The organism is Streptomyces parvus, from assembly GCF_014648875.1.
Taxonomy (GTDB): Bacteria; Actinomycetota; Actinomycetes; order Streptomycetales; family Streptomycetaceae; genus Streptomyces; species Streptomyces parvus.
On the sequence record NZ_BMRY01000012.1, the window covers coordinates 114,785 to 200,748 of the forward strand.

The following is an 85,964-nucleotide window of genomic DNA, read 5'->3' on the forward strand; positions in this document are numbered from 1 at the left end:
CGGCAGCGTGGACTCGCTGATCCAGCACCCGGCCTCCATCAGCCACCGCATCGTGGAGGAGGGAGACCGGCGGGCGGCCGGTGTCGGCGACCGGCTGCTGCGGATGTCGGTCGGCCTGGAGGACGTCGAGGACCTGTGGGCGGATCTGTGCCAGGCGCTCAGTGACGGGCCCATTCCGTCGGCGCGGACGGCCGAGTGGCCTCTTCACTCGTCAGCCGGGCGGTGATGACGAGCGTGCCCTCCTCGATCTGGTAGTCGAGGGGCAGCTCCAGCGCGCGCATCGCGGCCACCATGCCGGTGTTGCGGGACTGCGTCACCGCGTACACGCTGTCGCAGCCCGCCTCCTCGGCCAGCGCCACCAGGCGGCGGAGCAGCTCGGAGCCGATGCCCCGGCGCTGCCAGTCGTCCTCGACGAGGAGGGCGACCTCGGTCTCGTCGCCGTCCCAGAGGAGGTGGCCCAGCGCCACCAGCCTGCCCGACGCCGTCTGCACCGCCAGGGTGCGGCCGAAGCGGGGGCTCAGCAGATGGCCGAGATAGCGGTCGGCGTCCGCGACGGGACCGTGGTAGCGCAGGCCCAGGGTGTCCTGCGAGCAGCGGTCGTGCATGGCGCGGGCGGCGGCGAGATCGCCGCGGTCCGCGCGGCGCACGGTGATCTCGTTACCCTCGGGCAGCGTGAGGACGTCCTCGCTGCGCGGCACACGGGGACCGAGCCGGGCATCCAGCTCGACCAGGGCGCGCGCCCGCGCGAACTCGGTGGGCGTGAACGGCAGATAGGGCCGCTCGACGGAGATCACCCCGCCGGACGGGTCACGCAGCCGCATCACCGTCTCCTCCAGCACGCCCTCGACCGGGGCGCTCTGTCCGGTCGCGCGGCCGGTGACGGAGACGGCGGGCAGTGAGTGGATGGTGCACCGGCCGAGCAACTGGCGCAGGGCGAGCGGCAGCTCGGCCGCGTCCAGCGCCGTCCGGGTGGCCAGCGACAGCACCCGGGTCGGGGTGTCCACCAGATCGTGGGCGTCCGCCCGCTCGATCCAGGTGGAGGCGCCGCCCGCGGCCGCGATCTCCCGGGACAGCTCCTGCGCCTGGAGCGTGGCCGGGGCCCGCAGCAGGAACTCGTCGACGGTGCCCTCGGCGAGCGGGTGCGTCTGGAGGGTGAGGATGTCGACGCGGAGCCCGGCGAGCGCCGTGCACAGCGCGGCCAGACTGCCCGGGGCGTCGAGCACCGTCGTCCGCATCCGCCACAGCGTGGTCCCGGCCTCCCCGGCGCCGGCCACCCCGCCTTCGCCGGTGCCCTCGGCCCCGCCCGCCGCCGTAGCGGTCCCGGCCGTGGCGCCGGCCTCGACGGGTGGGGCGGCGTCCGCTTCGTCCGGCGGGGGTGCGTGACTGTGGCGTCGGGCCCACCACGTGTGGAACGCGGCCGTGGCCACCAGCGCCACCGCCGACGCCATGAGCAGGTAGGGCCCGTCCGGCTGGTGTCCGATCAGGTTGGCGATCGCGTCGGCCACGGCCACGGCGGTGAACAGGGCGGCCAGTTCGATCAGGTCCCGCCGCCAGTGGTGCGGACGGCGGGCGCTCTTCGCGGAGGTCACATCAGTCATGTCCCCACTGTGAACGAACGGTGTTGCCTGATCACGAACGCCTTGTGACTGATGGGTTACGCGTTGATCTGGTCCCCTATCGTCGCTTTTCGGTCAGATTCCGGGCCGGTGGTTCCTTGCACCTCCCGCTCCCCGAACGTGGCGAGCAGCCGGGCGGCCTGGCGGACCGTCTGGGACGAGCCCTTGCGCCCCGCCGTGGCCGCGAGCCCCGCTATCGGCTCGATCCCGCCCGTCCCGCAGCGCTCGGCGCACTCGGCCGCCACGGACAGCAGGTCCCCGAGCCCTCGCGGCGTCTTCTCGTACGCCAGGAGACCGGGCAGCATCGCCGCCAGCACGGCCAGCACCGTCCGGTAGGCACCCGTGGCGGCGGCCGTGCCGAGCGCGTCGGCCGTACGGTTCACCTTCACCAGATCGCGGTCGACCAGGATCGCCAGCTCCCGCCCCAGCGCCGCCCCGTCCAGCCGCCCCCGCGCGGCCAGCACCAGCAGCGCGTCCACCGCCGCCGTACGATCCTCCGGGTGCCGGGCACCGAGCCCGTAGGCCAGCGCGAGATGCATCGCCCCGCCCGTCTCGCCCGCGCTCTCGGCCAGCGCGGGCAGGAACCCGACGGCTCCCCGCTGCCCCTGATCGGCGGCGAACAGCAGGTCCGGCATCAGCCAGGCGGCCAGCGTCTCCGGATCGCCGGGCAGGGTGGCCGTCCAGTGCGAGGACCGCTCGGGACCCCAGTGGTAGCACTCCTGGGCGCGGGGGAGCTGAGCCCGGCCCAGCCAGTGGAAGGCCTCCGGGAAATCGCGCTGGATCACCAGCCGCTCCCGGGTGGCCACCAGCACCTGACGGGCCCCGGACGTCGTCCGCTGCCACCACGTGCCCCCCGACGGGCGGGAGACCGTGGTCGCGGGATGCCGCAGCACCGGAGCCACCGAATCCTCGGCCCGGATCCAGGCGGCCAGCCGGTCGCCCTCACCGGTGCCCAGCGCCTCGGCCGCCGCGGCGGCCTCCGCCCGCTCGGGGTCGCTGTCCCGGCGGACCCGCAGCAGGGCCTGCGCGAAGTCGGCGGGCCCCGGGCGGACATCCAGATCCCGGTAGGTCCGCAGCCGTTCCACGAGCTCCGCCGCCTCGACCGCCCCGGTGTGCCAGGTCGGCGTCGCCAGCAGGAACGGCACCCGCCCGGCCGCTATCGCCTCCGAGGCCTCCCACACCCGGTCGAGCAGCACCCCGTTCAGCGCCGCATGGGCACAGGCGTCCGACCCCGTCACGACGGTCTGCGCCCGCCACGCGACCCTGTCCCGTTCGGACACCAGGCCCAGCAGCGAGGCCACCACGACGGAGAGCCCGTGCGAGGTCGAGATGCCCCGCGGATCGACCATGTACGGGGAGAGACCGTGCTCGACGAAATGCACCCCAGCCAGCGCCTCCCGCAAGCTTCCCGTCAGCTCCTCCCGGTCGCTCCGGGCCAGCCGGACAAGGCCGTCGAGCGCCCGCTCGAAGCCGGTGATCCCGGCCGAGGTGTCCAGGACGGCCGACGCCGGGATCCAGTGCTCCGACGCATGCGCCTTCACCCGGGCGGCCACCTCCTCGACGAGTTCGGCCACGGTCTCGGGAGCGGGGTCCTGACGCCGCAGCACCGGCGCGGGCGGCAGAAACTCCTCGTACGCCTGCGGAGCCTCTTCCTCCTCCGCGAGCTCCCCGAACAGGGCGGTGACCGTCTCGCGGTGCATCGGGCCCAACTGCGCGGCGGCCGAGGCCAGCTGCTCCCGCACGTCCGGGCCGGCGACGGCGGGGAGATACCGGGCGACCAGCTTCAGGGCCCGCTCCTGGACATCGATGGCCTCGTGGCCGAACGCCTCGGCGACCGCCGGAAGAAGCTCGCCCGCCGTCGAGGAGTCCCGGCGCAGCACCTTCCCCAGCAGCGTCAACTGGGCCCGCACCAGCTTCTTCTCCTGGCGGAAGAGCACCGCCCCCGACACGTCCGCCAGCTCCCGGACCGGCAACTCACCCCGCGCGTCGAGCCGTACGAGCACCTGCTGCGCGTGCGAGGCCACGGGCGCTATGCCGTCCGCGGCCATCGCCGTCCAGTCCCGCAGACGGCTCTTCTCCTCGTCCTCCGTCGCCTCCAGACGCTGGAGGACGGCCAGGAAGAACCGCTGGTCGACGGACTTGCCGCCACGCATCAGGCGCGCCACGCACCGCTCCACCAGATACGACCGGTCCAGCACCCCGTCCTCGGCCAGCGTACTCAGCGCCCCGGGCCAGTGGTCCTGCGAATCCGGCGCGTCGTAGAAGTCGACCTGCGGCGGCAGCTCGGCCATCTCGAACAGCCGGGGCGCCAGCACGGCGGCGTGCGGATCGTCCCGCAGGATCTCGGTCAGCGGGCGCCGGGTCCGGCGCCGCCAGCGCGCCGCGCCGACCAGCTCCGTCCAGCCCGTCACCAGATTGTCCGTGACGGGAAGCGGAACCCGGGCGATCCGCGTCAGCTCGCCGACGAAGGTGTACTCCGCTTCGGAGAGCGCAGCGCGCCCCGCGAAGCGGTGGGCGAGATCGCCGAGCCACGCCGGATCGCGGTCCTTGAGCGAGGCGAGGATCAACGGATACGGGGAGCGGGTCCAGTCCCGCAGATCACGGCCGCCGATCCAGGTGGCGCACCCCGCCGCTCCGCTGTGACAGCCCGCGCCGGCCACCAGCAGCGCCTTGCGGATCCGGTCGCGCCGCTGCCAGTCCCAGCCCCGCACCTCCTTGCGCAGCTCCTTGAGCTCGGTGAGCGCGGAACGGCGGCCGGACCGGTCCAGGGCGAGCACCAGCGGCGGCACATCGTGGTGGCGCCCCGCCCGCACAGCGGTCAGCAGCTCGTTCATCGCGCACCTCCGGCGACCGTCGCACCCTGGCGGACCATACGCACGGCGAGCGCGTGCTTGCAGGGTCCACGCCGTCCCCGGTAGTCCGCCCACCACTGACACGTACAGCTGAACACGGAACCGCTCTCCCGCACTTGGTAGCGGCGGTCCCCGGAAGCGACCGTCGCCAGCGAACCGTCGAGGGTCACCGCGCCTTCACCCGCCAGCCGACGGGCGGCCACGAGACGCGGATTGTGCCGCTCCGCCCGGTCCGCGTCGTACGGCAGCTCACGGTGGAAGTACGCGGCGTCCGCCAGGTCGTAACCCACGCGGCCCGCCGTGCCGAGCCGGGTCAGCGCGGCCCGCACCCGCTCCACGCTCAGCCCCGACTGCTCGGCCAGCGACGCCGGTTCGATCCGGGGCTCCCAGGCGAGCAGCACCGACACCAGCTCGGCGTCGGCCGCCGCGTCCTCCGTGGCCAGCGCCTCCAGGACGCCGCCCTCACCCGAGAACCCCCGCGCGGAGTCGGGGGAGAGCGTCAGCGTGAGCCGCATTCCCGGCAGCACCACCTCCCAGGCGCTCGCCGCCGCCGCACCGTCCGCCACCGGCCCGTACACCCGCAGGGCCGTCGCGTCGCGCAGCACCCGCTGCAACGCCACCAGCCGCTCCGGGCCCGGCAGACACACCGCGCCCGGCACCGGCCGGGTCGTCGGGCGCAGGGACCCGCCCGACGCCACCACCCACCGGGCCCCGCGCGCGGCGTTCCCCGAGGACGGGGTGCGGGGCAGCGAACGCAGGAACGCCACCGCCCGCTCCGCCGTCAGCTCGGCCCGCAGATCGAATCGGGCCGAGGCGACCTGCGCCTCCGCGAAACCGCGCAGCCACCGGTCGGGCAGGGGCACCTTCTTCTCCACCACCGGCCCGTCCAGAGTGGTCACCGCCAGCTCCTCCGGTCCCACCCGCAGATGCAGCGGATCGTCCGCCGTGATCCGCGAAAGCGCCTCCCGCAGCGGAGCGTTCACATCCACATTCGTCGTTCCATGGCCCGTCTCCTGCCCGTCCAGCCCCTCCTGGAGCACATCGAGCCGGGCATACACCCCGCAGCAGCCGGAGAACGACTCGAACCGCAACCGGTCCCCGTTCCCCGTCACCACCGGGTCCAGCGAGGCGGGCAGCGTGCGCTGGTAGTAGCGGGCGGCGGCCACATCCGCCACCGCCAGCAGCCCACGCGCCGCTATGCGCGGATCGGAGAGGAAACCGGCGAAGAACCGCGGGTGCGCCTCGGCCCCGCGCGGGGTGAGCCCCCCTGCGGTCTCCAGACCGAGGGAGGGCCCCACCTGCGAGGACGCCAGGGCGGACGGGCGTGCGTAGGCCAAGGCCTGAACGGATCGGGTCATGAAAAAAGCGTAGGACCCGCCACTGACAACGGCCCTCGCCGAAGCCTCCGTTCGCCCGGAAGCCGCTCGTCAACGACCGCCGTTCACCGGTCGCTGATCACCGGCCGCCGTTCACCAGTCGCTGTTCACCGGCTGCCGTCCGCCGGTCGCTGTTCACTGGCCGCCGTTCACCGGCTGCCGTTCACCGGTCGCTGCTCACTGGCCGACGCGGCCCGGCCGGAGCACCTTCGTGAACAGGACCGCCCCGCCCTCGGCCCGCAGCCGCACCGTCAGCTCCGCACTGCCCCCGTCGATCTCCACCTCGCCGAAATACTGCGGCGACTCCATCGGCGAGACATTGGCCCGGTCGGGGGCGCGCACGAAGACCCGGTCGGGGCCGAACGTGGCGTCCAGCGCATTGGCAGGGAAACCGCCCGCGGCCAGCGGGCCCGACACGAACTCCCAGAACGGCGCGAAGTCCTTGAACGCCGCCCGCTCCGGCGCGTAGTGCTGGGCCGAGGTGTAGTGGACGTCGGCCGTCAGCCACACGGTGCCGGTGATCCTGCGGTGCTTGACGAAGCGGAGCAGCTCGGCGATCTGGAGCTCCCGGCCGAGCGGGGCCCCGGGGTCGCCCTGCGCCACGGCCTCGAAGTTCGTCGCACCGTCCGGGACCACCAGGCCGAGCGGCATGTCCGCGGCGATCACCTTCCATTCCGCCCGGGAGGCGGCGAGCGAGCGCTTCAGCCACCGCAACTGCTCGGCGCCGAGGATGCCCGTGGTGTCGTCGGGCTGCCGATTGGGGGAGTTGGCGTTGCGGTACGACCGCATGTCGAGCACGAACACGTCGAGCAGCGGCCCGTGGTGGACGACCCGGTACATCCGCGACCGGCGCCCGGAACCGTACGAGGGCGTGAGCGGCACGTACTCGTGGAAGGCCCGCACGGAGCGCGCCGCGAGGATGTCCACGTTCTTCTCGGTGTAGCGGGCGTCGTCGAGGATCTGGCCGGGGTACCAGTTGTTGCGCACCTCGTGGTCGTCCCACTGCACGACGGAGGGCACCTGCGCGTTGAAGCGGCGGACGTTGCGGTCGAGCAGGTTGTAGCGGAAGTTGCCCCGGTACTCGTCCAGCGTCTCGGCGACCTTCGCCTTCTCCTCGGTCATGACGTTGCGCCAGATCCGGCCGTCCGGCAGCGTCACGCTCTCCTCCAGCGGACCGTCCGCGTAGATGCTGTCGCCGCTGCACAGGAAGAAGTCCGGGTCCAGGCGGCGCATCTCCTCGTACACCCGGTAGCCGCCGATGTCCGGATTGATACCCCAGCCCTGCCCCGCGATATCGCCCGACCACAGGAAGCGCACCCCGGACCGGCGCCGGGCCGGAGCGGTGCGGAACGTCCCGTACACCGGATTTCCGGTACGGCGCGGATCGGCCGGATCGACGAGCGTCACGCGGTAGTGCACCTGCTCGCCCGGCGGCAGCCCGTACAGCGGCGTGGTCCCCGTGAAGTCCGTTCCGGGCCCGATCGACGGCCCGTGCCACCGGCGGGTCCGCCGGAACGATTCGGTCGCCGAGGTCTCCACCAGCATCCGGGCCGGCCGGTCCGAGCGCACCCACAGCAGCGCCGACGAGGAGGTGACGCCGCCCACCTGCACACCCCAGGACGCTTCGGGCCGCCCCGCCAGGTGCAGCGCGGGCGCCGCCGCGGCGGCCGCGGGCGGGAGGGCGAGGGCCGCCGGGGCGATCAGCGAACCGCGCAGGACGGCACGGCGACCGGGAGATGATGCGAGCGGACGGTGCGGACGGTGGGACATCGAAGCGCCTCCAGGGAGGTGGTCGGGCGGTGCACCGTACGTGGGAGGGCGCGGCCTCGCCCGGTACGGAGCCGGTCTGCGCCATGCCTAGTGCCCCGCGGCAGCCGGAGCCCGAACCCCGGATGAACGGCGCCCGTCAGCCGGAAACGGCGCATCCGACCGCTCAGCCGAGAACGGCCCGTCCGACCGCTCAGCCGGAATGAGTCCGTCCGGTCCGCCACGCCTCCGCCAGCGCCGCGACCCCCCGGGCGATGTCGCCCGGGGGGAGATGGGCGTACCCGAGAACGAGCGGCAGGGTGCCGTCCTCGGAGCCGGCCGTTCCGCAGTCGCGCAGCGGCCGCAGGGCGATGCCCGCCCCCGCCGCCCTCTCCAGGAGGACGTCCTCGGGGCCGTACCGCGCCGGTAGCCGGGCGATGATGTGCAGCCCCGCCGCGATGCCGCTGACCGCCGTGCCGGGGAAGTGCTCGCTGAGCGCGGCCACCATCGCGTCCCGCCGTTCCCGGTAGGCCCGCTGGCAGCGCCGCAACTGCCGGTCGTAGCCGCCGCGCACGATGAAATCGGCCAGGACGGCCTGGTCGACCACCGGGTTGCCCAGGTCCATCGTCCGCTTGCGGGCGACGATCCGCTCGGTGAGCGCGGCGGGCGCGATCAGCCAGCCGAGCCGCAGCCCGGGAGCGAGCGACTTGCTCACGGAGCCGGTGTACACGACCCGCTCGGGATCCAGCCCCTGCAAGGCGCCCACCGGGGCCCGGTCGTACCGGAAGTCCCCGTCGTAGTCGTCCTCCATGATCACGGCGTCCGCGTTCCGCGCCCAGCCGAGCAGTTCGCCGCGCCGCCGCGCGGAGTACCCGATTCCGGTGGGGAACTGGTGCGCGGGTGTGGTCACCACGGCGCGTACGCCGGAGCGCGCCAGGGGCGCGAGGGCGAGGCCCTCGTCGTCGAGGGGGAGCGGGACCGTGCCCAGACCGGTCGCCGCGAACAGCGAGGAGTGCTCGGGACTGCCTGGATCCTCCACCCCGACCGAGACCATGCCCTCGTCCCGGAGGACGAAGCCGAGCAGGGTCGTCGCCTGTGCCACCCCCGAGCAGACCACCAGCCGCTCCGGATCGGCCACCACACCCCGGCGCCGGGTGAGCAGTCCGGCCAGGGCCTCGCGCAGCTCCGGCAGCCCGCGCGGATCGGGGTAGCCCAGCGCGCCGTGCGGCAGTCGGCCCAACACCGTCCGCTGGGCGGCGGCCCACGCGCTGCGGGGGAAGAGCGACAGATCGGGGGTGCCGGGTCGGAAGTCCACGCGTGCGCCCGGCGCGCGCGGCGCACGGTCGCGTACGGGACGCTCCGCCGCGCGTACGCCCTCGCTCACCCAGGTGCCCGCACCCCGCCCGCTGCGCAGATAGCCCTCCGCGGTGAGCTGCTCGTACGCCTCGGTGACCAGACCGCGCGACACCCCCAGATCGGTGGCGAGTTCACGGCTGGAGGGCAGCCGCGTGCCGCCCGCGAGACGACCGGAGCGCACCGCGTCCTGGAGCGCGGACCGCAGCGCGCGCCCCCGCCCGCGCACCGGTGCGGCAGCGGCGGGAAGCAGCAACTCCCAGGCCGGAGAAAGGGATTCCGCCGACGGGCGGCGCGGATCGGCCCCCGGGCCGGACCTCCGGTCGTGGTCGGCGGCTCCGGAACCCGCCCCCGGCTCGGCTCCCGGAGCGGCCCCCGCCTCCGCCTCCGAATTGGTCCCCGAACTCGTCATGGAAGTGGACCTTAGACCGGTCCGTCGCCGACCCTAGCGTCGCCCCCATGAACGCAACCTCTCTGCGCGGGGCCCTCCTCGCGGCCCTCGCGTGTGTGCTGGTGGGGGCATCCTTCACGGCCAACAGCGTCCTCGGCGACTACCCGTTCGCGGGCGGCCAGGCGCTCCGCTACGGTCTCGCCGCGCTGCTGCTCATCCCGTTCCTGGGCCGCGATCCCCACTCCGCGACGGCCCGGCTGCGTCGCCTCACCCGCCGCCAGTGGGGGCGGATCTCCCTGCTCGCCGCCGTGGGCATGGTCGGGTTCAACCTGGCGGTCCTGACGGCCGAACAGACGGCGGAACCGGCTGTTCCGGGCGTCTTCGTGGGCTGTGCGCCGATCGTGGTCGGCGTACTCGTCCCGCTACTGGACGGCCGAGGCCCGTCCCGCGTCACGCTGTACGCGGCGGGCCTCGTCGCCGTCGGGGCGTTCACCGTCCAGGGTTGGGGGCGCACCGACCTGGCGGGCGTGCTGTTCTCGGTGGGCGCGCTGGCGGGCGAGGTCGGCTTCGCGGTCCTGGCCGTTCCGGTTCTGCGGCCGCTGGGCCCGAAACTCCTCTCCGCGACGGTCTGCGGAGTCGCGGCCGTCGAGTCGGCGCTCCTCGGTCTGCTGCTGGACGGCGGCTCGTTCCTGCGGGTCCCGACGGGCGGCGAGGTGACGGCCCTGCTGTGGCAGGCAGTCGTCGTCACCGTGATCGGATTCGTCTGCTGGTACAGCGGGATGCAGCGTATCGGGGCGGAGCGCGCCACGCTCTTCTCCGGGCTGATCCCGGTCTCCGCCGCCCTGACCGCCCCCGTGGTCGGAGCCGGGACGTACGGCCTTGCGCAGGGGGTGGGAAGCCTCCTGGTCGGCGTAGGTGTGGCGTACGGCTCCGGCGTCCTCGTCCTCGGGCGGCGCGGGACCTTGGGCGCACGGTCCGGGAGCCGTACGCCGGACGTCCCGCGCGACGGCTCAGCGGCTGGTGTCCAGGATGACGCGGGCCACCAGCGCCGGATCGTCGTTCATCGGGACGTGCCCGCAGCCGGGCAGCCGCACGAGACGGGCATCGGGGAGGACGCGCTTGGCGCGGATCCCCTGCCGGCGCAGCAGGATCCGGTCGCGGGTGCCCCAGGCGACGGTGACGGGGATGCCTTTCACGTCGTCGCCGAAGAGGGTGTCCCGGCCGACCTCCAGCGTCCGGTGGAAGCCGGTCGCCTCGCGCAGGGCGAGCGTCTCGGCGACGACGGCCTCCGGTGAACGCCTGCCGGGCCGGGCGTAGATGGTGCTGGTGAGGGCCGTCCGGCCCGCCGCGCTGCGCGACAGGCGCTCGATCAGTGGCACCGGCATGGCCAGCGCGCTCCGGCGCATCGTCCGCAGGGTGCCGAAGGCGTAGCGCCGTTCCGCCTCCGTCCAGAAGCCCGCCGGGGACAGCGCGGTCACCGACCGCACCACCTCGGTGCGGCCCAGCTCCAGCGCGAGCAGTCCGCCCAGCGAGTTCCCGGCCACATGGGGGCGATCCAGGCCGAGTTCGGCACAGAAGGCGCCGAGGACCGGGCCGACGGTCGCGAGATCGTAAGGAACTCCGTCCGGCAGCGCGGGCGAGGTGCCGAAGCCGGGCAGGTCGACGGCGATCACGTCACGCTCGGCGGCCAGGATCCGCGTCACCGGGTCCCAGGCCTGCAGGTGGTGGCCGATGCCGTGCAGGAGCAGCAACGGTTCGCCCGAGCCGGTCCGTTCGTACGCGACCGAGACCGGGCGGGGGCCGTCGGCCGTTGCGACGGTGAAGGAGACCGTGGTGGACATGTTGCTGCTCCCTGGAGTGGGTAGACATCTCGTCAACAACAATTACCGTCGGGTAGCTTGTAGTTCAAGAGGCCCGGCGATTCCGGCTGGACACCCGGTGGCCCGTGGGCTGGGATGGATCAATGACCGCCGACGTCGCGACCGAGATCTTCGAAGAGCACCGGCCCGTACTCACCGGGGTCGCCTACCGCATGCTCGGCCGCGTCGCCGACGCCGAGGACGTCGTCCAGGAAGCGTGGCTGCGGTGGGCGTCGGCGGGCCGCGGGGACGTCCGGGAGCCGCGGGCCTTTCTCGTACGGATCACCACCCGGCTGGCCATCGACCGGCTCAGACATCTTCAGTCGCGCCGGGAGACGTACCCGGGGCCCTGGCTGCCGGAGCCGGTGGTCACGGACTTCGGGCCCACCCTGCCCGACACCGCCGAACGCGCCGTCCTCGCCGACTCCGTCTCGCTCGCCGTGCTGGTCGTCCTCGAATCGCTCTCGCCGCTGGAGCGCGCGGTGTTCGTGCTCCGGGAGGCCTTCGGATTCCCGTACGCCGAGATCGCCACCGCCCTGGACCGCAGCGAGGCGGCCGTCCGGCAGCTCGCGGGCCGCGCCAGGCGGCATGTGGAGGAGCGCAAGCCGCGCTACGACGTGGACCCGGCCGAACGGCGCGACCTCACCGAACGCTTCCTGGCCGCCGCCTCCGGAGGCGGCATCGAGCAGCTGCTCGCGCTGCTCGCCCCGGATGTCCGGCTCGTCACCGACGGCGGCGGCAAGGCGAAGGCGGCGCTGCGGGTCATCGAGACCGCGGACAAGGTCGGCCGTTTCCTCCTCGCGGTGGCGGGCGAGGTCGATCCCGACGGGGAGGTCCGTGTCATGGAGCTCAACGGCGGACCCGCCGTGGTCTTCTTCGCCGGAGGGAAAGCCGACACCGTCTTTCAGATCGAAGTCAGCCAAGGTGTCATTCAATGCGCCTATATCATTCGTAATCCGGACAAGCTCTCCGGATTGCCCGTCGAATAGCCGCACGCGCCACGGGCCGCTTCGGTCCCCATCCGCCCCACCGGCCTGCCGCGTGCCTGGTCAGAGCCCCGCCGTCCATCGTGATGGCGGGGCTCTGTGCTGCGCTCGCCTCACGGCACCGCGAACGTCGTGTGAACGCTCTGCGCCAGAGTCCCGTTTCGTTCCGTTACGGAATAAGGATTGGTCTTGACCAAGGGGGTATGCCGTCCTAGGGTCTCCACTTAAGGCAGGAACCTTTAATAAATAACGTCGCGGAATTGGCGCCGGGCGATTGCGGAGGACAGGGTGGGGACCACGCAGCTGGAATCGGTACAGGAGCCGAAGTACTGGCACCTCAAGACCGTGCTCAGTGAGGCACTCGACTCGGACTTTGCGGTGGGGGAGATCCTGCCCAACGAGCGGGACCTCGCGGCACGGTTCGGTGTGGCGCGAGCCACGCTCCGGCAGGCCCTGGAGCAGCTCGAACTCGAAGGCAGACTGCAGCGCCGCCGCGGTGTCGGGACGACCGTAGCCCCGCCGCGCGTAGGCGTCGCCGTCTCCACCGACCAGCGGGAATGGGCGGACGGCGTCGGCAGCGAGGCCTGGCAGCCGCTCGACAGCACCATGGCCAAGGCCCCGGCGCCGGTGGCCGCGATGCTCGGAACGGACCCCGCCGATCCGGTGCACGTCGTGCGCCGGATCCGTAACACCCAGGGGCAGGCGGTGGCGGCGGAGTTGCTCTACGTCCCCGCCTCCTCGGTCCCCGACCTCTCCGCCATCGAGGCCCCGTCCGGCCCGGTCCGCGCCCGGAGCGTCCTACGCAAACTGCACCGGCTCGGCCTCCAGGGCCAGGACCGCTCCGTGGAGCTCGGCTCCGCGCGGGCGGATGACGCGAAGGAACTGGACCGGCTGCCCGGCGCCCCCGTCCTCGTCGTCACGACCCGCTACTTCACCGCGGACGGTACGGCGGCCGTCTCCGTGGCCACCTACCGCGCGGACACCTGCCGGCTCACCTTCGGGGACTCCGGTGCGCTGGAGATCAGCCACGACGAACAGTCGGAACGCCAGGCCTCCTGACGCCCCCGGCCGCGCTCGGCCCCACGCCCGCCGCGCTCACCGACGACTCCGGTCCTCGGGTGAGGGCGGCGGGCGTGCGTCGTTCCGGACCGCGTCCGCCGCACGGTCAGCGGCGGGCCGTCACGGCTCCCTCGACGGCGAACAGTTCCTCTTCGACGTGGTCCAGCGCCAGCCGCAGCGCCCCCGTCGCGACGGCGGCCTCTCCGAGCAGCGAGAGTGTCACCCGCGGCGGGCGCAGACAGTAACGGGCCAGCTCCTTGCGCAGCGGCTCCAGCACCCCGTCCAGTCCCGCGGCCCAGCCACCGACCACGACCAGCTCCGGGTCGAGCGCCAGCACCAGCGCCGCCACATCGTGCACCAGCCGCTGAAGGAACCGCTCGACCGCGGCCTGGGCCCCGGCGTCGCCCTCCTTGGCCTTGGCGAACACGACGGCCACCGCCTGCTCGTCCAGCGGGTCCAGCGGGGTGTCCGTCGTCGACAGCAGATGTTCCGGCGTCAGCTCCCTGCCCAGCAGGTGCAGGGCGCCGATCTCCCCGGCGGCCCCGCCGAACCCTCGGTGCAGCCGCCCGCCGATCAAGGAACCCGCACCGGGGCTCAGCCCCGCCAGGACGAAGACCACGTCGTCGGACTCGGTGGCCGCGCCCTTCCAGTGCTCCGCCACCGCGGCGGCGTTGGCATCGTTCTCGACGAGCACGGGGCAGCGGAACGAACGGCGCAGCCGCTCGCCGAGCGGGAGGCCGGTCCAGTCCGGCAACGCCGTACCCAGCCGCACGGTGCCGTCGGCCTCCACGATCCCGGGGCTGCCGACGCCGACCGCGCGCAGACTGCTCCGGGCCACTCCGGTGCGGCGCAGCACATCCGCGATGACGGCCCGGACCTGGTCGAGCCGGTCGTCCGCGCCCGCGGTCTCCGACACCACGCGGGAGCCCGCCCCGATGATCCGCCCGTCCAGCCCCGAGATGAGGGCCGAGACCCGGTGCGGGCCGATCTCCACACCGAGGAGGTGTCCCGCCTCGGCCCGGAAGCGGAACCTCCGGGCAGGGCGCCCCTGGCGTCGTGCCTCGCTCTCGTCGGGCACGGCCTCGACCACGAGACCCGCTTCGAAGAGCCCCTCGACGACCCCTTCGACCGTCGGCCGGGACAGCCCCGTGATCCGCGTCAGGTCCGTCAGCGTCGGCGCGCCGGCCCCCCTCAGGGCGTGCAGCACTACCGCGGAATTGATCCGCCGCAACAGCGACGGGTCCCCACCGGTCAGCCGGCCCACGGTATGTCCTCCCAGCTCGTGCGCATGTTCTGCCGGATCGTACTCGCTGGCCGGGACCCCTGCGACCAGCGAGGGAAGCCGGTATCGAGCCGCAACCCGGTTCACCCCGGAGCGACGAATCCGGACTCGTAGGCGGCGATGACCGCCTGCGTACGGTCCCGTGCCCCCAACTTCGCCAGGACCGAGCTGACATGGGACTTCACCGTCTGGATCCCGACGACGAGGTCGGCCGCGATCTCCGCGTTCGACATACCTCGGGCCATCAGCCGGAGCACCGCCGCCTCCCGGTCGGTGAGCGCGGCCCGGTCGAGGGCCTGCCGGGCCTTGTCCGTCCCGTACTCGGAGGCGAGCCGCCGGACCGCCACCGGGAACAGCAGTGATTCCCCCTCGGCCACCAGGCGTACGGCGTGCACGATCTCGGACGGCTTGGCCCGCTTCAGCAGGAAGCCGTCCGCCCCCGCCCGCAGCGCCTCGTACACGTACTCGTCGTTCTCGAACGTCGTCACCACCAGGATCTTCGGGGGATCCGGCACCGTCCGCAGCACCAGCCGGGTCGCCTCGATTCCATCCATCAGAGGCATCCGCACATCCATCGCCACCACATCGGGCCGCAACCGGTTCACCAGAGGGATCACCGCGGCGCCGTCCGCCGCCTCACCCACCACCTCGATATCGGGCTGGGCCTCCAACACGGCACGCAGACCGGCGCGTACCAGGGGCTCGTCATCGACCAGAAGAACGGTGAAGGGCATCCGACCAGCGTATGCCGTCCAGCGGGAGGCCCACACGCACCCGCCACTCACCCTCCCGCGACTCCATCCGCGCCTTCCCGCCCAGCAACGCGGCCCGCTCCCGGATCCCGCGCAGTCCACTGCCGCTCCCGGGCGGGCCGGTCGCCCCGGACATCGGATTGGTCACCTCCAGCTCCAGTCGGCCGTCGGCCACCGTGATGCTCACCCGGATGGGTACCGGCCCCGCGTGACGGAGCACATTGGTGAGGCTCTCCTGAAGAATCCGATACCCCTCCCGTGAAACCGGTGCCGGGACCAGGCCGAGATCCCCGGACACCCGCGTGACCACCTTCGCCCCGGAACTCGTCGCCGAGTCCAGCAGGCGCTTCGCCTCTGCCAGCGTCGGCCGCCGGCCCACGGGTGTGCCGGACTCACGCAGCACCCGCAGCACGCGCTCCAGGTCCTCCAGGGCGTCCCGCCCCGTCTCCTCGATGGCGGCCAGCGCCCGCTCGGTGAACGCCGGATCGTTCGCCGCCCGCGCCGCCCCGGCCTGCACCACCGCCACCGTCAGCGCATGGCCGATGGAGTCGTGCAGCTCGCGAGCGATGCGGTTGCGCTCCAGCAGCTCTTCGGTCAGCTCCTCCAGCACGCTCAGGCGGTCCGTCGGCGACGGACCGAGCAGCCGCCGGGCAGCCGCCGTGGTGAGCCGGCCCCCGAGCACCACCAGAACCAGCAGGGGAACGATCGGCAGCGGCGCGAGCAGCGCGTTCCACCAGTGCGGGCTCATCCCTTCGACCAGCCCCTCCGGAGCCCTGCCCGCCACCGACAGGACGAGCTCGATCGAGGTCACGGGCAGCCAGAGGGCCATGAGCGTCGCTGCCGATATCAGGAGCCGGATCTCCAGCCAGAGCACGGTCCGCCAACGCTCGGCCCAACTGGCCGCGGGCGCCACCGCGATGGAGGCATCAGGCTGTCCGCGCTCGGACGGAGTCAGCAGCAACTGAGCCTGCAGGCCTTCCTGGAGCCGCATCGCGGGAACGAGACCCACCGGTACCGCGAAGAGCGCGAGCATCCAGTACATGTCGGAGATGAAGAACCACACGCTGCACGCGGCGGCCGGAATGAGCATGTGCAACCAGCGGCTGTAAGTGACGGCGCTGGCCAGCGGGGTGAGGATGCGGTGCATGTCCTCATCGTCCCAGCGGGCCGGACGCAACGGCTCCCCCGTGAGAGGGAGACGGTCCCCGCTGACGGGGGAAGCGGGGCGCCCGGCGCACCGGCCAGGCTTGCGGACATGACCAGCATCGACGTCCACGAGCTCACCAAGGAGTACGGAGCCACCCGTGCGGTGGACCGCCTCAGCTTTCGCGTGCGACCGGGCCGGGTCACCGGATTCCTCGGACCCAACGGCGCCGGCAAGTCCACGACCATGCGAGTCGTTCTCGGCCTGGACCGGCCGACCGGCGGCTCGGCCACGATCGGCGGGCGGCCCTACGCCCGGCAGACCGAACCACTGCGCACGGTCGGTGCCCTGCTCGACGCCCAGGCCGCCCACGGCTCACGCACACCGCGCAGCCACTTGTCGTCACTCGCCGCCAGCAACGGCATACCGATGTCGCGGGTGCGGACCGTGCTGGAGGAGACCGGCCTCGGCGACGTGGGTGCGCGCCGGATCAAGTCCTTCTCCCTCGGTATGCGTCAGCGTCTCGGTCTTGCGGCCGCCCTGCTCGGCGACCCGCAGGTGGTCATGCTCGACGAGCCGTCGAACGGGCTGGACCCCGAAGGCATCATCTGGATCCGCGAGCTCATGAAGCGGCTTGCCCGCGAGGGCCGGACGGTGCTGGTCTCCAGCCACCTCATGAACGAGACCGCCTCCTTCGCCGACCACCTGGTGGTGCTCGGCCGGGGCCGCCTGCTCGTCGACATGCCGATGAAGGACTTCCTCGACTCCCGAAGCCGCCCGCGCGTACGCCTGAGAACGGCCGAGCCGCGCCGGCTCCACTCGGCGCTGGCCTCAAAAGGCCTGACCGGGATACAGGCCGAAGACGGCCGCTGGGTGATTGACGGCGTCACGGCGGAAGCGATCGGCGCGATCGCCGCCCACGAACGCATCCACCTGCTCGAACTGGCCGATGAGCGCGCCACATTGGAACAGGCGTATCTCGACCTCACGGCGGACGACACCCCGTTCGCCGCATCGACCACCCGTGACCGCCAGGAGACGTGACCATGACCTTGACGGCAGTGCTCCACTCCGAGTGGATCAAGATCAGGTCGATACGGTCGATCTACGGCTCCCTCATCGCCGTCCTCGCCACCACCCTCATCATCACCGTGCTCGTCCTCGGGACCGTAGGCCAGGAGCAGGCGGAACAGGCCGGAGCCGATGCCGTCCTCAACGCCTTCTTCGCTCTGAGCTTCGGCCAGATCGCGGCCGTCGTCTTCGGTGCGACCGCGGTCTCCTCGGAGTTCCTCAACGGAGCCCTGCGCGTATCCCTCGCCGCGGTTCCACGCCGCTCCCTCTTCTACGCGGCGAAGATGACGGCGATCGGCGGAGCGGTTCTCGTCGTCGGGCTCGTGACCACCTTCACGACGTTCCTGGTCGGTCAGCTTTTCCTGGGGGAGCACGCGATCGGTCTGGGGCACCCCGGTGTGCTGCGTGCCGCCCTGGGCGGGGGGATCCATCTCGCGTTGATGGCCCTGCTCGCTGCAGGCCTCGCGACGCTCCTGCGCAGCGCGATCGCGGTGCTCAGCCTGCTCGTACCGCTTCTTCTGATCGTCCCCTTCGTGCTGGTGGACGTCGCCACCGCAGTGTTGCGGTATCTGCCCGACCGTGCGGGGCAGGCGGTGTTGCACCAGAACCCGGTGGACGGACCGGGACCGTGGAGCGGCTTGGCGGTGACCGCCCTATGGGCAGCGGCAGCGCTTCTGGCGGGCTGGTGGGCGGTCCGCAACCGGGACGCGTGAGGCCCGGGAGAGCGCCCGTCCGAGGACGGAGCCGGGAGCCGGCGACAGCTGAAGACCGGAGCCCGGGGCCCGACCCAGTGGAGTCGGCCGGGACGGGGAGGGGGCTCAGTCGGCCGCGGCGGGGGTGATGTCAGGTGCAGGCAGGCCGGCCGGGGAGCGGTCGGTCACGGCCTCCCGGAGCCGGGCGTACTCCTCGGCCATGGTCTGCACCGTCCAGTGGGCGTTGAGGCCGCTGGGGTTGGGGAGAGCCCACACACGGGCGCCGCCGATCGTGCGGACCTGGGGGCCGATACGGGCCCGGGGCTCGCCGAAGGCCGTGCGGTAGGCCGTGATGCCGACCACCGCGAGCCACTGCGGGGCGAGCCGCTCCACCTTGGCCGTCAGGGCGGCCCCGCCCTGGCGGAACTCCTCCGCGTCCAGCTCGTCCGCCCGGGCCGTGGCCCGCGCCACCACGTTGGTGATCCCGAGCCCGAGGCCGAGCAGTTCGCCCTGCTCCGCCGGACGCAACCGCCGCGGAGTGAAACCGGAACGGTGCAGGACCGGCCAGAACCGGTTCCCCGGGTGGGCGAAGTGGTGGCCCGTCACCGCGGTCGTCAGGCTCGGGTTGATACCGCAGAAGAGCACGCGCAGACCGTCCGCGGCCACATCGGGGACGATGCGGCCACGGGCGGCGTTCAGCTCTTCGGGCGTCATGCGACCTCGGAAGTCGTACGGCCTCGGGGCCGTACCGTGACGGCGGTGCCGGTCAGAGGATCGAGCCGGGGGTGTAGCCCGCGGCCTCGGGGTGCTGCTTGGCGATCTCCTCGATCCGGGCGACCAGCGACGTCACCTGGTCACCGGCTGCGCCCGTGAACGAGAGCTTGTCGGCCATCAGCTCGTCCAACTGCGCGCGGTCCAGCGGGATCCGCTCGTCCGCGGCGAGCTTGTCGAGCAGCTCGTTGCGCTCGGCGCCCTGCTCCCGCATCGCGAGGGCGGAGGCGACCGCGTTCTCCTTGATCGCCTCGTGCGCCAGCTCACGGCCGACCCCGGCCCGTACGGCGCCCATCAGGACCTTGGTGGTGGCCAGGAAGGGGAGGTAGCGGTCCAGCTCGCGCGCCACGACCGCGGGGAACGCGCCGAACTCGTCCAGCACCGTCAGGAAGGTCTCCAGGAGACCGTCGAACGCGAAGAACGCGTCCGGGAGCGCCACCCGGCGGACCACGGAGCAGGACACGTCGCCCTCGTTCCACTGGTCGCCCGCCAGCTCACCCGTCATCGAGGCGTAGCCGCGCAGGATCACCATCAGGCCGTTGACCCGCTCGCAGGAGCGCGTGTTCATCTTGTGCGGCATCGCGGACGAGCCGACCTGGCCGGGCTTGAAGCCCTCGGTCACCAGCTCGTGGCCCGCCATCAGCCGGATGGTCTTCGCCACCGAGGAGGGCGCCGCGGCCAGCTGCACCAGGGCGGTGACCACGTCGTAGTCGAGCGACCGGGGGTAGACCTGGCCGACCGAGGTGAACGCCTCGGCGAAGCCGAGGTGCCCGGCGATGCGCTGCTCCAGCTCGGCGAGCTTGCCCGCGTCGCCGCCGAGCAGGTCCAGCATGTCCTGGGCCGTGCCGACCGGGCCCTTGATCCCGCGCAGCGGGTAGCGGGAGAGCAGGTCCTCCAGGCGGCCGTGGGCGACGAGCAGCTCGTCCGCTGCGGTCGCGAAGCGCTTGCCCAGCGTCGTCGCCTGCGCGGCGACATTGTGGGAGCGTCCGGCGATCACCAGCTCGCGGTACTCCGCGGCGAGCTTGCCGAGCCGGGCCAGCACGGCCACGGTACGGTCGCGCATCAGCTCCAGCGAGAGGCGGATCTGCAGCTGCTCGACGTTCTCCGTCAGGTCCCGGGAGGTCATGCCCTTGTGGACCTGCTCATGACCGGCGAGGGCGTTGAACTCCTCGATCCGGGCCTTCACGTCATGCCGGGTGACCTTCTCGCGCTCGGCGATGGAGGCCAGGTCCACCTGGTCCAGGACCCGCTCGTAGTCGGCGAGCGCCGCGTCGGGCACCTCGATCCCGAGGTCCTTCTGAGCGCGCAGCACCGCCAGCCACAGCTGACGCTCCAGCTTCACCTTCTGCTCGGGGGACCAGAGGACGGCCAGCTCCGCGGAGGCGTAGCGGCCGGCCAGGACATTGGGGATGCGAGGCTTCGCAGACACGGCGTTCACGTGAACGGATTCTACTGGCGATTCGTGCAGGCCAGCGCCGCGCCCCCGTTTGTGCCTTGCTACGAAGGAGGGGCGGCCGCGCACGACGGAGGGCCGGCTACGAGGGAGGGGCGGCCGCGCACGACGGAGGGCCGGCTACGAGGGAGGGGGGGAGGCGGCGCGCCGCCACCCCGTCACCGGGCCCGGGGTCCCGTCGTCCGCGGGCGTGATCCAGAAAGCCTTGCCCGTCGTCGCGTCGAACTGGGCGCCTGAGCGTCCGTCGCCGGAGGAGCGGCCGGTGAGCCGCCGCCCGATCCACGGGGCCAGGTGCTGCCGGGCGAAGCGGATGTCCTCCGCTCGCCGGGCCGCCCAGCGCGGCGGTGCGGTCGCGGGCATCCGCGTACGCCAGTCCAGCTCGGCCGGCAGCCCCAGCGTCTGCCAGACGGCCTCGGCGACGCGCCGGTGGCCCTCGGCAGTGAGGTGGAGCCGGTCGACGTCCCACATCCGGGGGTCGGCGATCGAGGGCGCGGAGTAGAGGTCCACCACCACGGCGCCGTGCTGCCCCGCCAGATCGTCGATCAGGGCGAACAACGCCTCCACCCGGGGGCGGAACCGGTCGAACACCGGACCGCTGCGCCCGGGGCTGCGCATCAGCACCAGCTGCTTGCAGGTCGGCGCGAGACGCTCCACGGCCTCTTCGAGCCGGCCCCTGACCATCCCCATGTCGCACTTCGGGCGCAACGTGTCGTTGAGCCCGCCGACGAGCGTGACCACATCGGCCCGGAGCTCCGCCGCCGCCTCCACCTGCTCGTCGACGATCTGGCCGATGAGCTTCCCGCGTACGGCGAGATTGGCGTACCGGAAACCGGGGGACCGGGCCGCGAGCCGGGCGGCGAGGACGTCCGCCCAGCCCCGGTACGTACCGTCGGCGAGCAGGTCGGACATGCCCTCGGTGAACGAGTCGCCGACCGCGACGAGACTGGTGTAGGAGGCATTCAATTCCATGGCCCGATGAGCGTACCGGTCGGTAGGTCGGTAGGCCAGTCGGTCGGCCGGCAGGTCAGCGGGACCCCGGCCGTCCGACGAGTTCGCGCAGTACGTCCTCCATCGTGACCATGCCCGCCAGCCGCCCGTCCTCGTCGAGCACCGCTGCCAGATGGGTTCGGCTGCGGCGCAGCGCGGTCAACGCGTCGTCCAGTGGGGTCGCCGTCCGGACCCGGGCGATCGGCCGCATCGCCGACACCGGGAAGGGCACGTCGCGGGGCGTCGCGTCCAGGGCGTCCTTCACATGGAGGTAGCCGAGGATGCGCTGCTCGCGGTCCATCACCGGGAAGCGGGAGAACCCGGACTCCGACGAGAGCCGCTCCAGCTCCTCCGGAGTCGTGCCGACCCGGGCGTACAGCACCCGGTCGACCGGCATCACCACATCCCGCACCGGCCGGCGACCCAGCTCCAGAGCATGGTGGAGACGCTGCGCGGAACGGTCGTCGACCAGTCCGGCGTCCCCCGCGTCCTGCACCATCCGGGCCAGTTCGTCGTCCGAGAACGTCGCGGAGACCTCGTCCTTCGTCTCCACCCGCAACAGCTTGAGCAGGGCGTTGGCGAACGCGTTGATGGCGAAGATCACCGGCCGCAGGGCCCGGGCCATCGCGACCAGCGGCGGCCCCAGGAGCAGGGCGCTCCGGGCCGGTTCGGCCAGCGCGATGTTCTTCGGGACCATCTCGCCCAGCAGCATGTGCAGATACGTCGCCACGCCCAGGGCGATGACGAACGACAGCGGATGCACCAGACCGTGCGGCACCCCGACCGCGTCGAAGACCGGCTCCAGCAGATGCGCGATGGCCGGTTCGGCGACGATGCCCAGCACCAGGGTGCAGAGCGTGATGCCGAGCTGGGCGGCGGCGAGCAGCGCGGAGACGTGCTCCAGGCCCCAGATGACACTGCGGGCCCGCCGGTTCCCGGCCTCGGCCTCCGGTTCGATCTGGCTGCGGCGCACCGAGATCAGGGCGAATTCGGCGCCCACGAAGAAGGCGTTGGCCACCAGGGTCAGCAGGCCGATGAAGAGCTGGAGAACGATCACCGTTCGTCCTCCTTCCGGTCCTCGGACCCCGGCAGCGGGGCGTGCAGCAGGGCTCGCGCGGCCCGGCGGCCCGACGCGTCCACCACGTCGATCCGCCAGCCCGCCAGCTCGACGCTGTCGTCCGCCGTCGGGATCCGCCCGAGCTCGGCGGCGATCAGCCCCGCGAGGGTCTCGTAGGGGCCCTCCGGCACCCGCAGACCGATCCTGCGGAGCTGGTCGGTGCGGGCCGCCCCGTCCGCCGACCACAGGGTGCGGCCGTCGGCGTCCTCACCCGCGGCGGCCAGATCGGGCGTCTCGTGCGGATCGTGCTCGTCGCGGACCTCGCCGACGACCTCCTCCACGATGTCCTCCAGCGTCGCGACCCCGGCCGTCCCGCCGTACTCGTCGATCACCACGGCCATGGCGAGCTTCCCGGACAAGCGGTCCAGCAGCTTGTCCACGGTGAGCGTCTCCGGTACGAGCAGGGGCTCGCGCAGCAGCTCCGAGACGCGGGTCCGGGGCCGCCGGTCGGCGGGGATCGCCAGGACGTCCTTGATGTGGGCCACGCCGACCACGGTGTCCAGGCTGCCCCGGTAGACGGGGAAGCGGGACAACCCGGTCGCCCGCGTGGCGTTGGCGACGTCCTCGGCCGTCGCGTGCAGCTCCAGCGCCGTCACCTGGACCCGCGGGGTCATCACGTTCTCCGCCGTCAGCTCCGAGAGGTTCAGGGTGCGGACGAACAGCTCGGCCGTGTCCGCCTCCAGCGCGCCCTCCTTCGCGGAGTGCCGGGCCAGCGCCACCAGCTCCTGCGGACTGCGGGCGGAGGCCAGCTCCTCGGTCGGCTCCAGCCCGAAGCGGCGCACGATCCGGTTGGCGGTGTTGTTCAGGTGGCTGATGAAGGGCCGGAACACCGCGGTGAAGCCCCGTTGCGGTGTGGCCACCGCCTTGGCCACGGCCAGCGGGGAGGAGATCGCCCAGTTCTTCGGGACCAGCTCGCCGACCACCATCAGAACCACCGTCGACAGCGCCGTGCCGATGACGAGCGCCAGGGTGGAAGCGGCGGCGGGGTGCAGCCCCGCCGCCTCGACGGGGCCGCGGATCAGCTTGGCGATGGACGGCTCGGAGAGCATGCCGATCACCAGGTTGGTGACGGTGATCCCGAGCTGGGCCCCCGAGAGCTGGAACGTGAGACTCCGGACGGCCTTCAGAGCGCTCGCGGCACCCCGCTCGCCCCGCTCGACAGCCCGTTCGAGTTCGCTGCGCTCCACCGTGGTCAGGGAGAACTCCGCCGCGACGAACGCGCCGCAGGCGACGCAGAGCAGCAGGGCGACGAGCAACAGAAGCACTTCGGTCATCGGTTCACCTCCGTCCCATGATCGGGCAGGGGCGGGGGGACCGCGCGGTGTCGGAGGTGTCGGAGGAGCATGTCATCGTAGGCGTCTGCCCGGCGTCGGCCCCCTCCTACCGCGTCAGTTCGTCAGGTGCTTCACCCAGCGGCTCCACTGCGGCTCGGGCGCATACCCCGCCGCGCGCCACGCGTGGTGGGCGGAGGCGTTGCGATCGAGGACCATGGCGTCGGCGCGCCGCCCACCCAGCGCGGTGAACCGTTCCTCCGCCGCCGCGAGGAGGGCGCTCCCCACACCCCGGCGCCGCTGGTCCGGGTGGACCGCGAGGCGGTAGAGATGGCACCGCCAGCCGTCGAACCCCGCGATGACGGTGCCGACCAGCGTCCCGTCCCGCTCGGCCAGGATCAACGCCTCGGGGTCCCGTTCCACCAGGCGGGCGACACCGTCCCCGTCGTCGCTGATGCTGGTGCCCTCGGCGGCCGTCTTCCAGAAGGCGAGGACCTCGTCCAGGTCGGCCGGGGCCGCGGACCGTATCGACAGCGAAAGATCGTTCATGCCGGCCATCCCACCATCCGCCGCGCCGGGGCGTCGATCGCATTCCGCAGGGTGGTCGCACACTCCCCCTGCCGGGAAGCCCGGCCCCGGGGTGAAGAGGCCCCCGCAGTCCCAGCAGCCTCAGCCCCCGTCCTCCGTGAACGGTTTGCGGGCCACGCCCAGGACACAGGGCGACGAGGGCGCCTGGAGGCCCGACTCCGGAATGCGCAGCCTGCGGTACGTGCCCAGTTCGAAGCCCGCCGCCTCGATCGCGGCCAGCGGATCCCGGGCCGTGTGACAGCCGCCGAACAGCAGCGGCCACAGGGTCCCATCGGCCACCCGCTGTGCCGTCGCCAGCGCCCGCCCCGGAGCCAGACCGTGCTCGAAGAACCGCAGTTCGCCGCCCGGCCGCAGGACCCGCTTGATCTCGGCGAGCGCCCGGGGCAGGTCCCGTACGGTGCACAGGACCAGGGACGCCACCGCCCCGTCGAACGCCTCGCTCTTGACCGGCAGCGCCTCGGCCGCCCCCGGCACCACGTCCACCGGCACCTCGGCGCGCAGGGCGGCCCGGACCGCGAGCTGCCGCAGCGAGCGTTCCGGCTCCAGTGCCACGACCTCCGAGACGGCGCCGGGGTAGTGGGCGAAGTTCAGCCCGTTTCCCGCACCGACCTCGATGACCCGGCCGGAGAGCCCCGACAGCAGCTCCTCGCGGTACGCGGCGACGCCGCCCCGCAGATCGGCGGCCACGCTGAAGCGGGCGTAGAAGCGGGCGAAGAGCGGATGATGCACGGCGTCCCGGGGGAGCTTCCTGCTGCGCAACTGCATGACGGACCTCCGTTACGGAGCGGGCGTGAGGCTCCTGGGGCCGGTCCGGCCGGACCGGCCCTGGAAGAATTCTCCCCGGATCGCCTCCGGATAGCCCCCGGACCGCCCGGGACGCCCCAACCCCCGGGCCTCAGCCACGGGCCGGAGTCCAGCTCCCGCCCAGCTCCGGCGCGAGCCACCGCGCCGCGCCCGCCGCGAAGTCCGCGCCCGGCAGCGCACCCGCGCCCGCCGGTACCGCGCCCAGCAACGGCGCACCGGCCGCCACCGGCAGGTCCTCGATGTTGCACCGGGACGCGAGGTCCGGCTCCGCCGGCATGCTGCCGATCACCACACCCCGGCAGCCGAGGCCCCGGTTCCGCAGCGCCTCGGCCGTCAACGCGGTCGCGTTCAGAGTGCCCAGCCCCGCGGGGGCCACCATCAGCACCGGAGCGGACAGCAGCCGGGCCGCGTCCGCGACGGTGGAGCCCTCGTCGTCGAACCGCACGAGCAGCCCGCCCGCACCCTCCACCAGCACCAGGTCGTGCTCGGTGGAGAGCTTCTCCGCCGCCTCGGCGACCTCGAACGGCCGCACCGGGGCGAGACCCGCCCGCCGGGCGGCCGTGGCCGGGGCCAACGGCTCCGGGAACCGGGCCAGTTCGACCGCCGTCACATGGCTTCCCGCCAGGCGCGCGACCTCGGCCGCATCCCCCGGCTCGCCGGGGGCGAGCCCCGTCTGCGCGGGCTTGAGCACCGCGACCCGGCGGTCCCGCGCGGCGGCAGCCACCGCGGCGGTGACCACGGTCTTGCCGATCTCCGTGCCCGTACCGGACACCACCAGAATCGTCGACATGTCGCTTCAGCCCTCCCGTGCCGCGGCGCACACGGCCCGGCAGATCCGGGCCACGTCCTCGTCGCCCGTGACGTACGGCGGCATCGTGTAGACGAGATCGCGGAACGGCCGCAGCCATACGCCCTCGCGCACGGCCGCACGGGTCGCCGCCGCCATGTCCACCTCGTGGTCGAGCTGGACGACCCCGATCGCCCCGAGGACCCGTACGTCCACGACACCCGCGAGGTCCGCGGCGGGAGCGAGCCCGGAGCGCAGCCCCGCGCCGATCCGCGCCACCTCGCCCTCCCAGTCCTGCCCCAGCAGCAGGTCCACCGAGGCCGAGGCCACCGAGGCGGCCAGCGGATTGCCCATGAACGTCGGCCCGTGCGCCAGCACCGGCACCTCGCCGCTGGAGATGCCCTCGGCCACCCGGGTGGTGCACAGCGTCGCCGCCATCGTGAGGTAGCCGCCGGTCAGCGCCTTGCCGACGCACATGACGTCCGGCGAGATCCCGGCGTGACCGGCGGCGAACAGCTTGCCCGTACGCCCGAAACCGGTCGCGATCTCGTCGAGGACCAGCAGGACGTCGTGCTCGTCGCAGGCCTCGCGCAGCACCCGCAGATAGGCGGGGGAGTGGAACCGCATCCCGCCGGCCCCCTGCACCACCGGCTCCACGATGACCGCCGCGAGCTCGTGGGCGTGCGCCGCGATCAGCTCCCGCAGATGCGTGACGTATCCGGAATCCGGCTCCGCGTCGAAACCGTCCGGCGGGGCGTCGGCGAAGACCTGCCGGGGCAGAGCACCCGACCACAACTGGTGCATCCCGCCCTCCGGGTCGCACACCGCCATCGGCTGCCAGGTGTCCCCGTGGTAGCCCCCGCGCCAGGTCAGCAGCCGCCGCTTGGCCGGACGGCCCGCCGAACGCCAGAACTGCAGGCACATCTTGACCGCGACCTCGACCGACACGGAACCGGAGTCGGCCAGGAAGACGTGCTGGAGCGGCTCCGGGGTGATCTCCACCAGCCGGGTCGCCAGCCGGACGGCGGGCTCGTGCGTGAGCCCGCCGAACATCACATGGCTCATCCGGTCCAGCTGACCGCGCGCGGCCTCGTTGAGGACCGGGTGGTTGTAGCCGTGCACCGCCGACCACCAGGACGACATGCCGTCGACCAACTCGCGCTGCCCCTCGACGGGTTCGGCGAGCCGGAGCCGTACCCCGGTGGCCGACTCCACGATCAGCGGCTCCTGGCGGCCGGGCATCGGACCGTACGGATGCCAGACGTGCGCCCTGTCGAGCGCCCGCAGTTCGTCGGGGGCGTACGGCTTCGGCGCGGCGGATCCGGAATGCGCGCCGGGCCCGGAGTACGCGGCGGATCCGGAGTGTGCGGCGGGCCCGGATTGTGCGGCGGGCCCGGACTGTGCGGCGGGCCCGGACTGTGCGCCCGGCCGGGGGAGCGCGGGGGCGTACGGCTCAGGCATTGGGGGCGAGATCCGTCCCCGCACCGCGCCGGCGCACCGCCACCAGGTCCGTACGCGGCGCGCCGTTCGCCTCCGAACGCGCGGCCGGAGCATCCGCGTCCGCCTCGGCGACCGCCACCGGATCCTGCTCCCCGTGACCACCGCACGGTCCGCAGCCGCCACCGCCCCCGTGCGAACCGCAGCCCGCGGACTCCTGCGTTCCGCATCCGGCCGGCTCCTCCGGCGTACCGCAGCCGCCGACCGGTGCGTCGGCCCGGTGGCGCGGCAGCGTGGTCGTGCCCGCGCCCTCCACCTCGAAACCGGCGTCCGCGATCATGTCCAGGTCGGCCTGGCCGGCCTGGCCCTCGCTCGTCAGGTAGTCGCCCAGGAAGATCGAGTTGACCAGGTGCAGCGCCAGCGGCTGCATCGAGCGCAGGTGCACCTCACGGCCGCCCGCGAGCCGCACCTCGACGTCCGGGCAGACGAACCGGACCATCGCCAGAATGCGCAGGCAGCGCTGCGGGGTGAGGTTCCACTCCTTGGCGAGCGGCGTGCCCTCGAACGGGATCAGGAAGTTCACCGGCACCGAGTCCGGGTCCAGATCGCGCAGCGCGAACACCACGTCGACCAGGTCCTTGTCGCTCTCGCCCATCCCGGCGATCAGCCCGGAACACGCCGAGAGCCCGGCGGCCTGGGCCTGCTGCACGGTCTCCACCCGGTCCGCGTAGGTGTGGGTGGTGGTGATCGCCCCGTACGTCTCCTCGGACGTGTTGAGGTTGTGGTTGTACGCGTCGGCGCCCGCCGTCCGCAGCCGGTCGGCCTGGCCGTCGGAGAGCAGACCGAGGCAGGCGCAGACCTCGATGCCCTCGTTCTCCTCCTTGATGGCCTCGATGGTCTTGGTCACCCGGTCCACGTCCCGGTCCGTGGGGCCGCGTCCGCTCGCCACCAGACAGACCCGCTTCGCGCCGCCCGCCACCCCGGCGGCGGCGGCCTTGGACGCCTCCTCCGGCTTCAGCCAGGTGTACTTGAGGATTCCGGCCTTCGAGCCGAGCCGCTGCGAGCAGTACGAGCAGTCCTCGGGGCAGAGCCCGGACTTCAGGTTGACCAGATAGTTGAGCTTGACGCGCCGCCCGAACCACTGACGGCGCACCTTCCCGGCGGCGGCCACCACGTCGAGCAGTTCGTCGTCGGAGGTCGCCAGTACGGCGAGCGCTTCTTCGCGGGTCGGCAGTTCGCGCCGCAGCCCCTTGTCCACCAGCGTGTTCAGCAGGTCCATGAGAGATGATCCTGACGTACGGCACCGCCTCCAGCCAAGGAGGAACCAGACAGGAGACCCGGGCGCGGGTGTGTGTATTGCCACACCCTGACCTGCTGCGCACCCGGCTAGGGTCTGTGGGCTGCCTACAAAGACAGGGACCCGCCCCATGTCCTTCGCCCCGTTCGACTGGATCGACGCCGAGGCCCGCCGCCGGGCCGCCGCCGGACTCGTACGCACACTTCGTCCGCGCGACGCCGAGCCGGAGCTGCTGGACCTCGCGAGCAACGACTACCTGGGCCTCACCCGGCACCCGGAGGTCACCGCCGCCGCGGCCGCCGCCGCCCACCGCTGGGGAGCGGGCGCGACCGGATCCCGGCTGGTCACGGGCTCCACCGCCCTGCACGCCGAACTCGAACGGGAGCTGGCCGCGTTCTGCGGTTTCGAGGCGGCCCTCGTGCTCTCCTCCGGGTACGCGGCCAACCTCGCAGCGCTGACGGCGCTGTCCGGGCGCGACTCCCTCATCGTCTCCGACGCGGGCAACCACGCCTCGATCGTGGACGGCTGCCGGCTCTCCCGCGCCGAGACCGCCGTCGCCCCCCACGCCGACCCGGAAGCGGTCGCCAAGGCGTTCGGGGCGCATGACGGCCGGGCCCTCGCCGTCACCGACTCGGTCTTCTCCGTCGACGGCGACGCCGCGCCCCTCCCGGCCCTGGCCGAGGTCTGCCGCTCGGCGAACGCCGCCCTGCTGGTCGACGACGCCCACGGCCTCGGCGTCCTGGGCGAGGGCGGACGAGGAGCGCTCGCGGCGGCCGGACTGGCGGGCGGCGACGGGGTCGTGGCCACGCTCACCCTGTCCAAGTCGCTGGGCAGCCAGGGCGGCGCGGTTCTGGGGCCCGCCCGGGTCATCGACCACCTGGTCAACACGGCCCGGACGTTCATCTTCGACACCGGACTCGCCCCGGCGGCCGTCGGCGGCGCGCTCGGCGCCCTCGGAGTGCTGCGCCGGGAGCCCGAACGAGCCGCCCGCGCCCGCGACGTGGCCACCGCGCTGTACACGCGGCTCACCGCCGCCGGGCTGGAGGCGGTGAGGCCCGACGCGGCCGTCGTCTCCGTCCGGGCGCCGTCGGCGGACGCGGCGGTGCGCTGGGCGGCCGACTGCCGCACGGCCGGAATGGCGGTGGGCTGCTTCCGCCCGCCGTCGGTTCCGGACGGCATCTCCCGGCTGCGGCTGACCGCGCGCGCCGACCTGACCGAGGAACAGATCACGGCCGCGGTGGCCACTATCGCCGCCACCGCTCCCCGGCAGACGGACGCCGACGTCAGCTGACGTGCCGTGGACGGGCTCCGTCCGGCCCGAGCCCGTCCACGAAGGCGGTCCAGGCAGCCGCCGAGAACCGCAGCGGCCCCCGGTCCACGTCCTTCGAGTCGCGTACGGCGAGGAGCGCTTCGCGAAGCCGCGCGGTCTCCACGCAGTTGTTCATCCCGGTCGACCGGCTGCTGCGCCGCCACCGGAGGGCGGGCGGCGCCGAGGACGGCGGTGGCATCGATGGCGGCGGTGCGTCGGGCAGTGCGCGTCGTTCTGACATGGCGGCCCCCTCAGCTGCGTCTGAAGCTACGTCCGATCTCGGTGATGAGGTCCAGCGAGCGTTCGGGCGACAGCGCGTGTGCCTGCAAGGTACGGAAGGCCGAGCCGTACGCCTCAAGGTCTTCTCTCCGCTCCAGATAGAGGCTACTCGTCAAGTGGTCAAGAACGACCACATCCAGATCGGAAATGTTCGGAAAGGAGAAGATGACGAAAGGGCCGGTGAGTCCGACGTATCCGCCCACCGAGAACGGCAGCAACTGCATTTGTACGTGCGGCAGTTGAGCAACCTGGGTCAGATGCTCCAGCTGGTCCCGCATCACTTCGGGCCCGCCCACCTCGCGATGGAGCACCGCCTCGTCCAGCACCGCCGTGAACCGCAGCGGCGGGCTCGCACGCAGGACCCGCTGGCGGGTCAGCCGGACCTCGACCAGCGAGTCGAGTCGGCCGTCCGGTAACCCGTCCAGCGAGGCGCGGGTCACGGCACGGGCGTACCCCGCGGTCTGGAGCAGCCCCGGCACCACCGAGGTCTCCAGCGTCCGGACCGTACTGGCCTGCGACTCCAGGCTGATGAAGTCGCGGTACTGCGGCGGGATCAGCCCCCGGTAGGCGTGCCACCAGCCCGAACCGCCGCCGCCCGCCGACCCCGCGAGGACTTCGAGCAGGGAACGCAACTGCGGGTCGCGCACCGCGTAGACGTCCAGCAGCCGCGATACGTCCGCGGGGGTCACCCCGCTCGCACCGGTCTCGATGCGGCTCACCTTCGACTGGTGCCAGCCGAGCAGCCGTGCCACCTCCCGGCTGGTCATCCCGGAGGTGTGGCGCAGGCTCCGCAGCTCCTCGCCGAGCTTGCGCCGCCGGACCACGGGGCCGTGCAGCATGCCGGTCTCCTTCCGCTGTCAGGAGGGGCCGAGCCGTCGCCGGGACCGGCCCGCAGAGGGGCCAGTGTGCCGTCCGTCCACGCCGTACGGGTCCCGAATTCACCGCTTCGAGCGACAGATATATGCATATCTTGGCCGAACCTCGTTACAGGGAGCTGCATCAATGGCAATCTGGCGCGAAGCACAATCCCGGCCGACCACCGCTCGGCCCGGGGCGGGAAAGGGGCGGTGTCGCCATGGCGGACCATCAGGAAGCAACCGTCACTCTGCCGAGCGATCCGGTCTCGGTCTCCGCGGCCCGCAGACATGTCGCCAGGACCCTGGCCGAATGGGGCCTGCCCGACGACAGCGAGTTCGCCGACACCATCCGGCTGATCGTCTCCGAGCTGGCCACCAACGCCGTGCAGCACACGTTCGGCCAGTCGCCCACCTTCACCGTGGACCTGCGTCTCGAACGCGACGAGGAGCTGTATCTCGGCGTCACGGACAGTCACCCCCGGTGGCCCCAGAAACTGCCCGCCGCCGTACGGCAGGACAACGGCCGGGGCATGGTCATCATCCGGATGCTGGCCAAGGAGCGCGGCGGTCGGCTCCAGGTCACGCCGACCGCAGAGGGCGGCAAGACGGTCTGGATCGCGCTGCCTTGGGTCGTCGCGGTCCAGAGCTGACGTCGCGGCCGGACCCCGATGGGCCGACCGGCCGGAGCGGACCCGGAGCTGACCGGCCGACGCCCCGGCCGTTCGGCGCGGGTCAGCCCGCCGGGGCCCGGTTCGTCCCCGGGGCCGTGCCCCCGCGGCCGAAGCCGCTGCGCAGCAGCGCGAGCAGCGTCGCGGCGGCCGCGCTCGACCGGTCGCCCCGGTGCGCCACCGAGATCGTCCGGCGGAACGACGCCGGCTCCAGCCGCCGGACGGACAGCGGGGCCGCCGCCATCGACGCGACCATCTCCGGCACCACCGCCACGCCGAGCCCCGCGCTGACCAGCGCGCACACCAGCGCGTACCCGGGCGATTCGCATACCACCGCGGGCGTCGCCCCCACCTCCGCGAGCGCGTCCTCGACCCCGCGCCGGGGCGGATGGGTCGGCGCGCTGCTGATCAACGGCCGCCCCGCCAGCTCGGCGACCGGCAGCCGCCCGGTGCCCTCGGCGAGCCGGTGCCCCACCGAGGTGACCAGCACCAGCTCCTCCACCAGGAGGGGGTCGACGAACACACCCGTCGGCGGCGGCCCGACCGCTCCCGGTTCATAGGCACGGGTCAGGGCGAGGTCCACCTCGCCCGCGGCAACGGCGGCGATCCCGCTGGGTGGTTCCTGGTCGGCGACGGCCAGCTCCACCTCGGGGTGGGCCCGCCGGAAGGCGCTCAGGACGGGCGGCAGCAGATGGATCCCGGCCGTCGTGAACGTCCCCACCCGCAGCCGGCCGCCCGAGAGCCCGGCCAGCTGCGCCAGCTCGTGCCGCGCCTGGTCCAGTTCGTCCAGTACCCGCCGGGCCCGGCCCGCCAGCAGCTCGCCCGCCGCCGTCAGCCGCGCCCCGCGATGGTGGCGTACCAGCAGCGCCGCCCCCGCCTCCCGCTCCAGCTTGGCCAGCTGCTGCGAGAGCGCCGGGGCGGTGTAGCCGAGGCGGGCGGCGGCCCGGGTGATCGATCCGGCCTCCGCGACGGCCACGAGCGCCGCGAGCCGTGTCGGGTCGTACATGAAAGCGTTCCTTTAGGCAGACCCAGAAGATTGCAAGTACACGCTAAAGGCTCCGCGGGTCCAGGGTGGACCTCATGGACGCACAACTGATGGCCTTCACCGGGGTCGCCGCCGGTATGGTCGCGCTGCCAGGCGCCGACTTCACCGTCGTCGTCCGCAACGCCCTGGCCTCGCGCACCGCGGGCCTGGCCTCGGCGGTCGGCGTCGCCGGGGGACTGCTCGTGCACACCGCGCTCGCGGTCGCCGGACTCGCCGCGGTGCTGGTGACGATGCCCGTGCTCTTCCGCACGGTCCAACTGCTCGGCGGCGCGTACGTCCTCTACCTCGGGCTCAGCACGCTGTACGCGATCCGCCGCCGCCCCGCGCGGGACGGATCCGGTCCGCCATCCGGTACGCCGGACGGCGAGCCGGAGCGGCCCGCGCCCAGGGAGTTCGGACGTGCGCTGCGCCAGGGGTTCCTGACCAACGCGCTCAACCCGAAGGCCCCGGTCCTCTTCCTCAGCCTGCTGCCGCAGTTCGTGCCCGACGGTCAGCCGCCGCTGCCCCGGACCCTGTTGCTCGCGGCCCTGGTCGTGGTGCTGGCGCTGATCTGGTTCCCGGCCGTCGCCCTGCTCGTGGACCGGCTGGGCCGGTGGCTGCGCCGCCCGCGTACCGCCCGCGCCATCGAGGGCGGCAGCGGGGTGGCGCTCACCGGTCTGGGACTCGCCCTGGTCACCGGCCCGCTGCTGCGCTGAGACCGGTCACCGCGCGGCCGGGGCGGTGCCCACAAAGAAACGCGGCAGGGGCGGTGCCCGCAAGAAAACGCGGCAGAGACGGTGCCGCGAGGAAACGCGGCAGGGGAGGTGCCACAAGGAAAGAGCGTCCGGTCGGTGGGTCAGCGGACCCGTCCGTACCAGACGCTCTTGGACCAGATTTTCGCCAGTCGCACCACGTCCCCCGATTTGGGGGAATGCCAGATCTTCCCGGCCCCGGCGTAGATGCCCACGTGGTAGACGCTGCGCCCCGAATGGAAGAAGACGAGGTCGCCGCGTTTGCGCTGCGACTTCGCGATATGGCGGGTCTTGTTGTACTGCTGCTGTGCCGTGCGGGGGAGCTTCTTGCCGGCCTTCTTGAACGAGTAGAGCGTCAGCCCCGAGCAGTCGAAGCGGCTGGGGCCCGCCGCTCCGTACTTGTAGGGAGCCCCCTTCTTCGACGCGGCGACCTTCAGGGCCTTCGTCGAGTGGGCGGTGGCGGCCTCGGCGTCGCTCACCAGACCGGGCGCCAGCATCGAGGACGTCACGGCCAGGGTGAGCGCCGAAGCCGTACCGACCCGGGCGAACAGAGACGGGACATGAACCTGCGCAGACATGCGCAACCCTTCGTCAGCCGCCTGTGAAGGATGACCTGTCGGGTTCGGGCTGGCGAAGTCGCCCGGCCGCGTCGCGGCTTCACCCCGAGGGCTTCCCGGTCTCCCGGTCGGCCCGTTGTGCTCGGGTCCTCCACTCCTGCCGATCCACTTCTGTCGACCAGTCATCCGGGCGGCGGCAGGACTCGGCGTCCGCCCGGACCGCCCCGCCGCGGCGGCGGGGGCTTGTCGTCCCAGGGATCTTGACGCACTCCGTGCCGGATTTCCGAGCTGAAACGGCGATTTGTGAGTCTCCTCACCACTGATCCATTCAGGTGGACAGGCCGGATTCGCGCTCGCCGACGAGCCGGGCGCACCCCCCTCGCACCAGGGACGAAAGGCTGCATTTCGAGTACGTGCCGTGCTGCGGGCGCAAGTTGAGCCGTCGCTCGTGCGGGTGATCGCCTACGCCGAACGAGCGAGAAGAATTGATCGGGGGATCGGGCGTGTCGTGCGACGGGTCGACCGGTCCGCTCCCGTAAGGCGCTCCGGGCGCGCGGGGCGAGTCAGTTCACCGGCGGCCGGTCCGTCGGCGGAGGCATCGCCACCCGGCTGGCCCGGCGCTCCCCGTCCAGGACGCGCAGGGCCCGGGCCAGGGTGGCGGCGTGCAGCCGTGACTCGCCGCGCTCGTGCATCAGCGCCAGGGCGTCGCGCAGGGCCGCCGCCCCGGAGGTCAGGGCCTGGGCGGCCCGAAGTGCGCTGTAGGTGTCGCCGCCGTGGGCCGGGTTGATCCGGCCCACCTGGTCGAGCACGGCCAGATAGCGGTCGACGAACTCGCCCTCGGCGCGGGTCAGCGCGGGCAGGGGTGGGAACTCGGGTGGCTCCATCGGCGTTTCACCTCGCGTCGTACGGCGCCGGTCGTGGCGGCCGGGGTGAGTCAGCGGTTCTCCACGACGTGGTCGACCAACCCGTGGGCGAGGGCGGCCTTCGCGTCGAGGATGGTGTCGCGCTCGATGTCGGCGGTGATCTGCTCCGCGGTCCGGCCCGTGTGCCGGACCAGCATGGCCGCGAACATCTCGCGGGTGCGCACCAGTTCGTGCGCGTGGATCTCCAGGTCGGACGGCTGGCCCCGCATCGGCTCCTCCAGCGCGGGCTGCTGAATGACTACCCGCGCGCCGGGCAGTGCATGTCGCCGCCCCTTCGCCCCGGCCGCCAGCAGGGCCGCCGCGTAGGAGCCGGCCTGCCCGAGGCAGAAGGTCTCCACCTCGCAGGTCAGGAACTGCATCGTGTCGTAGACCGCCGCCATCGCCTGGAACGAACCGCCGGGGGAGTTGATGTACAGCGACAGGGGCCGGTCCGGATCTGCGTGTTCCAGATACATGAGCTGGGCGATGAGGTCGCTCGCCGCGGTGTCGTCGATCGGGCTCCCGAGGAAGACGATCCGCTCGGACAGCAGCTTGGAGTACGGGTCCTGCGTCCGGGTCCCGGTCGCGGTGCGCTCGGTGAACTCGGGAAGGACGTAGCGGGCGGCGGGGCGGGGCATGGCGTGCCTCTCTCCTGGAGCTGACCATCCGTCTGGGCGTCCGGCCATCCGTAAAAAATGTACAGGACGTACAGAAGGTTATGATGGTGACTATGGCCTACGAGATTCCGGTGACGCAAGCACGGGCGGAGCTCGCCGAACTGATCAACCGCGTCGTCTACGGCGGTGAACGGGTCGTGGTGACCCGGCACGGCAAGCCGCTCATCGCCCTGGTTTCCGCCGCTGACCTGCAACGACTCGAAGCGGAGGAGTCCGCAGCCGAGGAGCAGGTGATCAGCTCGGTCTCCTCGATCGGCTCCGCGCCCTCCGCTCAGGGCGAACGGCGCAGGTTCGGCATCGCCGCCGAGCACCGCCCCCACGGCGGCGATGGTGACGGCAACGGCAACGGCCGGAACGGCTGACGCTCCGACCGGACCGGACCAGTCCGTGACCGCGACCCCGACCCACGACAGCGCGAAGCCGGGTGCCCCTCCCTGAGGAGGGGCACCCGGCTCGGCGCGTCCGGACCCGGTGCTCAGCCGGTCAGGGCGGGCTCGGCGGGCGCCGGCTCGACGGGCTTCGGCGTCCGCCGGGCGAGCAGCACCGCCGCCAGTCCGAGGGCCGACCACAGCGAGAGCGTCAGAAGGGGCCCGCCCGCCGCGCTCCCGTCGAAGAAGGCGACCGAGCGGAGCAGGGAACCGCCCGCGCCCGGCGGCAGCCACTGGCCGATCGCCCCGACGGGCTCGGGCAGCAACTGCGGCGCGCTGGTGACACCGGAGAAGGAGTTGCCCAGCAGCACCATCAGTAGGGCACCGAGCCCGATACCGCGCGGCCCGAACAGGGCGGCGAGCCCCGCCACCGCCGATCCGATGGCCAGCACGGTGAGTGCGAGCACTCCCGCCTCCGTCCACCAGTCGCCCGTGACCACGCCGAGCCAGCTGTGCGTCACGGCCGCGGCGGCGAGCCCCACCAGTGCGGATGCCGCCAGCAGGGTCAACGCGCCGCGCGCTCCGCGCAGCCCCATGAGGGTGACGACGGCTCCGGCCGCCATTCCCGCCAGGGCCAGGGGCAGGACGCTCGCGCCGAGCGCACTGCCGCGCGGGTCCCCGGCGGGTGCGGCGACCACATCGGTGACCTCGACCCGCGTGCCCTCCGGGGCGGACGCGGTCACGGCCTCGCGCAGCAGCTGGGAGACGACCGGGCTCGCCGCCGACGCGGTGAGCAGGTGCGGCCCCTGCGGGGTGGCGACGACCGCTCCGTATACGACCCGGTCCTCGATCGCGGCCCGGGCGGCGGCCTCGTCGGTGTAACGGTGCACCTCGAAGGCGCCGTCGCGCTGCTCGAACCGCTGCTCCAGTTGCTCGGCGGCCGGCGCCGCGCCCGCCACGCCGACCGGGAGGTCGCGCGGCGCGATCCGGGCGGCGGGCCAGGCGAAGGCCCACAGGGCGAGGGTCACCATCAGGGGGATCAGCAGGATCACCGCTACCGCGCGGCGGTTGGGTGCGGCGGACATGAGGGCCTCGATTCGTGCGACGGGAAGGCGACGAGCGGGAGATCAAAAAGAAGGATCGTTCGTTTTACGGTCGATTCCCACTGTCGGCACGCCTCGTTCGATTGTCAAGAAGGAACGTTCGTTTTAGATTGATGTCATGGCCCGCGTATCCCAGGAACACCTCGACGCCCGCCGCCGTCAGATCCTCGACGGCGCGGCGCGCTGCTTCGCCCGCAACGGATTCCACGGCACGTCCATGCAGGACGTCCTCAAGGAAGTGGGCCTGTCCGCCGGAGCGGTCTACCGCTACTTCCCCGGCAAGGAGGACATCATCGCGGCCATCACCGAGGAGACCTTCGGCGTCATTCGCGGCTCCTTCGAGGAGGCCTCCCGCATGTCGCCGCCGCCCACCCCGGACGTGCTGCTCGGCCGGGCGCTCGGCGGCGTGCTCGGAGGCCAGGTGTACGGGCTGCAGCGTCGTACGTTCGCCGCGCTCGTGGTCCAGCTCTGGTCCGAGACGCTGCGCAACGAACGCCTCGCCACCCTCCTCGGCGAGGGGTACGCCTCCATGCGCCTCGCCTGGGGGAAGCTCGTCGACGCCTACCGCTCCGCCGGGATCCTGGAGGGTGACGTGTCCGACGAGGACGTGGCGCGCACGATGATCGCGGTGGCGCAGGGCTTCCTCGTCCAGGAGGCGCTCTTCGGGGACGTGCGCCCCGAGGTGGTGGAGAAGGGGTTGCGCGGGCTGATGTCCATCACCCCGCAAAAGATCAGTTAACGCAATGGAAAAACTTCCGCCCTAACGTGCAATGCCTGGTCGCGAGGCCGTCGTTCCCGTTCAACGAGTTGTTGAACGGGGATAGGGTCCCGCTGCGTCCGGAGCCAGGAACCGGGCGGAAGACGATGAGGTGGAAGCGTGCAACTGACCCCGCACGAGCAGGAGCGTCTGCTCATCCATGTGGCCGCCGACGTGGCCGAGAAGCGCCGGGCGCGCGGGCTGAAGCTCAACCACCCCGAGGCCGTCGCCCTGATCACGGCCCACCTCCTGGAAGGCGCCCGGGACGGCCGTACCGTCGCCGAACTCATGGCGTCGGGGCGGAAGCTGCTCACCCGCGACGACGTGATGGAAGGCATCCCCGAGATGCTCCACGACGTCCAGGTCGAGGCCACCTTCCCCGACGGCACGAAGCTCGTCACCGTCCACGACCCGATCGTCTGACGGGGGCGTGTCGATGATTCCCGGAGAGATCCTGTACGGGGACGGGGACATCCCCGTCAACGAGGGGCGACCGGTCACCCGCCTCACCGTCCTCAACGCCGCCGACCGCCCCGTCCAGGTCGGCTCCCACTATCACTTCGCCGAGGCCAATCCCGGGCTGCACTTCGCCCGCGCCGCCGCCCACGGCCTGCGGCTGAACATCGCCGCCGGTACGGCGGTCCGCTTCGAACCCGGCATCCCCGCCGACGTCGAACTCGTCCCCCTCGCCGGCCGCCGCGTGGTCCCCGGTCTGCGCGGCGAAACCGGAGGTGCCCTCGATGCCTGACCTCAAGCGGGCGGTGTACGCCGACCTGTTCGGGCCCACCACCGGCGACCGGATCCGGCTCGCCGACACCGATCTGCTCGTCGAGATCGAGGAGGACCGCTCCGGCGGCCCCGGAAACGCGGGCGACGAGGCGGTGTTCGGCGGCGGCAAGGTGATCCGCGAGTCCATGGGCCAGGCCCGCACCACCCGGGCCGAGGGCGCGCCCGACACCGTCATCACCGGGGCCGTCGTCATCGACCACTGGGGCATCGTCAAGGCCGACATCGGCATCCGGGACGGCCGCATCACCGGCATCGGCAAGGCCGGGAACCCGGACACCATGGACGGCGTCCACCCCGACCTGGTGATCGGCCCCGAGACCGAGGTCATCGCGGGCAATGGAAAACTGCTCACGGCCGGGGCGGTCGACGCCCACGTCCACTTCATCTCGCCCACCCTCGTCGACCAAGCGCTCTCCAGCGGCATCACCACCCTCGTCGGCGGCGGCACAGGCCCCGCCGAAGGCACCAAGGCCACCACCGTCACCCCCGGCCCCTGGCACCTGGCCCGGATGTTCGAGGCGCTGGAGACCTTCCCCGTCAACATCGGACTGCTCGGCAAGGGCAACACGATGTCGCAGGACGCCATGTACTCCCAACTGCGCGGCGGGGCCCTGGGATTCAAGATCCATGAGGACTGGGGCGCCACGCCCGCAGTGATCGACGCCTGCCTCACCGTCTGCGAGCGGACCGGTGCGCAGCTCGCCATCCACACGGACACCCTCAACGAGGCCGGGTTCGTCGCCGACACCCTCGCCGCCATCGCAGGCCGGACGATCCACGCGTACCACACCGAGGGGGCGGGCGGCGGGCACGCGCCCGACATCATCAGCGTGGTCTCCGAACCGTACGTCCTGCCCAGCTCGACCAACCCCACCCGGCCGCACACCGTCAACACCATCGAGGAACACCTCGACATGCTGATGGTCTGCCACCACCTCAACCCCGCCGTCCCCGAGGACCTGGCGTTCGCCGAGTCCCGGATCCGGCCCTCCACCATTGCGGCCGAGGACATCCTCCACGACCTCGGCGCCATCTCGATCATCTCCTCGGACTCCCAGGCCATGGGGCGGATCGGCGAGGTGATCCTGCGGACCTGGCAGACCGCCCATGTGATGAAGAAGCGGCGCGGAGCCCTGCCCGGGGACGGCCGTGCCGACAACCACCGGGTCCGTCGCTATGTCGCCAAATACACCATCAATCCGGCCGTGGCCCAGGGCATGGGCGGCGAGATCGGCTCCGTGGAGACCGGCAAGCTCGCCGACCTCGTGCTCTGGGACCCGGCGTTCTTCGGCGTGAAGCCGCAGACCGTCATCAAGGGAGGCCAGATCGCGTACGCGCAGATGGGCGACGCCAACGCCTCCATCCCGACGCCCCAGCCGGTCATGCCCCGCCCGATGTTCGGCGCACTGGGCCGGGCGGCCGCGCGCGGCTCCCTCAACTTCGTCTCCGCGGCCGCCATCGAGGACGGGCTGCCCGAACGGCTCGCCCTGGAGAAGCGGTTCACACCGATCACCAGCACCCGGGGGGTCACCAAGGCGGACATGCGGGAGAACGACGCCGTGCCCCGCGTCGAGGTCGATCCCGACAGCTTCGCCGTCACCATCGACGGCGATCCGGTCGAGCCGGCCCCGGCGGCGGAACTGCCCATGGCCCAGCGCTACTTCCTCTTCTGAGGGACGGCCGCCGCCATGTCACGCGCAGCTCTCCTCGTCCTCGCCGACGGCCGGTTCCCCGCCGGAGGCCACGCCCACTCCGGTGGCGCTGAACCGGCCGTCGCCGAGGGCCGCGTCCGCGACGCCGACTCCCTCGCCGCCTTCTGCCGGGGCCGTCTGCACACCGCGGGCCTCACCGCCGCCGCCCTCGCCGCGGCGGCGGCCCACGGCCTCGACCCGCTCGCCCTCGACGAGGCCGCCGACGCCCGGACGCCCTCGCCCGCGCTGCGGGCCACCGCCCGCAAGCTGGGCCGGCAGATGATGCGGGCGGCCCGCGCCACCTGGCCGAGCCCCGAACTGGACGCGCTCGCCCGGGCCCGGCCGCGCGGCGCCCACCAGCCCGTCGTCCTCGGGCTCACCGCGCGGTCGGCGGGCCTCGGCCCCGAGGACGCGGCCCACTGTGTCGCGTACGAGACCGTCAGCGGGCCCGCCACCGCCGTCGTCCGGCTCCTCTCCCTCGACCCCTTCCACGCCACCGCCGTCCTGGCCCGGCTCGCCCCGGACCTGGACCGGGTCGCGGAACAGGCCGCCGAGGCGGCCCGGCAGGGCATCGACGCCCTGCCCGCCGCCTCGGCCCCGCTCCTCGACATCACCGCCGAGGCGCACGCCGCCTGGCCGGTCCGCCTGTTCGCCTCGTAACCACCCGCTCGACCGCCACAGCCCCGAAACCACCCGCTCGACCACCCCAGGGAGTCCCCATGCACCTCGGCCACACCCACGACGGCCCTGCCGCAGTCAGCGCCGACGCCACCCGCCCCGACGGCACCCGGCGCGCCCTGCGCATCGGCCTCGGCGGCCCCGTCGGCTCCGGCAAGACGGCGACCGTCGCCGCCCTCTGCCGGGAACTGCGCGACCGGCTCTCCATCGCGGTCGTCACCAACGACATCTACACCCGCGAGGACGCCGACTTCCTCCTCAACAACGCCGTCCTGCCGCCCGAGCGCATCCAGGCCGTCGAGACCGGCGCCTGTCCGCACACCGCGATCCGCGACGACATCTCCGCCAACCTCGAAGCGGTCGAGGACCTGGAGGACGCGGTGGGCCCGCTCGACCTGATCCTCGTCGAGTCCGGCGGCGACAACCTCACCGCCACCTTCTCCAAGGGGCTGGTCGACGCCCAGATCTTCGTCATCGACGTCGCGGGCGGCGACGACATCCCGCGCAAGGGCGGCCCCGGCGTCACCACCGCCGACCTCCTCGTCATCAACAAGACGGACCTGGCCCCCTACGTCGGCTCCGACCTGGAGCAGATGGCCCTGGACGCCAAGAAGCAGCGCGGCGACCTCCCCGTCGCCTTCACCTCCCTGACCTCGGCCGAGGGCGTAGGCCCGGTCGCCGACTGGGTGCGCGCGCAGCTCGCCGCCTGGACCGCGTGAGCGTCCACGCGCGCGCCCGGCTCCGCGCGGTGCCGGACGGGCGGGGCGGCACCGCCCTGCCCGTCCTGGAGAGCGCAGGCCCGCTCGCCCTGCGCCGCACCCGTTCCCCGCACTCCCCGTTCGCCCGGGTCACCGTGGTCGGCGCGATGAGCGCCCCGCTGAACGGCGACCGCCTCGCCATCGAGGCCGAGGCCGCCGACGGTGCACGCCTCACCGTCGACGCGGCGGCGGCCACCGTCGCCCTCCCGGGCCCCCGGCCGGACGCGGACCCGTCCACGTACACGGTGGACCTGACCGTGGGGGAGGGGGCGGCCCTGCACTGGCTCCCCGAACAACTGGTCTCCGCCCACGGCAGCCGCCTGCACCAGACCACCCGGGTCCAACTCGCCGCCACCGCACGCCTCCTGCTGCGCGAGGAACAGATCCTCGGCCGCCACGGCGAACCCACCGGCGCCCTCACGACCCGCCTCACCGTCCACCGCGCGGGCCGCCCCCTCCTCGACCAGCAACTCGCCTACGGCCCCGACGCCCCCGACGGCTGGGACGGCCCGGCCGTCCTCGCCGGCCACCGAGCCGTCGGTCAACTCCTCCTCGCCGACCCGTCCTTCGAGGACGCGCCGCTCTCCGCCCGCCTCCTCGGCCCCACCGCCGCCCTCACGCCATTGGCCGGCCCCGCGGTGCTGGTGACGGCGGTGGCCGCGGACGCCCGTCTGCTGCGCGGAATCCTGGACGACGCGATGCGCGAACTGCTGGACGGACTGAAGGCGGGTTTAGAGGACTGAGTCCGCTCAGCGAACTTCCTTCACCGGTTATGGGTTCGGTAAAGAAACAGGTGTACGCCCTGGCCCCAGGTGCCTCACAGACGAAAGGATCCCCGCGACGTACCGATGACCACGCCGCCCCCTCGGCGGCGGATCGGATGAAGGGGGATACACGTGAGACGTACGACAGTGCTCGGCTCGGCCGGGGCTCTCGTCGCGGGCACGCTCATAGCGGGGGCCATGGCCGCACCCGCGGCGAGCGCCGACGGCCGGCACCACGGCCGGGGTGACGCCGAGGCGCGCGGGGTCGCCGTCGCGGCGCAGCGGGCGGCGAAGGCCGGGATCGACTGGAAGGACTGCCCGGAGGACTGGGGTCTGACCGCCCCCATCCAGTGCGGCTGGGTGACCGTGCCGCTCGACTACGCCAAGCCGCACGGCAAGAAGATCAAGCTCGCCGTCGACCGGCACGTCAGCACCGGCACGAAGGCCGAGCGACAGGGCGCCCTGCTCTACAACCCGGGCGGGCCCGGCGGTTCGGGGATGCGCTTCCCCACCCGGATCACCGCCAAGAACCCGCTCTGGACGAAGACCGCGAAGGCGTACGACTTCGTCGGCTTCGACCCGCGCGGCGTCGGCCACTCGGCCCCGATCTCCTGTGTCGACCCGCAGGAGTTCGTCAAGGCACCCAAGGCCGACCCGGTCCCCGACAGCGAGGCGGACAAGCGCGCCCAGCGCAAGCTGGCCCGTGAGTACGCCGAGGGGTGCGGCGAGCGCAGCGGTGAGATGCTGCCGCACATGACGACGCCGAACACGGCACGCGACCTTGACGTCATCCGGGCCGCGCTCGGGGAGAAGAAGCTGAACTTCCTCGGCGTCTCCTACGGCACCTACCTGGGCGCCGTCTACGGCACGCTCTTCCCGACCCACGTCCGGCGCATGGTCGTCGACAGCGTCGTCGACCCGTCGCGGAAGAACATCTGGTACCGGGCGAACCTCAACCAGGACATCGCCTTCCAGACGCGCTGGGACGACTGGAAGGCGTGGGTCGCGAAGCACGACGATGTCTACGGCATCGGCGACACCCCGCAGAAGGTCGAGAAGGCCTGGCTGGAACTGCGGGCCGCCGCGAAGAAGAAGCCCATCGGGGGTGTCGTCGGACCCGCCGAGCTCATCGGCTTCTTCCAGGGCGCCCCGTACTACGACTCCGCCTGGGCCCCCACCGCCAAGACGTGGAGCGCCTACCGGGCCGGTGACACCCAGGCGCTGATCGACGCCGCCGCCCCCGACATGAGCGACCTCGCGGGCAACGCCGCATCCGAGAACGGCAACGCGGTCTACAGCGCCGTCGAGTGCGCCGACGCCAAGTGGCCCACCGACTGGCGCACCTGGGACCGGGACAACACCCGGCTCCACGAGAAGTACCCGTTCATGACGTGGGCCAACGCCTGGATGAACCTGCCCTGCGCCACCTGGCCCGCCAAGCAGCGGACCCCGCTGGACGTGAAGACCCGCAAGGGCCTGCCGCCGGTCCTCATCGTGCAGTCCACCCGTGACGCCGCCACCCCGTACGCGGGCGCGGTCGAACTGCACAAGCGGTTCAAGGGCTCCCGGCTCATCACCGAGAAGGACGCCGGATCCCACGGCGTGACCGGACTGGTCAACCCCTGCGTCAACGAGCGGGTGGACACCTACCTGCTCACCGGGAAGACCGACTGGCGCGACGTGACGTGCACCCCGCACGCCACGCCGAAGCCGTAGGACGCCCCTGAGGCGTACGACCGGGGGCCCGCTGTCAGTGGCGGCCCCGGTCGTACGCCGCCAGCCAGGCGTCCTCCGCCGCGTAGTCGAAGAGACCCTCGCCGTAGTTCTTCAGCATCTTCGGGAACGCCTCCCGCCAGTCGCGCCCCGCCAGCTCCCCGGCCAGCCACTCGACCGTCTCCGGCAGCGACTCCACATAGCCTGTGACGGGGCGGTAGCCGAGCTGATCACCGGCGGCCGTCATGTCGTGGACCACGGGATGCGCGCCGCTCCACGGGGTCTCGCCCACATGCCCCTCGGGCGCCGGGCCGTCGATCAGCACCGTCTCCGTCTCCCGCCCCAGCACCGCGTCGATCGCCGACGCGATCTCCGCGACCGTGGGCGCCTCGGGGTCCGCCGCGTTCAGCACACGCGAACCCGGCTTACCGGCGGCCAGACGGATCAGCTCCGCCGCGTTGGACACATGCACCGGGTGGAAGCGGCTCTCCCCGCCGTACGCGAGGACCCGGCGCCGCCGCCCGTCCAGCAGCCGCTTCACCACGTACAGCTCGCGCGGGGTGCGGCAGTGCGGGCCGTGGACCGCGCCCGCGCGCAGCAGCGTCACCGGCAGCGCCTCGCCCGCCGCCAGCAGCTCCCGCTCCAGCAGCACCTTCCGCGTCCCGTACGTGCCGTCCCCCGGCGCCACCGTGGCCTGGCTCTCCGGCAGCGGCACCGGGTAGCGCGGGAAGCCGTCCGGCTCGGCCTGGGTGTCGAAGCTGCGGCCCCGCTCGTCCTCGTACACCGCGCAGCTGGAGATGACGACCGCCGAGCCGATCCGGCCGGCCAGCGCGGTCAACTGCCGGGCGTGCGTGCCGTCGAACGCGACCATGTCGACCAGGACGTCACAGCCGTCGCCCAGCGCCTTCTCCAGCGCCCCTTCCTCGTCCCGGTCGAGCGCCACCGCCCGGACCCCGGTGTCCCACGTCTCGTCCCGGCCCCCGCCGCGCGAGGCCGCGGTGACGTCCCAGCCGTCGGCGGCCAGCGCGCGGACCGCGGCCCGCCCGATCTGGCCCGTCGCTCCCAGTACCCGTGCGTGTCCGTTGCTCATGGAAGTGACGCTAGGGGAGTGCGCCCGCCGGGACGAGGCCGCTCTGCCGGTGGCGAATTAGCCCTCAGCGTCGCAGCTTCGGGAACTTCCTCGGCGGCGCTGCTGCCTGTTCGGCCGCCTTCACCTTGGCCGCGTACTCGTCCACGTACTCCTGACCGGAGAGTTCGAGGATCGCGTACATGATCTCGTCCGTCACCGCACGGATCGCGGCCTTCTGGTCCTCCATGCCCGCGTAACGGGAGAAGTCCAGCGGTTCGCCGAACCGGATCGCGACCTGCTTGATCTTGGGGAGCTTCTGACCGGGCGGCTGGATCTCGAACGTGCCGAGCATGGCGCACGGGATCACCGGCACCCCCGCGGTGATCGCCATGACCGCCACCCCGACCTTGCCCTTGTAGAGCCGGCCGTCGTGCGAGCGGGTCCCCTCCGGATAGATGCCCAGCAGCTCGCCCTTGCTCAGAACACCCAGCCCCTCGCGGATCGCGGCCTGACCGGCGTCCTTGCCTGATCGGTCCACCGGGATCTGGCCCGCGCTGCGGAAGAAGGCGGCCGTGAGCCGGCCCTTGACCCCCGGGCCCGTGAAGTATTCGGCCTTCGCCAGGAAGGTGATGCGGCGCTTGAGGATGGCCGGCATCAGGAAATGGTCCGAGAAGGAGAGGTGGTTGCCCGCGACGATCGCTGCACCGTCCTCCGGGATGTTCTCCAGACCCTCGATCCGGGGGCGGAACAAGAGCCGCAGAACGGGTCCCAGAACGACATACTTCAGGACGTAATAAAACACCTTGTGGGTGCACCTCGCTCTGCCGGGCCGACTCAGGACTGCGTACTACCAGGTCATGGTGGTGCCGGGTCCCTACCCGCAGGGTCCCGGCACCACCATGCGACCGTAGCGAACCGGTCTCCCGACGCTTACCCGGCTCCGGGTCCGTCAGGCGTGGTCACCCGCCGTGACGTCTCAGGTGTCCTGCGTGGCCAGCATGCCGATGGTGCACAGTCCCAGCACCACCCAGCCGAACCAGAGCCAGCCGCTGCTTCCCAGCGCCACCGTGTACGCGGTCACCGCGACCAGCGCCCCGACGGTCATGTACCCCATGGTCTTCGTCGATCCGGACATGCGCGCACGCTCCTCGTCGGCCGCGCGGCCGTTGTCCCCATGGTCACCCCGTTTGCGCCCTCCGCGCTACTGTCCGCGCGCCTGCAAAGACGCGAGATAGGCGTTGTACGCCGCCAGCTCCTTGTCGCCGTCGCGGTCGGCGGCCCGGTCCGAGCGCCGGGCGGCACGCTGTTCGGAGTTGTACCACTGGTAGACCAGCGCGATCAGCACCAGCACCGAGGGGATCTCGCTGAACGCCCAGGCGATCCCGCCCGCCCAGTTCTGGTCGCTCAGGGCGTCGATGCCCAGCGAGGCGGGCGGATTCTCGTACGTCTTCACCATCGGCGTCGACGCCATCATCAGCGCGATCCCGAAGAACGCGTGGAACGGCATCCCGGCGAACAGCTCCAGCATCCGCATCACATAGCCGGGGCGGTGCGGACCCGGGTCCACACCCATGATCGGCCAGAAGAAGACCAGGCCGACCGCGAGGAAGTGCACCATCATCCCGATGTGACCCGGCTTGGAGCCCATCAGGAAGTCGAAGATCGGCGTGAAGTAGAGCGCGTAGAGGCTCGCGATGAACAGCGGGATCGTGAACACCGGATGCGTGATGATCTTCATGTAGCGGCTGTGCAGCAGCTTCAGCAGCAGTTCGCGCGGCCCGGTCCGGCCGCGGCCGGCCGGCGGCAGCGCGCGCAGCGCCAGCGTCACCGGTGCGCCCAGCAGCAGCAGGATCGGCGACAGCATGCTGATCACCATGTGCTGCACCATGTGCACGCTGAACATGACCATGCCGTAGTCGTTGAGCTTGGTGCACATCACCAGCGCGATGCTCAGCACGCCCACCGTGAAGAACACGATCCGGCTCACCGGCCAGCCGTCCCCGCGCCGACGCAGCCGCACCACGCCGTACCCGTACAGGGCGAGCGCGAGGATGCAGCCGGTCAGGAAGAACGGTTCGACGGAGAGCTCCAGCCCCCGTCCCAGCGTGAACGGCGGCAGATCCATGTTCATGCCGTGCCCGCTGTGATCCATCTGTTCACTCCCGATGGGGACACGTCCCCGTTTCGTGCCGGTTGTCCGGTCCAGAGTAGAACTGCCCCCGGTCGCGGTTGCGGCCGGGGGCAGTTCTGGCAGGACGTGTCCTGACGAGGTGTCCTAGAGCACGCACTCCGCCTCGGCGTACCGCTCGGCCGGGACCGTCTTCAGCGTCTCGACCGCCTCCGCCAGCGGGACCATCACGATGTCCGTGCCGCGCAGCGCGGTCAGCATCCCGAACTCGCCCCGGTGCGCCGCCTCCACCGCGTGCCAGCCGAACCGGGTCGCGAGGACGCGGTCGTACGCGGTCGGTGTGCCGCCTCGCTGGACGTGGCCGAGGATGACCGGGCGGGCCTCCTTGCCGAGCCGCTGCTCCAGCTCACCGGAGAGCTGCGTGGCCACCCCGGCGAACCGCTCGTGGCCGTAGATGTCCTTGACGCCCTGCTCGAACTGCATGGAGCCCTCGCGCGGCTTGGCGCCCTCGGCGACCACCACGATGGCGAACTTCTTGCCCGCCGAGAACCGCTTGCCGACCAGCTCGGTCAGCTCGTCGATGTCGAAGGGGCGCTCGGGCACCACGATCGCGTGGGCGCCGGCGGCCATGCCCGAGTGCAGGGCGATCCAGCCGGTGTGACGGCCCATGACCTCGACGATCAGCACCCGCTGGTGCGACTCGGCGGTGGTCTTCAGCCGGTCCAGCGCCTCGGTCGCGACACCGACGGCGGTGTCGAAGCCGAAGGTGACGTCGGTGGAGGCGATGTCGTTGTCGATGGTCTTGGGGACCCCGACGATGGGCAGTCCGGCCTCGGAGAGGAGGTTGGCCGCCTTCAGCGTGCCCTCGCCGCCGATCGGGATGATGGCGTCCAGGCCGAGGTCCGCGACATGGCCGCGGGCGCGCTCGACCCCGTCGCGCAGATGCGCGGGCTGGACGCGGGAGGAGCCGAGGATCGTGCCACCGCGGGCCAGGATGCCGCCCACCGCGTCGAGGTCGAGCTTGCGGTAGTCCGCCTCCAGCAGGCCCTTCCAGCCGTCGTGGAAGCCGATGACCTCGTCGCCGTGGTCCACCACCGCGCGGTGCACGACGGAACGGATGACGGCGTTGAGGCCGGGGCAGTCGCCGCCGGAGGTGAGTACGCCAATGCGCATGGCCCGGAAACCTTTGCAACGTATAAGTCGACGACCGGACCACGCCGTCCGGTTGGATCCCCGCCACCCTACCGGCGCAGGGTGGCGGGACCGAACCGGCCGTCCGCCTGCTGGACTTCGCTCAACCGAGCGAAAAACCCCTCAGGCGGGCTGTCGCTCAACCGAGCGTCGACCCTCTCAGGAGAGCTTTGCTCATGCGAGCGGAATGCGCCTCAGGCGGGCTGGGTCGCCGAGGCGATCCGCTCGGCGCGCAGCGCCTCGTACCACCGGTCGTCGGTCGGCGGCAGCGCGTTCACGTCGAGGGCCAGCTTCAGCAGCAGATCGGCGATCTGCGGGTTGCGGGCCATCACCGGACCGTGCATGTACGTACCGAAGACCGTGTCGTTGTACGCGCCCTCCGTGCCGTCCCCGGTGCCGTTGCCCCGGCCGAACTGCACCCGGGCGAACGGCCGTGCCGTCGGGCCGAGATGGGTGACGCCCTGGTGGTTCTCGAACCCGGTCAGCGGCGGCAGGCCGAGCTGCGGGTCGATGTCCGCGAGTACGTCGCCGACGCACCGCGCGCCCTCGCCGCGGGTGGAGACCACGTCGAGCAGACCGAGACCCTGCTCGCGCTCGCCGAGGTCGTTGACGAACTCGTGGCCGAGGATCTGGTAGCCCGCGCAGACCGAGAAGATGATCGCGCCGTTGGACGCGGCCCGGGCCAGCCCGCCGTCGCGGCGCAGCCGCTCCGCCGCGAGGCGCTGCGGCCGGTCCTCACCGCCGCCGATCAGATAGATGTCGCCGGACGTCGGCACCGGCTGGTCGCTGCGCACGTCGACGCGCTGCACGTCCAGACCGCGCTGCCGGGCCCGCCGCTCCACGACCAGGGCGTTGCCCTGGTCGCCGTAGGTGCTGAGCAGGTCGGGGTAGACCCAGACCAGACGCAGACCGTTGTTCATACTTCGTCCTCTCCGGAGATGGCCGGGGCCGGGGTCAGTTGCCGACACGGCGGCGCAGATCCTGGAAGGCGGTGTAGTTGGCGATGACCTCGATACGGCCGGGCGGGGCGTACTGCACGGCCTCGTCGAGGTTCTCGCAGACCCGGAAGTCGAGGCCGGCCACTTCGAGACGGACCGCGAGGTCCAGCTTCCGGTCGCCGAGCACGAAGATCGGGTGGCCCGCGAGCTGGGTGTAGTCCACGTCCCACAGCCAGGAGGTGTCCGTGCCGTCCGCGCCGCGGGCGTTCACCGAGAGGATCACCGGCGTCGGCGGGGGGTCGATCAGCGAGAACGTCTCCAGCCAGCCGGCCGGGTTCTTCGCCAGCAGGAGCCGCAGCTCACGGTTGTTGAAGGTGACGACGTCGTAGCGTCCGGCGACCGCCTGCACCTGGTACATCCGCTCCAGCGCGACCTGCGGCGGCACGCCGAAGACGGCGGCCACGGCAGCCGAGCTGGCGGCGTTCGCCTTGTTGGCGCGGCCGGGCAGCTGGAGGTGGATCGGCCAGGCCGAACCGTGCGGGTCGAGGACGTAGTCGCCGTTCAGCGCCCAGCTCGGGGCGGGACGGCGGAAGCCGCACTGCCCGCAGAACCAGTCGTCGCCGGGGCGCTGCATCACACCGCCGCAGGACGGGCAGGACCAGGCGTCGTCCTTCCACGCCTGGCCGGCCGCCACCCACACCACGTTGGGCGAGGAGGAGGCCGCCCAGACGACCAGCGGGTCGTCCGCGTTGGCGATGATCACGGCCTTGGAGCCGGACAGGCCCTCGCGCCAGTGCTCGGCCATCATCCGGGTCTCCGCCGCGCGGTCCAGCTGGTCGCGGGAGAGGTTGAGCAGTGCGATGGCCTTGGGCGTGGTGTCCCGGGCCACCCCCGCCAGATACTTCTCGTCGACCTCGATCACGCCGAACTTCGCGTCCGAGCCGCCGGCCAGCGCCGAGGTGATGCCCGCGGGCATGTTCGCGCCGAGCGCGTTCGACACGACGGGCCCGGCGGCCCGCAGCGCCTCGGCGATCAGCCGCGTGGTGGTCGTCTTGCCGTTCGTCGCCGACACGAGGATCACGTCCAGGTGCTGCGCCAGCCGCCCCAGCAGGTCGGGGTCGAGTTTGAGCGCCACCCGGCCGCCGATCACCGATCCGCTGCCCCGCCCCGCGGCGCGTGACACCGCCGCCGCGGCCTTGCCCGCCGTCACGGCCAGTTTGGCCCGCGGCGACAACGGCTCCGTGTTGCCTGCCATCGTCCTAGATCCTCCTTGCATCGGTCCGCGCCCAGCCTATCGATGTCCGCCGCACCGACCGCACCGCGGCACCACGGGAACTCCCCGGCCCCGGCGGAACGTACGCTTGCCGCCATGCGAAACCGCCCGATCCCCGGCAGTTCCGGACTCGTCCGTGAGATGAGTCTGCTCGGCGACCCGTTGCTCCACCGGCCCTGCGAGGACGTCACCGATTTCGGCCCGTCGCTCGCGAAGCTGATCGAGGACATGTTCGCCACGATGTACGCCGCACAGGGTGTCGGGCTCGCCGCCAACCAGATCGGCGTCCCGCTCAAGGTGTTCGTCTACGACTGCCCGGACGACGACGATGTCCGCCATCTGGGACACGTGGTCAATCCCGAACTGGTCGAGGCGGACGGACTCACCGTACGCGGACCGGAGGGCTGTCTGTCACTTCCGGGTCTGGAAGCGGGCACGGAACGCTTCGACCACGCGGTCGTCGAGGGCTTCACGATGACCGGCGAGCCGGTCCGGATCGCCGGGACGGGATGGTTCGCCCGGTGCCTCCAGCACGAGTGCGACCACCTGGAGGGCACCGTCTACCCCGACCGGCTGACCGGGCTGCGGCGCTCCCGGCTGCTGCGCGCGGCGCGCCGGGCGCCCTGGGCGCGGCGGGGCTGAGCGACACCGGGCGCCGCAGCCCGGCATCCCATGGCCTCAGAATCCCGGGCCGCCCTTGACGTCGCGGTCGCCCGCCTCCGCCAGCCGCCCCCACAGCAGATCGGCGAGGCTGCTCACCAGCCGCTCGCGGGAGCAGGGCCGGTCGGCGAGCCACCAGTCGCCCGCCGCGTGCATCATGCCGACGATCCCGTGGCCCCAGATGCGGGCCATCTGCTCGCTGTCCGGCCCCAGATCGACCCGCTCGACGATCACCTGGCCCAGCTCCTCGCCGAGGCGGCGCAGCAGCGGTGCGGAGTGCCGGCCGACGTCGAAGCCCTGCTCGGGGGAGAGGGAGGCGTCGGCGGTGTCGGCCGCTCCGTCGGCGGGGTGCATCAGGAAGCGGTAGACCTGCGGGCGGGCCTCGATCGCGGCGAGATAGGTGTCGAGCGTGGCCTCCACCCGTGCCCGCCGCTCGGCGGGAGCGTCCAGGGCTGCGCGCAACGCGCTGAGCAGGGCGTCGGTGTGGCGCTTGGCCAGCGCGCGGTAGAGGCCGCCCTTGTCCCCGAAGTGGCGGTAGAGGATCGGCTTGGTGATCCCGGCCTCGGCGGCGATGGCGTTCATCGAGGCCTGCGGTCCGTCCCTGAGCACCACCCGGTCCGCCGCTTCCAGCAACTCGCGGCGACGACGCTCGGCCGCGGTCCGCTGTCGCTCGGAGCTTCGTGCGGTCTCCATGTCGTCTCTCCCACCCCTGGCCACGCGATGCCGTCGCATCGCTCCTGCACGCCCGCGCAACGTAACACTCCACGAGGCGGGCGCCGGATCGGCTCCATGGCAGTTGACAGTGCCTACTTGCCGGTAACAGACTGTGGTTACCGCAAGTAACGCATGGTTTTCGCCGCAGTGCCTGGAGGGGAAACATGGCCGAGTTCACGCTTGAGCTCAACGACGACCAGAAGCAGGTCAAGGAGTGGCTCCACGGCTTCGCGGCGGATGTCATCCGCCCCGCCGCCGCCGAGTGGGACGAGCGTGAGGAAACGCCCTGGCCCGTCATCCAGGAGGCGGCCAAGGTCGGCATCTACTCCCTGGACTTCTACGCCCAGCAGTTCTTCGACCCTACGGGTCTGGGCATCCCCATGGCTATGGAAGAGCTCTTCTGGGGCGACGCGGGCATCGCCCTGTCGATCGTCGGTACGGGCCTGGCGGCCGTCGGCGTCCTGGCCAACGGCACCGAGGAGCAGATCGGCACCTGGATCCCGCAGATGTACGGCGACGCCGACGACGTGAAGGTCGCCGCCTTCTGCTCCTCCGAGCCCGACGCCGGATCCGACGTCGCCTCGATGCGCACCCGGGCCGTCTACGACGAGGCCAAGGACGAGTGGGTCCTCAACGGCACCAAGACCTGGGCGACCAACGGCGGCATAGCCAACGTCCACGTCGTCGTCGCCGTCGTCGACCCCGACATCGGCTCCAAGGGCCACGCCTCCTTCATCGTGCCGCCGGACACCCCCGGCCTCTCCCAGGGCCAGAAGTTCAAGAAGCACGGCATCCGCGCCTCCCACACCGCCGAGGTGGTCCTGGAGGACGTCCGCGTCCCCGGGCACTGCCTGCTCGGCGGCAAGGAGAAGCTCGACGAGCGCCTCGCCCGCGCCCGGGAGCGCGCCAAGGCGGGCGGCGAGCGGGTGAAGAACGCGGCGATGGCCACCTTCGAGGCCTCCCGTCCGGCCGTCGGCGCCATGGCCGTCGGTACCGCCCGCGCCGCCTACGAGGTCGCCCTCGACTACGCGAAGACCCGCAGCCAGTTCGGCCGCCCGATCATCGACAACCAGGGCATCGCCTTCCAGCTCGCCGACATGCGCACCCGCATCGACGCGGCCCGGCTGCTGGTCTGGCGCGCCTCCTGGATGGCCACCACCGGCAAGCCGTTCACCTCGGCCGAGGGCTCCATGTCGAAGCTGTACGCGAGCGAGACCGCCCGGGACGTCACCGCGCAGGCGATCCAGATCCTCGGCGGCAACGGCTTCACCCGGGAGTACCCCGTCGAGCGCATGCACCGCGACGCGGCCATCTACACCATCTTCGAGGGCACCAGCGAGATCCAGCGCCTGGTGATCGCCCGCACGCTCTCGGGCATGCCGATCCGCTAGCGGAGAAGCGGACAGCGGACCGCGGATATACGGAAGGGCAGCCGGGGACACGGATCCCCGGCCGCCCTTCCCCGTGCGCTCAGCCCGGCAGGTGCGCCTCGATCGCCGCCACGACCTCCGTGGACTCCGGCTCCGAGCGCGGCCGGATCCGGGCCACCGGCTCACCGGCCGGCGAGATCACGAACTTCTCGAAGTTCCACTGGACGTCCCCGGCCTCCCCGTCCGCGTCCGCCAGCCGCGTCAGCTCCGTGTACAGCGGGTGCCGGCCGTCGCCGTTGACGTCGGTCTTCTCCAGCAGCGGGAAGCTGACCCCGTACGTCGTCGAGCAGAACGTCTGGATCTCCTCCGCGCTGCCCGGCTCCTGCCCGGCGAACTGGTTGCACGGGACGCCGAGCACGGTCAGGCCCCGGTCCCCGTAGTTCTGCTGCAGCCGCTCCAGGCCCTCGTACTGCGGGGTGAGTCCGCACTTGGAGGCCACGTTGACCACCAGGACGGTCCGGCCGCTGTACGCGCCCAGCGTGGTCGGCTCGCCCGTGAGGGTGCGCAGCGGAATGTCGTGCAGCGTCATGAAGCTCTCCCTGTTCCTTGCGTGGTGCCGCTCATTGTGCCGCCCACCGCTCACGGAGCGGCGAGCTCCTTGTAGTAGAAGGTCGTCGGCTTCAGGCTGCCCGCCGGATCGGCCGCGTATCCCGGCACGCTCCCGACCTCTTTCCACCCCGCCTTGCAGTAGACCTGCTCGGCCAGACTGCCGGTCTCGGTGTCCAGGACCAGCAGCGTGATGCCCTCGGTCGCCGCGTACGCCTCCACCGCCGCGAGCAGCGCTCCGCCGAGCCCCTGCCCGCGTGCCGACGGGCGGACCATCAGCTTGGCGACCTCCGCGCGGTGCCGGGCGTTCGGCAGCGGGGCGCGGACCAGGGCGATCGTCCCGGAGACCCGGCCGCCCTCGCGGGCGATCCAGATGCCGATACTCCCGGCCTCCACGGAGGCGGCCCGCTCCCGCCACCAGATGGCGGCCGTCTCCCGGTCCAACGGGGCCAGGAAGCCGACCGAGGACCCCTCGTCGACGGTCTCGACCAGCAGGCCGGCCAGGTCGTCGGCGTACGTGACCAGCTCGGGGGCGGACACATGGACGATCTCGGTCATGGGCGGGGTCCTTTCGCGGGGGAACGGTCGAGGGGAGGGAGTCCGGGGCGCGGGTCAGGGCAGGACGACCAGCAGGGCGTAGCGTGCCCGCCCCGGCCCCGCGCAGTGGAAGCGGGACGGGCCGTGCAGCCTGAAGCGGAGGCAGTCCCCGGTGCGCACGGTGTGCGTCACCTCGGCGACCGTCACCTCCACCGTGCCTTCCCGTACCCAGATGTGCTGCTCGACACCGGGCACGGGCGCGTTCTCGTAGGCGATCGACGCACCCGGTTCGAGGACGGACTCGACGACCTCTGCGCGCAGCCCGGGATGCGGCGGCGAGACCGACCTCCGGACGAACCCGGCCGCCTCGTCGCGCCAGACCGTCTGCCGGGCCGCGGGCACCAGGGGCGGGGGCTCGGCCTCCACCTCCATGAGCAGCCGGGACATCGTCCGGCCGTAGACCGTGCACAGCCGCCCGAGCAGCGTGGCGGTCGGGCTCACCTCGCAGCGCTCCAGCCGCGACAGCGTCGACCGGCTCACCCCGCTGCGGCGGGCCAGCTCGTCCAGGGACCAGCCGTGCTCGGTGCGCAGGTCCGCCAGTCGCACGGCGAGCCGGACGCCCATGGGATCCGGCTCCTCGATCGCATCTCCCATATTCGGGATCGTATCCCTGATCGGGGAAGGTTTTCTAGGTCCTGTCGTCAAACTGCCGTCGTCGCCCGAAGCGCGGCAGACGGCAGTTCGACGACAGGACCTAGGGGGACCCGGTCCGTGCCCCGTCCCGGTCCGCCGGTGCGGGCGTCAGCCGGACCGTGACCACGTACGCCACCACCACCGCCACGATCACCAGAGGCATCAGTGTGAGCCCCTCCTTGCCCAGCAGCAGCGTCGCCAGGAGCACCGAGGTCATCGGCAGCCGCAGCATCGCCACGCACATGGCCCCGATGCCCATCGCGAACCCCGCCGTGAGATGCAGCCCCGGCAGGTGGGACAGCGCGACACCGCCCACCGCGCCCACGAACATCGCGGGAAAGACCGGGCCGCCCCGGAAACAGCTCAACGAGGCGCAGTACGCGAGCGACTTGCAGACGATGAGCAGGACGAGCGCGCCGACCGAGTACTCCGCGCTCTCGGACAGGAAGTGGCCCAGTTCGTGCTCGCCCGAATACAGCACCTGGGAACCGTCCTTGCCCGACGTCTCGGCGTACACCAGCGCCAGCGCGCCGACGACCAGGCCCATCACCGCCGTGCCCACCACCGTCCGCCGCGCCACGCGTTCCTGGAGGGCCAGCGAGAGCCGGCGGATACCCGCACCCGCGAAGGCCGCCGCGACACCGAGCACCAGCGCCCACCCGAACCCGGCGGCATCGGGGCTCGTCGCCGACGGCACCTCGCCCAGCGTCAGGGAGTACGTCCCCAGGCCCGTCCAGGAGCCCAGCCCCGTGAAGATCAGCGCGCCGATGCCCGCCGAGAGCAGCCCGGGCACCAGGACCACGCCCAGCATCGGCCCGGCCAGACCCGCCACCTCCATCAGCAGGAACGCGCCCAGCAGCGGCGACCCCAGCAGGGCGCTCACCGCGGCGAAGCTCCCCGACGCCCCGACCAGGGACCGCGCATCCGGTGCCAGGTCCCGCTTGATACGCCCCGCCGCCCAGACGGCCAGCCCGCCGCCCAGCGCGATCAGGGGCGCCTCCGGCCCCAGCACCGCGCCCACGCCCAGCGAGACGAGCGCCGCGAGCACGATCCCGGGCAGATCCGCCGCGGGCGGGGCGCCGGTGGACACCAGCCCCTCCGCCGGCCGGTGCCCGCCCCCGCCCGGCAGCCGGCGCACGACGAGCCCGACCAGGAGCCCGGCGACGCCAAGCAGCGGAACGGGCCACCACGACGGGGTCGCCTCGAACCCCAGCGCCTTCGGCAGCTCCGTGTACGTGAGCGACTGGAGCTCCGAGACCAGCGCCAGGAAACCGAACGCGACCGCGGAGACCGGCACCCCGAGAACGGCCGCCATCAGCAGCAGCACCGCGTACTTCCGCGTGCGGACCGCCGCGTACGGGTCCTCCGGCGCGGTGGCGGGGGTGACCGGGGGCGTGGTCGGCATGGGCGCGGCTCCTCGGCGTGACGACGGTAGGGAAAGGGGCGCCCCCGGCCGTCGGGCAGGGGGACACCCCACCCGGCCGTCGGACATCGGAAGAGGGCATCCCCCACGGCTCCACGCCGGGATACCACGCGGCGGCGGGCCGGGCCGCCCGCCGCCGCCGGGAACACACCCTCCGGCGCGGAAGGTCAGCCGCCCGGCCCCGGAAGACCGTCCGCGCCGGAGGTGCCGTTCGCGCCGGCCGCGGGCAGCCGGCCCGCGGCCACCGCGTCGACCAGTGCCCGGTGGTCCAGCTCGTTGCGGTCCGCGTACGACTCCGAGAACGTGGCGATCGCCCGGTCGAAGACGTCCTTGCCGCCCAGATAGCCGGCGATGGCGATCCGGTCCCCGGACCGGGCATGGGCGCGGGCCAGCGTGGCCCCGCACACCTCGCCGAACGCCCGCATCCCCTTCGGCGGCATCGACTCCGGTTCGGCGATGCCCTTCCAGTCGCGCAGCTGGCGTACGTAGAAGTCCCGGCTCCGGCCGTCGATGCCGTCGGCCCGCTCCCAGCCCAGGAAGATGTCACCGGCCGCCTGCATCAGGCGCTGCCCCGCGACCACCCGTTCGCCCTGGTTCGCATACCGGCTCGCCCCGGTGAACTCCGCCAGCACCGAGGGACCGGCCTCCTTGGCCTGGAGCAGCAGCGGATCCCCGCCGTCCCGGCCGAGCAGCAGGACGATCCAGCACCGGGTGCCGACACTGCCCACACCGACGACCTTCCGGGCCACGTCCACCAGCGCGAAGTCCTCCAGCAGACTGCGCCGATCGGGTGGCAGGCTGCGTGCGTACCCCGCCAGCATGGAGCCGAACTGCCGGAACACCGCGTCCCGGTCCACCCCCGGCGTCAGATCGGTCAGCGGGACGACCATCGGGGGATCCGCCGCGATCCGCAGCCGCCCGTCGACCACCTCGGCGAGCTTCCCGAACGCCTGAAGGCTGTCCCGGGACCGGGCCTTCCCCAACGCCCGGTCGACATTCCTGCGCCCTCGTCCGCCCAACTGTTCCGCGGCCACCGTGCGCAGCCGCTCAGCATCCGTCCGCGCGTACCAGACGTCCAGATTGCGCATGCCCGCGAACCGGACCATCGCCTCCCGGTAAGAGCGGACCGTGGCCCGGACGACCCCGGCCCGCTCCCGGAGCGTGAAGCCGTTCGCCCGCCCCGCGATGACGAGGCTCGCCGCGAGCCGTTTGACGTCCCACTCCCAGGGCCCCGGGAGCGTCTCGTCGAAGTCGTTGATGTCGAAGAGGAGATTCCGCTCGGGGGAGGCCAGCAGCCGGAAGTTCAGCAGATGGGCGTCACCGCACAACTGCGCCCTGATTCCCGACACCGGGGTGCCGGCCAGGTCGGCGGCCATCAGCGCGGCCGCTCCCCGGTAGAAGCGGAACGGGGACTCCGTCATCCGGGCATAGCGGATCGGGACCAGCTCGGGAACCCGGTCCGCCGACTGGGCTTCGAGGACGGTCAGCGGATCGGGGCGGCGCGGCGACGGGGAGAACTCCGCATGGCCCGACCGGGGCGCCTCACGGCGGGCGGCCTTGCCCAGTGCCGCCCGTTCGGCCGGTGTCGCGTGCGGTGCGGCGCGCAGCGGCGCCTCGGCTTCCCGGTCCATGACGTGGCTCCTTCCGGCCTTCCTCAGGCCTGTTCGGCGATCCGGCGCTCACGGTCGCGGCGGAGGCGGACCCGCTGCCAGATCGCCCGCTGGGCCTTGAGCGCGAACGCGCCCACCACGATCAGCACGAGGATGTTGACGAAGAGCTGGATGGCCGAGCCCCGTACGTCGGACCAGCTGGTGTACGCGGTGGAGACGGCGATGTCCGCGGCGGCCGGGATCGTCGTCACGGAGATGAACACCCCGAGCAGAGCACTGGTCCTGGCCTCGGTGAGCGACACGATCCCGACGATCCCGGCCAGGGTGGCGACAGCGACGGAGAAGAAGTTCGGCGTGTTGATGAGGTTGGAGACGGGCCGCAGCCCCCGGTCGAACGCCTCCGACTCCAGCCCGAAACCCCGGATGAGGAGGGCGAAGAGGAAGGTCACCACGATGGTGAGGAGGAAGCCGACGCCCAGGGCGGCCAGCCCGCTGCGCACCATGGACCGGTGGCGCCGGTCGATCCCCAGCGCCACACTGACGATGGCTCCGTACTCCGGCCCGACGACCATCGCCCCGACGATCAGGATCTGCGAGTTGGTGACGATGCCGACCGACCCGATCAGCCCGGCGATGACCAGGTACAGGTAGAAGCTCGGCGGATACCGGCCCCCGGACCTGATGCGTGCCTCGACCTGTTCCCAGACCGGGGCCCGGCTCAGCGGCCCCAGCTCGCGCTGCCCGCCCTCGGTGGCCGCACCGGAGAAGGCCATGTCGACGGGTTCGATGACGAGGGAGCCCCGCTGGTCGAGACGGACGGCGCGCAGTCGGCGCAGCACGTCGTTGGCCGCCCCCGTCAGTACGTCGCAGGCGATGGCATCGCCGTCGGGGCGGCGGGCGGCATCGCGCTGGACGATCAGGTTGAGCACGCACGGGTCGGCCGAGAGAAGGCCGACGACCTCGTCGGTCAGGTCCGGCGGGCTCACCGCGCGGATGTGGATCATGTCCATCCCGGCACCTCCGCGGCTCCCTGCCCCGTCGCACGGAGCTGTGCCCGGCGGGCGGCCCGGGGCTCACTCCAGTAACGCGGCACCGGCACCGTTCGGCAAACCGGCGGTCACCCGCACGGGCCGGGGCACCGGGGCCGCAGGCGGCCGCCCGCCCGGGCTGGGATCATGAAGGGGTGGACACCCCCGACACACCCGATGCCTTCCCCGAACCGCTGCCCGGGGCCGACGAAGCGGTCCGCGAGGAGAGGGCCACCGACGGCGGGCCGCCGGAGGGCCGCCGCCTCGTCCGCTGCCGTCTCTGCGGCCGGCCCCTGACCGGGGCCGACTCGCGGCGGGCCGGCCTCGGCCCGTCCTGCGACGCCAAGCTGCACCCGGCGCCGCCGGACATCCGCACCCGCCGCCACGAGGTCGACCAGGACCCGCTGCCGGGCACGTGAGCCGGACGGGTCTACTGCTCCAGCCGCCGGAAAAGACCCTCCTGCACCACCGACACCAGCAGCTGCCCCGAACGGTCGTAGATCCGCCCCCGAGCCAGGCCCCGCCCGCCCGTCGCGATCGGCGACTCCTGGTCGTACAGGAACCACTCGTCCGCCCGGAACGGCCGGTGGAACCACATGGCATGGTCCAGGGACGCCATGTCGAAGCCGCGCGGGCCCCACAGCGGCTCCACCGGGATACGGACCGCGTCCAGCAGCGTCATGTCGCTCGCGTACGTCAGCGCGCAGGTGTGCACCAGCGGGTCGTCGCCCAGCGGGCCCACCGCCCGCATCCACACCGCGCTGCGCGGATCGGCGTCCTGGATCTCGTCCTTCGTCCAGCGCAGCCGGTCGACGTAGCGGATGTCGAAGGGCTGACGGCGGGCCATCCGCTCCAGCGCCTCCGGCAGCGCCCCCAGGTGCTCGCGCACCTCCTCGGCGACCGTCGGCAGCTCCTCCGGGTCCGGCACGATCCGGGCGGGCGGCAGTTGGTGTTCAAAGCCCGCCTCCTCGGGGCGGTGGAAGGACGCCGTCAGGTTGAAGATCGTCCGGCCCTCCTGGACCGCCGTCACCCGCCGGGTGGTGAAGGACCGGCCGTCCCGCACCCGCTCCACCTGGTAGACGATCGGCACTCCGGGGCGTCCCGGCCGCAGGAAGTAGGCGTGCAGCGAGTGCACCGGCCGCTCCCCGTCGGTCGTCCGGCCCGCCGCCACCAGCGCCTGGCCCGCGACCTGCCCGCCGAAGACCCGTTGCAGGGACTCCTCCGGGCTGCGGCCCCGGAAGATGTTGACCTCGATCGGCTCCAGGTCGAGAAGATCGACCAGATGCTCGGCCGGGTTCGTCATGCCGTACCTCTCCCGTTGCGCGTCGGAGTCCGGTTCACAGCTGGCCGACCTCGGTGACCCGGACGACCGCCCGGCCCTCCTCGTCGGACGCCGCGAGGTCCACCTCGGCCTTGATGCCCCAGTCGTGATCGCCCGCCGGATCGGCGAACGCCTGCCAGACCCGCCACAGCCCGTGCGCCGGGTCCTCCTCGATCTTCAGCAGCTTCGGGCCGCGCGCGTCCGGACCGGTCCCGATCTCCTCGTGCGCGTCCCAGTACGCGTCCAGGGCCTCGCCCCACGCGTCCTCGTCCCACCCGGAGTCACCGTCCAGCTCGCCCAGCGCACCGGCCCGGTCCAGCGCGGCCAGCTCCACCCGGCGGAACATCGCGTTGCGCACCAGCACCCGGAAGGCGCGCGCGTTCGCCGTGACCGGCTTGACCTCGTCCGCCTTCTCCTGCGCCTGCTCCGCGGTCTCCACCTCGGGGTTGGCCAGCTGCTCCCACTCGTCCAGCAGACTGGAGTCCACCTGACGCACCATCTCGCCCAGCCAGGAGATCAGGTCCTGGAGGTCCTCCGACTTCACGTCGTCCGGGATCGTGTGCTCCAGCGCCTTGTACGCGCTCGCCAGATACCGCAGCACGATGCCCTCGGTCCGGGCCAGCTCGTAGTGCGAGGTGAACTCCGTGAACGTCATGGCGCGCTCGTACATGTCCCGGATCACCGACTTCGGCGACACCGGGTGGTCGTTCACCCACGGGTGGCTCGTGCGGTACACGTCGTACGCGTGCCACAGCAGCTCGCTCAGCGGCTTCGGGTACGTGACCTCCTGGAGCCGCTCCATCCGCTCCTCGTACTCGACCCCGTCCGCCTTCATCTGCCCCACGGCCTCGCCGCGCGCCTTGTTCTGCTGCGCGGCCAGGATCTGCCGGGGATCGTCCAGCGTCGACTCGACGACCGACACCATGTCCAGCGCGTACGACGGCGATTCGGCGTCCAGCAGGTCGAACGCGGCCAGCGCGAACGTGGACAGCGGCTGGTTCAGCGCGAAGTCCTGCTGGAGGTCGACCGTCAGCCGCACGATCCGGCCCTCGGCGTCCGGGGTGTCCAACTGCTCCACCACCCCGCCGTCCAGCAGCGAACGGTAGATGGCGATGGCCCGCCGGATGTGCCGCAGCTGCGCCCGGCGCGGCTCGTGGTTGTCCTCCAGCAGGTGCCGCATCGCCTCGAACGCGTTGCCCGGGCGGGCGATGACCGCGAGGAGCATCGTGTGGGTGACCCGGAAACGGGAGGTCAGCGGCTCCGGCTCGGACTGGATCAGCTTGTCGAACGTCGACTCCGACCAGGCGACGAAGCCCTCGGGGGCCTTCTTGCGGACCACCTTGCGCTTCTTCTTCGGGTCGTCGCCCGCCTTCTTCAGCGCCTTCTCGTTCTCGATGACGTGCTCGGGGGCCTGCGCTACGACGAACCCGGCCGTGTCGAACCCGGCCCGCCCGGCCCGGCCCGCGATCTGGTGGAACTCCCGCGCCCGCAGGGTCCGCACCCGGTTCCCGTCGTACTTGGTGAGCGCCGTGAACAGCACCGTACGGATGGGGACGTTGACGCCCACGCCGAGCGTGTCCGTCCCGCAGATCACCTTCAGCAGACCCGCCTGCGCCAGCTTCTCCACCAGCCGGCGGTACTTCGGCAGCATCCCCGCGTGGTGCACCCCGATGCCGTGGCGTACGTAACGGGAGAGGTTCTGGCCGAACTTGGTGGTGAAGCGGAAGCTGCCGATCAGATCGGCGATCTTCTCCTTCTCCTCCTTCGTGCACATGTTGATGCTCATCAGCGACTGCGCCCGCTCCACGGCCGCCGCCTGAGTGAAGTGCACGATGTAGACCGGCGACTGCCGGGTGTCCAGCAGCTCGGTGAGCGTCTCGGTGATCGGCGTGAAGCGGTATTCGTAGCTCAGCGGCACCGGGCGGGTCGCCGAGCGCACCACCGAGGTGGGGCGGCCGGTACGGCGCGTCAGGTCCTTCTCGAACATCGAGACATCGCCGAGCGTCGCCGACATCAGCACGAACTGCGCCTGCGGCAGCTCCAGCAGCGGAATCTGCCAGGCCCAGCCCCGGTCCGGCTCGGCGTAGAAGTGGAACTCGTCCATCACGACCTGGCCGATGTCGGCGTACTTGCCGTCGCGCAGCGCGATGGAGGCCAGCACCTCGGCCGTACAGCAGATCACCGGGGCGTCCGCGTTGACCGAGGCGTCACCGGTGAGCATGCCGACGTTCTCGGTGCCGAAGAGCTTGCACAGGTCGAAGAACTTCTCCGACACCAGCGCCTTGATCGGAGCCGTGTAGAAGGTGACCTTGTCCTGGGCCAGCGCCGTGAAGTGCGCGCCCGCCGCCACCAGGCTCTTGCCCGAGCCGGTCGGGGTGGACAGGATCACGTTCGCCCCGGAGACCACCTCGATCAGCGCCTCCTCCTGAGCCGGGTACATCGTGATGCCCTGGCTCTCGGTCCATGAGGAAAAAGCCTCGAAGAGGGCGTCAGGGTCGGCGGTCTGGGGAAGCTGGTCGATGAGGGTCACGCCCCCATCTTGCCTGTCTTCCGGCCGGATGAGGGAACCGGCCGACGCGACCAAGATCATGGGCGATACGCTGCGGACTCAACCTGCCCGCACCGTACCGGTGATGGGCGTACGAACCACTGGGGGCGGGACAGACCATGATGGGACCGGCACACTCTCTGTCAGGGGCAGCGGCCTGGCTGGGGGTGGGTGCGGCGGCCGCCGCCGCGGGCCACACGATGCCCTGGCCCGTCCTCGTCGTCGGGGCGCTGATCTGCGCGGGAGCCGCGCTCGCCCCCGACCTCGACCACAAGTCCGCGACCATCTCGCGCGCCTTCGGCCCCGTCTCCAAAGCCCTCTGCGAGATCGTCGACAAGCTCTCCTACGCCGTCTACAAAGCCACCAAGAGCCCCGGGGACCCCCGCAGGACCGGCGGACACCGCACCCTCACCCACACCTGGCTGTGGGCCGTACTCATCGGAGGCGGCTGCTCCGTGGCCGCGATCACTGGCGGCCGCTGGGCCGTCCTCGTGATCCTCTTCGTCCACCTCGTGCTCGCCGTCGAGGGCCTGCTCTGGCGGGCCGCCCGCGTCTCCAGCGACGTCCTGGTGTGGCTGCTCGGCGCGACCAGCGCGTGGATCCTGGCCGGCGTCCTGGACAAGCCCGGCCACGGGGCCGACTGGCTGTTCGACGCCCCCGGCCAGGAGTACATGTGGCTCGGCCTGCCGATCGTGCTGGGCGCCCTCGTCCACGACATCGGCGACGCCCTGACCGTCTCGGGCTGCCCGATCCTGTGGCCCATCCCGATCGGCCGCAAGCGCTGGTACCCGATCGGCCCGCCGAAGGCCATGCGCTTCCGGGCCGGCAGCTGGGTGGAGATGAAGGTACTGATGCCCGCCTTCATGGTCCTCGGGGGAGTGGGCGGGGCCGCCGCCCTCAACTACATATGACGCACCGGGCGGCCGGCCGGCGGGCAGCCCGTCCGGTGTCCTTCCGGCGGGCGGCGCGCTCCACCCCGTAGCACCATGGGCGCATGCTGCTCGCCGAGCTCGCCCAGGTGTCCCTGGAGGTCGCCGCAACCTCCGCCCGGTCCAAGAAGGTGGCGCTCCTCGCCGGACTCTTCCGGGACGCCGGACCCGAGGACGTCCCCGTCGTCATCCCGTACCTCGCCGGACGGCTGCCCCAGGGCCGGATCGGCGTGGGGTGGCGCTCCCTCGGGGACCCGGTGGAGCCCGCGGCGGAACCCACCCTCACCGTCACCGGCGTCGACGCCGGGCTGACCGCCCTCGCCGCCGTCTCGGGCCCCGGCTCCCAGGCCCGGCGCAAGGAGCACCTGCGCGCCCTCTTCGCCGCCGCCACCGAGGACGAACAGCGCTTCCTGCGGGCCCTGCTCACCGGCGAGGTGCGCCAGGGGGCCCTGGACGCCGTCGCGGCCGACGCCCTGGCCCGTGCCGCCGACGCCCCGCCCGCCGACGTCCGGCGCGCCGTGATGCTCGCCGGATCGCTCCAGGAGGTCGCCGGTGTCCTCCTCGCGGACGGGCCCGAGGCGCTCGCCGCCTTCCGGCTCACCGTCGGACGTCCCGTCCAGCCGATGCTGGCGCACACCGCCGCCTCGGTCGGCGAGGCCCTCGACAGACTGGGAGCGTGCGCGGTCGAGGAGAAGCTCGACGGCATCCGGGTGCAGGTCCACCGCGACGGCGACCGCATCCGCGCCTACACCCGGAGCCTCGACGACATCACCGAACGGCTGCCCGAGCTGACCGCCGCCGTCGCGGCCCTCCCGGCCGGCCGCTTCATCCTGGACGGCGAGGTGATCGCCCTGGGGGAGGACGGTCGGCCCCGGCCCTTCCAGGAGACCGCCTCCCGGGTGGGCTCGCGGCGGGACGTGGCGGAGGCGGCGGCGCACGTGCCCGTCGTCCCGGTCTTCTTCGACGCGCTCCTCGTCGACGACGAGGACCTGCTAGACCTGCCCTTCACCGACCGCCACGCCGCCCTGGCCCGGCTCCTCCCCGAGGACCTGCGGGTCCGCCGCGCCCTCGTTCCCGACGCGGAGGACGAGCGGGCCCGCGCGGCGGCCGACGCGTTCCTCGCCGACACCCTGGAACGCGGCCACGAGGGCGTCGTCGTCAAGGACCTCGCCGCCGCCTACAGCGCGGGCCGCCGGGGCGCGTCCTGGCTGAAGGTGAAGCCCGTGCACACCCTGGACCTGGTGGTGCTGGCCGTTGAACGGGGCAGCGGCCGACGCACCGGCAAGCTCTCCAACCTGCACCTGGGCGCCCGCCGCCCGGACGGTACGTTCGCGATGCTCGGCAAGACCTTCAAGGGGCTCACGGACGCCTTGCTGGACTGGCAGACCCAGCGCCTGGGCGAGCTGGCCACCGACGACGACGGCCACGTCGTCACCGTACGCCCGGAACTCGTCGTGGAGATCGCCTACGACGGACTCCAGCGCTCCACCCGCTACCCCGCAGGGGTCACCCTCCGCTTCGCCCGCGTCCTGCGCTACCGCGACGACAAGACCGCCCAGGAGGCGGACACCGTGGAGACGGTGCTGTCCCGGCAGCGCTGAGCGCGCCCCTTTCCCGAAGGGGCGCGCTCGTGCACGGCCCGGCGGCTCAGTGCTTGATGACCGTCGCCGCCGTGTGCTCCTTGATCTGCTCGGGCGTCAGATACACGTCCGTGTACTCGAAGTCCCGCAGCGTCGCCGGTTTGCGGGACTGGAACCCGGTCCGTACGAAGTCGTCACCGGCGACCGCGTTCAGCATCCAGTTCGTCATGACCCGGGTCTTCGCCACGTTCGTCCGCAGTGCCGACCAGTGGTAGCCCCGGGCCACCGCCTGCGCGGGCATCCCGCGCAGCTCGATGCCCAGCGGCTTGGACACGGCGTCCCTGCCGCCGAGGTCCACGACGAGCCCCAGATCCTTGTGCACGTAGTCCTTGAGCGGCTCGTGGCGCACCGAGGCGATCAGGTTGTCCGCCAGCACCCGGCCCTGGCGCATCGCGTGCTGTGCGGTGGGCGGGCAGACCGCCCCGTCGCCCTTCGCCAGATCGGGCACCGCGGCCGCGTCGCCGAGCGAGAACACCCCGTCCGCGCCCGGCAGTTGCATCTGCGGGGTCACGGCGAGCCGGCCGCGTACCGTCTCCGCGCCGAGCGTGGCGACCAGCGGACTCGCGGCCACCCCGGCGGTCCAGATCAGCGTCCGGCAGGGCAGCACCCGGCCGTCGGTGAACGTGACCTCCTCCGGCCCCGCCTCGGCGATCGACACCCCGAGCGACACCTCGATGTTCCGCTTGCGCAGCACCTCCAGCGCGGCCTGCCCGAGCTTGTCGCCGAGCTCCGGCATCAGCTTGGGCGCGATGTCGATCAGATGCCACTTGATCAGGCGAGGGTCAAGACGCGGATAGTGCTTCACCGCGTTGGTCGTCAGACGCTGGAGGCAGGCGGCCGTCTCCGTGCCGGCGTAACCGCCGCCGACCACGACGAACTGGAGCCGGGAGGCCCGCTCGGCCTCGTCGTGACTGGCGTCCGCCAGGTCCAGCTGGGCGATGACGTGGTCGCGGACGTACGCGGCCTCGGCCAGCGTCTTCATCCCCCGGGCGTTGTCCAGCAGCCCGGGAATGTCGAAGGTGCGGGTGACGCTGCCCGCCGCCAGCACGAGGTAGTCGTACGGCTCGTTCACGATCTCGTCCGTGATCTTCCGGATCACACAGACCTTCGCCTGCGTGTCCACGCCGATCGCCCCGCCCGGCACGATCCTGGTCCGGTGACGGCGGCTGCGGCGCAGCGACACCGCCACGGACTGCGGCGTGAGCACCCCGGAGGCCACCTGGGGGAGCAGCGGCAGATACAGCTGGTAGGAGAACGGCGTGACGAGCGTGATCTGGGCCTCGCCCGGAGCGAGCCTGCGCTCCAGACGGCGTACGCACTCGACGCCTGCGAAGCCGGCGCCGACGACGAGAATCCTGGGTGGTGCCACGGTCTGCGTCCCTTCTCGGGCTTGCGTGGTTCTGCGCTCGCCTGCCCCGTTTACCGGGTGATTCACCCTCATCCTCACCGGAGGCTCCGGCATCCGCCTCCTGGCAGGGGTGAAACGGGGCCCGGTCAGAGGGGCGGGGCGGCCGCCAGCTCCCGCAGCCAGTAGGCGCCCTCGGCGTCCCCGGCCACGCCCGGACCACCTGGCGGTACGGGGAACATCCGCCCCCACGAGGCGGCCCGGCCCAGCGCCGCCAGCCGCCACGCCAGGCTCACGGCACGGCGCAGCCCGGCCGCGGTGACACCCCCGCCGGTCCACGGCTCCAGGTAGGCGTCCCGCAGCCGGGGCAGTACCTCGGGACCACAGCGCTCACGGGCCGCCCGCGCGGGCACCAGCAGACTGCAGAACGGATGCCCGACCAGAGCGTCGCCCCAGTCGAAGAAGGCGTACCGCCCGGACACGGGCGCGAACACCTGCTTCTCGTGCAGATCGGCGTGGTCCAGCGAGTCCGCCACCCCCCGACGACGCCAGCTCCTCGCACCAGTCGGCCACCCGGGGCCGCAGCACCTCCAGCGCCACCCGGTCCTCCCGGGTCAGCGCGGCGTTCCCCGCGACCAGCCGGTCGAACAGCGCGGGCAGGTCGCGCGGCCGGGCCGCCGGAACCCCCAGCGCCTCGATCGCCTCCGCGTACGGGGTCAGCTCCCGCTGCATCGCGGCGTACTGGCGCAGCGGCTCCTCCCAGTAACCGGGGTCAGGGGCGCCGGGACGCCCGTCGAGGACCTCCGACAGCACCGGGCCGCCGTCCGGGGTCAGCGTCCAGCCCCGTGCCGCCTCGACGGCGAGCGGGGCCGGCACCCGGGCCGGGACCCAGCGCGCCAGCGCCTCCGTGAGCCCCGCCTCGAAGGCCGCGGCGGGCGGAACGGCCTTGAACCAGACGGGCGCGGGCCCGGCGACGGCCAGCCGCACCAGCACCGACCAGGGACGCAACCGCACCGCCCGGGGGCCCGTCTCCGTCAGCCCGTGAGCGGCGAGGCCCTCGGTCACCCAGGCGAGGGCCTCCGCCCGCCAGTCCGGGTCCTCCCAGGGCGTCACCGCGTCCGGGAAACGCCCCCGGTCCACGGTCGTGGTCGTGTCGGTCCCGGTCAGGTCTCTTCCGGTCACGGCGGTCGTGGTCGCGGTCGTGCCGGGGCCGGTCACGGCGGTCGTGGTCACGGCGTCCGGGGCCGCGTCGGGCATGGGCATCTCGTCTCCGCGCATCCGATCATGGGATCACCGGCCCCGGCGCGAGCGCACCGCAATTTCCGGGAACACCCGTTCCCGTCCTGCCCGGATCGGCTGTCCTTCCCCCTCCGGCCCCTGGAACGGCGGGAGTTCGGCCGCCCGCCCCGTGCGAGGATGCTGTGGTGACCACCTCGCCCTCCTCGCCCGTGGCCGACGACCCTCCCGTGTCTTCCGCGGACGACGCCCCGCCCCGCGACCAGGGGCTGAGCTCCCGGGCCGCGGCGGTCCTCGTCTTCGGGTCCTCCGCGGCGGTCCTCGTGGTCGAGATCGTCGCCCTGCGGCTGCTGGCCCCGTACCTCGGCCTCACCCTGGAGACCAGCACGCTGGTGATCGGCATCGCGCTGACCGCCATCGCCCTGGGCTCCTGGCTGGGCGGGCGCATCGCGGACCAGGTCGATCCCCACCGGCTCATCGCCCCCGCGCTCGGGGTGTCGGGCGTGGTCGTCGCGCTCACCCCGCTCCTGCTCCGTACCACCGCCGAGTGGTCTCCCGCGCTCCTCCTGCTGGTCGCGTCGGCGACCCTCCTGGTGCCGGGCGCGCTGCTCTCCGCGGTGACCCCGTTCGTGACGAAGCTGCGGCTCACCAGCCTCGCCGAGACCGGGACGGTCGTCGGGCGGCTGTCGGGCGTCGGCACCTTCGGAGCCATCGTCGGCACCGTGCTCACCGGGTTCGTCCTGGTCACGCGACTGCCCGTCAGCTCCATCCTGATCGGCCTCGGCACGCTGCTGGTGCTCGGGGCCGCCGTCACCGGCTGGCGGGCCCGGCGGTGGCGGCGCGCCACGGCCGTGGCCCTCGCCACCGTCGTGGCGGGCACCCTCGCCACCGGGTTCGCCCCCGGCGGCTGCGACGCGGAGACCCGCTACCACTGCGCCCGGGTCGTCGAGGACCCCGACCGGGACAGCGGGCGCACACTCGTCCTGGACGGCCTGCGCCACTCCTACGTCGACGTGGAGGATCCGGCGTACCTGAAGTTCGCGTACGTACGCGCCTTCGCCTCCGTGGTCGACACCGCCTTCCCCGAGGGCGAGCCGCTGACCGCCCACCACATCGGGGGCGGCGGCCTCACCTTCCCCCGCTACCTCGCGGCCACCCGCCCCGGGACCCGCAGTCTCGTCTCCGAGATCGACCCCGGGGTCGTCCGCATCGACCGCGACCGGCTCGGCCTCGGCCCCGCGGCCACGACCGGCATCGACGTACGCGTGGAGGACGGGCGACTGGGGCTGCGGCGGCTGGCCGAGAGCGGCCACGACTTGGTCGTCGGCGACGCCTTCGGAGGCGTCAGCGCGCCTTGGCACCTCACGACGTCCCAGGCGCTCAAGGACGTACGCCGGGCGCTCGACGCGGACGGCCTGTACGTCACCAACCTCATCGACCACGGCCGGCTCGCCTTCGCCCGTGCCGAGGTCGCCACCCTCGCCGCGACCTTCCCGCATGTCGCGCTGCTCGGGAAGCCCGCCGACATCGGCCTGGACCCCACGGCATCGAGCATCGGCGGCAACATGGTGGTCGTCGCCTCCGCCCGGCCGCTCGACGCCCCGGCCATCCAGGAAGCCATGGACGCCCGGGACGTCGGCTGGAGGATCGCCACCGGTGACACCCTCACCACCTGGACGGGGAACGCCCGGGTGCTCACCGACGACCACGCGCCCGTCGACCAGCTCCTCCAGCCCCACCCCGCCCCAGCGGCCCGGTGAGGCCCGAACGGGCCCGGCGAACCCGCCCGAACGCCTCGGTGACGCCCGAACGGCCCGGTGATCCCCGGCCGTTCGCGCGGGGATCACCGGGCCGTCCGGCCAACACGCCTCACCCGTGCCAGGACCGCCACAGCGACGCGTACGCGCCGCCCGCCGCCACCAGCTCGTCATGGCTGCCCAGTTCACTGATCCGGCCGTCCTCCACGACCGCGATCACATCCGCGTCGTGCGCGGTGTGCAGCCGGTGCGCGATCGCCACCACCGTACGGCCCTCCAGCACCCGGGCCAGGGAACGCTCCAGATGGCGGGCGGCCCGCGGGTCCAGCAGCGAGGTCGCCTCGTCCAGCACCAGCGTGTGCGGATCGGCCAGCACCAGCCGGGCCAGCGCGATCTGCTGCGCCTGGGCCGGGGTCAGCGCGAACCCGCCCGAACCGACCTCGGTGTCCAGCCCCTTCTCCAGCGCCTTCGCCCAGCCGTCCGCGTCGACCGCGGCCAGCGACGCCCACAGCTCGGCGTCCTCGGCCCCTTCCCTGGCCAGGCGCAGATTGTCCCGGAGCGAACCGACGAAGACATGGTGCTCCTGGTTGACCAGGGCCACATGCTCACGGACCCGCTCCGCCGTCATCCGCGACAACTCCGCCCCGCCGAGCGTCACCTCACCGGTGCGCGGTGCGTAGATCCCCGCCAGTAGCCGGCCCAGCGTCGACTTGCCCGCGCCGGACGGGCCCACCAGGGCGAGCCTGGTGCCCGGAGCCACGTCGAGCGACACCTTGTGCAGGACGTCGACACCTTCCCGGTACCCGAAGCGGACCTCGTCCGCCCGTACGTCCCGGCCGTCCGGGCCGACCTCGGCGTCGCCCGCGTCCGGCTCGATGTCCCGGACGCCGACCAGCCGGGCCAGCGACACCTGGGCCACCTGGAGCTCGTCGTACCAGCGCAGGATCAGACCGATCGGGTCGACCATCATCTGGGCCAGCAGCGCCCCCGTCGTCAGCTGCCCGACCGTCAGCCAGCCCTCCAGCACGAACCAGCCGCCGAGCAGCAGGACCGCGCCGAGGATCGTCACGTACGTCGCGTTGATGACGGGGAACAGCACCGAGCGCAGGAACAACGTGTACCGCTCCCACGCGGTCCATTCCTCGACCCGCCGGTCCGACAGCGCCACCCGGCGGCCGCCGAGGCGGTGCGCCTCCACGGTCCGCCCCGCGTCCACGGTCTCCGCGAGCATCGCGGCGACGGCGGCGTAACCGGCGGCCTCCGAGCGGTACGCGGAGGGGGCACGGCGGAAGTACCAGCGGCAGCCCACGATCAGCACCGGGAGCGCGATCAGCACGGCCAGCGCCAGCGGGGGAGCGGTCACCGTCAGCGCGCCGAGCAGCAGACCCGCCCACACGACCCCGATCGCCAGCTGCGGCACGGCCTCGCGCATCGCGTTCGCCAGCCGGTCGATGTCCGTGGTGATCCGGGACAGCAGATCGCCCGTCCCGGCCCGCTCCAGCACGCCGGGCGGCAGCCCGACGGACCGGACGAGGAAGTCCTCGCGCAGATCCGCGAGCATCTCCTCGCCCAGCATCGCGCCGCGCAGCCGCATGGAGCGGGTGAACAGGACCTGGACGACCAGGGCCACCGCGAAGATCGCGGCCGTACGCTCCAGATGCAGGTCGGTGACCCCGGCCGAGAGGTCCTCGACCAGACCGCCCAGCAGATACGGTCCGGTGATCGAGGCGACCACCGCCACCGCGTTGACCGCGATCAGGACGGTGAACGCCCTGCGGTGCCGGCGCAGCAGACTCCGTACGTAACTCCGCACGGTCGTCGGTGTGCCCACGGGCAGCGTCGTCGCCGACTCCGGGGCCGCGGGGTCGTACGCCGGGGGTGCGACGCCGATCATGCCCTCTCCTCGATTTCCTCGATGCTCTTCAAGACGGGGACGTCGTCGCTCTTCATGGCGGAGACGCTGTCACCGACGCCGTTCACCGCGTCCGCCGCAGCTGCCTCGTCGTCGGTCTCGCGGGTGACGACCGCCCGGTAGTGCGGTTCGTTGCGCAGCAGGTCGTGGTGGGTCCCCACGGCGACGACCGTGCCCTCGTGGACGAGGACCACCCGGTCGGCGGCGTCGAGCAGCAGCGGCGACGAGGCGAACGCCACCGTCGTACGCCCCTGGCGCAGCTTCGCGATGCCGGCGGCGACCCGTGCCTCGGTGTGCGAGTCGACCGCGGAGGTCGGCTCGTCCAGCACCAGCGCCTCCGGGTCGGTGACCAGGGACCGGGCCAGCGCGAGACGCTGCCGCTGGCCGCCGGACAGGGACCGGCCGCGCTCGGTGATCCGGGTCCGCATCGGGTCCCCGTCGTTGTCGGCGGACGCCTGGGCCAGAGCGCTCAGCACATCGGCGCACTGGGCCGCCTCCAGCGCCGCGTCCGGGGTGACCAGGCCCGAGGACGGGACGTCCAGCAGCTCCTGGAGCGTGCCGGACAGCAGCACCGGGTCCTTGTCCTGGACCAGGACCGCCGCTCGTGCGGCGTCCAGCGGGATCTCGTCCAGGGCGACCCCGCCGAGCAGCACCGACGGGGTCGCCGCGGCTGCCTTGTCGTCCTCCTCGCCGGTCGCCGCGTGCCCGCCGAGCCGTTCGGCCAGCCGGCCCGCCTCGTCCGGGTCACCGCAGACGACGGCGGTGAACTGCCCGCGCGGGGCCATCAGCCCGGTCGCCGGGTCGTACAGATCGCCGGTGGGAGCCACCCCCTCGACGGTCGCCTCCTGCGCACTGCGGTGCAGCGACAGCACCCGCACCGCACGCTGCGCGGACGGGCGGGAGAAGGAGTACGCCATCGCGATCTCCTCGAAGTGACGCAGGGGGAACAGCATCAGGGCGGCCGCGCTGTAGACCGTGACGAGCTGGCCGACGTCGATGCGGCCGTCCCGGGCGAGCGTCGCCCCGTACCAGACCAGGGAGATCAGCAGGATCCCCGGCAGCAGCACCTGCACCGCCGAGATCAGCGCCCACATCCTGGCGCTGCGCACGGCCGCGCGGCGGACCTCCTGGGAGGCGCGGCGGTAGCGGCCGAGGAACAGCTCCTCGCCGCCGATACCGCGCAGCACCCTCAGCCCGGCCACGGTGTCCGAGGCCAGCTCGGTGGCCTTGCCCGCCTTCTCGCGCTGCTCGTCGGCGCGGCGGGTGGCCCGCGGCAGCAACGGCAGCACGGCCAGGGCCAGCACCGGCATGGCGAGCGCCACCATCAGCCCGAGGGACGGGAGGTAGACCGCCAGGCCGACGCAGATCACCACGAGGGCGGTGGCAGCGGCGGCGAACCGGGAGAGCGCCTCGACGAACCAGCCGATCTTCTCCACGTCACCGGTCGACACCGCCACGACCTCACCGGCCGCGACCCGCCGGGTCAGCGCGGAGCCCAGCTCGGCCGTCTTGCGGGCGAGCAGCTGCTGGACCCGCGCGGCGGCGGTGATCCAGTTGGTCACGGCGGTCCGGTGGAGCATGGTGTCGCCGACGGCGATCAGTACGCCGAGGGCAACGATGAGGCCGCCCGCGAGGGCGAGCCGCCCTCCGGAGCGGTCGATGACGGCCTGGACGGCGAGCCCCACGGTGACCGGCAGACCGGCGATGCCGAGCTGGTGCAGCAGCCCCCACGAAAGGGACTTCAGCTGCCCGCCGAGCTGATTGCGCCCGAGCCAGAACAGGAAGCGAGGGCCCGAACGTACATCGGGGTCGCCGGGATCCGAATACGGAAGGTCGCGAATCTGCATGACGTCCCAGGGCTCGTGAAACGGAGGTCCGGAGGGACCTCGAAGACGGGGTGACGTGCAAGAGTCCCTGTTCGTCCCGTTCCGGGGCAACCGGTTTTTCCGGTCGCCCCCGCCCTGCGGGGTCCCGGGCCGAGCAGGCCCGGGACCCCACGGACGTCACTCCGCGGGCTTCTCCGAGTCCATGCCGGACCGGGCCTTCTTCCACTCGCCCCGGGTGAAGTCCGGGATCGGCAGGGGCACGCCCTTGGCCTTGATGGACAGATGGCTCAGCGGCACGGGGGCCGTCCAGACCGCCGCGTCGTACACGTCGAAGTCGGGCACAAGACCGAGCCGCATGCACTGCATCAGGCGGAACACCATGATGTAGTCCATCCCGCCGTGGCCGCCCGGCGGATTGGCGTGCTCCTTCCACAGCCAGTGGTCCCACTCGGCGTACTTCGTGAAGTCGTCCCACTGGTGGTTCGTGTTCGTGGGCTCCAGATAGATCCGCGCCGGGTAGTCCTCGAACACGCCCCGGGTCCCGCCGAGGCTGTTGATCCGCGAGTACGGGTGCGGCGACGACACATCGTGCTCCAGCCGGATCACCCGGCCCTTGGCCGTCTGCACGAGGCTGATCGTCCGGTCGGCCCCGATGTACGACTCCTTCCAGCTCGGGTCGCCCGGCTCCATGTGCTCCTCGCGGTACGCGGCGAGTCCCAGGGCGGTGGTGCCGACACTGCTGATGCTGACGACCCGGTCGCCCCGGTTGACGTCCATGTAGTTGGCGACCGGACCGAACCCGTGGTTGGGGTAGAGGTCGCCGCGCAGCCGGGTGTGCCACAGCCGCCGCCACGGACCCTCGTAGTAGTCGGGGTCGAACATCAGCTCACGCAGATCGTGGTTGTAAGCCCCGGCGCCGTGCTGCAGCTCGCCGAAGAGACCCGCGTGCGCCATCCGCAGCACCCGCATCTCGTTCTTGCCGTAACAACAGTTCTCCAGCTGCATGCAGTGCCGCCGGGTGCGCTCGGAGAGATCCACGAGCTGCCACAGCTCTTCCAGGCGCATCGCGATCGGGCACTCCACCCCGACGTGCTTGCCGTTCAGCATCGCCGTCTTCGCCATCGGGAAGTGCAGCTCCCACGGCGTCACCACGTAGACGAAGTCGATGTCCCCGCGCTTGCAGAGGTTCTCGTAGTCGTGCTCGTCCTTGGCATAGATCGCCGGGGCGGGCTGACCGGCGGCCGTCACCTTCTTGGCGGCCTTCTCCGCCTTGTCCCGGACCGTGTCGCACACCGCCTTGACCTGGACGCCCGGGATGGCGAGGAAGAGGTCGATCATGCTGTCGCCGCGGTTGCCGAGGCCGATGATGCCGACCCGGACCGTGGAGCGCCGCTCGAAGGGCACGCCCGCCATGGTGCGGCCCTGCCGGGGCGGGGCGGCGGCCACGGCTTCCGCGGCGGCGACGGCGTCCGGGGCGCTCCGCCCGGCCGCCGAAGCGGTGCCTCCGCCCAGTGCGCCGAGGCCGAGTCCGGCCCCGGCCACGCCCGCCGTGGTCCACAGCACCGAACGGCGGCTGGGATCCTGCCGGTTCACCTCGTCGGCCGCGCCGTTGTGCGGGGGTATGTCCTGCGGTTCCGGTGCGGGCCGGGCGTCGTCGTTCATCGAGCCTCCAGGTGGGGTTTGGGGGTTCAGACGGTGCGCGAGCGCGCCCGGTCCCGCCGTACGGATACGGGCGGGCGGGACCGGGGCTCGGTAAGGACCCTGGAGGGTGAGGCTGATGGTGCGCAAGGGAAGTATTTGGACTCTTGTCCTCAAACCTTGGACTTTTCTCGCGGCGCGCCGAAGCCCCGACTGGTGCAACCAATCGGGGCCGCAAGACGCTCATCTGTGCAGGCCGGCGGGGGTGCTGACGCCCGCCGTCACCGACTCACGGGAGAGTCGGCCGGGTGGCGTGTTCCAGTTCGATCAGCGCCGAGCGGTACGGGTGCCCGGTGGCGCGTTCCATGCCGATCTCGCACATCCGGTTCGCCGACAGATAGGCGTCGTAGGGGCGGCGGCCGACCTCGGCGGCCTCCTTGGCCGTCGCCGAGTCGGTCAACTCCTTGTGGAGCATGCCCCGGTCGCCCGCGAACGCGCAGCACCCCGCGTCGTCCGGGACCACGACCTCCTGCACGCAGGCCTCGGCCAGCGCCCGCAACTGCCCCACATCACCCAGGTGTTCCATCGAGCAGGTCGGATGCAGGACCGCCGAGCCGGCCGTCCGGAACACCGTCAGATGCGGCAGCAGCTCCTCGGCCGCCCACACCAGCGAGTCCACGACGGTCAGTTCGCGGTGGAGCGCCCGGTTGTCCCCGGTGAGGTAGGGCACCACCTCCTCGGCGATGCCCAACGTGCACGAGGAGGCGTCCACGACCAGCGGCAGCGTCCCGCCCGCCGTCCAGCCCCAGGCGGCCTCCACGATCCGGTTCGCCATGATCCTGTTGCCCGCGTCGTATCCCTTGGAGTGCCAGATCGTCGCGCAGCACGTGCCCGTGACGTCCTCGGGGATCCACACCGGCTTTCCGGCCCGCGCGGACACGGCGACCACCGCCTCGGCCAGGGAGAGAGCGGGCCCCGCGCCGCCGTCGTCGGGCCCGGCGAAGATACGGTTGACGCAGGCCGGGTAGTACACCGCGCTCGCCCCGACGCGTGCCGTGTCCGGCAGTTTCCGCGCCGCCGCACCGGGGATCTGCGGCAGCCACTCCGGTACGAGATCGGGACGCACGGCCTTGCGGGCGAGCCGCGTCACGGCCTGGAGCGGCGCGTCACCCACCCGGTCCCCGACCGTGTCGGCCGCCGCCACGGCCAGCCGCGCCGCAACCTCCACCGCTCGGAAGTTCTTCGCGGTGAGCGCCGCGATCCGCTCCTCGCGCGGAGTGTGCCGGCGGTGCCGGAAGCCCTTCATCATCGCCCCGGTGTCGATGCCGACCGGGCAGGCGAGTTTGCAGGTGGAATCCCCGGCGCAGGTGTCCACGGCGTCATAGCCGTACGCATCCAGAAGGCCGGACTCCACCGGTGAGCCGTCGATCTGCCGCATCATCTCCCGGCGCAGCACGATCCGCTGGCGCGGAGTGGTGGTCAGATCCTCACTGGGACAGGTCGGTTCGCAGAAGCCGCACTCGATGCACGGGTCAGCGACCGCCTCCACCTTCGGAATGGTCTTCAGGCCCCGCAGATGGGCCCGTGGATCCCGGTCCAGCACGATGCGCGGGGCGAGGACCCCGGCGGGGTCGATGACCTGCTTGGTCCGCCACATCAGCTCGGTGGCGCGCGGCCCCCACTCCCGCTCCAGGAACGGCGCGATATTGCGTCCGGTGGCGTGCTCCGCCTTGAGCGACCCGTCGAACCGGTCCACCACCAGCGCGCAGAACTCCTGCATGAACGCGTCGTACCGGGACACGTCGGCCGGCTTCGCCGCGTCGAACGCCAGCAGGAAGTGCAGATTGCCGTGTGCCGCGTGACCCGCCACCCCGGCGTCGAACCCGTGGCGCGACTGGAGCTCCAGCAGCGCGGCGCAGGCGTCCGCCAGCCGGGCGGGCGGCACCGCGAAGTCCTCCGTGATCAGGGTGGTGCCCGAGGGCCGGGAGCCGCCGACGGCGGTGACGAACGCCTTGCGGGCCTTCCAGTACCCGGCGATCGTCCCGGCGTCCCGGGTGAACGCGTTGGTCACGGACGCCGCCGGACGCACGAGGTCCAGACCGGCCACGACGGCGCCCGCCGCCCGCTCGAACGCCGCCTGGCCCGCCTCGTCGGCAGCCCGGAACTCCACCAGCAGCGCGGTCGTCTCCCGGGGCAGCGCCGCCCAGTCCGCCGGAACGCCCGGCACGCTGACGGAGGCGCGCAGGGTGTTGCCGTCCATCAGCTCCACGGCGATCGCGCCCGCCTCGTTGAACAGGGGCACGGCGGCAGCGGCGGCGGTGAGGGAGGGGAAGAACAGCAGGCCGCTGGAGACCCGCCGGTCGAGCGGGAGGGTGTCGAAGACGACCTCGGAGATGAAGCCGAACGTGCCCTCGGAGCCGACCATCAGCCCGCGCAGGATCTGCACCGGCGTCGCCCCGTCGAGGAAGGCGTCCAGGCGATAGCCATTGGTGTTCTTGATCGTGTACTTGGCGCGGATCCGGGCGGTCAGCTCCGCGTCCGCCTCGATCTCCGCCTTCAGCTCCAGCAGCCCCGCGCACAGCTCCGGTTCGGCGTGGGCCAGCTCCTCGTCGGCGGCGGGGTGCGCGGTGTCGACGACGGTGCCGCTCGGCAGCACGAAGGTGAGCGAGGCGAGCGTGCGGTAGGAGTTGCGGGTGGTGCCCGCCGTCATGCCCGAGGCGTTGTTGGCGACGACTCCGCCGAGGGTGCAGGCGATGGCGCTGGCCGGATCGGGGCCCAGCAGCCTGTCGTACCGGGCCAGGGTGGCGTTGGCCCGCATGACGGTGGTGCCCGGCAGGATCCGGGCCCGCGCCCCGTCGTCCAACACCTCGACTCCTGTCCAGTGACGGCGCACGTCGACGAGGATGTCCTCGCCCTGCGCCTGGCCGTTGAGGCTGGTGCCCGCGGCGCGGAAGACCACGGATCGGCCTTTGCCATGGGCGTACGACAGGATCGCGGACACGTCGTCGAGGTCCTCGGGGACCAGCACGACCCGGGGGAGGAAGCGGTAGGGGCTGGCGTCGGAGGCGTACCGCACGAGGTCGGAGATCTTCCAGAGCACCTTGTCCGCGCCGAGCAGCGCGGTCAGCTCGCTCCGCAGCGGCTCCGGGGTGCCGCCCGCGCTGCGGTCGGTGACCCGGTCGGGGGCGGGTTCCCGCGCCGTTCCGGGACGCAGGGCTTCCGGGTCGGGCTCCAGCAGCGGCATGTCGGCCTTCCCCTCGGCTCGGCGCTCAGCGATGGCACGCGGCAACGGTGCTCAGCAGTGGCGCTCCGGCATTCCGTCGACCAGAGCGGACAGCAGATCGCCGAACACCTCGCGCTGATCGGCGGTCAATGGAGCCAGGATCTCCTCTGCGGCGGCCCGGCGCGCGCTGCGCAGGGATCGCAGTGTGGCGCGTCCCTCGTCCGTGATCTCGATGCGGACCACCCGGCGGCTGTCGGGATCCGGGGCGCGGCGCACCCGGCCGCTCGCCTCCAGGCCGTCGACCAGCGTGGTCACGGCACGCGGGACGACGTCGAGCCGGCGGGCCAGATCCGCCATCCGGGGGGCCGCGTCGTAACTCGCGACCGTCCGCAACAGCCGGAACTGGGCCGGAGTGATGTCGATCGGCTCCAGCTGGCGGCGCTGGATGCGGTGCAGCCGCCGGGTGAGCCGCAGCAGCTGCTCGGCGAGCAAGCCGTCCCGGGAATCCCGGGAATCCCGGGAATCGCGGGAATCAGGGGAGTCGGAGGGGTCAGGGGAATCCGGAGCGTCCATGCGGGAACAATATCAGGACCTTGTTCATTGTGAGTACAGGTAACAATGAGCTAGGCTCTCACTGCGCGAGCCGGGACTGCCCGGCCCCGCCTCACGCCCGACGAAGGAGCCCATGAAACCCGACGAACCCACGTGGACACCCCCGCCCGATGCCCGCACCGACGCCGACCGGCCGCCCGCCGAGGTGCGCCGCATCCTCCGCCTCTTCCGCCCCTATCGTGGCCGCCTGGCCGTCGTCGGCCTGCTGGTCGGCGCATCCTCCCTCGTCGGGGTCGCCTCCCCGTTCCTGCTGCGCGAGATCCTCGACACCGCCATCCCGCAGGGGCGCACGGGCCTGCTGACCCTGCTGGCGCTCGGCATGATCCTCACCGCCGTGATGACCAGCGTCTTCGGCGTGCTCCAGACCCTCATCTCGACCACCGTGGGCCAGCGCGTCATGCACGACCTGCGCACCGCCGTCTACACCCAGCTCCAGCGGATGCCGCTCGCCTTCTTCACCCGGACCCGCACGGGAGAGGTCCAATCCCGCATCGCCAACGACATCGGCGGTATGCAGGCGACGGTCACCTCCACCGCGACCTCGCTGGTATCCAACCTCACGGCCGTCATCGCGACCGTCGTCGCCATGCTCGCCCTCGACTGGCGGCTCACCGTCGTCTCGCTGCTCCTGCTGCCGGTCTTCGTCGCGATCAGCCGCCGCGTCGGCAATGAACGCAAGAAGATCACCACCCAGCGCCAGAAGCAGATGGCTGCGATGGCCGCCACCGTCACCGAGTCGCTCTCGGTCAGCGGCATCCTCCTCGGCCGCACGATGGGCCGCTCCGACTCCCTCACCCAGGGCTTCGCCGAGGAGTCCGAGCGCCTGGTCGACCTCGAAGTGCGCTCCAACATGGCCGGCCGCTGGCGGATGTCCACGATCGGCATCGTCATGGCCGCCATGCCCGCCGTCATCTACTGGGCGGCCGGACTCACCTTCGCGTCCGGGGCCGCCGCCGTCTCCATCGGCACGCTCGTCGCCTTCGTGACGCTCCAGCAGGGGCTGTTCCGCCCGGCGGTCAGCCTGCTCTCCACCGGCGTCCAGATGCAGACCTCCCTCGCCCTCTTCCAGCGCATCTTCGAGTACCTCGACCTCACGGTGGACATCACCGAACCGGAACACCCGGTCCGGCTGGAGAAGATCCGCGGCGAGGTCGCCTTCGAGAACGTCGACTTCAGCTACGACGAGAAGAACGGCCCGACGCTGACCGGCATCGACGTGACCGTCCCAGCGGGCGACAGTCTCGCGGTCGTCGGATCCACCGGCTCCGGCAAGTCCACCCTCAGCTACCTGGTGCCCCGGCTGTACGACGTCACCGGCGGCCGGGTCACGCTCGACGGCATCGACGTCCGCGACCTGGACTTCGACACCCTTGCCCGGGCCGTCGGCGTCGTCTCCCAGGAGACGTACCTCTTCCACGCCTCGGTCGCCGACAACCTGCGCTTCGCCAAGCCGGAGGCCACCGACGAGGAGATCGAGGCAGCGGCCCGCGCGGCGCAGATCCACGACCACATCGCCTCCCTGCCCGACGGCTACGACACGATGGTCGGCGAGCGCGGCTACCGCTTCTCGGGCGGCGAGAAGCAGCGTCTGGCCATCGCCCGCACCATCCTGCGCGACCCTCCGGTGCTGATCCTCGACGAGGCGACCAGCGCGCTCGACACCCGTACGGAACAGGCCGTGCAGGAGGCGATCGACGCCCTGTCCGCCGGACGGACCACGCTCACCATCGCACACCGGCTCTCCACCGTCCGCGACGCGGACCAGATCGTCGTCCTGGAGGACGGCCGGGTCGCCGAGCGCGGTACGCACGAGGAACTGCTCGACCGCGACGGCCGCTACGCCGCCCTGATCCGCCGCGACTCCCACCCGGTCCCGGTCCCGACTTCCTGACCACCCCTTGCCGGGCCGGCCCTCGATCAGACCGCCCTGACGTCACCGCCAGAGCCCGCATACGGCATGATCGCCGCGCATGAGAGCTCTCCTCGGGGTGGAACTCCCCGGCTACCGCACCGTTGACACCGACGCCTGGCTGAACGACCACGGCGATGTGCTGTCGCTGCACTTCTTCGACCTGCCGCCGGACCTGCCGGCCGCGCTGGACGACGGCCCGGCCCTGCGGCACGGCCTGACCCACTTCACCGCACGAGCGGGCGGCGGCCTCATCGAGGCGTCGGTGAAGCGCCTGGGTGAGCTGCGCGCCCTGCGGCAGATACTCAAACTGCCGCTGCCGAACCAGCCCAGCGGCCAGGCGTTCATCGGCAGCTTCACGGTGCCGCGCGCCGGATGCAGCACCGTCGTGAAGATCCAGGCGGCGGAACGCGGTATGACGGGTATGCGGGAAGCCGTGGTGATGGCCAAGCTCGGCCCCGACCAGTACTTCCGGCCGCACCCCTACGCCCCCGAGGTCCAGGGCGGGCTGCCCTTCCATGCGGCGGACCACGTTCAGTGGGACGCGGAGTTCCCGGACCACCCGCTCACCCGGGTCCGCCGGACGCTCGACGCCCTCGCGGCGGCGGTGACGGTGGCACCCGAGTTCGCCGCGCTGCCGCCCTTCACCGGACCGGCTCAGGCGAACGGCTGAGCCGACCGGCTGCGTACACAGCACACAGGGCACACGGCGCACGCAGCACACACGACGGCGCCGCCGCTCCCGTGGGACGGGGAGCGACGGCGCCGGGCGGAGCAATGGTCAGACGAGCCAACCCACGAAGTGGACGACGCCGGCAAGCAGGTTGGTCAGGAAGTTCATCTGGTCTTTCTCCTTGTACGTGGTGCATCTGTGGGACTGCGCAGTAGCGGTCTGCAGCCCGTTGACTGCGCTCTGCAATCATCGCGCCCCGGACGAGTGAAGAGCAACGAATCCCCTGACGATCACGCGTTCCAGCGAACATCCGATCCCTTGTTCGTGTGTTCTGGCTACGGGTGTTCTGTCCGCGCCGTACGGCGTTCGTGTCGCCGGGGCCGACGCCGTGGTCGGGCTACCGGCCCTGGCTCGCACCCCGGGTTAACGTGCCCGCATGGTGAACGAGTCCCCGGACGCCCGACCCCGTCGCAGACTCCGCCCGACCCGCCGCGGAAAGATCGTCCTGGTCGTCGGCGCACTGCTCGTCGTGACGGCCGCCGTCCTGATCCCCCTGTCCCTGACCGGATCGGACGAGCCGCCGAAGAAGCAGGAGACACCGCAGAGCACGCTGATGATCCCCGAAGGCCGCCGAGTCTCCCAGGTGTACGAAGCGGTCGACAAGGCGCTCGACCTGAAGCCCGGCAGCACGCTGAAGGCCGCGTCGACGGTGGACCTGAAGCTGCCCGCCCAGGCCGAGGGCAACCCCGAGGGGTACCTCTTCCCTGCCACGTATCCGATCGACGACACGACCGAGCCCGCGGGCCTGCTGCGCTACATGGCCGACACCGCCCGCAAACACTTCGCCGCGGACCATGTCGCGGCCGGGTCCCGGCGCAACAACGTCTCTGTCTACGACACGGTCACGATCGCCAGCATCGTCCAGGCCGAGGCCGACAGCCCGGCCGACATGGGCAAGGTGGCCCGCGTCGTCTACAACCGGCTGCTGAAGGACATGCCGCTCCAGATGGACTCCACCATCAACTACGCCCTCAAGCGCTCCACCCTGGACACGTCGACCGCCGACACCCAGTTGGACAGCCCGTACAACAGCTACCGGATCAAGGGCCTGCCGCCGACGCCCATCGGCAACCCGGGGGAGGAGGCGCTGCGCGCCGCCGTCAGGCCGACGCCCGGCCCCTGGCTCTACTTCGTCACGGTCGGACCCGGGGACACGCGCTTCACCGACAGCTACGACGAGCAGCAGAGGAACGTCGAGGAGTTCAACCGCAGCCGCGGCTCCGCCACGACGGGCTGACCGAATCGTCAGACGGGCGCGGGGGGATTCACGCCCCCGGCACGGGCTCGGGCACGGAGGCGACCGCCGAGGCCTCTCCGCCGCCGCCCGTCTCCTTCAGCAGCCGCATGACCGACCGGACCGCCGCGCGGCCCGCGCGGTTCGCGCCGATGGTGCTGGCGGAGGGGCCGTACCCGACGAGATGGACGCGCCCGTCCCGTACGGCACGGGTGTCCTCCGCCCGGATGCCACCACCCGGCTCGCGCAGCTTCAGTGGGGCCAGATGGTCCACGGCGGGCCGGAAGCCGGTCGCCCAGAGGAGCACGTCGGTCTCGACGGTACGGCCGTCGTCCCAGGCCACACCGGTAGGCGTGATCCGGTCGAACATCGGCAACCGGTCCAGTACGCCCTCGGCCCTGGCCCGCCGCACGGCATCGTTCAGTGGCAGCCCGGTCACGCTGACCACGCTCTTCGGCGGCAGCCCGTTGCGTACCCGCTCCTCCACCATCGCCACGGCCGCCCGCCCCCACTCCTCGGTGAACGGACCTTCGCGGAAGACCGGTTCACTGCGGGTCACCCAGAAGGTGTCGGCGGCGAACTCGGCGATCTCCATCAGATGCTGCGTACCGGAAGCGCCGCCCCCGACCACGAGGACGCGCTGCCCCGCGAACTCCTCGGGCCCCGGGTAGTTCGCCGTGTGCAACTGCCGCCCCCGGAACGTCTCCTGGCCCGGATAGCGCGGCCAGAACGGCCGGTCCCAGGTGCCGGTCGCGTTGATCAGGGCCCGCGTCGCGTACGTCCCCTCGGACGTCTCCACCAGCAGCCGACCGCCGCTTCCCTCCCGTACGGCGCTCACCTCCACGGGCCGGTGGACCCGCAGGCCGAAGCGGTCCTCGTACGCGGCGAAGTACGCGCCGATCACCTCCAACGAGGGCCGGTCGGGGTCGGCCCCGGTCAGCTCCATGCCCGGCAGCGCGTGCATCCCGTGGACCTTGCCGTACGTCAGCGAGGGCCAGCGGAACTGCCACGCGCCGCCCGGCCGGGGCGCGTGGTCCAGCACGACGAAGCCGTCGTCCGGCTCCAGCCCGACGCGACGCAGATGGTAGGCGGCGGACAGTCCCGCCTGACCCGCGCCGATGACGACCACGTCCAGATCGCGCACCCCAGAAATGTTCACGCTTCTACTAACTCGTCGGGCGCCCGGGATCTTCCCGAGCGCCCGACGAACATCACCGCACGGCGAACCCACCGCGGAGCCGCCCCCAACCGCGACCGCCGGACGGAGGCCGGGACGACGGCTTCCAGTTCGGGCGGCGTACGCGTCGGCGCGGAGGGCTTCTCGTGGGCGGCCGGTATCGCGGACGGCGGTGCATGGCTGACGGTCATGACAGCTCCAGGAAGGGACGCAAGGGTGCGCACAGAAGGAATGCGGGCGAGGCGAGGGGCAGGCGGGCAGCGGGCCGGCGCGTGACGGACATGCCGGAGCAACCCCGTAACCACGCATCGCCAAGGACCGACGGAAAACCGGCAAGGCAAAGCGGGAGATGGGGCGGGGAGGCTCAGCGGATGCTGGCGCGGATGCGCAGCGGCACGGAGCCGTACGCGACTACAGCAGAAGGAGCGACGTAGTCCGGGGTGCAGCGAGGACGCGGCCCGGAGGTCGCTGAGGGAACGTCAGCAGCCACAACAACACGCGGCGGAAGCCACTCGCAGCAGGTCGATGTGACCGCGCGAAGTGAGCAGAGCTGATCGGGACATGGCGCTGAACGTAGTCATCCGGTTGGGACACGGTGAATGGTGTCTCGGAGCGTGGACGCCTCATCTCAGCCCGGTGAGGTGATGATGGAGGCATGTCCGATTCCTTCACCACCACGGTCCTGAACATCACCACGGGTACGACCGAGACGGTCACGGACCTGACGCGCGCCTGCGAGGAGTTCCTCACCCGCACCGCCCCCGGCCGCGACGGCCTCCTCAACGTCTTCGTACCCCACGCCACGGCCGGCATCGCCGTTCTGGAAACCGGCGCGGGCAGCGACGACGACCTCCTGACCGCCCTCCACCACCTGCTGCCCGCCGACGACCGCTGGCAGCACCGCCACGGCAGCCCGGGCCACGGCCGTGACCACGTACTCCCGGCCCTGGTACCGCCCCACGCCACGCTGCCGGTGATCGGCGGGCGGCTGGAGCTGGGGACGTGGCAGTCGGTCTGCCTCGTGGATACGAACCGGGACAACCCGGACCGCACGGTCCGTCTCAGTTTCCTCGGTCCGTGAGCTGCACTGGTGCGACTGTAAGGGGATCCTCCGGCCGTACCAACCGAGTAGCACCTGGGGCGCCGGGTGAGCCTGTCACATCTGACGGCGGGCTCTTCGTCTGCTGGTGGTGCACTCCTCTGCTCGGTTTGACCTGCGGTGAACCGCTCCGGGATCGGTGGAGGCTCTATGCGTTGACTCCAGCCGCCGGTTGGGGCTGGTGTTGAGCGTAGTGGTTGGTCTCGTGCTCGTGGGGCGGGATGTCGCCGATCGCTGTGTGGAGGCGC

Annotated in this window: 76 protein-coding genes and 2 pseudogenes (1 of these 78 cut by a window edge); 28 read left to right on the forward strand and 50 right to left on the reverse strand. The window is 72.2% G+C overall.

The genetic code is table 11. The annotated features are described in order from the left end of the window. A protein-coding gene (locus IE140_RS30205) for a trans-sulfuration enzyme family protein (protein ID WP_150195429.1) crosses the window boundary here: on the forward strand, positions 1-226 show its 3' end. 989 nt of this gene lie to the left of the window's left edge; the window shows 226 of its 1,215 coding nt (coding positions 990-1,215); its start codon lies off the left edge, out of view; it ends in the stop codon at positions 224-226. On the opposite strand, the gene IE140_RS30210 is transcribed toward IE140_RS30205, so the two are convergent. The 5 genes from IE140_RS30210 to pdxR all read right to left on the reverse strand — a co-directional run bounded on the left by IE140_RS30210 (position 159) and on the right by pdxR (position 9,199). Beyond that, positions 159-1,589, reverse strand: a complete 1,431-nt coding sequence (locus IE140_RS30210; protein ID WP_150195454.1) for a GNAT family N-acetyltransferase — start codon at positions 1,587-1,589, stop codon at positions 159-161. The two genes, IE140_RS30205 and IE140_RS30210, sit on opposite strands and share 68 nt — an antisense overlap. Before the next feature lie 65 nt (positions 1,590-1,654). Beyond that, complete coding sequence (locus tag IE140_RS30215) at positions 1,655-4,450, reverse strand: DUF7825 domain-containing protein (protein ID WP_189460874.1); 2,796 nt, start codon at positions 4,448-4,450, stop codon at positions 1,655-1,657. After that, complete coding sequence (locus tag IE140_RS30220; protein ID WP_093436980.1) at positions 4,447-5,826, reverse strand: SWIM zinc finger family protein; 1,380 nt, start codon at positions 5,824-5,826, stop codon at positions 4,447-4,449. The genes IE140_RS30215 and IE140_RS30220 overlap by 4 nt, the downstream gene beginning before the upstream one ends. A 195-nt stretch (positions 5,827-6,021) precedes the next feature. Further along, complete coding sequence (locus tag IE140_RS30225; protein ID WP_150193604.1) at positions 6,022-7,614, reverse strand: alkaline phosphatase D family protein; 1,593 nt, start codon at positions 7,612-7,614, stop codon at positions 6,022-6,024. A 190-nt stretch (positions 7,615-7,804) separates the two neighbouring features. Continuing rightward, positions 7,805-9,199: a MocR-like pyridoxine biosynthesis transcription factor PdxR gene (pdxR, locus tag IE140_RS30230; protein WP_150193609.1), complete on the reverse strand. Its 1,395-nt coding sequence runs from the start codon at positions 9,197-9,199 to the stop codon at positions 7,805-7,807. Positions 9,200-9,402: 203 nt separating this feature from the next. On the opposite strand from pdxR, the pseudogene IE140_RS30235 reads away from it, so the two are divergent. Further along, a pseudogene (locus IE140_RS30235) lies at positions 9,403-10,245 on the forward strand (DMT family transporter); the annotation flags it as partial. A 99-nt stretch (positions 10,246-10,344) separates the two neighbouring features. Here the strand turns inward: IE140_RS30235 and IE140_RS30240 are convergent. Then, the gene (locus IE140_RS30240) at positions 10,345-11,175 is read right to left on the reverse strand and encodes an alpha/beta fold hydrolase (protein ID WP_109177793.1); all 831 of its coding nucleotides are present in this window, start codon (positions 11,173-11,175) and stop codon (positions 10,345-10,347) included. A 122-nt stretch (positions 11,176-11,297) separates the two neighbouring features. On the opposite strand from IE140_RS30240, the gene IE140_RS30245 reads away from it, so the two are divergent. Next, the gene (locus IE140_RS30245) at positions 11,298-12,182 is read left to right on the forward strand and encodes an RNA polymerase sigma-70 factor (RefSeq protein WP_109177792.1); all 885 of its coding nucleotides are present in this window, start codon (positions 11,298-11,300) and stop codon (positions 12,180-12,182) included. 285 nt (positions 12,183-12,467) lie between these two features. Next, positions 12,468-13,238 carry a GntR family transcriptional regulator gene (locus IE140_RS30250; protein WP_150193603.1) on the forward strand — a complete coding sequence of 257 codons (771 nt, stop codon included), beginning with the start codon at positions 12,468-12,470 and terminating at the stop codon, positions 13,236-13,238. A 106-nt stretch (positions 13,239-13,344) separates the two neighbouring features. Here the strand turns inward: IE140_RS30250 and IE140_RS30255 are convergent, their stop codons facing one another. From IE140_RS30255 to IE140_RS30265, 3 genes are all read right to left on the reverse strand, one after another. Then, a complete protein-coding gene (locus IE140_RS30255) occupies positions 13,345-14,502 on the reverse strand; it encodes an ROK family transcriptional regulator (protein ID WP_006122919.1) in 1,158 nt (385 codons plus the stop codon). A 101-nt stretch (positions 14,503-14,603) separates the two neighbouring features. Beyond that, positions 14,604-15,254, reverse strand: a complete 651-nt coding sequence (locus IE140_RS30260; RefSeq protein ID WP_150193602.1) for a response regulator transcription factor — start codon at positions 15,252-15,254, stop codon at positions 14,604-14,606. Then, positions 15,226-16,419 (reverse strand): sensor histidine kinase, encoded by a 1,194-nt coding sequence (locus IE140_RS30265; RefSeq protein ID WP_150193601.1) that lies wholly within the window; start codon positions 16,417-16,419, stop codon positions 15,226-15,228. The genes IE140_RS30260 and IE140_RS30265 overlap by 29 nt, the downstream gene beginning before the upstream one ends. Positions 16,420-16,527: 108 nt before the next feature. Between IE140_RS30265 and IE140_RS30270 the strand changes: the two genes are divergently transcribed. Beyond that, positions 16,528-17,460 carry an ABC transporter ATP-binding protein gene (locus tag IE140_RS30270; protein WP_150193600.1) on the forward strand — a complete coding sequence of 311 codons (933 nt, stop codon included), beginning with the start codon at positions 16,528-16,530 and terminating at the stop codon, positions 17,458-17,460. A 2-nt stretch (positions 17,461-17,462) separates the two neighbouring features. Then, the gene (locus tag IE140_RS30275) at positions 17,463-18,200 is read left to right on the forward strand and encodes an ABC transporter permease (protein ID WP_189460876.1); all 738 of its coding nucleotides are present in this window, start codon (positions 17,463-17,465) and stop codon (positions 18,198-18,200) included. Positions 18,201-18,305: 105 nt separating this feature from the next. Here the strand turns inward: IE140_RS30275 and mug are convergent, their stop codons facing one another. The 10 genes from mug to bioB all read right to left on the reverse strand — a co-directional run bounded on the left by mug (position 18,306) and on the right by bioB (position 28,673). After that, entirely contained in the window at positions 18,306-18,893 is a 588-nt protein-coding gene (gene mug, locus IE140_RS30280; RefSeq protein WP_150193598.1) for a G/U mismatch-specific DNA glycosylase, read from the reverse strand. A gap of 52 nt (positions 18,894-18,945) precedes the next feature. Beyond that, on the reverse strand, positions 18,946-20,379 hold the full coding sequence (purB, locus tag IE140_RS30285) for an adenylosuccinate lyase (protein WP_078566783.1): 1,434 nt from the start codon (positions 20,377-20,379) through the stop codon (positions 18,946-18,948). Between the two features lie 144 nt (positions 20,380-20,523). After that, positions 20,524-21,372, reverse strand: a complete 849-nt coding sequence (locus IE140_RS30290) for an SGNH/GDSL hydrolase family protein (RefSeq protein ID WP_189460878.1) — start codon at positions 21,370-21,372, stop codon at positions 20,524-20,526. Positions 21,373-21,427: 55 nt separating this feature from the next. Further along, the gene (locus tag IE140_RS30295) at positions 21,428-22,447 is read right to left on the reverse strand and encodes a hemolysin family protein (protein ID WP_100564424.1); all 1,020 of its coding nucleotides are present in this window, start codon (positions 22,445-22,447) and stop codon (positions 21,428-21,430) included. Further along, positions 22,444-23,781 carry a hemolysin family protein gene (locus tag IE140_RS30300; RefSeq protein ID WP_150193597.1) on the reverse strand — a complete coding sequence of 446 codons (1,338 nt, stop codon included), beginning with the start codon at positions 23,779-23,781 and terminating at the stop codon, positions 22,444-22,446. The genes IE140_RS30295 and IE140_RS30300 overlap by 4 nt, the downstream gene beginning before the upstream one ends. Positions 23,782-23,895: 114 nt before the next feature. Next, positions 23,896-24,336: a GNAT family N-acetyltransferase gene (locus IE140_RS30305; protein WP_109177787.1), complete on the reverse strand. Its 441-nt coding sequence runs from the start codon at positions 24,334-24,336 to the stop codon at positions 23,896-23,898. A gap of 111 nt (positions 24,337-24,447) precedes the next feature. Then, on the reverse strand, positions 24,448-25,131 hold the full coding sequence (locus tag IE140_RS30310; protein ID WP_109177786.1) for a class I SAM-dependent methyltransferase: 684 nt from the start codon (positions 25,129-25,131) through the stop codon (positions 24,448-24,450). A gap of 130 nt (positions 25,132-25,261) precedes the next feature. After that, positions 25,262-25,960: a dethiobiotin synthase gene (gene bioD / locus IE140_RS30315; protein ID WP_150193596.1), complete on the reverse strand. Its 699-nt coding sequence runs from the start codon at positions 25,958-25,960 to the stop codon at positions 25,262-25,264. Positions 25,961-25,966: 6 nt separating this feature from the next. Beyond that, positions 25,967-27,418 (reverse strand): adenosylmethionine--8-amino-7-oxononanoate transaminase, encoded by a 1,452-nt coding sequence (locus IE140_RS30320; RefSeq protein ID WP_229826953.1) that lies wholly within the window; start codon positions 27,416-27,418, stop codon positions 25,967-25,969. Further along, on the reverse strand, positions 27,411-28,673 hold the full coding sequence (bioB, locus tag IE140_RS30325) for a biotin synthase BioB (protein ID WP_150193595.1): 1,263 nt from the start codon (positions 28,671-28,673) through the stop codon (positions 27,411-27,413). Before bioB ends, IE140_RS30320 begins: the two co-directional genes overlap by 8 nt. Before the next feature lie 148 nt (positions 28,674-28,821). On the opposite strand from bioB, the gene IE140_RS30330 reads away from it, so the two are divergent. Next, positions 28,822-29,982 (forward strand): 8-amino-7-oxononanoate synthase, encoded by a 1,161-nt coding sequence (locus IE140_RS30330; RefSeq protein ID WP_150193594.1) that lies wholly within the window; start codon positions 28,822-28,824, stop codon positions 29,980-29,982. Here IE140_RS30330 and IE140_RS30335 read toward each other — a convergent pair. Continuing rightward, positions 29,975-30,241, reverse strand: coding sequence for a DUF397 domain-containing protein (locus IE140_RS30335; RefSeq protein WP_093436934.1), 267 nt, complete (start codon positions 30,239-30,241; stop codon positions 29,975-29,977). The genes IE140_RS30330 and IE140_RS30335 overlap by 8 nt on opposite strands. Positions 30,242-30,251: 10 nt before the next feature. Continuing rightward, on the reverse strand, positions 30,252-31,118 hold the full coding sequence (locus IE140_RS30340; RefSeq protein WP_032765684.1) for a helix-turn-helix domain-containing protein: 867 nt from the start codon (positions 31,116-31,118) through the stop codon (positions 30,252-30,254). A 236-nt stretch (positions 31,119-31,354) separates the two neighbouring features. Between IE140_RS30340 and IE140_RS30345 the strand changes: the two genes are divergently transcribed. After that, a complete protein-coding gene (locus IE140_RS30345; protein WP_088576945.1) occupies positions 31,355-31,786 on the forward strand; it encodes an ATP-binding protein in 432 nt (143 codons plus the stop codon). 82 nt (positions 31,787-31,868) lie between these two features. Here IE140_RS30345 and IE140_RS30350 read toward each other — a convergent pair whose 3' ends face one another. Then, positions 31,869-32,810 (reverse strand): LysR family transcriptional regulator, encoded by a 942-nt coding sequence (locus IE140_RS30350; protein WP_150193593.1) that lies wholly within the window; start codon positions 32,808-32,810, stop codon positions 31,869-31,871. A gap of 74 nt (positions 32,811-32,884) precedes the next feature. Here IE140_RS30350 and IE140_RS30355 point away from each other — a divergent pair, with 74 nt between their 5' ends. Further along, positions 32,885-33,544, forward strand: coding sequence for a LysE family translocator (locus IE140_RS30355; RefSeq protein ID WP_150193592.1), 660 nt, complete (start codon positions 32,885-32,887; stop codon positions 33,542-33,544). Positions 33,545-33,684: 140 nt separating this feature from the next. Here IE140_RS30355 and IE140_RS30360 read toward each other — a convergent pair whose 3' ends face one another. The 3 genes from IE140_RS30360 to IE140_RS30370 form a co-directional block, all read right to left on the reverse strand. After that, a complete protein-coding gene (locus tag IE140_RS30360) occupies positions 33,685-34,158 on the reverse strand; it encodes a C40 family peptidase (protein WP_030713942.1) in 474 nt (157 codons plus the stop codon). 542 nt (positions 34,159-34,700) lie between these two features. Then, positions 34,701-35,021 (reverse strand): hypothetical protein, encoded by a 321-nt coding sequence (locus IE140_RS30365; RefSeq protein WP_150193591.1) that lies wholly within the window; start codon positions 35,019-35,021, stop codon positions 34,701-34,703. Between the two features lie 50 nt (positions 35,022-35,071). Continuing rightward, on the reverse strand, positions 35,072-35,677 hold the full coding sequence (locus tag IE140_RS30370; RefSeq protein ID WP_150193590.1) for an ATP-dependent Clp protease proteolytic subunit: 606 nt from the start codon (positions 35,675-35,677) through the stop codon (positions 35,072-35,074). A gap of 92 nt (positions 35,678-35,769) precedes the next feature. Between IE140_RS30370 and IE140_RS30375 the strand changes: the two genes are divergently transcribed. Continuing rightward, positions 35,770-36,078 (forward strand): type II toxin-antitoxin system Phd/YefM family antitoxin, encoded by a 309-nt coding sequence (locus tag IE140_RS30375; RefSeq protein ID WP_093436924.1) that lies wholly within the window; start codon positions 35,770-35,772, stop codon positions 36,076-36,078. A 113-nt stretch (positions 36,079-36,191) separates the two neighbouring features. Here the strand turns inward: IE140_RS30375 and IE140_RS30380 are convergent, their stop codons facing one another. Continuing rightward, the gene (locus IE140_RS30380; RefSeq protein WP_150193589.1) at positions 36,192-37,169 is read right to left on the reverse strand and encodes an ABC transporter permease; all 978 of its coding nucleotides are present in this window, start codon (positions 37,167-37,169) and stop codon (positions 36,192-36,194) included. 136 nt (positions 37,170-37,305) lie between these two features. On the opposite strand from IE140_RS30380, the gene IE140_RS30385 reads away from it, so the two are divergent. The 8 genes from IE140_RS30385 to IE140_RS30420 all read left to right on the forward strand — a co-directional run bounded on the left by IE140_RS30385 (position 37,306) and on the right by IE140_RS30420 (position 44,340). After that, complete coding sequence (locus IE140_RS30385; protein ID WP_150193588.1) at positions 37,306-37,926, forward strand: TetR/AcrR family transcriptional regulator; 621 nt, start codon at positions 37,306-37,308, stop codon at positions 37,924-37,926. 138 nt (positions 37,927-38,064) lie between these two features. Continuing rightward, entirely contained in the window at positions 38,065-38,367 is a 303-nt protein-coding gene (locus IE140_RS30390; RefSeq protein ID WP_010070010.1) for an urease subunit gamma, read from the forward strand. 13 nt (positions 38,368-38,380) lie between these two features. Further along, positions 38,381-38,692, forward strand: a complete 312-nt coding sequence (locus tag IE140_RS30395) for an urease subunit beta (protein WP_150193607.1) — start codon at positions 38,381-38,383, stop codon at positions 38,690-38,692. Then, the gene (locus IE140_RS30400; RefSeq protein ID WP_093436916.1) at positions 38,685-40,406 is read left to right on the forward strand and encodes an urease subunit alpha; all 1,722 of its coding nucleotides are present in this window, start codon (positions 38,685-38,687) and stop codon (positions 40,404-40,406) included. The genes IE140_RS30395 and IE140_RS30400 overlap by 8 nt, the downstream gene beginning before the upstream one ends. Before the next feature lie 15 nt (positions 40,407-40,421). Further along, positions 40,422-41,084, forward strand: a complete 663-nt coding sequence (locus IE140_RS30405; RefSeq protein WP_032778602.1) for an urease accessory protein UreF — start codon at positions 40,422-40,424, stop codon at positions 41,082-41,084. A gap of 59 nt (positions 41,085-41,143) precedes the next feature. Next, a complete protein-coding gene (gene ureG / locus IE140_RS30410) occupies positions 41,144-41,821 on the forward strand; it encodes an urease accessory protein UreG (protein WP_032778603.1) in 678 nt (225 codons plus the stop codon). Beyond that, on the forward strand, positions 41,818-42,603 hold the full coding sequence (locus IE140_RS30415; protein ID WP_150193587.1) for an urease accessory protein UreD: 786 nt from the start codon (positions 41,818-41,820) through the stop codon (positions 42,601-42,603). Before ureG ends, IE140_RS30415 begins: the two co-directional genes overlap by 4 nt. Positions 42,604-42,756: 153 nt before the next feature. Next, positions 42,757-44,340, forward strand: coding sequence for an alpha/beta hydrolase (locus tag IE140_RS30420; protein ID WP_229826954.1), 1,584 nt, complete (start codon positions 42,757-42,759; stop codon positions 44,338-44,340). Between the two features lie 34 nt (positions 44,341-44,374). On the opposite strand, the gene IE140_RS30425 is transcribed toward IE140_RS30420, so the two are convergent. The 7 genes from IE140_RS30425 to IE140_RS30455 all read right to left on the reverse strand — a co-directional run bounded on the left by IE140_RS30425 (position 44,375) and on the right by IE140_RS30455 (position 50,918). Next, positions 44,375-45,427: an NAD-dependent epimerase/dehydratase family protein gene (locus IE140_RS30425; RefSeq protein ID WP_150193586.1), complete on the reverse strand. Its 1,053-nt coding sequence runs from the start codon at positions 45,425-45,427 to the stop codon at positions 44,375-44,377. 64 nt (positions 45,428-45,491) lie between these two features. Next, the gene (locus IE140_RS30430) at positions 45,492-46,208 is read right to left on the reverse strand and encodes a lysophospholipid acyltransferase family protein (RefSeq protein WP_093436906.1); all 717 of its coding nucleotides are present in this window, start codon (positions 46,206-46,208) and stop codon (positions 45,492-45,494) included. A gap of 174 nt (positions 46,209-46,382) precedes the next feature. Beyond that, complete coding sequence (locus IE140_RS30435; RefSeq protein WP_006122878.1) at positions 46,383-46,541, reverse strand: hypothetical protein; 159 nt, start codon at positions 46,539-46,541, stop codon at positions 46,383-46,385. A 66-nt stretch (positions 46,542-46,607) separates the two neighbouring features. Further along, on the reverse strand, positions 46,608-47,558 hold the full coding sequence (locus IE140_RS30440) for a cytochrome c oxidase assembly protein (RefSeq protein ID WP_010062344.1): 951 nt from the start codon (positions 47,556-47,558) through the stop codon (positions 46,608-46,610). A 123-nt stretch (positions 47,559-47,681) separates the two neighbouring features. Then, positions 47,682-48,707, reverse strand: coding sequence for a 6-phosphofructokinase (locus IE140_RS30445; RefSeq protein ID WP_018516056.1), 1,026 nt, complete (start codon positions 48,705-48,707; stop codon positions 47,682-47,684). A gap of 212 nt (positions 48,708-48,919) precedes the next feature. Beyond that, positions 48,920-49,645 (reverse strand): type 1 glutamine amidotransferase, encoded by a 726-nt coding sequence (locus tag IE140_RS30450; protein ID WP_030713988.1) that lies wholly within the window; start codon positions 49,643-49,645, stop codon positions 48,920-48,922. A 34-nt stretch (positions 49,646-49,679) separates the two neighbouring features. After that, complete coding sequence (locus tag IE140_RS30455; RefSeq protein ID WP_006122874.1) at positions 49,680-50,918, reverse strand: MurT ligase domain-containing protein; 1,239 nt, start codon at positions 50,916-50,918, stop codon at positions 49,680-49,682. Between the two features lie 114 nt (positions 50,919-51,032). Here IE140_RS30455 and def point away from each other — a divergent pair, with 114 nt between their 5' ends. Next, complete coding sequence (gene def / locus IE140_RS30460) at positions 51,033-51,578, forward strand: peptide deformylase (protein ID WP_150193585.1); 546 nt, start codon at positions 51,033-51,035, stop codon at positions 51,576-51,578. Positions 51,579-51,614: 36 nt separating this feature from the next. Here the strand turns inward: def and IE140_RS30465 are convergent, their stop codons facing one another. Then, on the reverse strand, positions 51,615-52,289 hold the full coding sequence (locus IE140_RS30465; RefSeq protein WP_032765662.1) for a TetR/AcrR family transcriptional regulator: 675 nt from the start codon (positions 52,287-52,289) through the stop codon (positions 51,615-51,617). A 185-nt stretch (positions 52,290-52,474) separates the two neighbouring features. Here IE140_RS30465 and IE140_RS30470 point away from each other — a divergent pair, with 185 nt between their 5' ends. Next, on the forward strand, positions 52,475-53,701 hold the full coding sequence (locus IE140_RS30470; protein WP_006122871.1) for an acyl-CoA dehydrogenase family protein: 1,227 nt from the start codon (positions 52,475-52,477) through the stop codon (positions 53,699-53,701). Positions 53,702-53,780: 79 nt separating this feature from the next. On the opposite strand, the gene IE140_RS30475 is transcribed toward IE140_RS30470, so the two are convergent. From IE140_RS30475 to IE140_RS30500, 6 genes are all read right to left on the reverse strand, one after another. Further along, positions 53,781-54,269 carry a glutathione peroxidase gene (locus tag IE140_RS30475; RefSeq protein WP_006122870.1) on the reverse strand — a complete coding sequence of 163 codons (489 nt, stop codon included), beginning with the start codon at positions 54,267-54,269 and terminating at the stop codon, positions 53,781-53,783. A 50-nt stretch (positions 54,270-54,319) separates the two neighbouring features. Then, entirely contained in the window at positions 54,320-54,844 is a 525-nt protein-coding gene (locus IE140_RS30480; RefSeq protein WP_093436898.1) for a GNAT family N-acetyltransferase, read from the reverse strand. 54 nt (positions 54,845-54,898) lie between these two features. Continuing rightward, positions 54,899-55,477 (reverse strand): helix-turn-helix domain-containing protein, encoded by a 579-nt coding sequence (locus tag IE140_RS30485; protein ID WP_150193584.1) that lies wholly within the window; start codon positions 55,475-55,477, stop codon positions 54,899-54,901. A gap of 100 nt (positions 55,478-55,577) precedes the next feature. Next, the gene (locus IE140_RS30490) at positions 55,578-56,921 is read right to left on the reverse strand and encodes a chloride channel protein (RefSeq protein WP_189460880.1); all 1,344 of its coding nucleotides are present in this window, start codon (positions 56,919-56,921) and stop codon (positions 55,578-55,580) included. A gap of 185 nt (positions 56,922-57,106) precedes the next feature. Then, a complete protein-coding gene (locus IE140_RS30495; protein WP_150195716.1) occupies positions 57,107-58,570 on the reverse strand; it encodes a DUF2252 domain-containing protein in 1,464 nt (487 codons plus the stop codon). A 23-nt stretch (positions 58,571-58,593) separates the two neighbouring features. Beyond that, on the reverse strand, positions 58,594-59,559 hold the full coding sequence (locus IE140_RS30500; RefSeq protein ID WP_100564462.1) for a DUF389 domain-containing protein: 966 nt from the start codon (positions 59,557-59,559) through the stop codon (positions 58,594-58,596). Positions 59,560-59,732: 173 nt separating this feature from the next. Between IE140_RS30500 and IE140_RS30505 the strand changes: the two genes are divergently transcribed. After that, positions 59,733-59,996 (forward strand): DUF6011 domain-containing protein, encoded by a 264-nt coding sequence (locus tag IE140_RS30505; RefSeq protein WP_093436888.1) that lies wholly within the window; start codon positions 59,733-59,735, stop codon positions 59,994-59,996. An 11-nt stretch (positions 59,997-60,007) separates the two neighbouring features. Here IE140_RS30505 and IE140_RS30510 read toward each other — a convergent pair whose 3' ends face one another. Together IE140_RS30510 and IE140_RS30515 are read right to left on the reverse strand one after the other, a co-directional pair. Continuing rightward, the gene (locus IE140_RS30510) at positions 60,008-60,880 is read right to left on the reverse strand and encodes an acyl-CoA thioesterase (RefSeq protein ID WP_032778617.1); all 873 of its coding nucleotides are present in this window, start codon (positions 60,878-60,880) and stop codon (positions 60,008-60,010) included. 34 nt (positions 60,881-60,914) lie between these two features. Continuing rightward, positions 60,915-63,488 carry a DEAD/DEAH box helicase gene (locus IE140_RS30515; protein ID WP_189460882.1) on the reverse strand — a complete coding sequence of 858 codons (2,574 nt, stop codon included), beginning with the start codon at positions 63,486-63,488 and terminating at the stop codon, positions 60,915-60,917. A gap of 77 nt (positions 63,489-63,565) precedes the next feature. On the opposite strand from IE140_RS30515, the gene IE140_RS30520 reads away from it, so the two are divergent. Both IE140_RS30520 and IE140_RS30525 read left to right on the forward strand, forming a co-directional pair. Beyond that, entirely contained in the window at positions 63,566-64,357 is a 792-nt protein-coding gene (locus IE140_RS30520) for a metal-dependent hydrolase (RefSeq protein WP_093436885.1), read from the forward strand. 83 nt (positions 64,358-64,440) lie between these two features. Next, positions 64,441-65,976, forward strand: a complete 1,536-nt coding sequence (locus IE140_RS30525; RefSeq protein ID WP_150195711.1) for an ATP-dependent DNA ligase — start codon at positions 64,441-64,443, stop codon at positions 65,974-65,976. 46 nt (positions 65,977-66,022) lie between these two features. On the opposite strand, the gene IE140_RS30530 is transcribed toward IE140_RS30525, so the two are convergent. Both IE140_RS30530 and IE140_RS30535 read right to left on the reverse strand, forming a co-directional pair. Further along, positions 66,023-67,384 (reverse strand): NAD(P)/FAD-dependent oxidoreductase, encoded by a 1,362-nt coding sequence (locus tag IE140_RS30530; protein ID WP_150195709.1) that lies wholly within the window; start codon positions 67,382-67,384, stop codon positions 66,023-66,025. 125 nt (positions 67,385-67,509) lie between these two features. After that, a pseudogene (locus IE140_RS30535) lies at positions 67,510-68,527 on the reverse strand (phosphotransferase). 257 nt (positions 68,528-68,784) lie between these two features. On the opposite strand from IE140_RS30535, the gene IE140_RS30540 reads away from it, so the two are divergent. Continuing rightward, positions 68,785-70,356, forward strand: coding sequence for a fused MFS/spermidine synthase (locus IE140_RS30540; RefSeq protein WP_150195707.1), 1,572 nt, complete (start codon positions 68,785-68,787; stop codon positions 70,354-70,356). A 109-nt stretch (positions 70,357-70,465) separates the two neighbouring features. Here the strand turns inward: IE140_RS30540 and IE140_RS30545 are convergent, their stop codons facing one another. The 5 genes from IE140_RS30545 to IE140_RS30565 form a co-directional block, all read right to left on the reverse strand. After that, on the reverse strand, positions 70,466-72,247 hold the full coding sequence (locus IE140_RS30545) for an ABC transporter ATP-binding protein (protein WP_150195705.1): 1,782 nt from the start codon (positions 72,245-72,247) through the stop codon (positions 70,466-70,468). Further along, on the reverse strand, positions 72,244-74,112 hold the full coding sequence (locus tag IE140_RS30550) for an ABC transporter transmembrane domain-containing protein (protein ID WP_150195702.1): 1,869 nt from the start codon (positions 74,110-74,112) through the stop codon (positions 72,244-72,246). Before IE140_RS30550 ends, IE140_RS30545 begins: the two co-directional genes overlap by 4 nt. Positions 74,113-74,268: 156 nt before the next feature. Next, complete coding sequence (locus IE140_RS30555; RefSeq protein WP_093436871.1) at positions 74,269-75,753, reverse strand: Gfo/Idh/MocA family protein; 1,485 nt, start codon at positions 75,751-75,753, stop codon at positions 74,269-74,271. A 265-nt stretch (positions 75,754-76,018) separates the two neighbouring features. Beyond that, positions 76,019-78,973: an FAD-binding and (Fe-S)-binding domain-containing protein gene (locus IE140_RS30560; RefSeq protein WP_150195700.1), complete on the reverse strand. Its 2,955-nt coding sequence runs from the start codon at positions 78,971-78,973 to the stop codon at positions 76,019-76,021. 51 nt (positions 78,974-79,024) lie between these two features. Next, a complete protein-coding gene (locus IE140_RS30565) occupies positions 79,025-79,525 on the reverse strand; it encodes a MarR family winged helix-turn-helix transcriptional regulator (RefSeq protein ID WP_150195698.1) in 501 nt (166 codons plus the stop codon). Positions 79,526-79,637: 112 nt separating this feature from the next. Between IE140_RS30565 and IE140_RS30570 the strand changes: the two genes are divergently transcribed. From IE140_RS30570 to mltG, 3 genes are all read left to right on the forward strand, one after another. Next, a complete protein-coding gene (locus IE140_RS30570; protein WP_150195696.1) occupies positions 79,638-81,455 on the forward strand; it encodes an ABC transporter ATP-binding protein in 1,818 nt (605 codons plus the stop codon). Between the two features lie 79 nt (positions 81,456-81,534). Further along, entirely contained in the window at positions 81,535-82,146 is a 612-nt protein-coding gene (locus tag IE140_RS30575) for a hypothetical protein (protein WP_150195694.1), read from the forward strand. Between the two features lie 436 nt (positions 82,147-82,582). Then, positions 82,583-83,443 (forward strand): endolytic transglycosylase MltG, encoded by an 861-nt coding sequence (mltG, locus tag IE140_RS30580; protein ID WP_150195691.1) that lies wholly within the window; start codon positions 82,583-82,585, stop codon positions 83,441-83,443. A 28-nt stretch (positions 83,444-83,471) separates the two neighbouring features. Here the strand turns inward: mltG and IE140_RS30585 are convergent, their stop codons facing one another. Beyond that, positions 83,472-84,584, reverse strand: coding sequence for an NAD(P)-binding domain-containing protein (locus IE140_RS30585; RefSeq protein WP_229826955.1), 1,113 nt, complete (start codon positions 84,582-84,584; stop codon positions 83,472-83,474). Between the two features lie 688 nt (positions 84,585-85,272). Here IE140_RS30585 and IE140_RS30590 point away from each other — a divergent pair. Then, complete coding sequence (locus tag IE140_RS30590) at positions 85,273-85,698, forward strand: YjbQ family protein (RefSeq protein ID WP_150195688.1); 426 nt, start codon at positions 85,273-85,275, stop codon at positions 85,696-85,698. Positions 85,699-85,964 lie beyond the last annotated feature (266 nt).

What these genes read in the sequence shown, in the direction of transcription:
- IE140_RS30345 (WP_088576945.1), top strand. Translation starts at nt 31,355, where the DNA reads ATGGCGGACCATCAGGAAGCAACCGTCACTCTGCCGAGCGATCCGGTC.
- IE140_RS30520 (WP_093436885.1), top strand. Translation starts at nt 63,566, where the DNA reads ATGATGGGACCGGCACACTCTCTGTCAGGGGCAGCGGCCTGGCTGGGG.
- IE140_RS30435 (WP_006122878.1), bottom strand. Translation starts at nt 46,541, where the DNA reads ATGTCCGGATCGACGAAGACCATGGGGTACATGACCGTCGGGGCGCTG.
- IE140_RS30355 (WP_150193592.1), top strand. Translation starts at nt 32,885, where the DNA reads ATGGACGCACAACTGATGGCCTTCACCGGGGTCGCCGCCGGTATGGTC.
- IE140_RS30310 (WP_109177786.1), bottom strand. Translation starts at nt 25,131, where the DNA reads ATGCAGTTGCGCAGCAGGAAGCTCCCCCGGGACGCCGTGCATCATCCG.
- IE140_RS30475 (WP_006122870.1), bottom strand. Translation starts at nt 54,269, where the DNA reads ATGACGCTGCACGACATTCCGCTGCGCACCCTCACGGGCGAGCCGACC.
- IE140_RS30550 (WP_150195702.1), bottom strand. Translation starts at nt 74,112, where the DNA reads ATGCAGATTCGCGACCTTCCGTATTCGGATCCCGGCGACCCCGATGTA.
- IE140_RS30470 (WP_006122871.1), top strand. Translation starts at nt 52,475, where the DNA reads ATGGCCGAGTTCACGCTTGAGCTCAACGACGACCAGAAGCAGGTCAAG.
- IE140_RS30440 (WP_010062344.1), bottom strand. Translation starts at nt 47,558, where the DNA reads ATGGATCACAGCGGGCACGGCATGAACATGGATCTGCCGCCGTTCACG.
- IE140_RS30300 (WP_150193597.1), bottom strand. Translation starts at nt 23,781, where the DNA reads ATGACCGAAGTGCTTCTGTTGCTCGTCGCCCTGCTGCTCTGCGTCGCC.
- IE140_RS30545 (WP_150195705.1), bottom strand. Translation starts at nt 72,247, where the DNA reads ATGATCGGCGTCGCACCCCCGGCGTACGACCCCGCGGCCCCGGAGTCG.
- IE140_RS30370 (WP_150193590.1), bottom strand. Translation starts at nt 35,677, where the DNA reads ATGCCCCGCCCCGCCGCCCGCTACGTCCTTCCCGAGTTCACCGAGCGC.
- IE140_RS30395 (WP_150193607.1), top strand. Translation starts at nt 38,381, where the DNA reads ATGATTCCCGGAGAGATCCTGTACGGGGACGGGGACATCCCCGTCAAC.
- IE140_RS30405 (WP_032778602.1), top strand. Translation starts at nt 40,422, where the DNA reads ATGTCACGCGCAGCTCTCCTCGTCCTCGCCGACGGCCGGTTCCCCGCC.
- bioB (WP_150193595.1), bottom strand. Translation starts at nt 28,673, where the DNA reads ATGGACCTGCTGAACACGCTGGTGGACAAGGGGCTGCGGCGCGAACTG.
- IE140_RS30575 (WP_150195694.1), top strand. Translation starts at nt 81,535, where the DNA reads ATGAGAGCTCTCCTCGGGGTGGAACTCCCCGGCTACCGCACCGTTGAC.
- IE140_RS30445 (WP_018516056.1), bottom strand. Translation starts at nt 48,707, where the DNA reads ATGCGCATTGGCGTACTCACCTCCGGCGGCGACTGCCCCGGCCTCAAC.
- IE140_RS30220 (WP_093436980.1), bottom strand. Translation starts at nt 5,826, where the DNA reads ATGACCCGATCCGTTCAGGCCTTGGCCTACGCACGCCCGTCCGCCCTG.
- IE140_RS30275 (WP_189460876.1), top strand. Translation starts at nt 17,463, where the DNA reads ATGACCTTGACGGCAGTGCTCCACTCCGAGTGGATCAAGATCAGGTCG.
- IE140_RS30565 (WP_150195698.1), bottom strand. Translation starts at nt 79,525, where the DNA reads ATGGACGCTCCGGATTCCCCTGACCCCTCCGACTCCCCTGATTCCCGC.
- IE140_RS30510 (WP_032778617.1), bottom strand. Translation starts at nt 60,880, where the DNA reads ATGACGAACCCGGCCGAGCATCTGGTCGATCTTCTCGACCTGGAGCCG.
- IE140_RS30450 (WP_030713988.1), bottom strand. Translation starts at nt 49,645, where the DNA reads ATGAACAACGGTCTGCGTCTGGTCTGGGTCTACCCCGACCTGCTCAGC.
- IE140_RS30240 (WP_109177793.1), bottom strand. Translation starts at nt 11,175, where the DNA reads ATGTCCACCACGGTCTCCTTCACCGTCGCAACGGCCGACGGCCCCCGC.
- IE140_RS30555 (WP_093436871.1), bottom strand. Translation starts at nt 75,753, where the DNA reads ATGAACGACGACGCCCGGCCCGCACCGGAACCGCAGGACATACCCCCG.
- IE140_RS30270 (WP_150193600.1), top strand. Translation starts at nt 16,528, where the DNA reads ATGACCAGCATCGACGTCCACGAGCTCACCAAGGAGTACGGAGCCACC.
- IE140_RS30495 (WP_150195716.1), bottom strand. Translation starts at nt 58,570, where the DNA reads ATGGACCGGGAAGCCGAGGCGCCGCTGCGCGCCGCACCGCACGCGACA.
- IE140_RS30490 (WP_189460880.1), bottom strand. Translation starts at nt 56,921, where the DNA reads ATGCCGACCACGCCCCCGGTCACCCCCGCCACCGCGCCGGAGGACCCG.
- IE140_RS30330 (WP_150193594.1), top strand. Translation starts at nt 28,822, where the DNA reads ATGTCCTTCGCCCCGTTCGACTGGATCGACGCCGAGGCCCGCCGCCGG.
- mug (WP_150193598.1), bottom strand. Translation starts at nt 18,893, where the DNA reads ATGACGCCCGAAGAGCTGAACGCCGCCCGTGGCCGCATCGTCCCCGAT.
- IE140_RS30360 (WP_030713942.1), bottom strand. Translation starts at nt 34,158, where the DNA reads ATGTCTGCGCAGGTTCATGTCCCGTCTCTGTTCGCCCGGGTCGGTACG.
- IE140_RS30225 (WP_150193604.1), bottom strand. Translation starts at nt 7,614, where the DNA reads ATGTCCCACCGTCCGCACCGTCCGCTCGCATCATCTCCCGGTCGCCGT.
- IE140_RS30480 (WP_093436898.1), bottom strand. Translation starts at nt 54,844, where the DNA reads ATGACCGAGATCGTCCATGTGTCCGCCCCCGAGCTGGTCACGTACGCC.
- IE140_RS30265 (WP_150193601.1), bottom strand. Translation starts at nt 16,419, where the DNA reads ATGCACCGCATCCTCACCCCGCTGGCCAGCGCCGTCACTTACAGCCGC.
- IE140_RS30340 (WP_032765684.1), bottom strand. Translation starts at nt 31,118, where the DNA reads ATGCTGCACGGCCCCGTGGTCCGGCGGCGCAAGCTCGGCGAGGAGCTG.
- IE140_RS30525 (WP_150195711.1), top strand. Translation starts at nt 64,441, where the DNA reads ATGCTGCTCGCCGAGCTCGCCCAGGTGTCCCTGGAGGTCGCCGCAACC.
- IE140_RS30305 (WP_109177787.1), bottom strand. Translation starts at nt 24,336, where the DNA reads ATGGCCGGCATGAACGATCTTTCGCTGTCGATACGGTCCGCGGCCCCG.
- IE140_RS30290 (WP_189460878.1), bottom strand. Translation starts at nt 21,372, where the DNA reads ATGGAATTGAATGCCTCCTACACCAGTCTCGTCGCGGTCGGCGACTCG.
- IE140_RS30455 (WP_006122874.1), bottom strand. Translation starts at nt 50,918, where the DNA reads ATGGCAGGCAACACGGAGCCGTTGTCGCCGCGGGCCAAACTGGCCGTG.
- IE140_RS30380 (WP_150193589.1), bottom strand. Translation starts at nt 37,169, where the DNA reads ATGTCCGCCGCACCCAACCGCCGCGCGGTAGCGGTGATCCTGCTGATC.
- IE140_RS30425 (WP_150193586.1), bottom strand. Translation starts at nt 45,427, where the DNA reads ATGAGCAACGGACACGCACGGGTACTGGGAGCGACGGGCCAGATCGGG.
- IE140_RS30215 (WP_189460874.1), bottom strand. Translation starts at nt 4,450, where the DNA reads ATGAACGAGCTGCTGACCGCTGTGCGGGCGGGGCGCCACCACGATGTG.
- IE140_RS30320 (WP_229826953.1), bottom strand. Translation starts at nt 27,418, where the DNA reads ATGCCTGAGCCGTACGCCCCCGCGCTCCCCCGGCCGGGCGCACAGTCC.
- IE140_RS30375 (WP_093436924.1), top strand. Translation starts at nt 35,770, where the DNA reads ATGGCCTACGAGATTCCGGTGACGCAAGCACGGGCGGAGCTCGCCGAA.
- IE140_RS30570 (WP_150195696.1), top strand. Translation starts at nt 79,638, where the DNA reads ATGAAACCCGACGAACCCACGTGGACACCCCCGCCCGATGCCCGCACC.
- IE140_RS30400 (WP_093436916.1), top strand. Translation starts at nt 38,685, where the DNA reads ATGCCTGACCTCAAGCGGGCGGTGTACGCCGACCTGTTCGGGCCCACC.
- IE140_RS30515 (WP_189460882.1), bottom strand. Translation starts at nt 63,488, where the DNA reads ATGATCTTGGTCGCGTCGGCCGGTTCCCTCATCCGGCCGGAAGACAGG.
- IE140_RS30385 (WP_150193588.1), top strand. Translation starts at nt 37,306, where the DNA reads ATGGCCCGCGTATCCCAGGAACACCTCGACGCCCGCCGCCGTCAGATC.
- IE140_RS30260 (WP_150193602.1), bottom strand. Translation starts at nt 15,254, where the DNA reads ATGCCCTTCACCGTTCTTCTGGTCGATGACGAGCCCCTGGTACGCGCC.
- IE140_RS30485 (WP_150193584.1), bottom strand. Translation starts at nt 55,477, where the DNA reads ATGGGAGATGCGATCGAGGAGCCGGATCCCATGGGCGTCCGGCTCGCC.
- bioD (WP_150193596.1), bottom strand. Translation starts at nt 25,960, where the DNA reads ATGTCGACGATTCTGGTGGTGTCCGGTACGGGCACGGAGATCGGCAAG.
- IE140_RS30500 (WP_100564462.1), bottom strand. Translation starts at nt 59,559, where the DNA reads ATGGACATGATCCACATCCGCGCGGTGAGCCCGCCGGACCTGACCGAC.
- IE140_RS30365 (WP_150193591.1), bottom strand. Translation starts at nt 35,021, where the DNA reads ATGGAGCCACCCGAGTTCCCACCCCTGCCCGCGCTGACCCGCGCCGAG.
- IE140_RS30560 (WP_150195700.1), bottom strand. Translation starts at nt 78,973, where the DNA reads ATGCCGCTGCTGGAGCCCGACCCGGAAGCCCTGCGTCCCGGAACGGCG.
- IE140_RS30590 (WP_150195688.1), top strand. Translation starts at nt 85,273, where the DNA reads ATGTCCGATTCCTTCACCACCACGGTCCTGAACATCACCACGGGTACG.
- def (WP_150193585.1), top strand. Translation starts at nt 51,033, where the DNA reads ATGCGAAACCGCCCGATCCCCGGCAGTTCCGGACTCGTCCGTGAGATG.
- IE140_RS30465 (WP_032765662.1), bottom strand. Translation starts at nt 52,289, where the DNA reads ATGGAGACCGCACGAAGCTCCGAGCGACAGCGGACCGCGGCCGAGCGT.
- IE140_RS30335 (WP_093436934.1), bottom strand. Translation starts at nt 30,241, where the DNA reads ATGTCAGAACGACGCGCACTGCCCGACGCACCGCCGCCATCGATGCCA.
- IE140_RS30350 (WP_150193593.1), bottom strand. Translation starts at nt 32,810, where the DNA reads ATGTACGACCCGACACGGCTCGCGGCGCTCGTGGCCGTCGCGGAGGCC.
- mltG (WP_150195691.1), top strand. Translation starts at nt 82,583, where the DNA reads ATGGTGAACGAGTCCCCGGACGCCCGACCCCGTCGCAGACTCCGCCCG.
- IE140_RS30245 (WP_109177792.1), top strand. Translation starts at nt 11,298, where the DNA reads ATGACCGCCGACGTCGCGACCGAGATCTTCGAAGAGCACCGGCCCGTA.
- ureG (WP_032778603.1), top strand. Translation starts at nt 41,144, where the DNA reads ATGCACCTCGGCCACACCCACGACGGCCCTGCCGCAGTCAGCGCCGAC.